Annotated in this window: 62 protein-coding genes and 1 pseudogene; 18 read left to right on the top strand and 45 right to left on the bottom strand. The window is 49.8% G+C overall.

The window, feature by feature from the left end:
- Nucleotides 1-118 precede the first annotated feature (118 nt).
- Together mutS and fdxA are read left to right on the top strand one after the other, a co-directional pair.
- Nucleotides 119-1,939 (top strand): annotated as a pseudogene (gene mutS, locus ACO6UY_RS10445) (DNA mismatch repair protein MutS); the annotation flags it as partial.
- A 219-nt stretch (nucleotides 1,940-2,158) separates the two neighbouring features.
- On the top strand, nucleotides 2,159-2,482 hold the full coding sequence (gene fdxA, locus ACO6UY_RS10440) for a ferredoxin FdxA (RefSeq protein ID WP_101747078.1): 324 nt from the start codon (nucleotides 2,159-2,161) through the stop codon (nucleotides 2,480-2,482).
- A 65-nt stretch (nucleotides 2,483-2,547) separates the two neighbouring features.
- Here the strand turns inward: fdxA and rpoS are convergent, their stop codons facing one another.
- The 9 genes from rpoS to ACO6UY_RS10395 all read right to left on the bottom strand — a co-directional run bounded on the left by rpoS (nucleotide 2,548) and on the right by ACO6UY_RS10395 (nucleotide 9,489).
- On the bottom strand, nucleotides 2,548-3,579 hold the full coding sequence (rpoS, locus tag ACO6UY_RS10435) for an RNA polymerase sigma factor RpoS (RefSeq protein WP_101747077.1): 1,032 nt from the start codon (nucleotides 3,577-3,579) through the stop codon (nucleotides 2,548-2,550).
- Nucleotides 3,580-3,681: 102 nt separating this feature from the next.
- On the bottom strand, nucleotides 3,682-4,515 hold the full coding sequence (locus ACO6UY_RS10430) for a peptidoglycan DD-metalloendopeptidase family protein (RefSeq protein WP_422489843.1): 834 nt from the start codon (nucleotides 4,513-4,515) through the stop codon (nucleotides 3,682-3,684).
- An 86-nt stretch (nucleotides 4,516-4,601) separates the two neighbouring features.
- The gene (locus ACO6UY_RS10425; RefSeq protein ID WP_422489841.1) at nucleotides 4,602-5,531 is read right to left on the bottom strand and encodes a DUF368 domain-containing protein; all 930 of its coding nucleotides are present in this window, start codon (nucleotides 5,529-5,531) and stop codon (nucleotides 4,602-4,604) included.
- Between the two features lie 107 nt (nucleotides 5,532-5,638).
- Nucleotides 5,639-6,307 carry a protein-L-isoaspartate(D-aspartate) O-methyltransferase gene (locus tag ACO6UY_RS10420; protein ID WP_422445295.1) on the bottom strand — a complete coding sequence of 223 codons (669 nt, stop codon included), beginning with the start codon at nucleotides 6,305-6,307 and terminating at the stop codon, nucleotides 5,639-5,641.
- Nucleotides 6,304-7,053 (bottom strand): 5'/3'-nucleotidase SurE, encoded by a 750-nt coding sequence (surE, locus tag ACO6UY_RS10415; protein WP_422445297.1) that lies wholly within the window; start codon nucleotides 7,051-7,053, stop codon nucleotides 6,304-6,306. The genes ACO6UY_RS10420 and surE overlap by 4 nt, the downstream gene beginning before the upstream one ends.
- A 17-nt stretch (nucleotides 7,054-7,070) precedes the next feature.
- Nucleotides 7,071-7,652 (bottom strand): tRNA pseudouridine(13) synthase TruD, encoded by a 582-nt coding sequence (gene truD, locus ACO6UY_RS10410; protein ID WP_422445299.1) that lies wholly within the window; start codon nucleotides 7,650-7,652, stop codon nucleotides 7,071-7,073.
- A gap of 286 nt (nucleotides 7,653-7,938) precedes the next feature.
- Nucleotides 7,939-8,418, bottom strand: a complete 480-nt coding sequence (gene ispF, locus ACO6UY_RS10405; RefSeq protein ID WP_422445301.1) for a 2-C-methyl-D-erythritol 2,4-cyclodiphosphate synthase — start codon at nucleotides 8,416-8,418, stop codon at nucleotides 7,939-7,941.
- Entirely contained in the window at nucleotides 8,418-9,152 is a 735-nt protein-coding gene (gene ispD, locus ACO6UY_RS10400) for a 2-C-methyl-D-erythritol 4-phosphate cytidylyltransferase (RefSeq protein WP_422445303.1), read from the bottom strand. Before ispD ends, ispF begins: the two co-directional genes overlap by 1 nt.
- Nucleotides 9,153-9,216: 64 nt before the next feature.
- Complete coding sequence (locus ACO6UY_RS10395) at nucleotides 9,217-9,489, bottom strand: septum formation initiator family protein (protein WP_422446143.1); 273 nt, start codon at nucleotides 9,487-9,489, stop codon at nucleotides 9,217-9,219.
- 169 nt (nucleotides 9,490-9,658) lie between these two features.
- On the opposite strand from ACO6UY_RS10395, the gene ACO6UY_RS10390 reads away from it, so the two are divergent.
- Nucleotides 9,659-11,752: a WD40 repeat domain-containing protein gene (locus ACO6UY_RS10390; protein WP_422489839.1), complete on the top strand. Its 2,094-nt coding sequence runs from the start codon at nucleotides 9,659-9,661 to the stop codon at nucleotides 11,750-11,752.
- A gap of 135 nt (nucleotides 11,753-11,887) precedes the next feature.
- On the opposite strand, the gene eno is transcribed toward ACO6UY_RS10390, so the two are convergent.
- Together eno and ACO6UY_RS10380 are read right to left on the bottom strand one after the other, a co-directional pair.
- Nucleotides 11,888-13,180 carry a phosphopyruvate hydratase gene (gene eno, locus ACO6UY_RS10385; protein ID WP_422445307.1) on the bottom strand — a complete coding sequence of 431 codons (1,293 nt, stop codon included), beginning with the start codon at nucleotides 13,178-13,180 and terminating at the stop codon, nucleotides 11,888-11,890.
- Between the two features lie 272 nt (nucleotides 13,181-13,452).
- The gene (locus ACO6UY_RS10380) at nucleotides 13,453-13,737 is read right to left on the bottom strand and encodes a DUF406 family protein (RefSeq protein ID WP_422445309.1); all 285 of its coding nucleotides are present in this window, start codon (nucleotides 13,735-13,737) and stop codon (nucleotides 13,453-13,455) included.
- A gap of 256 nt (nucleotides 13,738-13,993) precedes the next feature.
- On the opposite strand from ACO6UY_RS10380, the gene ACO6UY_RS10375 reads away from it, so the two are divergent.
- A complete protein-coding gene (locus ACO6UY_RS10375; protein ID WP_422489837.1) occupies nucleotides 13,994-15,445 on the top strand; it encodes a hypothetical protein in 1,452 nt (483 codons plus the stop codon).
- A 398-nt stretch (nucleotides 15,446-15,843) separates the two neighbouring features.
- Here the strand turns inward: ACO6UY_RS10375 and ACO6UY_RS10370 are convergent, their stop codons facing one another.
- A complete protein-coding gene (locus tag ACO6UY_RS10370; protein WP_422445313.1) occupies nucleotides 15,844-16,326 on the bottom strand; it encodes a hypothetical protein in 483 nt (160 codons plus the stop codon).
- 308 nt (nucleotides 16,327-16,634) lie between these two features.
- On the bottom strand, nucleotides 16,635-17,105 hold the full coding sequence (locus ACO6UY_RS10365) for a hypothetical protein (protein ID WP_422489835.1): 471 nt from the start codon (nucleotides 17,103-17,105) through the stop codon (nucleotides 16,635-16,637).
- 162 nt (nucleotides 17,106-17,267) lie between these two features.
- On the opposite strand from ACO6UY_RS10365, the gene ACO6UY_RS10360 reads away from it, so the two are divergent.
- Nucleotides 17,268-17,570, top strand: a complete 303-nt coding sequence (locus ACO6UY_RS10360; protein ID WP_422489833.1) for a DUF6506 family protein — start codon at nucleotides 17,268-17,270, stop codon at nucleotides 17,568-17,570.
- Here the strand turns inward: ACO6UY_RS10360 and ACO6UY_RS10355 are convergent.
- From ACO6UY_RS10355 to ACO6UY_RS10345, 3 genes are all read right to left on the bottom strand, one after another.
- On the bottom strand, nucleotides 17,567-18,346 hold the full coding sequence (locus tag ACO6UY_RS10355; RefSeq protein WP_422489832.1) for a helix-loop-helix domain-containing protein: 780 nt from the start codon (nucleotides 18,344-18,346) through the stop codon (nucleotides 17,567-17,569). The two genes, ACO6UY_RS10360 and ACO6UY_RS10355, sit on opposite strands and share 4 nt — an antisense overlap.
- 118 nt (nucleotides 18,347-18,464) lie before the next feature.
- Nucleotides 18,465-19,316: a 3-deoxy-8-phosphooctulonate synthase gene (kdsA, locus tag ACO6UY_RS10350; RefSeq protein WP_422445321.1), complete on the bottom strand. Its 852-nt coding sequence runs from the start codon at nucleotides 19,314-19,316 to the stop codon at nucleotides 18,465-18,467.
- A gap of 59 nt (nucleotides 19,317-19,375) precedes the next feature.
- Nucleotides 19,376-21,007: a CTP synthase gene (locus ACO6UY_RS10345; RefSeq protein WP_422462813.1), complete on the bottom strand. Its 1,632-nt coding sequence runs from the start codon at nucleotides 21,005-21,007 to the stop codon at nucleotides 19,376-19,378.
- A gap of 272 nt (nucleotides 21,008-21,279) precedes the next feature.
- On the opposite strand from ACO6UY_RS10345, the gene ACO6UY_RS10340 reads away from it, so the two are divergent.
- Nucleotides 21,280-24,330, top strand: coding sequence for a hypothetical protein (locus ACO6UY_RS10340; RefSeq protein ID WP_422489830.1), 3,051 nt, complete (start codon nucleotides 21,280-21,282; stop codon nucleotides 24,328-24,330).
- 18 nt (nucleotides 24,331-24,348) lie between these two features.
- Here ACO6UY_RS10340 and tilS read toward each other — a convergent pair whose 3' ends face one another.
- The 27 genes from tilS to ACO6UY_RS10205 all read right to left on the bottom strand — a co-directional run bounded on the left by tilS (nucleotide 24,349) and on the right by ACO6UY_RS10205 (nucleotide 63,800).
- Nucleotides 24,349-25,758 carry a tRNA lysidine(34) synthetase TilS gene (gene tilS / locus ACO6UY_RS10335; protein ID WP_422489828.1) on the bottom strand — a complete coding sequence of 470 codons (1,410 nt, stop codon included), beginning with the start codon at nucleotides 25,756-25,758 and terminating at the stop codon, nucleotides 24,349-24,351.
- Nucleotides 25,755-26,705, bottom strand: a complete 951-nt coding sequence (gene accA, locus ACO6UY_RS10330) for an acetyl-CoA carboxylase carboxyl transferase subunit alpha (RefSeq protein ID WP_422489826.1) — start codon at nucleotides 26,703-26,705, stop codon at nucleotides 25,755-25,757. Before accA ends, tilS begins: the two co-directional genes overlap by 4 nt.
- A 68-nt stretch (nucleotides 26,706-26,773) precedes the next feature.
- Complete coding sequence (locus ACO6UY_RS10325) at nucleotides 26,774-27,001, bottom strand: hypothetical protein (RefSeq protein ID WP_422489824.1); 228 nt, start codon at nucleotides 26,999-27,001, stop codon at nucleotides 26,774-26,776.
- A 93-nt stretch (nucleotides 27,002-27,094) separates the two neighbouring features.
- Complete coding sequence (locus ACO6UY_RS10320; protein WP_422489822.1) at nucleotides 27,095-27,949, bottom strand: hypothetical protein; 855 nt, start codon at nucleotides 27,947-27,949, stop codon at nucleotides 27,095-27,097.
- Nucleotides 27,950-28,200: 251 nt separating this feature from the next.
- Nucleotides 28,201-31,710, bottom strand: a complete 3,510-nt coding sequence (gene dnaE / locus ACO6UY_RS10315) for a DNA polymerase III subunit alpha (RefSeq protein ID WP_422489820.1) — start codon at nucleotides 31,708-31,710, stop codon at nucleotides 28,201-28,203.
- Nucleotides 31,711-31,927: 217 nt separating this feature from the next.
- On the bottom strand, nucleotides 31,928-33,025 hold the full coding sequence (locus tag ACO6UY_RS10310) for an ankyrin repeat domain-containing protein (RefSeq protein WP_422489818.1): 1,098 nt from the start codon (nucleotides 33,023-33,025) through the stop codon (nucleotides 31,928-31,930).
- Nucleotides 33,026-33,206: 181 nt separating this feature from the next.
- Nucleotides 33,207-41,015, bottom strand: coding sequence for an AAA family ATPase (locus ACO6UY_RS10305; RefSeq protein WP_422489816.1), 7,809 nt, complete (start codon nucleotides 41,013-41,015; stop codon nucleotides 33,207-33,209).
- A 1,698-nt stretch (nucleotides 41,016-42,713) separates the two neighbouring features.
- Nucleotides 42,714-43,331, bottom strand: a complete 618-nt coding sequence (rnhB, locus tag ACO6UY_RS10300; protein ID WP_422489814.1) for a ribonuclease HII — start codon at nucleotides 43,329-43,331, stop codon at nucleotides 42,714-42,716.
- Entirely contained in the window at nucleotides 43,328-44,518 is a 1,191-nt protein-coding gene (gene lpxB / locus ACO6UY_RS10295; RefSeq protein WP_422489812.1) for a lipid-A-disaccharide synthase, read from the bottom strand. The genes rnhB and lpxB overlap by 4 nt, the downstream gene beginning before the upstream one ends.
- Nucleotides 44,518-45,300: an acyl-ACP--UDP-N-acetylglucosamine O-acyltransferase gene (gene lpxA, locus ACO6UY_RS10290; RefSeq protein WP_422462475.1), complete on the bottom strand. Its 783-nt coding sequence runs from the start codon at nucleotides 45,298-45,300 to the stop codon at nucleotides 44,518-44,520. Before lpxA ends, lpxB begins: the two co-directional genes overlap by 1 nt.
- Nucleotides 45,301-45,371: 71 nt before the next feature.
- The gene (gene fabZ / locus ACO6UY_RS10285; RefSeq protein ID WP_422466889.1) at nucleotides 45,372-45,812 is read right to left on the bottom strand and encodes a 3-hydroxyacyl-ACP dehydratase FabZ; all 441 of its coding nucleotides are present in this window, start codon (nucleotides 45,810-45,812) and stop codon (nucleotides 45,372-45,374) included.
- A gap of 313 nt (nucleotides 45,813-46,125) precedes the next feature.
- Entirely contained in the window at nucleotides 46,126-47,145 is a 1,020-nt protein-coding gene (gene lpxD, locus ACO6UY_RS10280; protein ID WP_422489810.1) for a UDP-3-O-(3-hydroxymyristoyl)glucosamine N-acyltransferase, read from the bottom strand.
- A gap of 6 nt (nucleotides 47,146-47,151) precedes the next feature.
- Nucleotides 47,152-47,661 (bottom strand): OmpH family outer membrane protein, encoded by a 510-nt coding sequence (locus ACO6UY_RS10275; RefSeq protein ID WP_422489808.1) that lies wholly within the window; start codon nucleotides 47,659-47,661, stop codon nucleotides 47,152-47,154.
- Nucleotides 47,662-47,926: 265 nt separating this feature from the next.
- Nucleotides 47,927-50,242: an outer membrane protein assembly factor BamA gene (gene bamA / locus ACO6UY_RS10270; RefSeq protein ID WP_422489806.1), complete on the bottom strand. Its 2,316-nt coding sequence runs from the start codon at nucleotides 50,240-50,242 to the stop codon at nucleotides 47,927-47,929.
- Between the two features lie 103 nt (nucleotides 50,243-50,345).
- Entirely contained in the window at nucleotides 50,346-51,749 is a 1,404-nt protein-coding gene (gene rseP, locus ACO6UY_RS10265; protein ID WP_422462461.1) for a sigma E protease regulator RseP, read from the bottom strand.
- Entirely contained in the window at nucleotides 51,746-52,960 is a 1,215-nt protein-coding gene (ispC, locus tag ACO6UY_RS10260; RefSeq protein WP_422489804.1) for a 1-deoxy-D-xylulose-5-phosphate reductoisomerase, read from the bottom strand. Before ispC ends, rseP begins: the two co-directional genes overlap by 4 nt.
- A gap of 3 nt (nucleotides 52,961-52,963) precedes the next feature.
- Nucleotides 52,964-53,770, bottom strand: coding sequence for a phosphatidate cytidylyltransferase (locus ACO6UY_RS10255; protein WP_422445357.1), 807 nt, complete (start codon nucleotides 53,768-53,770; stop codon nucleotides 52,964-52,966).
- Nucleotides 53,764-54,543 carry a polyprenyl diphosphate synthase gene (gene uppS, locus ACO6UY_RS10250; RefSeq protein WP_422445359.1) on the bottom strand — a complete coding sequence of 260 codons (780 nt, stop codon included), beginning with the start codon at nucleotides 54,541-54,543 and terminating at the stop codon, nucleotides 53,764-53,766. Before uppS ends, ACO6UY_RS10255 begins: the two co-directional genes overlap by 7 nt.
- 196 nt (nucleotides 54,544-54,739) lie before the next feature.
- Nucleotides 54,740-55,297 carry a ribosome recycling factor gene (gene frr / locus ACO6UY_RS10245; protein WP_209200164.1) on the bottom strand — a complete coding sequence of 186 codons (558 nt, stop codon included), beginning with the start codon at nucleotides 55,295-55,297 and terminating at the stop codon, nucleotides 54,740-54,742.
- Nucleotides 55,298-55,299: 2 nt separating this feature from the next.
- Nucleotides 55,300-56,031: a UMP kinase gene (pyrH, locus tag ACO6UY_RS10240; RefSeq protein ID WP_209200162.1), complete on the bottom strand. Its 732-nt coding sequence runs from the start codon at nucleotides 56,029-56,031 to the stop codon at nucleotides 55,300-55,302.
- Nucleotides 56,032-56,528: 497 nt separating this feature from the next.
- A complete protein-coding gene (tsf, locus tag ACO6UY_RS10235) occupies nucleotides 56,529-57,389 on the bottom strand; it encodes a translation elongation factor Ts (protein WP_422445362.1) in 861 nt (286 codons plus the stop codon).
- Between the two features lie 221 nt (nucleotides 57,390-57,610).
- Nucleotides 57,611-58,393, bottom strand: a complete 783-nt coding sequence (gene rpsB, locus ACO6UY_RS10230) for a 30S ribosomal protein S2 (RefSeq protein ID WP_422445364.1) — start codon at nucleotides 58,391-58,393, stop codon at nucleotides 57,611-57,613.
- A 256-nt stretch (nucleotides 58,394-58,649) separates the two neighbouring features.
- Nucleotides 58,650-59,870 (bottom strand): glycosyl transferase, encoded by a 1,221-nt coding sequence (locus tag ACO6UY_RS10225; RefSeq protein WP_422462463.1) that lies wholly within the window; start codon nucleotides 59,868-59,870, stop codon nucleotides 58,650-58,652.
- A gap of 32 nt (nucleotides 59,871-59,902) precedes the next feature.
- Nucleotides 59,903-60,712 carry an HAD-IIB family hydrolase gene (locus ACO6UY_RS10220; protein WP_422445368.1) on the bottom strand — a complete coding sequence of 270 codons (810 nt, stop codon included), beginning with the start codon at nucleotides 60,710-60,712 and terminating at the stop codon, nucleotides 59,903-59,905.
- A gap of 15 nt (nucleotides 60,713-60,727) precedes the next feature.
- Nucleotides 60,728-61,552 (bottom strand): UTP--glucose-1-phosphate uridylyltransferase GalU, encoded by an 825-nt coding sequence (galU, locus tag ACO6UY_RS10215; protein WP_422462465.1) that lies wholly within the window; start codon nucleotides 61,550-61,552, stop codon nucleotides 60,728-60,730.
- 217 nt (nucleotides 61,553-61,769) lie between these two features.
- A complete protein-coding gene (locus tag ACO6UY_RS10210; protein WP_422445372.1) occupies nucleotides 61,770-62,528 on the bottom strand; it encodes a hypothetical protein in 759 nt (252 codons plus the stop codon).
- Between the two features lie 513 nt (nucleotides 62,529-63,041).
- Nucleotides 63,042-63,800, bottom strand: a complete 759-nt coding sequence (locus tag ACO6UY_RS10205; protein ID WP_422445374.1) for a hypothetical protein — start codon at nucleotides 63,798-63,800, stop codon at nucleotides 63,042-63,044.
- Between the two features lie 297 nt (nucleotides 63,801-64,097).
- On the opposite strand from ACO6UY_RS10205, the gene ACO6UY_RS10200 reads away from it, so the two are divergent.
- Nucleotides 64,098-65,813, top strand: coding sequence for a sugar phosphorylase (locus ACO6UY_RS10200; RefSeq protein WP_422445376.1), 1,716 nt, complete (start codon nucleotides 64,098-64,100; stop codon nucleotides 65,811-65,813).
- A gap of 150 nt (nucleotides 65,814-65,963) precedes the next feature.
- Here ACO6UY_RS10200 and ACO6UY_RS10195 read toward each other — a convergent pair whose 3' ends face one another.
- Nucleotides 65,964-66,422, bottom strand: coding sequence for a hypothetical protein (locus ACO6UY_RS10195; RefSeq protein ID WP_422445378.1), 459 nt, complete (start codon nucleotides 66,420-66,422; stop codon nucleotides 65,964-65,966).
- A gap of 458 nt (nucleotides 66,423-66,880) precedes the next feature.
- A complete protein-coding gene (locus ACO6UY_RS10190; RefSeq protein WP_422466907.1) occupies nucleotides 66,881-67,342 on the bottom strand; it encodes a hypothetical protein in 462 nt (153 codons plus the stop codon).
- A gap of 258 nt (nucleotides 67,343-67,600) precedes the next feature.
- Between ACO6UY_RS10190 and ACO6UY_RS10185 the strand changes: the two genes are divergently transcribed.
- The 11 genes from ACO6UY_RS10185 to ACO6UY_RS10135 form a co-directional block, all read left to right on the top strand.
- On the top strand, nucleotides 67,601-69,145 hold the full coding sequence (locus ACO6UY_RS10185; protein WP_422445382.1) for a hypothetical protein: 1,545 nt from the start codon (nucleotides 67,601-67,603) through the stop codon (nucleotides 69,143-69,145).
- Nucleotides 69,146-69,395: 250 nt separating this feature from the next.
- Nucleotides 69,396-71,036, top strand: a complete 1,641-nt coding sequence (locus ACO6UY_RS10180) for a hypothetical protein (RefSeq protein WP_422489802.1) — start codon at nucleotides 69,396-69,398, stop codon at nucleotides 71,034-71,036.
- Nucleotides 71,037-71,174: 138 nt separating this feature from the next.
- The gene (gene map, locus ACO6UY_RS10175; protein ID WP_422445386.1) at nucleotides 71,175-71,969 is read left to right on the top strand and encodes a type I methionyl aminopeptidase; all 795 of its coding nucleotides are present in this window, start codon (nucleotides 71,175-71,177) and stop codon (nucleotides 71,967-71,969) included.
- A 2-nt stretch (nucleotides 71,970-71,971) separates the two neighbouring features.
- Nucleotides 71,972-74,683 (top strand): [protein-PII] uridylyltransferase, encoded by a 2,712-nt coding sequence (glnD, locus tag ACO6UY_RS10170; RefSeq protein WP_422445388.1) that lies wholly within the window; start codon nucleotides 71,972-71,974, stop codon nucleotides 74,681-74,683.
- 567 nt (nucleotides 74,684-75,250) lie between these two features.
- On the top strand, nucleotides 75,251-76,204 hold the full coding sequence (corA, locus tag ACO6UY_RS10165) for a magnesium/cobalt transporter CorA (protein WP_422445390.1): 954 nt from the start codon (nucleotides 75,251-75,253) through the stop codon (nucleotides 76,202-76,204).
- Nucleotides 76,205-76,284: 80 nt separating this feature from the next.
- Nucleotides 76,285-76,770, top strand: a complete 486-nt coding sequence (locus tag ACO6UY_RS10160) for an aminoacyl-tRNA deacylase (RefSeq protein ID WP_422445392.1) — start codon at nucleotides 76,285-76,287, stop codon at nucleotides 76,768-76,770.
- Nucleotides 76,771-76,947: 177 nt separating this feature from the next.
- On the top strand, nucleotides 76,948-78,279 hold the full coding sequence (brnQ, locus tag ACO6UY_RS10155) for a branched-chain amino acid transport system II carrier protein (protein ID WP_422445394.1): 1,332 nt from the start codon (nucleotides 76,948-76,950) through the stop codon (nucleotides 78,277-78,279).
- A gap of 317 nt (nucleotides 78,280-78,596) precedes the next feature.
- A complete protein-coding gene (locus ACO6UY_RS10150) occupies nucleotides 78,597-79,718 on the top strand; it encodes an ATP-dependent zinc protease (protein WP_422462473.1) in 1,122 nt (373 codons plus the stop codon).
- A 315-nt stretch (nucleotides 79,719-80,033) separates the two neighbouring features.
- Entirely contained in the window at nucleotides 80,034-81,566 is a 1,533-nt protein-coding gene (locus ACO6UY_RS10145; protein WP_422468427.1) for a UUP1 family membrane protein, read from the top strand.
- Nucleotides 81,567-81,578: 12 nt separating this feature from the next.
- Nucleotides 81,579-82,583, top strand: coding sequence for an alpha-L-glutamate ligase-like protein (locus ACO6UY_RS10140; RefSeq protein ID WP_422445399.1), 1,005 nt, complete (start codon nucleotides 81,579-81,581; stop codon nucleotides 82,581-82,583).
- A gap of 1,041 nt (nucleotides 82,584-83,624) precedes the next feature.
- A partial coding sequence (locus ACO6UY_RS10135; protein WP_422489800.1) for a hypothetical protein occupies nucleotides 83,625-84,550 on the top strand: 926 nt, incomplete at its 3' end.

The following is an 84,550-nucleotide window of genomic DNA, read 5'->3' as shown; positions in this document are numbered from 1 at the left end:
AAGGCGTGGAAAAACCCGCCATCGCCTGGCTGGTCAAACTCGGTTACACCCATCTCAGCGGTGCCGAGGTGGGCCGCCAGCAGGCGCACCGGAGTTTATGAATAACCTATCACTCAGTCAGCAGGCGGCATCAAGTGCAAATATGTCTACACCGATGCTGGATGCCGCCAGCCGGAGAAACCTGGAACTGACCACCAATATGAATGGCGGCCGGGAGCACACCGTGGCGGCCGTGCTGGATCGCACAGCCACGGCCATGGGCAGCCGTCTGCTCGGACGATGGATCAACCGGCCACTGCGCAATATTGACAAACTGCAGGCCCGCCAGTCAGCAATCACCGCCCTGAAAGATGGCTGCCATTTTGAGTCCCTTTACCCCATTCTCAAACATATTGGCGACATTGAACGTATTCTTGCCAGGGTTGCCCTGAAATCTGCCCGACCACGGGATCTGGCACGGTTAAGGGATGCCCTGCAGCAACTGCCAGAACTGCAGCAGCAGCTGGCGACGATTGATAGCCAGACAGTACATCAACTGGCAAAAAGCATCAGTGAACACCCTGTACTCGAAGCATTATTGACCCGGGCCATCATTGAGAACCCACCTGTGGTGATCCGTGATGGCGGGGTGATCGGCGAAGGTTATGACGCCGAGCTGGATGAGCTTCGTTCCATCAGTGAGAATGCGGGTGACTATCTGGTTCAAATGGAATTACGGGAGCGTGAGCGTACGGGTCTGCCCAGCCTTAAAGTCGGTTACAACCGGGTACATGGTTACTATATCGAGTTGAGTCGCCGTGAATCCGAAAACGCCCCGGTAGACTACATTCGCCGCCAGACCCTGAAAAACACTGAACGCTTTATTACCCCGGAGCTGAAAGAGTTTGAAGACAAGGCGCTGTCCAGCAAAAGCCGTGCCCTGGCCCGGGAAAAAGCACTGTACGATGAACTTCTGGACAAACTGGTGGCAGAGCTGGGACCGCTCCAGGAGTGCTCCATGGCCCTGTCAGAGCTGGATGCGCTCAGCAACCTGGCTGAACGCGCTGAGACACTGAACTTCTGCCGTCCTGAAATCCTGCAGAGCCCCGGTATTGATATTGTTGAAGGCCGCCATCCGGTTGTTGAGCAGGTTTTAGACGAACCGTTTGTGGCAAACAATGTCACCTTCAATGTTCAGCGTCGTATGCTGATTATCACCGGTCCCAATATGGGCGGTAAATCCACCTATATGCGACAGACGGCGTTGATTGTGCTGCTGGCTCATATTGGCAGCTTTGTACCGGCATCCCGTGCGCGTATTGGTCTGGTGGATCGGATTTTCACCCGCATCGGCTCTTCGGATGACCTGGCCGGTGGTCGTTCAACCTTTATGGTGGAAATGACGGAAACCGCCAATATTCTGCATAACGCCACCGAGCAGAGTCTGGTGCTGATGGATGAAATCGGCCGAGGAACCAGCACCTTCGATGGGCTATCCCTGGCCTGGGCCTGCGCTCAATATCTGGCGGATTCAGTACGGGCATTCACCCTGTTTGCCACCCACTACTTTGAGTTGACCCAGCTGCCCGAAGAGTGCAATACGGTAGTGAACGTACATCTCAATGCGACCGAACATGACGATAGCATTGTCTTTCTTCATGCGGTTCAGGAAGGTCCTGCCAGCCAGAGCTATGGCCTGCAGGTGGCACAACTGGCCGGTGTACCCCGACATGTCATTAACCAGGCACGGCAGAAACTGGCCATGCTGGAGCAGCAGGAACCCGCTCCACAACCTGTTGCAAAACCATTGGGAAAGGCTACTTTCACACCTCAGGCTGATCTTTTTGCCAGCCCTGAGCCACACCCGGCGGTTGAAGCCCTGGATAAAACAGACGTGGATAACCTGACACCCCGCCAGGCTCTGGAGCTTCTTTATACGCTCAAGGGGCTGGGAAAATGATTTAATGGTGCTTATACCCTGACCGGTATAAGTTTATGTTCATCACGGCTATCCAGCGGGTTTACAACTCTGGTAGACTTGCCCGATATTTTTGTATTGCCTCAGGTTCTGTTAAGAGAACCTGAATGTCACATTATGACATGCTTTCGTGAATCACGAATATAACAGCAAAACCGGGCAGTACTTTTTTTTAGTCAGATCAAATGGAGTTTAACCACCATGGCTTTCGTAGTGGGTGAAAACTGCATCAAGTGCAAATACACCGATTGCGTGGAAGTCTGTCCTGTGGACTGCTTCTATGAAGGACCAAACTTCCTGGTTATTCACCCGGATGAATGTATTGACTGCGCTCTTTGTGAGCCAGAGTGTCCGGCAAACGCTATTTTCTCCGAAGATGAGGTTCCCGATGATCAGCAGGAGTTCATCGAACTGAACGCCGTGCTCGCAGATGTCTGGGATAACATTACTGAGAAGAAAGACCCTCTCCCTGATGCAGCAGAGTGGGATGGCGTGAAGGGCAAGCTGGACCAGCTGGAACGCTGAGTTCAATAGTAAAAAAGCCATGGGGGTTACCCATGGCTTTTTTATTAACAGAGAATGTCAGGCCATCAGTTAAACAGGGACTCTCCTGACAACCCCTGCTTTTCAAGAATAGATCGAAGCCGTTTTAAAGCCTCTACCTGAATCTGTCTTACCCGTTCACGGGTCAGGCCAATCTCCTTACCGACTTCCTCAAGCGTACTGGTTTCATACCCCCTGAGACCAAACCGGCGGGCAACCACCTCTCGCTGTTTTTCTGATAACTCACCTAACCAGCGGTCAAGACTGTCATTGAGATCCAGATCCTGTAGCAGTTCGGCCGGGTCGGCACCTTTTTCATCAGAGATCGTATCCAGAATGGATTTATCCGAGTCAGGTCCCAGTGGTGTATCAACCGATGTCACTCGTTCATTAAGACCGAGCATCCGTTTTACATCAGCCACCGGCTTATCCAGCAACTCGGCAATTTCTTCCGGGCTGGGATCATGATCCAGCTTCTGGGTTAACTCCCTGGCAGCCCTGAGATAGACGTTCAGTTCTTTAACCACATGAATGGGCAGCCGAATGGTGCGGGTCTGATTCATGATCGCCCGCTCAATCGTCTGTCGTATCCACCAGGTCGCGTAGGTTGAAAAACGGAATCCACGTTCCGGATCAAATTTCTCAACCGCACGAATCAGTCCGAGGTTACCCTCTTCAATCAGATCAAGCAGTGTCAGTCCACGGTTGACATAGCGCCTGGAGATTTTAACAACCAGCCGGAGATTACTTTCAATCATCCGGCGTCTGCCCGCTTCTACCCCTTTTCGGGCAAGGCGGGCGTAGTGAACCTCTTCCTCGGGGGTGAGGAGAGGTGAAAAGCCAATCTCATTCAGGTACAGCTGGGTTGCATCGATGGATTTGTAAAATCCATCGTCTTCTTTTCGACGACCGGTACTCACCGGAGACACAGCCGCAGGCCGCGGCTTATCGATATCATCGTTCTCGTCAACCACTTCAATGAGGTCACCGGCATTTTCGTCCGGGCTCAATTCATCCTGTCCCTGGATTACATCGTCAGCATAACTGCTTAGCTCTGCGTCATCCCTCTTCGATGCCATAAGAGTTAGTCCTATCCGAAAGTCCCACTCTATGCCGGGCAACCCGAAGTTGCGCCGACACCCGTGAGATCCCTCTACTACAACAGCCACTGACCTTCGTTATCAGCGCCCTGGAAGGTACCCCATCGGGTCGACCGGTTTACCATCACGCCGAATTTCGAAGTGCAGCTTAGGCTCCGTCGTTCCTGTAGAACCTATTTCGGCTATCTTCTGGCCCGCTTTAACTGAGTCTCCCTCATTCACCAATAGATCCCTGTTGTGCGCATACGCGCTCAGATAGCTACTATTATGTTTCAAAATGATCAGCCTGCCATAGCCGGACAGGTCGCTTCCTGCGTACACTACCTCACCACTGGCTGCTGCCTTTACAGGCTCTCCTAATTTGCCGCCAATATCAATCCCCTTGTTAACGGGCATTTTGAGCGAATAGGCGGAAATAATTTTTCCGTTCGCAGGCCATTGCCAGCCACTGCTGCCGGAAGCGGTACTTTTTGGCGCCGAACTCTTTGCTGTATATTTTTTGACCGGAGCGCTGCTTTTGGCAACGGTTTTCTTTGGCTGCCTGACTGGAGTCACCGACGGAGCAGCAACCACGGACCGGCGGATAGATAAGTTTATTTTCTGCCCCGGATAGATAGTATAAGGACTTCGAATGCTATTCTTTCGGGCCAACTCTCTGAAGTCTCTGCTATAGAGCCAGGCTATTGAATAAAGGGTTTCTCCTCTTTGGACAACATGCTGACCTGAAGTCACCTTCGGTGGTGATCTCAGGTCAGTGACCGTAACCCTGGCCGGATCATGGCTGCAACTTGCGATTAGCAGGCAGGCTGTTAGAAAAAGTATTTTTTTTGAGCAATCACTCAAATTAATCAGAGTGATTTTCATGAAATCCAACACTTTATCAACTCCATTACCCTGGCTGCCCACAAAAATCATTTATTCAATAAAAGAATATAAACCGTAACTTATGGTTTGAAATATTATACCAATATCAGTATTTTCACCTATATTGGTGCGCTGGTTTAGTGATTTTTACTACCCACCCGCTCAATCATCGCCACCAAAGCAATGGCAAAAATCATCAGCCCAATAGATTCAACCAGATAAGCAGGCTGCCCGGTAATTCCCTGATAATTCATCGGCGACACGTTCGCCTGAATCAGCGGGACCAGCTCCCCGGAACTGTTAACCCGTGTTGCCAGTGTCTCCTTCCATGGCCAGACTTTGCCCAGAGCTCCAAGCATCAGGCCGGTCAGTAGTGAAATCGCCAGATCGCGGTGCTTTTTTAGCAGCCATGACAACACATGGGAAAAGCTGAGCAAACCGCCGATACAGCCCAGGCCAAAAACGGTCAGTACACTGAAATTCAAACTCTTCACAGCATCAATGACTGGCCCATACAGCCCCATCATCAGTAACATAAAGCTACCGGAAATACCGGGCAGAATCATGGCGCAGATAGCAATGCTACCGGCAAAAAACAGCGTCACCGGCTCTGGTTCAAGACTGGTCGGGGTTAATACACCCACAGCATAAGCAATCACAATACCAGCGATCAGGGTGATGACAGTCGCCACATTCCACTGATCAACCTGACGAATCATATGCAATCCGGACACCAGAATCAGACCAAAAAAGAATGCCCAGAGCATCTCCGGATACGTCGCCAGGAACCAGGTAATCACATGGGCAAAGGACAGAATACTGGTCAGCACACCAGCAAACACACACACCAGAAATGTGCCGTCTATTCTCTGCCACACACCGGCAACCCCTTCCTCACCCAGTACCTTCAGTAACGATGGGTTAACACTTTTCAAGGCATTCAGCAGCCGGTCATAAATGCCAGTAATAAATGCAATGGTTCCACCGGATACGCCCGGCACAACATCAGCGGCCCCCATAGCCATTCCCCTGGCGATGAGGGCAAAGTAAGAAGAATGATTCGACATGTTCTGACCTTTGGAACAGAAGTTAAGTAAAATGCCATCAGTCATCCCTGACTGACTGCTTTTTTGTGTGGGTACGTTCAAGAAAGTAACGTCTTTTTTATGACGTATCAGCGTATAACACCCGCCAGCAACGGTACAAACCGGACAGCTTCCAACACCTTGCGCTGATACTCATCACCGTTTCTGGTCACTAACACAAGATCCTGAAAGTTGTTTCCTCCCACCGGAATGACCAGCCTGCCACCTTCCGGAGACAGCTGGCTCAACAACGCTGCAGGAATTTCTCCCGGTGCCGCCGTGACGATAATCCCATCAAATGGACTTTCTTCCGGCCACCCCATACCACCATCGGTATGACGAAGACGAACATTCTTCAGAGAAAGCCTGGAGAGCCTCTGCTGTGCCTTCTCCTGCAATGGCCTGATGCGTTCCACGGAGCAGACCCTGGCCACCAGCGAAGCAAGCACAGCCGTCTGATAACCGGATCCGGTACCAATTTCCAGCACCTTGTTCAGTTCACCCCGGGCCAACAGCACTTCCGTCATTTTGGCGACAATGTACGGCTGGGACAGCGTCTGATTATGACCAATCGGCAGAGCTGTGTCTTCATAAGCACGATGCGCCAGCGCCTCATCAAGAAAAAGATGACGGGGAATGGTGCGAATGGCATCCAGAACCTTGCCGGACTGAATACCCTGATCCATCAGACGCTGGATCAGCCGCTCTCTGGTCCGGCGTGATGTCATACCGATACCATCAATTTCAAGATCCCTCATACACAGGCTCCAAGCCAATCCTCCATCAGTGATAACGTTGCATGGCCGGTCTTATCGTATTGCAATGGGGTAATGGATACATAGCCAGAAGCCACTGCATGAAAATCAGTCCCTTCCTCAGCAACCAGGGGCTTACCAACACCACCGATCCACCACACCGTATTGCCACGGGGATCCGTCATTTTTACCGGAGGCTTTGACGGGTGACGATGGCCGAGCCGGGTAATTTTCATCCCACGGATCTCTTCATAGTCACAGGCCGGGACATTGACATTGAGTATCGTGCCTTCTGGCAGAACCTGATCATCAAGGCGCAACATCAAATCGTGCAACACTCTGGCGCTCACTTCCAGGTGGTGATCCTCTTGACCACAGGATGAAATAGCGATTGCGGTTTTTGCCAGCAAGCGTCCTTCCATAGCCGCAGCCACAGTCCCCGAGTAGAGCACATCATCGCCCAGGTTTGCGCAACTGTTAATACCGGAAACTACGCGTTCCGGAAGGCGGCCAAACAGCCCACTGGCAGCGAGATTGACACAATCTGCCGGTGTTCCGTTCACACTGAAGAACCCATTGTCGTGTTCTTTCATGCACAGTGGCCGGTCCAGAGTGAGGGAATGGCCCTTGCCAGAACAGTCATTATCCGGAGCCACTACCCAGCACTGACCGTGTGATTTCATGGTGGCAAACGAAAGGGCCAATCCCCTGGCGGTAACGCCATCATCATTGGATAGCAATATGGTCATAGTCCCTCAATCCTGAATTAATCCAAACTTTTCTTAAGCCCATCGACGGCCTTGTCAATATTACGCCCCTCATGACCAAAGCGCTGTTCACCGAAGTAATTGGGCACCCCTGCACGAGATATCTGCTCTAACCGGGCATTAACCAGCGCAGGATCAGCATCTACATTCCGCAATGTGATGCAGAAATCATTTGCCTTCAGGGCTCCGGTTTTCAGTTTTTTCCGGTGGCGGGCCTGTCGAAGGATCCGTATGGTGTCACTCTCCAGTCCACTCCAGTCGGGATCAGCCATACCAGGCAGGGAAACACAAAACCATTGACGTGTAATTCCATGGCGATCCTTTCTCCCGGCATAACTTACCGACTGTCTTCTGACCCCTGCATGTCTCGCCAGAAGCCCTGCGACCCAGTCGGTATTCTCCCCTTTTTTTTCAATCAGCAGGAAAAGGTGCTCACCTTCACCTTCGGGCTCAAAAGGCAGTAGCTCATCAACCAGAAAATCTTCATGACAGGATTTGAAAAGACAGCTGCCTAAAGGACCACCAAAGGCGTAATACCAATCAACGGAGTAATCGGCAGGCATCGGTACATCTGCATCCATGATGCGCACTCAACAAAGCAAAAATTAACAATAAACAATACCGCGTTTGACGCAGTTTTTGAAAGGAAATACCGAAAAATAACCATGGGTGGCGGGCCTCCCAGGAAGCTGTCCGAGAATAGACTGCCCTACTGCGGTGGCAGCAAATTGGTCTAAAAAGTCGGAAATTTTTAGTCAATAGAACCACTATTCACTAAAAATTTCCGACTTTTTATCCTCAATTTTCTGCCATCCTCGCTACGGGCGCTATTCTCGGACAGCCTCCCAGAAGACTCCACCCTATGGATCACGATCCCAAATCGGTCAACAGAACAACGGCGTGAACTGCAATACCCTCTTTTCTACCGGTATAGCCCAGCTTTTCAGTGGTGGTCGCTTTGACATTCACCAGAGATGGGTCAATCCCCATGTCTTCGCTGATATTCTGCCGCATCTGATCAATGTGCGGTACCATTTTAGGCGACTGGGCAATGATGGTACTGTCCATATTGACGGGAACCAGGTTGTGCTGCTCAAGCAGAGCAATAACATGACGCAGTAACTTGCGACTATCAATGCCAGCATAGCGTTCATCAGTGTCCGGAAAATGCTTGCCAATATCACCCAGACCTGCCGCTCCCAGAAGTGCGTCGCAAAGTGCATGAAGCAGCACATCGCCATCAGAATGCGCCACCAGCCCATGGGTGTGAGGGATTTTTACCCCACCCAGAACAATATAATCACCTTCACCAAAGCGGTGAACATCAAAACCATGACCAATACGCATCAAGTGACCTCAATAAGTTTCGACTGCTGTTCTATATATAGAGTGGCCAGAGCCAGATCAGTTCCCCGGGTCACCTTAATATTATCGGCATGTCCTTCCACCATCACGGGCTGCTTGCCAGCGTATTCAATGGCACTGGCCTCATCCGTTACCGGCATCTTATCCGCTATCGCTTTTGCCATGGCGTCATGCAGCATGCCCAGACGGAACATCTGCGGTGTCATGGCATGCCAGAGCCCCTGACGGTCTACCGTTTCAGACACAACATCATTGCCCCCGGCCCGCTTGATGGTATCGGTAACCGGGCAACCCAGCAGACCGCCTACAGGGTGGTCATGGAGCTGGTTCACCAGCCACTCCATATCAGAACGACGAATGCAGGGGCGGGCCACATCATGAACCAGTACCCAGTCATCAGGGGAACCAATATCCAATAGCACTTTCAAACCATTAAGTACCGAGTGGTAACGCTCATCCCCCCCCTGGGCCAGGAGAATTCCCGGGTTGCGGAGTAATTCAATGGATTGGTGATACTCATCATTATGATCAAGCACCACCACGATCTTTTCCAGCCTGGGAAAATCCAGCAACCGCTCCAGAGTATGCACCATCAGAGGCTTACCCTTGATTTCAAGGTACTGTTTGGGAATATCGATATTCATTCGGCGGCCAACGCCCGCTGCCGGAACAACCGCCCAGTAACGAACCGTATTCATGGTTTCTACGCTACTCACTCTGACACCCTTAATTTGAACATCCAGAAGCCCGCTCAGAAACGGCTCCTGACCAATACAGGATTTAATCGTAAGTCAAAAAGAACGTTTCATCACTGCGGATCATACCCAGCTCCTGACGGGCTCTCTCTTCAACCGTTTCCATCCCCTGCTGCAGCTCCACAACCTCTTTGGCCAGCAGACGATTACGCTGGTACAAACGTTCATTTTCCAGTCTGAACCGCTCAAGGTTATCTTGTTGTGTCAACATTTCAGCCACACTGCCTTCACCAATCCAGAGCCTGGTTTGCAGGTAAACCAGCAGCAGTGTCAACAGGGCTATTGCCAGTTTTTTCATCATCAGTTCCGCTTTAAACCGTCACTATCCAGCAGCAGGGGCAGTAATAGAGACTTAACGGTGAAGTTTAACAGGAGTACCCGTGGTTTAACATATGACCGGATCTTTGAACTGTTTCACATTAATGAAGGTCATTAGAAAAAGCCAGACATCAAAATAAGCAACTCAAATGATCGCTCTTACTATCCCGGGTATTTATGAACGAAAGACAGCGTTCTACACCCGGGTTGCTGTTGAGTTCAATCTGGTACTGGCTACCCATCACCCGCAGGCCAAAGACCCGGGAGTTCGGAATATGCCGACTGGAAACCCCATTGGCAGTACCAACAGCTATCCCCCTCCGGCTGCCACCACTATCCCGCCCGTGGAACACAGAACCAGCAACCGAATCACCGCCGTTACCAACCCGGGGCCGTTGCTATTGCTGGATCTTCCAGAGCAACCCATAAGGCACATACTGGGTTTTTTAGGGGACCGCGACATCAAGGCCATGGCACAGACCTGTTCGTCTTTGCTGACTATCGTCCGTGTAGATCATCTGCCCGCCAGGATCTGGTTTAAACAGCTCGAGCCACGACAGCAGCAGCATTTCATTCAGATTGCCAAAAACATCAGCAACCATGAACTGGAAGCCTGGCTGAGGCAATTCACCGGCAATGAAACGCTGATCAGCACTATTTGCGGCCATTCAGCCGGGGAAGTGACAGACAACGACATACCGCCACGGGAACCACAAAAAGGGAAATATTTCCCGCAAATCCTGTTTTACACAGTGAACCAGTTGATGGTTAACTGTCGTACTTTCCAGCCGGAATTGGCAATATCCATTGACTGCATCCCCTTTACGGCTGCATCAGCCAAACTCAGCAGCGATGGACGCTTTCTGGCGACCAACAGTTACGCGCGCTGTGGTTCGGATTATGGCAGAACGGAAATCACCGCAAGGCCCGCAGAGATAGCCATTGCCCATGAAGACAGAGTGCGGCGGATCACCTTCAGCACTGATAACCGGCATATATTGAGCTACACGGCTTCAACCGCAAAAATCACCAGCTGTAATGCCGACGGCAGCTGGACAGAAAAACTCATCATCATTTCTGATCGATTTATCAGCTCGGCGACTTTCAGCCCCGACAGCCGCCATGCAGTGATGGCCAGGAGTGGTCGCAGGGCCATAATATGCACAATGAACCAGGCTGGCCGCTGGGCAGTAACAACAACAATGGGACACAAAGGGAGGATTCTTTCAACAACATTCAGCCCTGACAGCCGCTTGATAGTCACCACCAGTGACGATCACACGGCGAAAATCCATGGCCGTGACAGCAACGGCAACTGGCTGGAGCTGACCACCCTGAACCATAATGGTAAGGTCACTGCCGCTGAATTCAGCCCTGATGGCAAGCATATCATCACCATTAGCGACAAGAATAACCAACCTGATCGTACCGCAACAATTTTCAGTAACACCGATAACAATTGGGTAAAAAAAACCTGTATTAACCACTCCCTGGAAATCACCGACACTTCATTCAGTCCTGACAGCCGCCATGCAGTAACGGAGAGTTTCGATCATACTGCCAGAATCCTGAGCTTTGATACCCGCGACAACTGGCAACATAAAATCACGATTAAGCATAAACGACGGATTTCCTCTACTAGATTCAGTCCCGATAGCCACTATTTAGTCACGGCCAGTAGCGATCATACAGCAAAAATCTACCGGTATGATGCAAACGCCAGGCGCTGGTCAAAACAACAGATTATCGTCCATGATGATATGTATATTACCTCAGCCACGTTCAGCGCTGATGGCCGCCATATCCTGACATTTTCTCGCAATTACTCCCCCATATCCCTGCCTGTATGCAACGCCAGAATCCACACTTGTACGGCCGGTGGCAACTGGATAACCAGCCTCAATTTTACGACAGCAGGTGGGGTTTACTCAGCCAAATTTAACCACGATGGCTCCCATATTGTCATCGAAGCCAGAAATGATGACGCCATCATCATCTATGGCCTTACGGCAAATGGCAACTGGTTACACAAATCGACGCTGCACCAACATTACAAGCTTGACTTTGTAACATTCAGTGCCAACGGGGGGCATTTAATGACTATCAGTAACGACGCTCAACTGGTGCAGGTCTGGCACCTTTATAAGGAAGATTTAGCACCACATCCCCAGTGCTCTTTAAATGAACTGATGCCTCCCCCTAGAAAAAAGACCCGAAAGTCTGCTCCAAAAGTTCACAGGTAAAGGGCGATCGACGGATTGACTTTCCGCCGGTCGGGGCGGCTCAGGCTTCTTTGAGCCTGACGGGTTTGCCCGCTTCGCCAGGCAAACAAAAAGGGAGGCTTAAAGCCTCCCCTTTCCATCAGCAGCGACCGCTAATCAGGCACGCTTGAATTCAGCAATACCACGGTAAGGCGCTTTGCCTTCCAGCTGCTCTTCGATACGGATCAGCTGGTTGTACTTGGCTACACGGTCAGAACGGCACAGTGAACCGGTCTTGATCTGGCCAGCACAGGTACCTACCGCCAGGTCAGCGATGGTGGCGTCTTCGGTCTCACCGGAACGGTGAGAGATAACGGCAGTGTAGCCAGCATCTTTGGCCATCTTGATCGCATCCAGAGTTTCGCTCAGAGAGCCGATCTGGTTGAACTTGATCAGGATAGAGTTGGCGATGCCCTTATCGATACCTTCTTTCAGGATCCTGGTGTTGGTTACAAACAGGTCATCACCAACGATCTGGATCTTGTCACCCAGCAGTTCAGTCTGGTACTTGAAGCCGTCCCAGTCAGATTCATCCAGACCATCTTCAATGGAGATAATCGGGTATTCTTCGGTCAGACCTTTCAGGTAGTCAGAGAACTCATTGGAAGTGAAGACTTTGCCTTCGCCTTTCAGGTTGTACTTGCCATCTTCGTAGAACTCGGAAGCTGCACAGTCCATAGCCAGAGTGATGTCGGTGCCCAGAGTGTAACCGGCCGCAGCAACAGCTTCTTTGATGACCGCCAGAGCGTCTGCATTGGAAGCCAGGTTTGGTGCAAAACCACCTTCGTCACCCACGGCAGTGTTCAGGCCCTTGTCGGAGAGAACTTTCTTCAGAGCGTGGAATACTTCAGCACCCATGCGCAGCGCTTCAGCAAAGTTTTTGGCACCAACCGGCTGGATCATGAATTCCTGAATATCAACGTTGTTGTCAGCGTGCTCACCGCCGTTCAGGATGTTCATCATTGGCACTGGCATGGTGAACTGGCCAGCAGTACCGTTCAGCTCAGCAATGTGCACGTACAGAGGCATGCCTTTATCAACGGCAGCGGCTTTGGCAGCGGCCAGAGACACCGCCAGGATGGCGTTAGCGCCCAGCTTGGCTTTGTTGTCAGTGCCGTCCAGATCGATCATCTTCTGATCCAGGCCACGCTGGTCATTAGCATCAAAACCAAGCAGTGCTTCACGGATAGGACCGTTAACATTGGCAACGGCTTGCAGAACGCCCTTGCCCAGGTAGCGGGACTTGTCACCATCACGCAGCTCCAGAGCTTCGCGGGAACCCGTGGAAGCGCCACTGGGAGCACAGGCAGTACCAAAGGCACCAGACTCAAGAATGACGTCAGCTTCAACAGTGGGATTACCACGAGAATCGAGGACTTCGCGAGCCTTGATTTCCTTGATAGCGGTCATGAGATACTCCGGGTGAAGAATTCGGAAATTTCAAGTGAGAGGTAAGCAATACCGTAAAAGAGCGGTGGCATTGTTACGGGAGCGGCAACTATACCACCGGAAAATCCTGTGTCAAAGCCTTACAATTTCGCTGGACACCGCGCCAACATTGAGCTTCGTGGATTTCTGATCGTTACTGTTAACGACTGTTAATCGCCTGTTAACCATCGTTTAAACCAGGCATCAATGGTCAAATAATCATCAAACAGCCCTAACAATGATAAGTAAAATTACTACCTGAGATACAATTCAAAAATCAGTTTTTCTGCTGTGCAGTCAAAATCAAACATGGCATCAATGGTGGCACTGCCCTGATGGAGATTCACCGTTTTCTTTACCTGACAGTGGTCAGAAATACGGTTGGCCAGGGCTTCCATCGTTGCCATCTGGTCGTTTGCCTGTTGCTCAGTATCCCCCTTTATGGTCATTTCGAGGTGAGTATCCCCGGGTGCAATCACCTGGCCAATCTCTAAACAGTGATCGGCATCAACTTCCAGTTCAGCGGTGGTATTGTCCATATCAGGCCTCCTGTTGAATGGCAGATGATGATATGCAAGGAATCATTTTCTGAAAAAATCAACCATAAGATAGCACAATGGCCTTGAAAAATGAGTGAATAAGAAAAATCGGAAATAAAATGGAACCATATTCCAAATTACTGGTCAAATAATGTAAGAACCAGATCCTGTTAAAAGGGCTGGACGTAAAAACAGGAAAAACCGAATCAAATTAAAAAATTCTTATTTATAAACGAAAGTTATTATAGAGCAACCAATGTCTAACACAGTATCAAATTTAGTGGGTTCAAAATACACTGGCTATCTTCAAGATAACTGTAATTTTGCCAGTCTTCTGAAAAGCCCGGTTACTGTCGCCAAGGCTTTATTTTCAAACTTAACTTTGTCTTCTCAAGCTTGGTCTTCTCAAGAAAGCAGCCCTCAACCAGAAAAAATCTCTTCATACAATATATCAGTTCGTAGAGTTGGTGATTATCTCCTGGTATCTCTCCCTTCTGAAAAGGATACTCATCCCGATAAAACCACGACAGCGAATCCCCCATCAACAGAAGATTCTGACCAACTAGATTGGCGTATTCCCGATGATGATGAAGATGATCCGCGACGATACTTTTCATTCTGGTTTAATGAGAATGCCTCCCCGGGCAAATCCACTGATCAGGCGTCCGCATCACTAAATGTCAAGGATTCATTATGTGTGGCTATTGCGGATGATAGCGATGCAGATGATCAATTTTTCGAAGAAACGACGCCTGTTAATGGCCCTGATAGCATAATCCCTCCCATGAGTCGGCACTGCTTTGAAACTGACAGTATGATTTACATTGCTAACGATGAGGATCAACTGGATATTCATACTATTGACATCATTAAGGGCAGTGAACTTGCCAATCAGCTTGGCATTTCGGGTAAAGTCACCGTTGACAAAGTGTTTTATCAGGCAGGAACCGGTGCTATTATCGCCCAGGTAACGATCAATGGTCTGGAACAGTTATTGACTCTTTTTTATATCAATGTAGAAACCAACATCAAGCTTCCGGTCACCCAATATCAGCTGGATTCGTATCTCACAGAGACAAAAAATGAGTATGCTCCTCACTATAAATTTTTCAAGGAGGAATTAAAAAAGCGTCTTAGCCCAAAGGTCATGGGAACAAACAAAATAAAAGACGATAAAGGCGGTAAAGACAATAAAATTGAAGAAAATAAAATCAAAGAAAATAAATTGAGAATGGAATCATTAAGAATCACGATGCCAACGTATATGCATCCGAAAAGCATAGAACAGGTAAAATATTTTTGTTGCAATCAGGGTATCAGCGCCGTCACTGATAAAGAAGGAACTGACGTCATTGAAGCGGTCAAGAGGAGAATGCGCCAGCAGGAGGAGAAATTAGTTAGCCTCAGAGGGCCACGGTTGGAACACCCGGATATAGATTCAGCACTAGAACACGTCAAACAACAAAAAATCGCGATGGAGGCCAGTCAGCGTGATGCTAAAAATCTGAAAATACACTTTGACAAGCCAGAGAAGGTTCCCTTGTCCCAAAGACAAGCTGAAACAGTCAATATGCTAAATCAAAGGAGGCTTAAGCATAAAAAGGAAGGGATTGATTTCGCCCCCCCTAAGGATACTGCCACTGAATTTCCACAATACTTACTACCCAGCGATTCCCCCAAAAAATTGATCAAATCTGTTGATAAATAGCGATTAAACCAAAAAAAGACTGCGCCATGGTGATTTGGGAAGCAGTTCCCTGACACTCCCCGCCCTGGCGGACGAGGGTTCTTGATCGCTCAAGAACGTTTCTGTTTCACGGTCCGTAGCTCAGGGAACAGGCTTGGTTATCGCATAAAAGTTCCACAGTGGGAGCTTTTACGATGGCGAATCAACCCATGCTCCCCAAGTCTCACACGAACTCCGCAGACTTTACATCCCGTCTGCCCGACGGTAGGTCTACAAAAGACTGGATAAAGTTAGCAAGGAATGAACAAACACTCAAGCGGAGCGCTCTGCGCGCTCCTGTCTTATATCACCGCCCGATTGGGCGATGCTTTACGACGGGTTTGGTAAATAGAACCGCTTCACCTCACAAATGAAAAATCCTAGACTTCTTCAGGTTCAGGTTGCATTGCGATGGCATCATGTGCCGGAATATGGCGTAGCCGTTCATATGCCGGAGTATGGCATAGCCGGTCATAGATTGATTTACATCCGTTATACGCCTTGCACAAGCCACCGCTGGCAACAAAAAAGGCTGTCGACGTTACTGCTATCTCTGTCAAAAAGAGCGGGGTAAACGGAGTTAGTTCTCCGTACTCATCAAAAAGGGTCATATTATTAAAACAATGCTCCCTCAAAAAGACTTTACCAGGATCATTCAGTGGTGAAACGACCCGATTTTTTACATAGGTAGTACACGTCCCAACTCCAATTGAAAATAAGGCGTGAAAGAAAGTTGATGAAAAAATATCATTGCGTTCTCGCTGGGTTGAATTATCAGGTGGATTAGTCGCAGCCTGGAGTTCGGGATTGCCAGGCATCGATGATCCAGCGTTAATACCGGCAGTACCAATTGTTAAAGTCATTCTTAATATCCTTACTGGTTGTCATTTCTCAGACAATATCAGGAGGTATTTCGTTCAATTCTAATCAACTTTTTTCTAATTATTTTTACTATCAATGATTCATATTTTGATGTCGGTGGAAATTTTCCCGGTTTGGCCTTTCAGGTTAGCTGCGGGCTTTTTTCCTGCCACGGGCAAATGGAATGGGAAAGCGCTGGAATGGTGAATGGTCATCCCGGATAAGAGATGACCAGAGTCATCCGAAAACCATAACACCTGTATAGCATTATGGCTGCTATCTGGTCAGGAATTCAGACAGGGGAAGAGACTTAGACTTCATCATAGACTTCTGGATAGTCTCCTGCGGGTTGATTTGTTGCGACATCAGGCCCTGAAAAACAGGTGCATGCCCGGTCATAAATAGATTTGCATCCCTCATACAATGTGCAAAAGCCACCGGTGGCAAGAAAAAAAGCTGTTGAGGCAACGGCCACCTGTGACAAATGAACCGGAGCATACGGAGTTAGATCTATGTACTCGATTCTCTCAGCACGGGTCAAATTATTGAAACAATGATAGGCCAAAAAATCATCGCGAGGTTGATTCAGTTTTGAAACAACGAATTGGTTTACCAGGGTAGTATACGATCCAAAAACTAATGCACGAGCTGCATGCGTGAGCGTGGTCTGCAAAAGATGTTTGCCATTTCGCCGGGTTGAATTATCAGGTGATTGAGTAGTTGCATCCATATTACGTGGTAGCACTGGTCCAGTATTATTAGTTGCACAGCATAGCGTCATGTTAATATCCTCGATTGTCGTTTTTTTGGACACTATCAGGAAGTATTTCGTTCATTTTTTTTATTGACATTCTTTCTTGCACTTCCTTCATCCTCTGCCAGAATTCATTTTTAACTTTTCAATAAATCCAGCCTGCTTGACACAGAATTAAAAGGAGTCAACATGAAGTTTGCATTTATTTATGCCATGCCCGGCCTGCAGTCCTCATCCATCCAGGAGAATGTTACTGAAAAAGCTCACTTTTATTGTGTATCCGTTGATATGAACCACAGGGAAACCGCTGCCGATATCGCCAGAGAACTGGTTGAAAAAAACGGTGTACAGATGATTGAACTTTGTGGTGGGTTAGCCAGCGCTGAAATTATTGCACTGGTAAAGGAAGAAACCGAAAACAGGGTACCTGTTGGGGCAGTATTTTATGGGCCTGAAAGTAGAAAGCCCCTGATTGAACTGATGGGCATTTAGCCATTTGAAAAGCCTTTATCTCCGCTAAGCGGAATGAAATGAGATTGCTCCGGCGAACCCTTTGTCAGAATATCATTCAGCATTTTGATATAACCAATGGCTCCACGCAACACATCAACATTCTTTAGTTTCTTCTTACGAATCCCTTCGGAGAAATAAGTTCCACAGAGCCGTTCTTTTAAATCAACCATTGCAACCCTCATTATTGCCGTACGTTTCCGTTCTCGGGCATTATGCTCGAGTCGTTTCTCACTGACTCCTGTCTGGTGTGCCACCTTGCGTCCTCTATTCCTGGATAATGATTCAGTATCATCAACTGGCGGCTGGTTGATTTGACTGATGTTTTCGGTTCTGCTTTCCATAGCAGGAAGTGGCTTTATCGCTGCCTGTTCCCGGGGCATCTTATCAGTACCCGCCAGACAGCCGTTCAATGGCCCGTTTTGAGATTTGTCCGTATTTTCAGGATTTGGTGCAAGAGAAACTGCACTCTCATTAAATTTCTGAGGGCAATGCCTTGCAGGGTCTGCATTAACAGTACCGATTTTGAAACTGGATAATTGACTATCAGTAAGTGAACTGAACTGTGCTGATTGGCTCTCAGGATGTAATACAGGTTTATCTTCTACTTTCTGAAGTGCGCGCCCGTTGAATAAAGGATCAGGACCTGCAGACTCTTGATAACCGGGATCCTCCTCATCAAAGAGATATCTCAAGGGGCCATATTGAAGTTGAGAAAAATCGCCTGGAAATATATTGAAATTACCCGTCCCGTTCATAAATGTGCTCCAGATTTATTTTATTTATAACTATATGACCAATTTCAAAAACATTAGTTCATAAAAAAACCTCCCGCTTCTGAACAAAAGCAGGAGGTTCTGAGTTAAACAGCTGAACTTAGAGAGTATCCAGTGCTTCAAATGATTTAATCAGCTCATCCAGAGCTTTCATCTGAGTCAGGAAGGACTCAAGCATGGACAGGCGCAGTGCTGAAGGGCCATCACAGCGGGCATTATCAGGATCAGGATGAGCCTCCAGGAACAGTCCTGCCAGGCCAACCGCCATACCGGCACGGGCCAGTTCAGTCACCTGGTGGCGGCGGCCACCGGAGGCGGCCCCCATTGGATCACGGCACTGCAGCGAATGAGTCACATCGAAGATAACCGGTGCACCGCCGCTCACCTGCTTCATGGTATGAAAGCCAAGCATATCAACCACCAGGTTGTCATAGCCAAAGTTCACACCACGCTCACAGAGGATCAAACGGTCATTGCCCGCTTCACGGAATTTATCGGTAATATTCCCCATCTGGCCGGGGCTGAGAAACTGCGGCTTCTTGATGTTAATGACAGCACCGGTTTTGGCCATGGCTTCGACCAGGTCCGTCTGGCGGGCCAGAAACGCCGGCAACTGAATCACATCCACCACTTCCGCCACAGACTGGCACTGATGAGGTTCATGGACATCAGTAATCACCGGAAAACCAAAGGTCGCTTTCAGCTCCTGAAAAATCTTTAACCCCTCATCAATGCCCGGACCACGGTAGGAGGCGATTGAAGAACGGTTAGCCTTATCAAAGGAAGCCTTGAAGATATAGGGAATACCGAGCTTTTCGGTAACCCGTACATACTCTTCCGCCACTTTCATGACCAGGTCTCTTGATTCCAGCACGTTCATCCCGGCAAACAGGACAAACGGCAGGTCATTAGCGACCTGAATGCCATTGACATCAACAATTTTGCTTTTCACAAACGTTCCTTCAGGCGTTCCAGAAAAAAACCTGCAAAAGCAGGTATCAACAATTGGCTTCAGTGAGAAGCGTGCTTAAAAGCCTGCGCTGCATGAATAAAGGCAGAAAACAGACCATGGCCATCCCGGGGTGTTGAGGTAAATTCCGGGTGGAATTGACAGGCGACAAACCATGGATGGTCGGCAACCTCAACGATCTCTACCAGACTGTTGTCTTCTGAGCGACCGGCAATGACCAGACCCGCCTCTTCCAGTGCCTCAACGTAATGGTTATTCACTTCATAACGGTGACGGTGGCGCTCGGTAATAACATCCTGGCCATAGGCTTCACGGGAGAGTGTACCGGCAACCAGGTTACAGTTCTGGGCACCCAGACGCATGGTGCCGCCCAGATCAGAACCTTCATCACGCTTTTCAACCATACCGTCAGCGTCGATCCACTCAGTAATAAGACCCACCACCGGATGGGCCGCCTGACGATCAAATTCCGTACTGTTCGCCCCTGCCAGACCGGCAACATGGCGGGCGTACTCAATGACCGCCACCTGCATGCCAAGGCAGATACCCAGGAAAGGAATCTTGTTCTCACGGGCATAGCGCACGGTCTGAATCTTGCCTTCCACACCACGGTGACCAAAGCCACCGGGCACCAGAATGGCAGATACCCCTTCCAGGGCAGATAGACCATCCTGTTCAGTGGTTTCAGAGTCAATGTAACGAATATTGACCTTGGTACGGGTTTTCAGACCGGCATGCTTGATCGCCTCAATCAGCGACTTATAGGCATCCAGCAGTTCCATGTATTTGCCCACCATGGCGATGGTGATCTCTTCGGAGTAGTTAAACTCACGATCCACCACATCGTCCCACTCAGAGAGGTCCGCTGGCTGGCAGCCCAGGTTGAAGCGATCCACAATGATCTGATCCAGACTCTGCTCGTGGAGCATCCGAGGAATTTTGTAAATGCTGTCCGCATCTTCCAGGGAGATAACCGCACGCTCTTCTACGTTGGTAAACAGGGCAATCTTGCGGCGGGCCGAGGCATCAATGTACTGTTCGCTGCGACACACCAGGATATCTGGCTGAAGGCCAATCGAACGCAGCTCTTTAACAGAGTGCTGGGTTGGTTTGGTCTTGGTCTCACCGGCGGTTTTGATGTAAGGCACCAGGGTCAGGTGCATCAGCATGGCACGTTGAAATCCGAGCTCTACCTTCAACTGACGAATGGCTTCCAGGAATGGCTGGGATTCGATATCACCCACAGTCCCACCCACTTCCACCAGGGCGATATCCGCATCGCCCGCGCCATTAACCACCCGGCGCTTGATCTCATCGGTGATGTGCGGAATAACCTGTACCGTACCACCGAGATAGTCACCACGACGCTCTTTACGCAGAACATCCTGGTAAATCCGGCCAGAAGTAAAGTTATTACCCTGCTTCATGGTGGTTCGGATAAAACGCTCGTAATGCCCCAGGTCCAGGTCAGTCTCGGCACCATCTTCGGTAACGAAAACCTCGCCATGCTGAAAAGGGCTCATGGTACCCGGATCGACGTTGATATAAGGGTCCAACTTGAGCATCGTCACCTTGAGACCACGTGCCTCAAGAATGGCGGCGAGAGATGCCGATGCGATGCCTTTGCCTAACGAAGAAACAACACCGCCGGTGACGAAAATATAACGCGTCATGCTTACCTGCTGTGAATATAATAAAAGCGGGGTGAAAAGAGAGTCTCAAGATGGGATATCAGGATACCAAAACCGGCAGTGAACGTAAAACCGTTATTGCATCAATACACCCCTTAAAAAATGCTTCGTGCCAATCACCGAGGCGGTCACTCACTCTGATATCAGATCGACCACTCATTTTTATTTGCGCCGGGGATAAAAAACCGGCAGTTCATGGTCAGACCATAACAATAAGCTGACTATCACACTCACAATTACGCTGGGATCTATTTATGTCTCCTTTACATTCCGGGAACACTTTAAGGTACGTTACCAACGGAGCCGTCGGCAAAAATGGAGCCTGCGGTGCAAACGGTCAATTCGGCGGTTATCGCGGGCAGGACGGCGCTCAGGGAGAACACGGCCAAAACGCTCGCGAACTGAATGTCGCGTTGTCAACCAATAATGCCGGTGTTTTGATTAAAGGGAACGGGACATCACTTCAGTTAAGCCTGTTCGATAGAAAAACATCAATCTTTCTTGAAGCCCGTGGCGGTGATGCAGGCCATGGGGGCAACGGCGGTGATGGGGGCAAAGGGCTAACCGGGAAAAAGGGGAGAAATGCCAACAGATTTCTGTGGGGTGAAAACGGAGGTCAAGGCGGCACCGGGGGCAATGGTGGCAATGGCGCACGGGGTGGCGATGGTGGCAATGGCGGTAAAGTAACCCTCACAGTAGCACCTTCGCAAACCGATTTGCTCATGCTCACCAACATTCCTGACGTTCGGGGTGGCACACAAGGCCGGGGTGGAAAAGGCGGAGACGGTGGCCTGGGAGGAGACGGAGGAAAAGGTGGGGAATCATGCTGGTATCCCGATACTGAGATCTACACCGACTCAAGCGGGCAGACCCAAAGCCGCATAACACTCCGTTTTAATCCGGGAGGATTTGATGGCCCCTGCGGCCTCCGGGGACGAGTCGGGCGTAACGCCCCTGATGGACGTTGCGGAAACTCTGGCAGTTTTCATATTGCTGTGGGCAACAACCGGTATACCGGGCCTTATGACCTGTCCGTTACAGACTCCACACTGCTGGCAAAAAAGCCTGGCGGCAATGGTTTTTTCGAACCCGGCAAAGAGGTCTCTGTTGATTTGTCAGTCACTAATACCGGTGACATGCCAACACCCAATAAACAACCCATCAGAATGAGCATGGTGAATAATAAATGGGTCAGCTTCAACCCCCGCTCTGTTTTCAACCTCCCTTGCGCTATACCGCCTGGCCAGGAAGTTCACCCACAGAATCGCCTGGAATTTACCATTAATAGACCTCAAACAATACCCACAGGTGAGCCGCTGCATGAAACGGGTGTCGCCAACTTTAGCGCCACTGTTGGACGGGTTGAGCGACAGTTCTCAAAAGTAGCCACAGAGCAAATAAGGTTTCCCGTAAGATATCCAGCGGATATCGATACGATAGAAGGGAGCAAATCAATCAGCCGCGATGAAGAAGCACTGCTGTCGGTAAAAGTGAACAATATTTCTCCGAAAGCCCTTGGTTTGCAGGGCAGCCAACAGCGGTTGCTCAACTTGCACTTTACAGCAGATACCGCAGATACCGCAGATACCGCAGATACCGCAGACACCGCAGATACCAATAATGGCCAGACGAGAAGCGCCGACGTAACTTTTTACAGTAGAGATGGTGTACCGTTCAGCGGTAACCAGGGGCTCACGAAATCGATCAATGAACTTCCTCCCCATGGTCAGGACAGACTTTCAGGTTCGATCACCTTCAGCAATCCTGCACAGCACCTTTACACAAAAGTCACACTATTCGCAGAACTCGAACTGGGACGTTTAGATTGCCCGACAGATCCCCAATTGGTGGAAGTGGTACAACGAAGAGTGTTTCAAGTTCAGCTTGCCGAGGGTTACCAGTACAATCCTGATGCAGATTTTCTGTTAGTTACCAACGCCAACACTTCTTTGCCAGAATGGAATCAATGGGAAGCCCTGGCCGAGCGACTTGGACTGACTTTTGCCACCTGGAACAGCTCGCTCAACAATGGGATAAGCCTGTTCCATGAGCTGCAATCCAGGGAAACCGAAGGGCATCCAGCTGTCGAAACCGACACTGCACCGTTGCCCGCGACCGGGGTACATGCAGATACCGGCGTCACGTTAGTTGATCACTTTAAAGACAAAACCATTGTTTTTCTGAACAATGACGATACCTGTGTAAAATCCCTTCCGCCCTGCGATTTATTCCGATCTGCCAACAGCGGCGTCAGAAGCTACATCGTGGGGCCAGAAGAAGTCAGGGAAGAGCTGTTTTATCCAGAAAAAGACCTTGCTGCAAACCTCAGCGGACGCGCGAGGAAAACGTTAGTAGAGAACTACATCCGCACTATGAGATCATCCGAGGACAGACTGATAAAAGCAGCAAAAAAACAGGCAAAAAAATTGCGAAATAAGTGGCCTGAAAAAAGATTTACCGTCGTTTATAACTACGAAGATCTACCGCTACCAAGAAATAGCCTGCCCATTATCGGAACGTACGGATTAAAAAAACATCAGATTGGAACACTGACCTCTGTTCTTTCGCCGACGAAACACATGATTACCAATCTATCCAAACAACCTGACGAAAGCGATCGCTCTGATTACGTCCTTCACCCAAGTAACGTCTACGGCTTACTAAAAAGTTTGCCCCTGCAGAAAAAAATTCAGCTGGTTCAAAACAACATCACAGAAGACCGTGAAGCCTTGAAAAAAACCATACTCTCAGATCTCGTGGATGAACATAAAGCGTTCCGTCGATTAAAGTGGGCAGGCGGCATCGGTAAGAGCGCATTGAAGAAGCGCTTAACCTGTTTACAACAAGTCGTCGATGCCAGCTACCCTGAGCCCGGAAGCAAAGAGCTGATACAAGAGATACTCATCGAATTTCGCGCTTTTTCTGCCCGAGTGCTCAGGGAAAAATGGTACCGCCCTCGCTATCGCCAACTCGTCAAAGTGATCCATAAAATGATCGATAGTTTCAAGCAAAAAGAGGATATTGACCCGGCACACTGGCTGGAAAATTACCAGGCAAAGAAACAGCGTTTTGCCAAGATTCACCGATGGGAATTATGGCGTCAATATCAGGATTCTGACGTTTTTCCAATCCATCAAAATGGTCACAATGACCCGAACCCTGTGATTAATTTTAACGAATTACAACATCCATACGATACGGTGTCCCGGGTTGCTGAAAATAGTCACTACTTTAGAGACCAGGGAGAACGTTTGCGGGCATTGGAAGCATTAGAGAACGGTAACTCAAACGACAATAACCGGTAAAACAAAGACGGATGGCTGTTACCAATGGAGAGCTAAACCATCACTCTCGTTGGCATAATAGCCATCACACACCCAGAGACCGGGAGCAGCCACCATTTGGTCACTATCAAACACCAATGGCAGATATTCTCTCAGCCAGGGTGGCACTTTATAGTCCTGCAGCCATTTTTTCAGTGTTTTTCGACCTTGCCGCCCGGTAATGGCAAACTTTTCATCCCCTGATATATGACAACGGCGTTTTAACAGTAATGGTTTTTGTGGCAGTCGGATGGCGTTACCACTGTGCTCCTGTTTAACACTGCAGATCAGCGACCGGTCTCCCAACACCACGATTGGCTCTTTCTGCCAGTCCCATACCATGGGCTCAAATGCCTGCAAATCCACTTCTTCATCCAGCAGCACGAGCATTTGTTGGTAGCGAGTCAGGGCAAAGCGAGGTGCAACTGCCAGCAGCGGCTCGGCGTCGATTCGAGCCTCAACCACTTCATCAAAGATCTGTTCAAGGGTGTCTCTGGAGGGCAGTTGTATGCCCTGCTGTTGCAGCCATTGGCGAACCACTCGACGCCGGGAACCGGCATCAAGGGATTGCAGCGTTGTCAGATTAATCAGCGGTTGCCGGTCAAGCAGCCATTGCGGGCGATAATCAATACACAGGGCCAACTGTTCGACAGTTTGCTGCTGCACGGTTTGATTCATCTGCCCCACATCCCGCACAAATTCGACCAATCGTTCCGACGCACCCGGCCAGCGCTCTTCCACCATGGGAATCAGTCGCTGACGGAGAAAGTTGCGGGAGAAGCGTTCATCCGTATTACTGTCATCTTCAATAAATCGGAGGTTATTTGTCCGGGCGTAAGCTTCAATGGATGCTCGGGCCACATTCAGTAAGGGCCGTAACAACAGCCCATTGCCCAGGGACCTTTGTTCGGGAATCCCCTGAACACCATCAACACCGGTCCCGCGGAATAACCTGAGCAGAACCGTCTCTGCCTGATCATCCCGATGATGCCCCTGCAACAGACAGCCACCCTCTTCCACGGCATTGATAAATACCTGGTATCGAGCGTCCCTGGCCGCCTGCTCCAGACCATAGCCGTCATTTTCCAGAGAAACTCTGGCGATGGTCAGCGGTATCTGCCACTGTTCACATACCGACTGACAGTGCTCAGCCCACTGATCAGCGTAACGGCTCAAACCATGATGAACATGAACAGCAGCCACATCAGCAATATCTCCCCGATCACGCAGGCAGGCCAGCAAATGGAGTAAAACGGTGGAGTCAACACCGCCACTGAATGCCACCGTTACAGGGCATTCAGATACCGGTAGCTGCAGGCTTGAAGATAGTTGATCAAGCACCCACTCAGGGCTTAGCGGGTGACAGGAAGTGATCTCTGCGCTGGTTTTTGCCATCGTTTTCGCAATCAAAGCGCCCCAAAGTCCCTGATTTTCTGGTAACGATTTTCCAGCAGGGTATCGCTGTCCAGTGCCGAAAGCATGTTCAGCTGATCCACCAGCGTGGCTTTCAAACTGGCAGCCGCTGCTTCAGGATCCCGGTGTGCACCACCCAATGGCTCTGCCACCAGGGTATCCACCAGGCCCAGCTCCTGTAAACGCCCGGCAGTTACCCCCATGGCTTCTGCGGCGGTAGAAGCGTACTCGGCTTTTTTCCAGAGAATGGAGGCACAACCCTCAGGGGAAATAACAGAGTAAGTTGAATACCCCATCATCACCAGATGATCACAAACCCCAATGGCCAATGCACCACCGGAACCCCCTTCACCGATCACCGTGGAAATCACAGGCACTTTCAAGCGGGACATCACCGCCAGGTTGTAGGCAATCGCCTCACTCTGCCCACGTTCCTCGGCACCAATACCCGGGTATGCGCCCGGTGTATCAATAAAGGTCAGGATGGGCATCTTGAAACGTTCCGCCATTTCCATCAGGCGACAGGCTTTGCGGTAACCTTCCGGTTTGGGCATCCCGAAATTCCGGCGAACTTTCTCTTCGATCTCGCGCCCCTTCTGATGACCAATCACCATCACCGGTCGACCATCCAGTCGAGCCATGCCACCTACAATGGAAGGGTCATCAGCAAAATGGCGATCGCCATGGAGTTCATCAAACTCGGTGAAAATATGGCGAATATAGTCCAGCGTGTAGGGCCTTCTGGGGTGCCGGGCCAGCTGGGCCACCTGCCAGGAAGAAAGGTTGCTGAAAATGGCATCCGTCAGACTGCGGCACTTATCCTGCAGTGTGGCAATCTCTTCAGTAATATTCAGCTCTGCATCGCTGCTGACCAGCCGAAGCTCTTCTATCTTGGCTTCCAGTTCAGCAATTGGCTGTTCAAAGTCCAGGTAATTCGGGTTCATGAAGTCCACTTATCATGGCCGGAGAGTAAATAGGGATCAAAATACGTAAACACCGCCAGAAAGTCGAGTTAAAAAGCGTAATCGCCTGTAAACAAAGCAACGGTATTGTAGCCCTCAAGGGCGGCAGAAAAGCAATCTGAGAATAGGATGACACCTTTTGAAAAAGGTGAAATTCCTGCCAGACAGGGGACACTATTTGAAGGAAGGAGCTCCGTTCCATGAACATCGGGGTCATTCAGTTCCCGGCCAATGCAACGTTGGCCTGCCAGTAAATTCTGAGTACTTTTGGTGTCCACAATAATCCGTGGCTCACCAGCCTGTCCCGAATGATCAGCAGTTATTACAAGCAACGGGACAGACAGAAAGGTGGGGAATAGATCTGAGTCGTATCAGAATAAAGACATATCCTCTTCAGCAATGGCAATCCGCTTTGGGTCTACCTGAGGTCTTTCCGGGACTTTCGCTGGTAACTCCGGGACTTCCGGTTTATGTGCTTCATAGATCGTACTGAATGAGTCAGACCCAACCCCCAACAGCGGCCTGATGAAAGTCGCTATGTCGCTGCCCTTACAAGCCAGCTCAAAGGCTGACAATGCTTCTTCAAAGGTCTTTCCGCAATAAAGGGAAAAAGGGAAGCCACGGTCATCGGGCCGGAGTTCATAACCCGTGTACCGGATTTTCAGGTGTTCAGGATCAAATTTAAATAGCTCTTTACAAAGGCCAGGCCTCAGTGTGTAGAGGAAAAACATACCATCATCCAGTTGACCAGCATGTATTGAATAAGGGTCATACAACTCCCTGAAACACCTTCTTGAACGATGATGATACTCACCTGCCTCATATTCATCGAGAACAAGAACACCGGTAACCTCTTTCAAGGTACTGTCGCATACCTTGAGATCTGCCTGGCCCAGTCCTCCATTTGCACCCGGGAAGTATTTCTCCAAAGTGTGAGGCAAAAAGAAATTGGGGCTCTGTCTAAGTTTTCCCATATTTCGAAAAACCTGTGAAGGCGAGCCTGAAGCCGCTATGGTGATATTTGAGTCCACCAGACTGGGTGATTTATTGCTTAACCACTCTGATCCGGACCGGGAATTATCAGCCTGCGGTATCGTGCCAGAAGCCCCGGGGGGAACAACGGTAGTCGACAGATTGTTAAACTTTCCCTGTTCGGCTGGTTTTGGTTCAGTCTCTTGATTTGCTTGTGCTGAAAACTGCGTTTTGCAAGCTGTATCAGGAATCATTTAAAGTTCCTCTCATAAAAATTTCACTAAGTACATGACCATTGGCTTTCAGATATCCCTTAAGCCCGGTGCAGTCTGCAACCAGGAAAACAGGTGAGTTTACCTGATCGAAAAGTCAGACCTCATATTCCAATGAAAGTTCTATGAAAGTTGATTTTACAATTCCATCCAGTTTGACTTATTCCCGAAAAAGGGAAACTGCACAAAACCCAAAGCGCCCGTTTCATACCCCCAATTCCGTCAGCACTTTCTCAGGCATACTCAACGTTAGCAGCATTTTTGCCAAGCCACTGCCGGAGTTCCAGCACCAATTCATCACTGGGGCTGACCAGCCATTGCTCACCCAGCATCAGGCTGGCACGGGCATCGTCCCGATGGTAATCAATCCTGACCGGCAGCCGACCCGGCTGCCCGCCCAGCATGGACGACAATTTTCGTTCAAAATGACCATCAATCTGTTCATGGGAAACCTCAAGAACCAGACGACGGGCATAATGGCTGCGGGCATCCACCACTTTCATCACTTTCTTCGAGCGGACTTTCAGGCTACCGGAATAATCATCAAAGGTGACTTCCCCTTCCACCACCAGCACCGCATCTTTATGGAGCAGGTGTTGATACTCCCCAAACACATCGGCAAACACCGACACCTCAATCCGTCCGGTGCGGTCATCCAGGGTAACAAACGCCATTTTGTCCCCCTTCTTATTTTTCATCACCCGCATATCCACCACCAGCCCGGCAATATTCTGGCTATCACCCCGGGCAGGCTGCAGGTCCTTGATGCGGTTGCGGATAAAGTGCCGGATTTCACTTTCGTATTCATCAATGGGGTGACCGGTCAGGTAGAGCCCCAGGGTATCCTTCTCGCCACCGAGGCGAACCTTATCGGTCCATTCGCTGGTTTTCAGGTAGGTGTCGTAAACAGCCTCTTCGCCGACGGGTACCAGAGCACCAAACATATCCATATGACCGGAATCCAGGCTTTTGGCCGCCTGGTCCGCCGCCTTGATCGCCTCCAGCTGGCTCGCTTCCAGCACGGCACGATTGAAATTCAGCTGCTGCGGCTTTTGTGGGACTGGCCCAAGCAGGTCCAGCGCCCCGGATTTGATCAACGCCTCCAGCACCCGTTTGTTGATACTTTTGGCATCCACCCGCTCACAGAAGTCAAACAGGTCCTTGAATGGACCACCCTCTTTACGAGCCCGGACAATCGCCTCAATCGGGCCTTCACCCACGCCCTTGATGGCCCCCAGCCCATAGACAATATGCCCATCGTCGTTCACGCCGAACATATATTCGCCGCTGTTCACGCTGGGCGGCAGCACGGTCAGCCCCATATCCCGGCACTCTTCGATAAAGGTCACCACCTTATCGGTATTCTGCATATCGGAGCTCATGACCGCCGCCATAAACTCCGATGGATAGTGAGCCTTCAACCACAACGTCTGATAGGAAACCAGGGCGTAGGCCGCCGAGTGGGATTTGTTAAAGCCATAGCCCGCAAACTTCTCCACCAGATCGAAGATCTTCATGGCCAGCTCACCATCAACCCCCTGGCTGATAGCGCCCTCTTCAAAGACTGTCCGCTGCTTGGCCATTTCTTCCGGCTTTTTCTTACCCATGGCCCGGCGCAGCATATCCGCACCGCCCAGGGTATAACCGGCCAGCACCTGGGCAATCTGCATGACCTGCTCCTGATACAGGATAATGCCGTAAGTGGGCTGCAAAATAGGCTGAAGCGACTCGTGCTGATACTGGGCATCCGGGAACGAGAGTTCCTCCCGGCCATGCTTACGGTTAATAAAGTTGTCCACCATCCCGGACTGCAGCGGACCGGGACGGAACAGGGCCACCAAAGCGATAATATCTTCAAAGCAGTCGGGCTGGAGACGTTTGATCAGGTCTTTCATCCCACGGGATTCCAGCTGGAAGACCGCGGTGGTTTCCGCCCGCTTCAGCATGTCGTAGGAGCTTTTATCTTCAAGGTCGATGGCTTCAATGGCCAGAGGCTCTTCACCCCGCTGCGCCCGGCGGGGGTTAATCAGTTTCAGGGCCCAGTCAATAATGGTCAGCGTGCGTAGGCCCAGGAAGTCGAACTTCACCAGACCTGCGTATTCCACATCATTCTTGTCATACTGGGTGACCACCCCTTTACCGTGCTCATCACAGTAAAGTGGTGCAAAGTCCGTCAACTTGGTGGGGGCAATCACCACACCACCGGCGTGCTTACCGACATTGCGCGTGACCCCTTCCAGCTTGAGCGCCATCTCCCAGATTTCCGCCGCCTCTTCATCGGACTCCAGAAACTCCCGAATGGCTTCTTCCTGTTCATAGGCCTTACCGAGCGTCATGCCGATTTCAAAGGGGATCATTTTGGAAAGACGATCCGCCAGACCGTAGGACTTACCCTGAACCCGGGCCACATCGCGCACCACCGCCTTGGCCGCCATGGTACCGAAGGTGATGATCTGGGAAACCGCATTGCGTCCATAGGTACGGGCCACATAATCAATCACCCGGTCCCGGCCTTCCATACAGAAGTCAACGTCAAAGTCAGGCATCGACACCCGCTCAGGGTTCAGGAATCGCTCAAACAGCAGGTCGTATTTGATCGGGTCCAGATCGGTGATTTTCTGGGCATAGGCCACCAGTGACCCGGCACCGGAACCACGTCCGGGGCCAACGGGAATATCGTTATTTTTAGACCACTGGATAAAGTCCATAACGATCAGGAAGTACCCCGGGAACCCCATCTGCAAAATGGTGTTCAGCTCAAAGTCCAGTCGGTCCCGGTAGATTTTTTCGGTTTCCGCAAAGTCCGGTGCCGACGTATCAAACAGAAACGCCAAACGCTCCGTCAGGCCGTCGTGGGAAAATTCACGGAAAAACTGATCCATGGTTTTACCTTCTGGCACGGGATATTCCGGCAGAAAGTACTCACCCAGTTTGACATTAATAGAACAGCGCTGGGCAATGGCAACGGAGTTGGCCAGTGCTTCAGGAATATCCGCAAAGAGTTCAGCCATCTCCTGCTCAGACTTCAGGTACTGCTCTTCACTGTAGCGATGTTCCCGGCGGGGATCATCCAGAACCACACTTTCGCCGATGCAGACCCTGGACTCATGGGCTTCGAAATCATCCCGGGTCATAAACATCACATCATTGGTGGCCACCACCGGACAGTTGAATTCTGCCGCCAGAGCCACGGAACCATGAACGCACTCTTCATCCCCAGCCCGGTTGGTACGGTGCAGTTCCAGGTAGAAGCGATCAGGAAACGCCCCCATCCACTCCTGCAATAACTCACCCGCCAACGACTTTTTGCCCGATAACAGTGCCCGGCCAATCTCACCTTCCCTGGCACCGGAGAGCGCAATCAGCCCTTCTGACTGAGCCATGATCCACTCCCGTTTAACCAGTGCTTTTTCGTGGTGTTGATTTTCCATAAACGCCCGGGAGATCAGCTCGGTCAGATTGTGATAACCCTGCTCATCCATACACAGCAACACCAGACGGGACGGTGCATACTTGTCCGCCGGATTTTCCACCCAGAGGTCAGCGCCACAAATGGGCTTTATGCCTGCGCCCATGGCCCCCGAATAAAACTTCACCAGCGCACAGAGATTGGACTGGTCGGTCACCGCCACCGCCGGTATGCCAGAGCCGGAAATCGCGCTGATCAACGGTTTTATTCGCACCAGCCCGTCGCTGAGGGAAAACTCGGTATGCACCCGTAAGTGGATAAATTGTGCTGTCATGGGAGAAGGAGGTCCTGAATGGCAATCCGGTAATGATAATGAATCCTCTGATAAATACACCAATAAAAAATATTGCTTTATTGCAACCAACTACCGCGTTCATAGTCCTCAACCACCGCATCCGGCGTGACCAGCTGGCCACCCAACGGACTGCCCCTTCAGGCAACAATGTTCCTTTAAAGTGTGCTGTCGTTGATCTGCAATTATTATGTTGGCCCTATAGATCTTGACGAATGGAACCCAAAGATGGAAATTGACCAGCAAGCAGTGGTGAGTATTCACTGGATCGAACAATGTTTCTTTTTTTCAGGGCTTTGGCTGCCCTTATCATATCCACCGTTTCTTTATTTCCATGATAACGTCGGGCAGCGGCACGAGGTGACCTGGTGATCGAAAAAAACCACAGTCGAAATCTTTCCGCTTTTTTGTTTGGATCTGCACCATTGGCTAATAACAGTTCAACCATCTTATTGTTACCCAGCTTGGCGGCAAAATAGAGTGGCGTGGCCTTTTTTATAGTAGCCTGATCAACATCAGCACCCTTTTCAATCAGTTGCCGGGCCACCTCAACATGCCCTTTTTGCGCAGCAAAAGAAAGCGGCGTAGTGCCCTTGTTCGTCGCCAAATTGACCTTGGCCTCGTGGTCGAGCAGCAGTTGAACCACCTCAACATACCCTTTATCCGCTGCAAAACTGAGCGGCGTGAATCCGTCTGAAGTAGCCAGGTTAACATCAGCCCTTTTGTTGATCAGCAGCCGAACCACCTCAACATGCCCTTCTTCCGCTGCAAAACTGAGCGGCGTGAATCCGTCTGAAGTAGCCAGGTTAACATCAGCCCTTTTGTTGATCAGCAGCCGAACCACCTCAACATGCCCTTCTTCCGCTGCATAACTGATCGGCGTGGATCCGTCCAAGGAGGCCAGGTTAACATCAGCCCCATTATTGAGCAGCATCCGGACCACTTCAATATGCCCTTCCTTCGCAGCATAACTGAGCGGCGTCCAACCAACTTGAGTGACATAGTTAACATCAGCATTTTTGCTGATCAGCAGCTGGACCAGATCAACGTGCCTTTCAGTAACTGCAACAAACAGCAAGGAAACCATATCTTCGGTTTTTGCGCAGCGGTAATCTTTGCAAACGACAGCGGGGTCCTTTTGCAGTTCCCTTTTCAGGACATTGAGATCGCCGACCCTGCAAGCCGCCAACGGTGTGGGCTCATTGTAGGGATTGTCACAGTTTACTTCAGAAATGGCAGAATCAGATCCATCAAATCGCTGGTAGAAGAATCCGGAATGCCCGCTAATTGACTCCATAACTCCCCCCTTGGTCTGGTCAATGTTATTTCAGGAGTTGGATCAGACATTGAACAAGTAGTTCAACTGGAACCGTAAATAACTCAATGTTGTCTACCTGAGTTTTGATCTGGGTGTCTTGAAATGGGACTTTCCACCAAATTTTGAGCAGTTACTTATCCTCAATTTTTCGCAATCCTCGCTAAGTACGCTTAAATCCGACAGGATCCCGGGCATTTAGCAGTGACTCATAAATCGACTTAAAATTTACCGTATTCAGGAATTCCCTGGCAATGGTGGTTAATTCCTCAGATTTAAGCACCAGCGCATTGCCCGAGTTGTGTGCCTGCCTCAGATAACGGGCCTTAACAGATCTTTCAAGAGCAGAATTATTCTGTGTTTTAATCATCATGGCATACAGCTCTTCCGGTGAGGATACCTCATGGGCACCATATCTGTTGGAATATCTGCGTCCGACATCGGCCTCCAGAAAACAATAAGTTAAACGACTGCCCCTGGTTTTTGTCATATGATACAGGTAATAAATGAATGCCTGGTAAATAGCCTGTTTAACGACAGTTTCAGGGACACTTGAACGGTCATTACCAGACACACGGAGGGAATTTATAATTGGCATGTACCTTGCGAAGATTTCCTTGGTTTTTTTATTAATCTCTTCAGACTCTTTTTGATCTCGACTACCTTCCCGCTTCGCTGGAAGACGAACATTCCTGTGAGTTTTATTAGTATGTTTTCCGGATACTTTACAAACTTCAGCGCGATATTGATCGTATGTCAGATTAAATCTGAAGTTTTTTTCCATAACCTGCCATGGTTCTGATGAATAATGGGCTTCTACTTCATCCGCGATAACTGTGTAGGCCCACTCAGGCTTACCCAGTATAATAACCGGGCGAATGCCAGTCTTACTGGCGTTAAATTGTGGAAAAGCGGGTTTTCGCACCAACATTCGCTCAATGTCCGGAATGCCCTCAGGGTTGTTCGTCCAGGACAACTGTAAAGACGAACAGTCGATTTTTTCTTCCAGGAATGACGAAACCCCATTAAAGCTTTGGGTTACGAAAAAATGATCGTCTCCTTTCAGTTCCCAATCGTAACGACTCAGCCACTCCTGGCTATTCCTCAACGGAGTCAGCAATGCTTTATACCAATGTTCCAGGTAACTGACGGTCTGAGCCTTCAATTCCTTTACAGTTTCCAGACGTACCATCAGGTCATGATACTTACCAGCTGGAACAATATTGCTAGGGTAACTTTGCGGGGGTCTTAGCCAACCCGCCTTGAATGCTTCAACGGCAAAATGAATGACTGGGGGGTGGGCTAAATTACTCTCTGTCAGTATATCCACCATTGAACCCAGCCAATCGTCATGATCTCCATAACGGTTGTGAACAACCGTTTTTGAGTAGAGCGCCTTGAGCAGCCCGGTCACCTGATCTTCACTACTGCTGGACAATATTTGACTCACCGCCTCAGACATCGGTTTATAGTAGGTAACGGTACGCCTACAAAACACCTTGCCAATCAACCGAGATTCCTCAAAGTTCAGTGTCTCTTTCTTTACCAGAATTGAGACTCCCAGAGAAAAACCGGTTAAGTCTTTGTCTTTCCAAAGCCTTTGTACCACCTCGCTGGTACCTGGCGTTTTATTTGGTAATGCACAGCCTGCCTCAAGGGCTTTGTGCAGATCTTCGACACTCCGACCATAAGCTTTGGCAAGGCGCTGCAGTTGCTCTGGATCAGCACTTTCCAGAAACGCCTTAATCTTCTTTGACTCGGTGCTGGAACCACTTCCCTGCCTGAAAGGCTGAAAGTCAGGTTCGATTCGTTTTACCTGTACAGGAGCGCCTCCGAGATCCTCTGACTTCCAGCTCATTCCGCCATCCAGTGAATACTCCGGATATAGGTGGTATTTACCGCTTACTGCGCGTGCAGGAATTCCAAAATAGCGGCAGAGCGCCACAAATATGGGCGTTCTGTGTTGACACTTGCCCTGTTGACGCCACAGCAGAAAGCGGAAAAAGCCTTCGCCACCTTCATACTTCTCTAAGCCCTTAAAATTTTTGCAATACTCTGCTATTGCAGCAATGCGATCTTTCAGGATCTTTGCCGACTGAATACAACGAATCTGTTCCTTTTGATTCTCTGCCATATCAGCTGCTGCAAAGCCGTTAAAGAATTCAGTTAATTGTAATTTCATGGGTTCAGAAACAGTGCAGTCTAACCTCGCGTCGCCAGATTGCTGCACTAAATCCAACGTTTCGACCGATGGTTTTTTACACGAACTTTCTGTCACTCTTTTTTCTACAACGTAATTAACTGTTATTTCCTGACCATCACCGACATTTGGAAAACGCACCATGTGAAGACCTGTATACCTGTCTTTTATCAACCGGTAATCCAGAGACGGTTTTATTCGGAAAGCCTGGATAGTTTCATCCGGGTTCAGACCTGGCAGGTAAAAATACTTATCCTTGTTTACCCGCAGGCAATGAACACCCAGACTCTGCTCGCTGCCCAGGGTTACTTCTCCATCAGGCAGAGTGGAAGGAAACACCAGCTCAAGACCGTGCGCCCCGGGGCTAAAACTGCGTAGTTCAACATTACCCTGATTATTCAAAGCCACATCAAAGACCTCCAGGCGATACATCCCGGGACTTTCACGAGAGGCAAAAATCTTTCTCTCCACCAACTGACGTAACGCTCTGTGTTCATAAGCGGTATCAACATCAAGATAATGAATCGTTTTGGCGGGTAGCTCTGCCTGATTATCAAGAGGCAGGGTATCGTTTGCACAGATAGTGGCAGCCTCTGTTTTGGCATTTTCCCGTGGTGCAGATTGAGCAGCTTCAGAGAGTGGCTTTCCCGGAGCGTTGTGTGTATCGCCACTATTGGCTGAAACAGCACCAGGATATTGTCCCTCAATTTTTGCCAGTTTATGTCCCACCGCTTCCGCGCCGGAACTGTGAGAATCTGACCTTTTTCTGCCACTGCCGGAATAGTGTCTGACGGGGTTTGATACTATCCGTGAAATTTTCTGCCAAAAGGCAGGCCACAAAAAAACCTTGTTGGCATCCCATGCACTTATCTGTTTGTCAGCTTCCCGGAAATATGGCTGGTTAATGGACATTTTCAGGGTTTGCTTTTGGGCATCCGTCAGGGTAAAAACAGTATTTGCCTCCACCCCAGTCTGATTAAACCTGTGATCAAACCAGCAGTGCTGCCAGTATCGATAAAGAGTCTGGGTCAGAATATCATCCGCATCTTTCGGTTTCGGGGAGAGACCCGAAGCCAGCCATTGGACCTGAGCCACACGCCTGATGATTTCCGTTCGGGCCTCTGCATCACTCAGGCCAGCCTTGATGTGTATTTCATGGTGCTGTTCATCAATATGGTTGAGATTGCTGCGACGTATCAACCAGGGGCGATCAGAGCCAGCCCTGGTGTGGTGAAACCAATTGCAAAGTACAGGATCAATCCCCCGCTGGCCAATGGGTACAGCCGATAATTCTGGCAATTTCTCCAGGGTTGCCCTGACCGCGATAAAATAAAGCTGATAGTGATGATTGATGTGTTGACGGAGCGCATTTTCGGTAAAGTCTCCATCTTTAATGACGGCCCTGGCCAGATTTTGTAAATCCAGCCCGGTGGGCTGCAAGGGCAGGCCTTGCTGTTGCAAACAGGCCCTCAGTTGACAGTGCCACTGTGTCAACAATTCAGCTGCGGACTTTCCCTCTGGCGTTTGTGGCAACACTTTTTCAACAATGGCCAGCAGTTCCGCCGGATTATATTGTCGGATAGGCAAATAGCGGAAACGTCCTTTGAGCGCTGGTGATAACGGTTTTCGGCCACTGTACCGGGGAGGATTGGTGGTGGCAAACAGGTGGAAACCCGGATGAGCATCACCGGCCAGAATAGCATTAAGTTCCCCCTCCAGGTGCTGGCTATCAATCAGATTCAATTCAGAAATGACTACGATGCCGCCATTGACTTTCGCCCGCTGGATGGCTTCGCACACTCTGTCCCAGGAACAATCCCCGGCATTGCAATAAAATACCTCCGGCATGGATTCTCCCCGCTGTGCAACCTGCTGTTTGAAGCTTTCAATCAACAGGTTCAGGGTGACATCCTTACCCCGCCCGGCAGGGCCTTCAATCAGGGTAGCCTGACGACCATGATGTTGTCTGACGTGATGATGCGCCTGCTGACATCGGCTTAAATCCTGACCAAGCCGTTGCACCAATTCACTGACCGCTGATCCGGAGGTATCAAATTCAGGCCGGGTTTGTAACGTCGCCCGGATAAAACTGTTTCGTATACCCTCCAGGACCTGATTATGCACCAGGTCTCTCAAAGTGTTGTCTACCTGGTCACGGGCAGAAAACCAGAGTTCCAGTGCTGTCCTGGCATCCTGACTCACCCCGGGAATTTCTGAGCCCAGTACATCCTGAAAACTCTGCAAGATCAACCCATCCACCTGCTCACGGGTAACGCTGCCCTGTCTGTGCCTGGTGGCTAATGCACGATCCAGATACCAACCCACCCAGCTGCAGATATCGGTCAAATCCCTGGGGGTAAACTCATGTTCCGGCAGCAATTCCGGATAATATTGCCAAAGCACCATCACACGGTCACTGGCGCTACGTACAATGTCGTCTGTTTGCGGTTCTGGCAAATACCTTTGTAACTGCCTTAGCAGAGCAGGTTCAACCACCCGGTCCCGGAGAAAAGCCCGATTTAAGGGAAGGTAGTATGGCCCGGGCAGTTTCTCCTTCAGCACTGGGTCTAATTGGCGTCCGGCGTAATGGCCCGGATTACCGGTCACAATCACTCGGTGCTGAGCAGTCACCTTGACCGGGTGACCGTTAACATAGATGCACGGTGCCGGTTCCCATAAACCATTCAGTGAAGCCTGCAATCCGGTGTTGGCCAGATTGGCCTCATCCAGAACCACTGTAATATAATGACCTGCAGCGGCGGGTTGAGTATTGGCCCATTCCAGTAACGCCCGTTCTTGTAATGCCATATAACGGTCACCACCATCCCCGGTGCCAGTATGTTCCCGCCATTGCCAGCGTTTCATCAGGGTCTGTTCGCTGTCGCAGGGGCCCAGAGAAATCAGCGAAGCCAATCCGGACGCCTCGGCAGTTTTGGCGGCAAAATAACTTTTACCAGTCCCGGTTTCTCCCTGCAGGAAAATGACGGGGGAATCCTCAAGCCGGTCATGGAGCCTGGATAAACGACGAAGTTCCCGATCCTGCTGGTTAACCGAACTGTAATAAAGATCATGGGCCAGCGCCTGAAGTGGGGCCTGAGCGCAACCTTGCCATTCAAGTGATTGCACCAATAGGTGCTCCAGGCGTGAAATGCGCTCTGGGTCACTATTTCTGGACACGTTCTCCTGGCTAACACGATAACAATCCATCGCCAGAGTATGAATGGCATCAGCTCGAGTCTGTGCTGAATGTGGACGTAACTGCCAGCCAGAAGCCAGCGCATCTTCCAACCGCCTGATCTGATTTTGTGGCCTGATTGCTAACTGTTGGTACTGCTCTGCCTGCAGTGGGTCAACCTGCAGCTGAAAAGCCACCGAACTTCGCTGCATCCGGGGCGTTTGCGCGACAATCAAGGCACAGAGGCAATCCATACATTCGCTGGACATGCAAGCTTGAAATGGATATTCATAGGACAGGTTCAGTTGTTCAAATACAGTATTGGCAAATACAGTCGGGCTAAAAGCCCTGGCCAGTTGCCACACATTGAGGCGGACAAAACTCCTGTCCAACGGCTGGGCACTGTTAATGACAGCATTCAAACGATCAGGATCCACCCAGGCAGTTTGCGCTGTATCCGGCAATAGCTGCCTGCAAGCCACCTTGATAAAATCACGAACTGACGGATTCTGCCGGGTGCCATGGCTGAATACGCTATCGATGGCTTTGCGCCAATGGCAGGGTTGCAGCTGTGGCGCATGGTCAACCTGCTGTGCCCGCCGGGCAGCCAATATCAGGTTATTCAACAACCCTTCTGTGATTTCAGGCAATGGATGACAAAGGGTGGCAGGTACGGTTTTAAAAGCTTCGCAGAGTTGCCCGAGCGCCTGTTCCGGGAGTTCAGTCCGGGACATACCATGATGTTCCGCGGTGATATTCCAGATATCTACCGGTGGACACAACTCTGCAGCGGCGATCATTGCGCTCCATACCGGGGATGGGCTTTGGGCAAGCTCAGGCCAGAGTACTGTGATACAGGCTTTCGGGTAAGCCTGTAATATGCCGTTAACCAGCAGGGGTTGGCCAGATACCAGAGGCTCAAGCAGCTGCTGAAGCTTTGGATTGCTCTCCAGCCCCCGGAATACCACAGGCTTGCCCGTGGTCAAAGCTGCCTGCAAGCCGCTCTGACAGCGGCCAAAATACGCCTTTTGCTCCGAAGTGATAAAGATATTGTCAAACAACTGGCTGAAGCCGGTTTGGCTATTGATCTGTATCACCAGGGGAATTTCCTGATGGCCATTAATCCAGTGATTTGCCTGGGCACTGCGCTGATAAGTCACTGTGTTGACGGGGGCGTGATCCCTGGTATTCTCTTTACCGCCAATGCAGCTGGCCAGTTCGGGTTGCCCGGCTTTTTCTGTCAGCCCAAGTGATTGCGGTTGCCGCTGCGAATGAGCGACCTGAAGCTTCGGTTTTACCCCTGTGGTCTGGTGGATATTCTGCAATGCACCCAGCAACAGAAACCAGAGCGCTTCACTGAGAGGTGAAGTGACTGTCACCACGTCACCGGCCTTCACCTGGTCCAGCAAGCTGGTGTTAGGAACCGCAAAACCCTCCTGCCCGATACTGATTGGCCCCAACCATTCCAAAATATTGCCATGGTTAATAATCAATGGGTTTTGTGGCTCGTTACTGGCAAGTCTTGCATCCCCAGAGTTAGCCATGATTTGCAACAGCGATAGCAGCTCGCCATCTCCCACCGGCATCCGGTAAAACTGAATATCTTCTGGCAGAGTACAGACAGCACCGTTGCTCTCATAACGATTTTGCACCAGCAGTTGGCGAATGGTCTGTTCAAATGCCAGATTACTCCAGTCGGCTCCTTTAAGAATCACCCGCTGCCCGGTTTCCAATTGCTCAAATTTGCCTGGCAGGTGCCGGATACGCCCCTGCTTATCCACCCCGGGTCCACCAAAAAACAGCTGTCGCCAATTACTGTGCAAATGACAGTGGATAATAACGGTATTGCCATCATCCATAGCACTGCCCGGGGTGAGTTCAGCCAATACCGGTGGCACGTCACCGATGTCCATTGTCTGGTCATTGCCATTGTCTGCGTCAAACTGCCAGGTATTGCCCGGTCGATTAATTCGTCGCCAGAAATCCGCACCCGGTGCTTCGTCACTTTTCCCCACCATCGCCAACTGCTCATGACTGGCCAATACCAGCAGCGAAACATGTTCACCCAGAGCACGTTTTTTCTGAGTGACTTGGTCAAACAGACAAGGATTATCGGGATCCAGCAACTCATTAAGTTTTGGCAGCTCGTCACTGGTGAGCATTCGGATATCGATAACCAGGGTCAAAGGCTCGTTATTTTCAAATAGCTTGCCCGGTTTCAGAGAGTGATGACCGGTCCCGGCAATACTCAAGCGGCTGAGCAGGTTCCCCTGCGAGAGATCATCCGGATGAGAAAGAACGACTACGTCTTGCTGCTTATCATGGGTTTGAGCAGATAAAAGATGTCGAACCTGATTATTATTAGCGACAAAACGAAAATCAAAGGAATGCGAAAACCTCAGGTTTGGTGAGACCTGTAAGCATACAGTTCTCGCATTGTCAGACAGCGGAATCCGGGGTGACGTTAAATGCAGCCTGGATTGTACTTCAACGCACATATCCACTGGCTTTAACGGTTGCTTCAATGTTGCCTTTTTGGCCGACAAGTTACGCTCTGATCCCAATTGTACATTGTTTCCACTATTTTGAATGTTCATAGATCCCGCCACTCCATTAACCTTCAGGTTCTTTTTGGATTACAGACTGCTGAACTATTCTTTACAGAAAAAAACACCCGGTATCAGAAATGACACCTTTCAAGAAATACTGCGTTAGAACTGAAAATTGTCAGGTAGTTTAGAACACAAATAGCTGACCACGGTTTAGTTCAGGCTATGTGTTGATAAAGCCCAGTGGATCGATATTCGATTTAAAAGGTAGTTCACGATCGGAACCTGAAGGGGAAGCTTACGACTGGGAACATTTCAATCACACGATTAACGTGTTCTCAATGCCAGTAGGCTGCTGGACTTAAGTAGTTGGCCAAATGGAATCGTATATTTCTGGCTAAGTGGGCAGTTGCTATGCAAGGCGCAACGTAGGGAGCATAGCCGTAGCTATGTGACCGGAGTTGCAACGCCGCAGAGTGACTGACAACTTAGTCAGAAATATACGATTTCATTTGGTTAACTACTTAAGACTGTCCTGCACGGCAACTGCTCCTGCGTTGCTTTAGCTCCTGCATCCATGCAGTCGCGGGTTGCGTTGATATCCATACCGTTTGTACTGAAGCGGAGTCAAAGTGCGGTACCCGCACCCTTCGACTCCGCTCCAGGATGAGCGGGGTATACGGATATTAACGCTTTTCTGCACCAGGAGCTATGTGCTGCTCCTCATCGGCCAGGTAACCCGGCTTGACGTGCTCAACCTGTCGGTCCGGAAGCGGCTTAAAGCACGGGCATTCATCTTTGCAGATGCAACAGAATGCAGAAGCGATAGTGGCAGCAGCGCAAACAGGTAGGCCGGTAGCGATAACTACAGCAGGTTTGCAGCTGGAAAGAGCACCACCAATAACAGAGGCTAAAGCGGTACTCCCCGCGATAAGGCCTACAGTCGTGGCAGCATCTTTTTTAACCCTGGCGTTACAATTAAGGGTATAGCCTGATATTCGACATCCCTCTAGTTGTGGCTGTGTAGTCACGGGCGGAAGAGGCTTAAATTGATTCATACCATTCATATTCAATTCATTCTTATAAATTAAGATTGTTCGTTTCTGACACAACAAAGCACCAGTGCAGCTAAACGTTGATACCCATACCGTTCGTGCTGAGCTTGTCGAAGTACGGTGGCACCATTCTTCGACAAGCTCAGGAGGAACGGGTATTAACGCTTTTCTGTACCATATTCTTGGTTCTTGGTTCTTGGTTCTTGGTTCTTGGTTCTTGTTTTCAGAAATGCTTAAAATACTCAGTGTTTGTGAGTGTTTTATTAGAGTAAGTTATTTAAAAAAAGTTCCTTCAGAATTATCACCATTTGGCCACAGCAGACATGGCAGTTAACTCCCCCTCCTGCGCTACGCAATGTCACTAGTGCTAAAGTACCAGTAACAGCTCCTCACCGACACTGTAAATCGGACCTGACAACGCCCACATTGAAATGACTGTATTATTGCGACCCAAAGACCTGCACAGACCAAGCCTAGTACATGGTTTCAATGAGTTTGACGTGTACTATCTCCGTTCACCCTGAGCGGAGTCGAAGGGTGCTTGGCACGATCTATCAAAGTCCGGAGTTTCCGCCTTTAGGCCCTATGGGTCCTTCGACAAGCTTCAGGACGAACGGAGTGCGGAGGCACGACAACCCGTCAAACTCATTGAAACCATGTACCAGGCTTGTTGAGTCCGTTGCTTTTTATGTCAACTGACCACATCAGCCAGGAGCTCCCGAACCGGCTTAAAGGAACGACGATGGACGGGAGCAGGCCCCAACTTTCTTAACGCTTCAAGGTGGACTTTTGTAGGATAACCTTTATGCCCTGCGATGCCATAACCCGGCCACTCCCTGTCCATAATCAACATTTCCCGGTCGCGGGTCACCTTGGCGATAATGGAAGCGGCAGCAATCTCAGGAATACGACTATCGCCTTTTACAATGGCTTCAGCACGACAGGAAAGCGCTGGACAACGGTTACCATCGATATAAGCCAGTTCGGGCCTGACCGATAATCCCTCAACGGCACGCTGCATTGCCAGCATGGTGGCATGGAGAATATTCAGTTCATCAATTTCTGCTACTTCAGCCCTGCCCAGTGACCAGGCCAGGGCGTTATGACAAATAACGTCAAAAAGCGCCTCTCGCTTTTTCTCCGACAGTTTTTTGGAATCATTCAAACCTTCAATCGGGCGAGCAGGATCCAGGATGACAGCAGCGGCAATCACCGGGCCACACAGTGGACCTCTGCCCACTTCATCAACACCGGCAACAATAATTCCTGTGTCACTGGCGTCACACCAGTCAAATTGATTTTGCTTCATTGATTCTCTACCCGCTGCCTGGTCTGCTGAATAACTGACATCACCGCTTCATAGGCCAGCCTGCTGGCATCCTGCTTCAGTTGGTGGTGAATCTCCTTAAAAGACTGTTTCAGAGTATCTCTGTACGCCTGATCTTCAATGGCCTTCTTGATCAAAACCCTGAGATTTTCAGGAGTAGCATCGTCCTGTAACACTTCAGGTACCAGCTCTTTGTCGGCCAGAAGATTGGGCAGTGCGACATATTTGACCTTCACCATCCGGCTGATAATGGCAAAACTGAGCGGTGCCATTTTATAACTGACAACCAGTGGCTTTTTATGCAGTGCAGCTTCAAGAACAGCGGTTCCCGAAGCGATCAGAATCGCATCCGAGGCGGCCATAACCGATTGTGCCTGGCCATCATAGACCGTTACGTCCAGATCCGGAAACTCACTGACAATGGGTAGAAGTTGCTTTTTTCGTCGCTCATTGGCACAGGGAATTAAAAAGCGGGCATCCGGGAAGTCTTTCCTGAGCAGGCGGGCGGTCTCAAGAAATAGTTGACCAAGTTTGGCTATCTCTGGTTTGCGGCTGCCTGGCAATAGCCCGATTACCGGCCCACCACCATGACTGACACCCAGGGTATGTCTGGCTGCGTCTTGATCCGGATTCATGGAAATCTGGTCAGCCAGGGGGTGGCCAACAAAGGTCACAGGTACACCATGATCCCTGTAATAGTCCGCTTCAAACGGGAGCAGTGCCAGCATATGGTCTACGGAGTGCCGGATTTTTTTCAGACGACCTTCACGCCATGCCCATACCTGGGGGCTGACATAATGCACGGTTGGAATACCGGCCGCTTTCAGCCTGCGTTCAAGCGCCAGATTAAAATCAGGGGCATCAATACCAATAAACACATCAGGCTGATCGGCAATCAGTCGTTCCCGCAACTGTTTGCGAATACCCAGCAGTTCTCGCAAACGCCCGAGAACCTCAACCAGCCCCATCACCGATAACCGCTCCATGGGGAACACGCTGTCAAAACCCTCTGACTGCATCAGGGGACCGCCAATACCATAGCAGTAAGCATCCGGATAATGTCGTTTGATTTCACGGATCAGCCCGGCCCCGAGAATATCCCCTGAGGCTTCTCCTGCAACCAATGCAACACGTAATGATAATCCCGGGGAAGAAACTGCCGACTGCATCACCGGGTAATACCACGGCTTGATGATTTCAGAGAGTCAATCAGCAGTTGAATTTCCGGTAACGGCTCCATACTCTCGAGACGATCAATCGCTTCAGCCGTTCTCAACCCCTGACGGTAAATGATCTTGTAGCATTGTCGCAGTGTGCTGATCAGTTCAGGCGTATAGCCCCGGCGACGCATGCCTTCAAAGTTCATACCATGGGCTTCAGCCGGATTACCACTGGACATGACAAATGCCGGCACATCTTTAAACAGTGCCGTATGGGCAGCACTCATACTGAAGGCACCAATCTTGCAGAACTGATGCACCGTCGTGTAACCGCCCAGGATGGCGTTATCACCAACCATCACATGACCGGCAAGTGCCACATTGTTGGCAATAATACAGTTGTCACCTATAACACAGTCATGGGCCACATGCACATAGGCCATCAGCAAATTGTTATTGCCAATAGCAGTCAGCCATTGATCCTGAATGGTGCCACGATGGATGGTACAACCTTCACGGATAGTATTGTTATCGCCAATCACCAGGCGAGTGGGCTCACCAGCGTATTTTTTATCCTGACACTCTTCACCAACACTGGAAAACTGAAAAATACGGTTATTTTTCCCGATCACCGTCGGGCCCTTGATCACTACATGAGAGTGAATACGGCTACCCATACCCACTTCAACTCCCGGCCCAATATAAGTCCACGGCCCAACTTCAACATCTTCACCAATACGGGCACCCGGTTCGACAATAGCCGACGGATGAACTTTGGCGGTTGGATGAATATCGGCTTGCAACGGGCTAATGGCTTCAACCGCCCCGGCAGCTTCAGAATCAGTAACGGAGAGTGTGTCGCTCAAGATTTTATTTCCTTTCTTGCACACGTAACTTCAGCAGAGCAGACAATATTACCATCAACCACCGCCTCACAGGCAAATTTCCAGATATCCCGTTTCCGTGCCAACAGTGTTGCCCGGAGAATCAGCTGATCACCGGGAACCACCGGTTTGCGAAAACGCACCTTATCCGCTCCGGCAAAAAAGTAGATTGTGTCGCTATCCATCTTGCGAATGTGATAACCAAGGATACCTGCTGACTGAGCCATCGCTTCAATAATCAACACCCCCGGCATCACCGGATGCCGTGGGAAATGACCATTAAAATGCGGCTCATTACTGGATACATTTTTAAGACATTCGATGGTGCCATTTTCTGTATCCACATGAAGAACCCGATCCACCAGCAGAAAAGGATATCGGTGGGGCAGGATCTCCTTAATTACCTCAATTCGTCTCATTCACCTTAAACTCTATAACAGAAAAAGGCTGGACAACCAGCCTTTCCTTTACCGTAAAAATTCTTACCCCAGGAGGCTGACCGAGAATAGCGCCCGTCTAGGCGACCCCGTAGCGAGGATGGCAGAAAATTGAGGATAAAAATTCGGTTTTGTGAGGTGAATAGCGGGGCTATTTGCCGAACAAAAGCGGATTTTTAGACCAATTTTCTGCCACCGCACGACTGCATGGATGCAGGAGCTAGAGCAACGCAGGAGCAGTTGCCGGTAGGGCAGTCTATTCTCGGTCAGCCTCCTGGGTTTCAGTGTACTTATATCAGTCGCACTGCTTCTCCAGCTGTTTAACCCGCCTGGCCAGATCGTCCAGTTGCCGGAAACGAACCACGTTTTTCCGCCACTCACGACTCTCCATAAAACCAGTACCGGAAGAGTAGGAACCAGCCCTGGTAATTGAGCGCGTAATCATGGCCATGCCACTGATAAACGTCCCATCAGCAATGGTCAGATGACCGGCAAAACCGGCGGCTCCGGCAATAGTACAGTTTTTACCAATCTTTGTACTTCCGGAAATACCGACACCAGCGGCAATAGCCGTGTTCTCGCCGATTACCACATTGTGAGCAATCTGAATCAGGTTATCGAGACGGACACCACTGTGTATTTCCGTATTACCCAGGGCACCACGGTCAATACAGGTGTTGTTGCCAATTTCAACATCACTGCCGATCACCACACCACCGATCTGGGCGATTTTGTACCAGCGGCCATCCGCGTGCGCATTACCAAAACCATCACCACCAATCACCGCTCCGGAGTGAATGATGGTCCGATCACCGATGATGACACCATGGCAGACCGTAACATTGCGATGAAGGTGAACATCGGTACCAAGCACGGAGTCGTGCCCCACCACGGTACCGGCATCTATGCGAACACCGGCGGCAATCTGAACGCCTGCCTCAATCACAACATTGGCACCAATGGCAGCGGTCGCATCCACAACAGCGGTCTCATCAACCACGGCACTGGGGTGGATTCCTGCATTGCCACCACGGTCAGTATCGAACAGGGAGGAGAGCCGGGCATAACCCAGGTATGGGTTATCAAGAACCAGGGCATTGCCGGCAAAGCCACTGGCGGAATCCGGGCAGAGAATAACCGCACCGGCCTGAGTGGTTTCCAGATATCGGGCGTAGGCCGGATTGGCCAGAAAGCTTAACTCATGCCCCCCGGCATCCTGAAGGGTATTCAGACCTGAGACCTGCTTATCCCCATCTCCCTGCAGCCGGGCACCACACTGTTCTGCCAGTTGGGACAAAGTATAAACATCAGTCATGATTCATTACTTCATCTGGTTGAGGCTTTCAATGACCTTGCGAGTGATATCAATACTCGGACTGCCATAGATGGCCATCTGACGATCAATGACCAGGTCCAGCTTTAACTCACTAATAACTTTATCGATGGCAGTCTGCAGTTTTGGCCGCAGCTTTTCACGCTCAGCATTATCCGCTTCTGCTTTATCAGTCTGATACTGGCGTCCTTTCAGTTGCAAGTCTTCATACTTGCGCTGCAACTCCAGCTGGCGAACTTTCAACTGCTCGGCGCTCAAAGTCGGGCCATCTTTTTGCAGTTTTTCCTGCATATTACGAACGTCACCCTCAAGCTTCTGCAGAGCGACTAACTGAGGCTTGAACTTGGCTTCAGACTTTTTGGCGTATTGTTTGCCGGCATTGGATTCACTTAACACCATCGCCGTATCAAGCACACCCACTTTACTGCCACTAGTGGCTGCATTGGCCAGAGGGGCCAGCATAATCAGGGCCAGGAATGCCAGTCTGATTGATTTCAAAATAAATCTCCTGAAAACGGTAAAAAAAGGCATTATAAAGAAAAGGTGCCTGATAGCACCTTTTAATTACGTAAAATTCCCTCCTAAAAGAGGGATTTGCTTAGGAGCCTGTCGGACTTAAGACTGTCCTACTGCGGTTGCGAAAAATTGGTCTAAAAATTCCTGCTTCTTCGTCAAATAGCCCCGCTATTCTCCTCAGAAGCAGAAATTTTTATCCTCAATTTCTCGCAATCCTCGCTACGGACGCTTAAGCCCGACAGGCTCCTTAGAATGGAGTCCCCAGAGAGAACTGGAAGGTCTGGGTTTCATCCCTGCCTTTGGCATTCAGAGCCTTAGCCAGACTGAAAGTCAGCGGGCCAAGGGGGGTAATCCAGGTCAGGCCCACACCAGCACTGTAACGCAGCTCACCCAGGCCCGGCTTGTAGCAATCGACCACCTGTGAGCTGCAGCTCGTATCAAACACATTACCGTAGTCAAAGAACACGCTGGTCCTTAATGAACGCTGATCCTTGACAAAGGGTAAAGGGAATAGCACTTCAACCGTACCCTCAAGCAGCACATCACCACCCATGCTGTTGAAGTCATCGCCGTTATCCCGTTGCGCAGCCTTGGGTCCAAGGGAGTTATCATTGTAACCCCTTACAGAACCAAAACCACCGGCATAGAAGTTCTCAAAGAACGGCATTTCAGAAGTACTGCCATAGGCACCGCCATAACCCAGGCGAGTGGCAAAACGCGCCGTCAGACTGCGGGTAATGGGCTGAAAGTACTGACCTCGATACACCAGCTTATAAAATGTGGTGGTTGAGCCCGGAATCGCGGCAGACAGCGATAAGCTCTGGGAATAACCGGCCGTTGGCAGTAGCCCACGGTTCAACTCTGACTGCGACCAGCCCAGCGACGTCTTGATATTGGTAAACTTGCGCCCTTCTGTATCAAGATAATTCAGAATAACCCTGGGAGTACCGGAACCGGTGGTTATTTCCGTACCATCAACCCCAAGACTGAAATTAATGGACTCTGTTTCAGACAATGGATACCCGAAACGAACGTTACCACCAAAGGTGTCAGCCGCATAACTGGAGATGTCCGAATCACTGTAATCGTAGGTTCGATAGTAAATATCATAACCACGGGATACACCGTCAATGGTGTAATAGGGATCCATAAAACTGAAATTATAGAGCTGGCTGACATCACTTTTGTTCAGACCAACGGTGACCTTGTTGCCGGTTCCCAGAAAGTTATTCTGGCTGACAGAACCACCGAGTAACAGACCATCAGACTGGGAGAAACCGATACTGGCCGTAACACTGCCGGAAGGCTGCTCTTCTACGGTGTAATTAACATCAATCTGATCGCTGGTTCCCGGCACCGGCGGCGTTTCAACATTGACCTCCTTGAAATACCCCAGACGCTCTAGCCGCACCTTAGACTGCTCAATCTTCTGGGTATTGGCAGAAGCCCCCTCCATCTGGCGCATTTCCCGACGCAGTACCTCATCATCGGTCTTGGTATTCCCGGAGAAATTAATCCGTCGGACATAGGCTCTGCGGCCCGGATCAACAAAGAAGGTCAACTCAACGGTTTTGTTGCCATGGTCCGGTTTGGGAATTCCGGTCACATTGGCAAAGGTATACCCTTCGTTGCCAAGGCGACGGCTCAGAATCTCTTCCGTGGTAGTAATCAGTCTGCGGGAGAACACCTGCTCCGGCTGGGCCAGCAGCAGCTTTCTTGCCTCGTCTTCAGGAATCACCAGATCACCGGCCAGCTTAACGTCACTGACTGTGTACTTATCGCCCTCAGCCACGTTGACCGTGATATACACACTCTGCTTGTCAGGGCTGATAGAAACCTGGGTGGAGGTAATATTGAAGTTGATATAACCCCGGTCCAGGTACCATGACCGCAAACGCTCCAGGTCACCGGACAGTTTCTCCCGGGAGTATTTATCCGCAGAACTGAAGAATTGATACCACTCGGTTTTCTGCAGCTCAAACAGGTCAATCAGTTCATCCCTGGGGAAGGCCGTATTACCCACAACATTAACATGCTGTATGGTCGCCACCTTGCCTTCCTTGACATTGATGCGCAACTTCACCCGGTTACGGGGCTGCGCTTCAACATCGGCGGTGATCCTGGCACCGTATCGCCCCTGGGCAACGTATTGACGCTCAAGCTCAAGACGGATCGCTTCCAGGGTGGCCTGCTGGAAAATCTCCCCTTCTGCCAGACCGGAACGCTCCAGGCCGGTTATCAGATCTTCCGTCTTGATCGCCTTATTGCCCTTAATCTCAATTGCGCTGATGGAGGGTCGCTCAACCACCGCAACCACCAGAACATCACCTTCACGGGCCATACGAATATCATTGAAATACCCGGTTTGATAGAGCGCCCGGGCGGCCCCGGCGATATCCGGTGATTCAATATCATCGCCCACCTCAACCGGCAGGGCATTAAAAACTGTCCCGGCTGAAACCCGTTGAAGGCCATCAATCCGGATATCTGAGACGACGAAGGCCTGGGCAGCAGGCGCGATGGCTAAAGAGCCAATCAGCAGAGACAACAGTGATCGCTTCATGGAATCCGTTCTTATCCGTGTTCATTTCGCATTAACGTGAAAAACATGCTCTTCAATTTCCACATCGCTATTCATGACGCGCAGAGCGCAAAGTGCTTTTCTTTCATTGGAAGAGTCGGCTCAGGTCGTTATACATGGCCAGCATCATCACTCCGACAACAAAGGTTACCCCGATTTTCAAACCCAGTGTCTGGGTTTTCTCGGAAAGTGGCTTGCCCCTGACCATTTCAACGAGGTAGAAAAGCAGATGACCGCCATCCAGCACGGGTATGGGGAGCAGGTTCAACACCCCCAGGCTGACGCTCAACATGGCCAGAAAATAGAGAAAATTTTCCAGCCCAGACTCAAGCGACGCGCCAGCCACTTTAGCAATGGTTATCGGACCGCTCAAGTTTTTCACGGAAACAAGCCCGACAACCATCTTCCAGAGGGATTCCAGGGTCATGCTGGTCAGTGACCAGGTCGCCTGGGCACCTTTTACCAGCGAATCAATCGGCCCAAACTGTAAATGACGAATCATCGTTTCTGGCCAGGAAACCTGCTGGACACCTGCACCGATAAAACCGGTTGTCACCCCATCAGTGGATCGACTGCCCGGGGTCAACGGCATTTCCTGACTGACGCCATCCCGCTCAACCAGCAATTGCAACGTTAGACCGGCATTGTCACGAATCAGTTCAACAAAGTGCATCCAGTCAATGACGGTTTCGCCATTAACCTGCAGGATTTTATCACCCGACTCCAGACCATCTCTTGCTGCCGCCCCATCGTCCGATAGCTGACCAATGACTGCGGGGATAACAGGAGAGTAAGGCACAATACCCAGGGAACGCACAGGATTCGGCTGTTCCTCATTAACCAGCCAGTCAACTATCGTGATATTTTTATCCCGCACAGCCCCCTCTGAGGCCTCTCCGGGCTCACCTGCCCGGATAGAGACATCAAGATTTCGGCTCTCACCAATGAAGGACAAAAGTTCCATGTTCACGGCCTGCCAGCCCGGTGTTTCCACACCGTTCACAGCAACAATTTCATCACCGGGGTGAATACCTGCAACGGCAGACGGAGAATCGGGAATCACTTCGCCAACCTGAGGCATCAGGGTACGAACACCCACCATGTACATGAGCCAGAGGGCAAAAATGGCCAGCAGAAAGTTGGCAACAGGCCCGGCAGCAACAATGGCAATCCGGGCAAGGACGGGCTTATTATTAAAAGAAAGGTGCTGCTCATTATCGGGCACCGGCCCTTCCCTCTCATCCAGCATCTTGACATAGCCACCCAACGGTACCGCAGCAATACTGAATTCAGTACCATGACGATCAGTCCAGCGCCATAATGACTTGCCAAAACCCACGGAGAAACGAAGTACTTTAACACCGCAACGGCGGGCCACCCAGAAGTGACCATACTCGTGAATACTCACCAGTATTCCAAGGGTTACTACAAAAGCAAAAATGGTCTGTGCTGAGTCAGCTATCTCCGACAAGAGCGATTCAAAAATCATGCAACACCCTGCATTTGTGAAACCTGTTTCCGGGCCAGATAGCGGGCTTCCCTGTCAGCTTCCAGCACTTGATCTATGTCGCCGACATTCATGACCGGCAAGGTCTGCAATGTGGCATTAATGACTTCAGGTATGCGATCAAAACGCAGTTTGCGTTCCAGAAATGCATCAACGGCAATTTCATTGGCAGCATTGAGCATAGCAGCCGCGGTACCACCGCTGCGCGCCACGTCCTGGGCCAGCTTCAGACAGCGGTAACGCATCATGTCCGGCGCATAGAAGTCCAGTCTGGCAATCTCGGTCAGAGACAGGGGAGCAACACCGGATGGTATCCTTTCCGGCCATGCCAGGGCATGGGCAATGGGTGTTCTCATGTCCGGATTCCCCATCTGGGCAAGTACCGAGCCATCCTCATAATCCACCATTGAGTGGATGATGCTTTGCGGATGAATCACCACCTCCACCTGCTCAGGACGGGCATCAAACAACCAGCAGGCTTCAATAAACTCAAGCCCTTTATTCATCATCGTGGCAGAGTCTACGGAAATTTTACGCCCCATACTCCAGTTTGGATGGGCACAGGCCTGTTCAGGTGTCACAGCGGCAAAACTTTCTACCGGAGACTGTCGGAATGGACCACCGGAAGCGGTCAGCAATATTCGCCTGACCCCCACCCGCTCAAGCCCCCCGTGGTGATTGGCAGGCAAGCACTGAAAAATGGCGTTATGCTCACTATCGATAGGAAGGAGAACAGAACCAGATGCCTTAACCGCATCCATGAACAAGGCACCGGTCATCACCAGCGTTTCCTTGTTCGCCAGCAGTATTTTTTTTCCGGCACGAACCGCAGCCATGGTGGGCGGTAGCCCCGCAGCACCAACAATGGCCGCCATAACCACGTCAACATCACCATCCGCCGCCACCTGGTTCATGGCATCCAGGCCGGATTCAACAGAGATGCGCAAACCTTCAGACTGAAGGTCCGCCCTGAGTTTATTGGCCGCCTGTTCATCCGCCATAACGATATATTGCGGACGAAACTGACGGGCCTGCTCCAGCATAACGTCCGCGTTTCTGCCGGCTACTAAAGAATGCACGGTGTATTGATCCGGATTCCGCGCGATCACATCCAAAGTACTTTTGCCAATGGACCCGGTGGAACCCAACACACAAACCCGCTGTCTGCCGGATTGAGAGCATGATGCAGTCATGACCTAAAATACACCCCTGGTTATCATGACAAAAAGAGTAAATATCGGAACGGCAGCCGTCAGGCTATCAATTCGATCAAGCACACCACCATGACCTGGCAGCAGGTTTCCGCTGTCCTTGACCCCGCGGCAACGTTTCAAAACACTTTCCCAGAGGTCGCCCAGAACGGAAACCAGAACAGTCAGTATGCTCAGAATCAACAACAACACCCCCTGTAAAAAGCTGACACTGAAGAACAACGTCACAAGACTTGAAATCAGCATTGAGACCAGTAAGCCTCCGACCAGTCCCTCCATGGTCTTTTTCGGGCTGACCCGCTCAATAAGTTTTGTTCTGCCAAAACGCTTGCCAGCAAAATAAGCACCACAGTCTGCCCCCCAAACCATCACCAGAAGGATAACAATCAACCAGGCAGAGTCTGGCATTTGTTTGAGCTCATAAAGACCAAGCCATGGAGGCACCAGAGTCAGCACCCCCACCAATAATCTAAGGGACTGGTTCTCAAGCCAGCGCGCGCTCTTGGGATATTGCCTGACAAGGATAAAGGCGACCAGCCACCAGACAGCAGCCAGACCAAGAACCAACGAGGACGGTAAAAAAAGTGTCAGAGCACAAAAAACACCAATAGCCAGCGCATAGAACAGACGTACAGATCGCTGTTCAAAACCGGAAAGGTTCGCCCACTCCCAAGCCGCTAACATAATAATCGCGGCAATAAAGAAGCCAAAACCGGTTAATGGCAATAAAAAAACGCCTGCCAGCGCCACTGGCGCTAATATGACAGCAGTTATGATTCTTTCTTTCAGCACAGTGTTTCAGCCTCCACTTGCTCGCTGGTTTTGCCAAACCGTCGCTGGCGACGGGCGTAGCTCAGCAGGGCCTGCTGTAATTCATTACGGCCAAAATCTGGCCACAGGGTGTCGGTAAAATAAAACTCACTGTAAGCACATTGCCACAATAGAAAGTTACTGATTCGCTGTTCACCACTGGTACGAATCAATAGATCAGGGGCAGGCAAACCCGACGTACTGAGATGCTGTTCAATGGCAAACTCATCAATATTTTTAGCATCAAGCTCACCACGCGCCACTTTTTCAGCCAGTAGCCTCGCAGCAGAAGCGATATCCCACCTGCCGCCATAGTTGGCAGCAATGACCAGGGTCACTGAATAATCATTGGCAGTGAGCGTTTCTACTTCTTGAATATATTTCTGAATTTCAGGACTGAATCGGGTAATGTCGCCAATGACCTTCAGCCGGATGCGATTTTTCTTCATCCGACGAGCCTCTCGCTTGAGAACCCCCAGGAACAGGCGCATCAGGCCATTGACTTCAATGACCGGCCGATTCCAGTTCTCGCTGCTGAACGCAAACAGCGTGAGCACTTCAACACCCTGTTCATCGCAGGCTTCAACCACTTCACGAACCCGGTTAACACCCGCGCGGTGTCCGGCGAGTCCGGGCAGGTGTTTCCGTTTGGCCCAGCGGTTGTTCCCATCAAGAATAATAGCCACATGGCGCGGCAGCCTCTCTGGCGGAACTCCCTGAATGCCGCTTTTTCCCTGTAACAATGTATTGGCCATGGATTAAGACGATCTGAAAATTGGCAGGTAAAAAAAAGTGTAACAGTAGAACCTTGCAGGAGCCCGCCGTAAAAAGCAAGCGCCCACAAAGCATCAAAAGACAACTGACGCCTGAATTATTGCAGTCATTACCAGCAGGATTCTGTCTGACGCCAGCCAGACAAAGGCAATAACCGCAATTCAGTACAGTCAGCCATTAGATCGCCATTAAATCTTCTTCCTTAACAGAAAGATTTTTATCAACTTCAGCAATAAACTGATCAGTCAGCTTCTGCACATCATCCTGACCACGACGCTCGTCGTCTTCACTGATCTCTTTTTCCTTTTCCAGCTCTTTAATATCAGCCAGTGCATCACGGCGGATATTGCGGATAGCAATGCGGGCATTCTCCGCATCCTGACGCGCCTGACGAATATAGCCCTTGCGGGTCTCTTCGGTCAGCGGTGGCAGAGGAATACGAATAACTTCACCGGCAGTCGATGGGTTCAGCCCCAGGTCAGACTTCAGAATTGCCTTTTCAACATCAGGCACAATCTGTCTTTCCCAGACACGAACAGCCAGCGTACGACCGTCTTCAACAGAAATGTTAGCCATCTGACTCAGCGGTGTTTCTGAGCCGTAGTAAGACACCTTAATGCCATCCAGAAGACTTGGATGGGCGCGACCGGTACGAATCTTGTTGAAGGCAACCGTCAACGATTCAATGGTTTTGCCCATACGCTCTTTGGCATCATCTTTAATCTCATTGATCATCATTAACCCCCGTTTACCAGTGTTCCTTCATTACCGCCAACCACAAGATTTAACAGAGCGCCGGACTTGTTCATATTAAACACCCGAACAGGCATCTGCTGGTCGCGCACCAGGCAAATTGCCGTTAAATCCATAACGCCCAGCTTGCGAGCCAGGACATCATCATAGGTCAGCTGATCAAATTTAACCGCATCAGAATGCTTTACCGGATCTTTATCATAGACACCGTCAACCTTGGTGGCCTTGAGAACGATATCAACGCCCACTTCAATGCCTCTCAGACAGGCCGCAGAGTCAGTGGTAAAAAATGGATTTCCGGTACCAGCAGAAAAAATCACCACATCGCCAGAGTTGAGATACCGCACGGCACGACGATGATCATAATGCTCCACAACACCACTCATGGGAATGGCAGACATCACCCGGGTATTGATATTGGAACGTTCCAGGGCATCACGCAGGGCAAGGGCATTCATCACGGTTGCCAGCATCCCCATATGATCACCGGTGACCCGGTCCAGGCCTGCGGCACTCAGCGCAGCGCCACGGAAGAGGTTTCCACCGCCGATAACGATACCAACCTGTACACCAATCCCTACTAACTGACCGATTTCCAGGGCCATTCGATCCAGGACCCTGGGATCAATACCAAACTCACCTTCGCCCTGCAGAGCTTCACCGCTGAGCTTCAGCAGTATACGTTTGTATTTCGGTTGACTATCACTTGCCGGCATGTTCAGTTTCCGAGTCTGGTTGGCTAAATTACACACATCCCGCAAATGCGCTGCCATCGGGAGACTAGGAGGCTGTCCGATAATAGACTGCCCTACTGCGGTGGCAGCAAATTGGTCTAAAAAGTCGGAAATTTTTAGCAAATAGAACCACTATTCACTAAAAATTTCCGACTTTTTATCCTCAATTTTCTGCCATCCTCGCTACGGGCGCTATTCTCGGCCAGCCTCCTAGCCATGAAAGCGGCATTCGATGAACCGTCTGGCCGAAAATGATCTGTTCTGACCAATCAGCCAGCGAGTTGATGTGTTCTGACAGTTGACATTCTTGTCCATGAAACTTTCCCATGAAGAAAACCTGAAAATCAACCATCAGCTATGGATAGACATGAAAAGGCCAACCCAATGGGCTGACCCAGGAGCCTGTCGGAATCAAGACTGTCCTGCGCGGCAACTGCTCCTGCGTTGCCCCGGGAGGCTGTCCGACAGGCTTCTGGTTATTACAGTCCTGCCTGAGCGCGGACTTCAGCAGCGAAGTCCACTTCTTCTTTCTCGATACCTTCACCCACTTCGAAACGTACGAAGCTGGCTACAGTAGCGCCAGCTTTTTTGGCCAGTGCACCAACAGTGGTATCAGGATCTTTAACGAAAGGCTGTTCAACCAGGCTGCTTTCTGCCAGGAACTTGCTGATACGACCTTCAATCATCTTCTCGATGATATTGGCTGGCTTGCCAGACTGCTCTGCCTGAGCCTGGAAGATCTCTTTCTCTTTCTCTACCAGTTCAGCCGGCATATCTTCCTTGTTAACCACCTGTGGGTTAACAGCCGCAACGTGCATGGCGATATCACGAGCCAGTTCAGTATCACCACCTTCCAGTCTGGTCAGAACAGCGATACGGTTGTTACCGTGAACGTATGAGCCAATCACGCCGCCTTCAACGATAGCGATACGACGAACGCCGATGTTTTCACCGATCTTCTGAACCAGCGCCTGACGGGCTTCTTCCAGCTCGCCTTCCATCAGCGCGTTAACGTCAGCTTCTTTACGGGCAAAAGCAGCGCCAACCACCTGCTGAACGAAGTTCAGGAAGTTATCATCACGGGCTACGAAGTCAGTTTCACTGTTGACTTCAACCAGCACACCAAAGCTGGCATCGTCAGCCACTTTAACGGCTACAATACCTTCTGCTGCGATACGACCGGCTTTCTTGGCAGCTTTTGCCTGACCGGACTTACGCATTTCTTCGATTGCAACTTCAATGTCACCCTGTGCTTCAACCAGTGCTTTTTTGCACTCCATCATGCCCAGGCCAGTACGCTCACGCAGTTCTTTTACCAGTGCTGCACTAATAGCTGCCATGGTTGATTCCTCGCAAATTGACAGTCTTTTTATGCCACCAGCAATAACAGCGGCATAAAAGAATAGTTATCTGTACATCGGAAAAAAGGGGGCAAAGCCCCCTTACTCTTTTCCAAAATCGGCAAGCAGCATCTGTTATTTATGCAGTGCAATCGTAAAGCCTGCACCCTGTCATAAGACCAGGTTAATCAGATACTGCCTGGCACCAGGTCTTCGAAGCCTCAGGCTTCTTCAGAACCCTGCGCTTCTTCAGACTTGGGAGCTTCCTCAGCCTTTGGCGCTTCTTCGATTTCTACGAACTCGTCTTCAGCACCAGTGCTCGCACGGGCACGACCTTCCAGAATCACATCAGCAGCAGCCTTCAGGTACAGCTGGATAGCACGGATCGCATCATCGTTACCTGGAATGATGTAGTCCACACCTTCAGGGCTGGAGTTGGTATCCACGATACCAATAACCGGAATACCCAGTTTGTTGGCTTCCTGGATAGCGATGCGCTCATGCTCAACGTCGATAACGAACAGAGCGTCTGGCAGACTGCCCATGTCCTTGATACCGCCCAGGCTGCGATCCAGTTTTTCCAGATCACGGCTGCGCATCAGCGCTTCTTTCTTGGTCAGTTTTTCAAAAGTACCGTCGTCACGCTGGCTTTCAAGATCACGCAGACGCTTGATGGACTGGCGAATGGTCTTGTAGTTGGTCAGCATACCACCCAACCAGCGGTGATCAACGTAAGGCATGCCACAGCGAGCAGCCTCTTCACGAATGATCTTGCCAGCAGCACGCTTGGTACCAACAAACATGACCTTGTTCTTGCCTTCAGCCAGCTTGCCGATGAACTGCAGAGCGCCATTAAAGGCAGGCAGGGTGTGCTCAAGGTTAATGATATGAATTCGGTTGCGTGCACCAAAGATGAACTTGTTCATCTTCGGGTTCCAGTAACGGGTCTGGTGACCGAAATGCACGCCGGCCTTGAGCATGTCACGCATAGTGACTTGAGTCATGGGAATCTCCTGATTCAGGGTTATGCCTCCAAACACCCCATGTGTTCGACCAGATCATCATCCGTTTAACGGATTAAAACTGGCACCCGGAACCATGTGTCGGTGAATGTGAGATCTTTTATCAACGTTAAGTTTAATGAAGTCCATGCTGCTCAGTCGTGAGACTAACCGCCATGTACCCCATCTTGAAATCGCATCTCGAAATCAAGTGGCGCTTTATACCATACCCGGACAATTTTCGAAACTTTTTCTGCCATCAGCCAAAACGCTGGTTATCTTCTTCAACCGCATCATAAAGTCGCTCCAATATATCCGGAACAGCAGACATAACCCGGTTCCAACTGGGAATAAAGGGACGCTCCATGGGGTTTTCCAGAAAATGCTGACCGGCTTCCATGATATTCCTGGCAAACAACTCAACGGCCCGCTCTTCACTGTCACGATCCACATGCAAACCATTGATCATGGCATCATCATAGTAAGATTCAATAAAGTCCAGGGCCACCCGGTAGTAGGTTGCCTTGATGGTCCTGAAAGTCTCAGTATTAAACTGAACACCATTGGTGGCCAGTTTGCGGAAAATCGCCTTGATGATGTCATGACTCATTTTCGACAGCCCGCGACTGACATCCCCTTCAGACAGCGGCTGATGCTTATGATCATAAATATCCGCAATATCCACCTGACAGAGCCGCTTACTGGAGTAATTGCGCTTAACCTCCGACAACACCCCAATCTCCAGCCCCCAGTCACTGGGAATCCGGATATCGTTAAAGACACTGGTCCTCATGGAGAATTCACCCGCCAGGGGATAACGAAAGCTGTCCAGATATTCGAGATACTCCATCGGCCCGAGAATCTTTTTCAGCGCCCGCAAAAGGGGCGTAACCAGCAGACGGCTGACCCGGCCATTTAACTTATTGTCAGCGATTCGCGCATAATAGCCTTTGCAGAAGTCATAGCTGAAGGCGGGATTAGCAACCGGGTAGAGCAGCCTGGCCAGCAGATCCCGCTGATAGGTAACAATATCGCAGTCATGGAGCGCCACAGCTTCTGACTTTGCCGATGCCAGCACATAGCCGTAACAATACCAGACATTCCTTCCTTTCCCTGGCTCCTTCGGGGCCAGCCCCTTTTCAGCCAGCAGGGCATCAATTGCCTGCAACTTTGGCCCATCCTGCCAGAGAATACGGTGATGCTGATCCAGCCGTCCAAAAAAATCCCTGGCATAGGCAAACTGCTCCTGATCAGCGCGATCAAGGCCAATCACTATTTCAGAGAGATAGCGCACCTGGCTCAGCTCTTCGACAATATGCCCCAGGGCAGGCCCTTCCAATTCTGAAAACAATGAAGGCAAGACCAGTGACATGGGACGCTGGCGGGAAAATGCCAGCAGGTCACGCTCCATATCGTCGGTTGACCGAACTCTCAGATTGTGAAAATTGGTAATTATGCCATTCTGATAAAAGTCACCCATAACCCACCTTTCCTCCACTATTGAAAGTGATTTTATGGCTTGCCAAACATATCAAGTATGGCCTGATTCCAACCCTCAGGACCGACACTGCGGGTTTTAACAACATTCACCAGATGACTCACATCCGGTGCCTGGCCATGCTCCGATCGGATAAGCACCGGATAATCGGCCGCCTCCAGCATCGGCAAGTCGTTCATCCCATCCCCAAGCGCACAGGTTTGCCAGGTCTCTTCCGGATATTCCTGCTGATACCTTTGCAGTAATGCCCGCAAAGCCAGCCCTTTATCCCCTTTCCCGGAAACATGATAAAAGCGCCCTCCTCTCGTCAGATGAAGCCCTTGCGACTCAAGCAACCTGACAAACTCCCGCAATTCTGCATCACCATCACGCCAGATCACCGGCTCACTGGCCTTTCGGGTCATGGCTTTACCCGCCTCATCGATTGATAACCCGGTAACTTCTGCCACCTGATCCCCGGTCAGGTCACCAAAGCCGGTAAACCTGAAACCATGTTTAAGCCGGATATTGGATAAAATTCGCCGTATGCTGCGATAAGGCTGACCATGAAAAAAGTGGGTAAGCCCACAGGAATCCCGGAAATAATCCGCCGGGATCGTCGTCACCATGCCATTTTCACTGATAAATGGCTGATCATTCCCCATCTGTCGCTGAATAACAAGCACCTCTTCCAGCGTTTTACTGGTGTTAAAAATGACCGGTATTTCACGCTCAACCAGCAATTCCAGGGCAGGCTGAGCGGCTGCCCAGCCATAATCATTATGATCCATAAGGGAGCCATCAAGATCGGTAAAAACCAGTATCCTCGGCGCTGTTGCTGCCATCAATAAACCATCCACTCAACCAAAACGTTTTTGATAAATGGCATTGGTGGCCTCGACAAAACCACCCATACTGCCACAGTCAAATCGCCTGCCCTGAAATTTACAGGCAATCACACAACCACTTCTGGCCTGAGACATAATGGCATCTGTCAGTTGTACCTCACCGTTTTTTCCCGCCTCGGTGTTGTCAATAATGTCAAAGATATCGGGGGTCAGAACGTAACGGCCAATAACCGCAAGATTACTGGGAGCCTCTGAAGGCGCAGGTTTTTCCACCATATCCGTCACCCGGATCAAATGCTCATCCAGGGCCTCCCCGGCAATCACTCCATACTTTTCGGTTTCTGCCGCAGGCACTTCCTGTACCGCAAGAATCGTACATCGGAACTGCTTATAGAGATTGACCAGCTGAGCCATCACCGATGGCCCCTTATCATTGACACAAAGGTCATCCGCCAGAATGACACCGAAGGGCTGATCACCTATTAATGTCTGGCCACAGGCAATGGCATGGCCCAGCCCCAGCATCTGATTCTGCCGGGTATACGAGAAGGTACAGGCAGACATCACATCCCGGATCGACGACAGTTTCTCCTCCTTGCCACTACCGGCAATCTCCGCCTCCAGTTCATAGTTAATATCAAAGTGATCCGGTATCGCCCGCTTATTCCTGCCATTAACAAAACCGAGATCCGTTAATCCTGCCTCCATTGCCTCCTCTACCCCGTATTGAATCAGCGGCTTATCAACAATGGGAAGCATTTCCTTGGGCATGGATTTGGTGGCTGGCAAAAAACGTGTGCCATAACCGGCAACAGGAAAGAGGCATTTTGTAATCATTCAATAACTCCGTTTATCACTTGATCTTGAATGCGTTAATACGATGCAGTTCCCATGCCAATGTTACAAGGCACAACTCATGTCAAGAAGGTAAAGAGTGTGAATCAGAGCTTTATTGCTATTTCAGGAGAGGCATTTTGCAATAGCAGGTTCCGGTTTGCTTCTTCCGAGGCTTTCTTTATAGTCGACCCAATCGTTGGGCGGAACCTGCTCTTATCTAATCAGATGTAATACTTATACCCATTCGCCTTTTGTGGTCAGGGTCAGTAGATGTACAGATTATCAACATACCTTTTTGGAGGTCGTCTTCATTGCGAAAAAAGACGAGCGGATTGTAGCCGGTTATGGCATTTGCCTCTCTCAGGTGTTGTATCACACTTTCATGCTGTAAATTTCCCATGACAACTAATCCAGCTGCAATGAAAAAATCTTTCTCAAGCAGACCGGAATGTTTGCCCCAACTTTGTGGATCGTTATTAGATTCACCCATTACTTTACTGATCCAGGGATAATGCTGCATGCTAACCAGTTGTTTCACACTTTCGATAACTTCAGCTATTTTACAGATTTTGATATCTACACGATTATCTTTGTCATAGAAATGAGTTAAATCATGGCCTGATTGCTCTGCTTCGTCTCGGCTATTGACCTCCTGAAATTTCAACCGCGGGTATTGATAGATAACCTGATGGATAAATCTTTTAAGAAAGTCTTTATGACTTTCGTCCTGTGCCTGTGTAATATAGAGAGGCTTTCCAATGGTAGCGACTCCCGGGTATTCGGATATCAGACGCTCAAGCAATTCTTGAACACTCAACTTCTCTTCTATGTCACCTTGGTGAAGTTTGATATGACTCAGCTGTCTTGTGACCAGCCTAACCAGTCCTAACCTGCTGGGAACGGCTTGATCATAATCTGGAGGAGGGGATTTATCAGCAGGATCAACATTTGGTGAACCAGTTGGTGTGACGTTCATTTTTTCTTCCTGTTATCGGGGTCGCAATACACAAAAGTTAAGGGCTGCAATTATGCAGCGGTTCCCACAAAGAAGTCATCTAACCCATTGATAAATAAAGATTAAACCCAAAAAAGACTGCGATACTGTGTTTAAATATTCCATTAAATATCAATGGGTTAGCCTATTTGCGGGAATCGCTGGCAATTATGGCTATTGCCTGGCGCATATTACAAAAATTGCCAAGCGTGATTTCTGACCATTCTGACAAAAAATAGTTCAAAACCTTAAAGTGATATATCGCAAAAAAGTTGGAGATAGCGGGGGGATGTCACTATCATCATTCCGTAAAGGCGGGGCGAATAATATGCCAATGTTACATGGCACAACTCATGCTCCTGATATTAAGAACGTGAATCAAAATCCATAACGCTGCTATTTCAGGAGAGGCATTTTGCAATAGCAGGTTCCGGTTTGCATCTTCCGAAGCTTTCTTTATAGTCGACCCAATCGTTGGGTGAAACCTGCTCTTATCTATGACTTCTGCTTGATAGATCGAATGAATATACCCATTTCCCTTTTGGGGTTAGGGTCAGTAGATCTACAGATTATCAACATACCTTTCTGGAGGCTGTCTTCATTGCGAAAAAAGAACAGCGGAGAGTAGCTGGTACGGGCATTTGCCTTTTTCAGTCGTTTCATCACCCTCTTATGCGATAAATCCACCACGTCAGCTGATCCGGCTGAAATGAATAAATCACCGTTAAGCAGACCGGAATATTCGCCCCATTTGTGTTGATCTTTTCTTAAATGATCGATCCAGGGATATTTGTACATACTGGCCAGTATTTTCACACTTTCGATGACTTCAGATATTTTACAGATTTTGATATCTACATGATTAACTGTGTCATAGAAATGAGTTAGATTATGGCTTGATTGCTCTGCCTCATCTCGGCTATTGACCTCCTGAAATTTCAACAGCGGGTATTGAGTGATAACCTCCAAGATAAATCTTTTAAGAAAGTGCTTATCACTTTCGCCCGGTGCTCGTGTAATACAGGGCGGCTCTTCAATGGTGGCGGCTCCAGGGTATTCGGATATCAGACGCTCATACAATGCTTTAACACTCTGCTTCTCTGCTTGGTCACCATGGTGAAGTTTGATAAAACTCAGTTTTTCCATGACCAGACTTACCAGGCCTGACTTTCTGAGAACGGCTTGAGCATCAGCTGGAGGGCCGGGTTTAAGGGCAGTATCAAGTTGTAATGAACCTGCTGGTGGGACATTCATTTTTTCTTCCTGTTATCGGGATGCACAATACACAAAAGTTAAGGGCTGCCATCATGGTTATTAAATGACGCATATTGCAAAAATTGCCATGTGTAATTTTTGACCATTATGACAAAAAATAGTTCAATACCTTAAAGTGATATATCGCGAAAATTTTTTAGATAACGGGTTATATCACTATCATACACCCGTAAATATGGTCGAATAATATGCCAATGTTACATGGCACAACTCATGCTCCTGATATTAAGAACGTGAATCAGAACACCATAACGCTGCTATTACAGGAGAGGCATTTTGCAAAGCTATCCCCCTATCTTTGCGTCATTTCATCAATCGCTATCCAGGCTTCTTCACATCCCTTATGGTGATCAATCGGATGACCTCGCCAGTATCATCGTCCGCCGGGTTGAGTACTTTCTGCACAACCATGAACCGAAAAGTTTTGACGCCTGGTCAGAGCAGGATATCTATCTGATCACTTATGGCGACAGCCTCACAGAGCATGGGAAACCACCACTGAAAGTACTCAGTGAATTCCTTGGCAGGCACATCCGGCAGCTGATCTCCACCGTGCATATACTGCCTTATTTCCCCTACAGTTCTGATGATGGATTCTCCATCATTGATTATCTGCAGGTTAACCCTGCTCTTGGTGACTGGAATAACGTCAGGGCCATCGCTGAGCGCTATCGGTTAATGACCGACCTGGTTATCAACCACGTATCCCGGGAAAGCCTGTGGTTTGCGGATTTTGTCAGCGGCATCCAGCCTGGGCGGGACTACTTTATTGAGGAAGATCCATCCACAGATCTCACCATGGTCACCCGCCCCAGAAACTCCCCCCTGCTGGTTCCCACCCAGACACGCCGGGGAACCCGCCACGTCTGGGCCACCTTCAGTGAGGACCAGATCGACCTTAACTTCAAAAACCCGGATGTACTGATAAAAATGGTCGATATTGTGCTTTTCTATCTTGCCCGGGGTACCAGCGTAGTGCGTCTTGATGCCATAGCTTTCCTATGGAAGAAGCTCAATACAGCCTGCGTACATCTGCCGGAAACCCACGCCATGGTCAAAGTAATGCGGCTGATTATTGAACAGGTTCGCCCCGGTGCATTACTGATAACCGAAACCAATGTACCTGACCCGGAAAACTTCAGCTATTTCGCCCGGGGCGATGAGGCGCATTTGGTGTACCAGTTTGCACTGCCGCCACTGATACTCCATGCACTAAACCGGGGCACAGAAAAATACCTGGCGCACTGGGCAAGGGCATTACCGGAATACCCTGAGGGTTGCACAACACTGAATTTCACCGCCTCCCATGATGGCATTGGGCTGCGACCGCTTGAAGGGCTCGTCCCCGACAGTGAAGTCGCCGAACTGGTGGACAGCATGCACCGTTTTGGCGGGTTTGTCAGCATGCGCACACTACAGGATCAAAGCGAAAAACCTTATGAGATCAATATCTCTCTATTTGACGCCATGAAAGGCACACGCCGTGGCGAGGATCACTGGCAGGCACAACGCTTTCTCTGCTCACAAATCATTATGCTCGGCATGAAAGGTATTCCGGCCATCTATATTCATAGCCTGCTGGCGACTCCGAACGATATTGTCGGCGTTGAACGATCTGGCCGCACCCGATCCATCAATCGCCGTAAATGGGATATTGAAGAGCTGCGCACAGAACTGGAAAACCCCGTCTCAATGCAGAGCATGGTCTTTAAAACCCTGAAAACCATTATTGGAATTCGCCGAAAAGAGCGCTGTTTTCACCCGGACTGCCCTCAGCAAATCATTGATATCGCACCGGGCATTCTGGCCTTTTCCAGGACTGAGCCCAAAACGGACAGAAGCCTGGTTGCCATTCATAATCTGACGGCAACTCATTTGGACATAAATGCAAAAAAATACCAAGGCCGTCTTGACCTGCTTAGCGGCAAGACCTTTACCTCTGAACAGTTAAAGCCCTATCAAACCCTATGGCTGGTTTCAGGCACCCGGTGATCTCATGGATCGTTCGGCACAGTGAGCGCGTTATCTGGTCATCGCGCCCGGCACGCCCGGGCACATCAGTTTCCTGGTAACGCAGCATATGGCTCAACTTCAGTAGAGGCCAAAGCCCCTGATAAACCAGTAGTTAATAAGCCAAGGATATCAGACTCTACTTGCCCTATCAGTGGAGTCCAGATCCGAAATTTGAACCCGGGTGTTGAAGACCTCTGATTGACTCGATGACACACTGATTGATCTGCTTGCCAGAGAATTTTCCTGTATTGTGCGGCGACGCTCATCGAGTAAGAAAATAATACTCCCTGCTAAAAAGCCTAGGCTGGCCCCCATGATTGGCTGCGGAGTATCATCCGTGTACGTTGGTATAACCCCATCCCGTTTCCAAAGATAATTAATCAGTGACTCACCACCTATCCCCAGGGCTACACCAGCGGAGATAATGGTTAGCCCCCGCCAGACAGTTTTTGCCTTCTCTGTTCGGTACCAGGGAGTAGCAGTCTGGCGTTCATTGCCAGAACCACTTGCATTGCTTACTCCCTCTGATGTGCCAGAAATATCAATTTGTGCACTGCCGGTGCCGGAAATATGGGTTACGGGGTTCATAATGAACTCTCAAAAATTAGAAATTTATAGTATTAAAAGAAATTTTTTTATTATTGATCACACATTTTGACTTTGGATAATTGAAAAAGTTCACTAATGAACTCAAGGGAGCGGTAAAATCGTACTAACTGAACGTCAATAGCATCACTGCCTGCAGAAAAGCTGGTACGGATGTTAATTTCAATAGCCGCATCATCCGGTTATCCGTGAAGCTGCAGATGGCTTGACCCGGATGTTTCATAAACTGCCCCGAATCTCGCGAAGGACCTTGTCGCTCTATGGGATTTTGTGAGGGAGCGCCGTACCGGGGAGTGTGGTCGACTGAACAAAACTCCCTTAGAGCGGCAAAGGTCAAGCGAGAGCGGGAGCACGTTTATGAAATATCCGGGTTAACCCCAATGGAGGTAAAGCCCCTGATAAACCGGCGCAGTAATTAACGAGCTACAGCAGGCGGACCGTCAGTGTTTACTTCCAGACTCAACGGGACGCTGATCACCAGGGATTTCATCCTTGGCAGTGATGACATTTGGCTGACCTGGTACCATGCTGATCGATCTGTTCTCAATACAAGTATGAATTGCAACATACGCCTCGGTTAAACAGGCCTGGTAAGCCCCTTGAGCAAAACCCACGACTGCTCCACCCAGGAATGGCTGCGATATATTGAACGGGTACAATGGCAAATGCCCATCCCGTTCATCTGCGAAGTAACTCAGTGCCTCACCGCATGCATACAATGCTGTATTCACGGAAACAATGAACAGTCCCCGCCAGAGGGGCTTTGTTGCTATGGTTTTGAAAAAGGCAGTAGCAAGGCTTTCATTGCCAGAGCCACTTACATCGTTTTCCCCCTCTGGACTGACAGTAATAACAGCTTGAGGGTCACGTGTAATAATTTGACCGGTTCCAGTATTGATCATAATGAACTCTCCAATAATTATAAGTTTTTAATATTAAAAAAGATCAATATACTATTGATTAAACTTTTGGACTTTGGGCAATTGAATAAGTTCATCAATAATCATGAGCAAGCAATAAAATCGCACCATCAAAATTTGGACAACACCTGAATAACTCTTTAACAAAAAAAGATCACAGCCAAAAAAACGGAACTATATTCTTTCACCATGGTCAATATACCAGTTGAATAATTTTTTTAACTTTTCAGAGCTTTTAAAATGAACAGAGCTACTGGCAGCATAATATGCTGTGTAATATTTTTTGCTTTTACGACTTTCGACACTGTTTCGGCAAGCAGCTCCTTACGGAGTGACCCGACCCGGTTTGAGCAATACCATGGGCAACAGGTATCTCCCGGTCACTATTACGAACAGACTCCAGGATCTGACGCTGATGCAGTATTCCCACCAGTTATCAGTGTCACTCCGGAAAACAGTGACCAATTGACTATCAACCTTGCCAACAAAACAGAAATCGAGAAGCAGTATATACAGGCCTTTTATTTGAGAGGTGAGCGTGATGGTGACATCCTGCTGAAAACCATTAACGATCTTGGCCGCAGCCTGAGAGACTTAACCACCGTTGCCTCAGAGCTCCAGAAAATTTCTGACGAGAGCATCCTTCAACCAATACCCGTCAGGGAATTTCTTGACCATGTGAGAACCTTCACACAGGAATCAAACCTGTTCCTTCAAGACGTTAATAACCTGGAACATTTCCCCACCCTAAGGCCAGACATAACTGCAGATCCCGACAGTGAGGTTGATATGCTCCCGCTGGTTCATCATTACCAGTCAACCTTGCGCAGGCTTGATACCCAAATGAGCGAACTTCATTTCAATATCGTCCTGCCCAATGGCGTCCTTCATCAGCAGCTCGGCATCAGTAGCGACCAGCTCAAGTCGATGTCACTGTATACTGCAGAACAGATCGCTGATATGAAACGTAATGCGTTGCAGCTACGGGCCATGCGAACCCAGGATAAGCGAGTCATTGATGAAGGGATCAACCGTTTTACCAAAGATGCCATTGAAACCTTTATAGATACCTTCGGTACGTCAGAGAGATACAGAACCATTTCCGACCGGGAAGGCAGCAAAAGAGCCAAAGAGATGTTGATCGATGCATTCTGGGCTAGATCTTACATTCGTGCCACCTATGGAATTCAAATTGGGTGCATCCCGGTTGAATATGACAAGCGTATTTTCAATCTGGATTATTACCTGAACGATATGACCGTTGGTGCTGCACCCATTTATGATCAGAATAAGCTCATGCGTTACGCCAATCTCGCTCAGGAAGCAATGTTAACCATTGAAAATTCCGCCAGCAAAAAGTGGTTATCTGTCAGTTCATGGGTTACCTGGTTGGGCGGTAAATCCAATGAGATGGACACCAAATATTTCATTATCGCCCTGATTAAAAAAGATATTGATGAAGAACTGGCCATCAGCCGCTCAGGCGGCCTGAGAAAAGTTCGTGACGGATATCGTCAGCACTACCTCAGTTCAGACATGGCAAGAGCCCTCTACCAGGCAAAAGCAAAGCAGGTTTTCAGCTCATCAGAAGATGACGATGATATTGAGAGCGACGTCATGATGGTTGAGGCTGGCACACTCAAAGGAGCTGTTGCCATGTGCATCAACGCTCTGGAAAACCAGGAAAACCGTCTTGATGAAGCCAGAAAGCTGCAAAGCGTGGTTGATATGCTGACCAGGGACAACGTCTTTTCGGATCGCAGAAAAAGACGACAGCTCTTTTAACCCGGATATTTCATAAACTGCCCCGAATCTCGCGCAGGACTTTGTCGCTCTAAGGGATTTTGTGAGGGAGCGCCGTACCGGGGAGTACGGTCGACTGAACAAAACTCCCTTAGAGCGGCAAAGGACAAGCGAGAGCGGGAGCACGTTTATGAAATATCCGGGTTAAAACATCAATACAAAACAATGAGTATCTGTGACGGGATACTCATTTTCACAACAAATTCATTAAACGTTTTCGCAGGTTGATGTGATGGCTATCAAAAAGCAACTTGTGTATGTGGCTTTGCTGCTCATACTTTTATTTTCAAAGCCATACACCTCTTATGCCGTGCCTTTTCTTATTAATAACCATTGCCTGCAAGTGTCTGCTCCGAGGATAACAGCAAGCCAGTCATGTCCCGGACACGTTATCCCTGCCCATCAAACCCGCAACCTCCACTCTGAAGAGTTAAGATGTTCGGCCAACCACTATACCCATGTTCGCTTACCGGAATCCTTTGACGAAGAAGCATGGCAGGACTTGAAAAATATCAGCCGCCACGATGCGGCAGATATTTTGCGGCAACAGCCGTCACCAGCCTGGAAAGGTGTTATTAACTACCGCACATACCTTCACTGGAATTGGCAGGAGTGCCAGCTGGTCACCAATGCACATCACTGTGGTTCTTACCATGTATGTGAAAAGACATACCTGCCCACCTCGGATGGTGGCATTAAACAAGTCGAACATTGCCATTGGAAGGCAAAAACCTGTTACGCCGATATCACCATGCACGAAAGCCGGTACTGTCAGGATGGTGAGGGAAAAATGGTCTTTGACGTGGAGTTTCTGAAAAAAGACAAAGCCCGCTGGAGCCCTGATTCTCCCGGCTTTATTGACCGTCTTGCCAATGGCTATGATCTGCTACCGGGTGAAGAGGAAGTGGTCACTGTCAGCAATCTGAAAAACATCGCGCGTACCTCACAATCTGCCAGATTAGCGCCAACCCTGTTTATTGAAGACCCTAAAAACGAGTACATCTTCAACGAGCAAATCCACAACCCGCAACCGGATAGCCTTTCCTGTCGCTTCAAGGGTGAAGACGAAGTCAGCTTTACCGTAACCACACGAAAAAGAATTGCTTCAGACTCTCCCAACGCTTTTTCGCTTCCCAAAACTTTTGACAACGAGAAAATTGACCCACTGGTATGGCAGTCTGCCCCTGGTCTGGATGGCTCAAGGCAAGAGAAAGGCTACCCATTCATCATGAGGGCCCAGGACTTCTCTGCCGCAGCACTCAACGAGGTATCAGAAGATGTCACTGAAAAGCTGAAAAATATCATCGTCCGAGTACAACTCTACGAACCCTCCATATTTGGCGACAGACTGAAGTCCACTATCTATATCGATGAAGCAAAAGGTATTCAGCAAACATTGAACGCCATTTCCAACGACCAGAAAATTCGACGGTCGACGCTTTGGGAGTTCAAACTGAAAAATGGTGATAACCCTGACAAAAATATTTACCGGAGTTATGTGCCCACACTGTTCTACTACCCCGGAAAAATTTTCCTGTCCAACGAGGCCCTCAGCTACGATGACCAGCTGGCTCCGAACACAATATACACACTGAAGTTAACGGTTTATCAGAAAAACCTGCCTTTCTACCATCAGTCCTGCGAATCCGATCCTGACGCCTGGGATTGCCAGTGGTATACCTTGTGGGGGCTCTTCAGTTCCAAGCGCTATGAAGATAATTATTTTTCAAAGAAAAGCCTTGATGTCAGGTTCAGATCAAATCCCAAAGTAGACCAGAGAACCTGGCTATCTTCTTTCTGGCACCTGGTCAGATATGCCCAAATTGCGGTACCTTTAGGGGCCGTGGCTTTATCGGCATCTTACCTGCTTTAGGACTTAAACGCAGAAGTCACCCCTCGTTTTGAGCAACAGCTGACGAATATAATATTGTTAATACTTCGCTTGGGGATTCTGGTAAGATAATAAGAATTATCATTTGACTTTCGCATCTTTAAGTGGCCTGACCTGACAATGAATGTAACCATCAAAACCCCTGAAGAAATTGAAAAGATGCGCATCGCTGGCCGTCTGGCCGCTGAAGTGCTGGAAATGATCGAACCCCATGTGCTGCCCGGCGTCTCAACCGGCGAACTGGATAGCCTCTGCCATGATTATATTGTCAATGTGCAGAAGGCAATTCCTGCCCCATTGAACTACGGCGCAGCCCCGGGCAGACCCGGCTTCCCCAAGTCTACCTGCATTTCCATCAACCAGGTCGTTTGTCACGGCATTCCCAGTGACAAAAAATTTCTGAAAAGCGGCGACGTTGTTAATATTGATATCACTGTGATCAAAGATGGCTACCATGGCGATACCAGCAAAATGTTCCTGGTTGGTGACGTTCAACCGTTTAACCAGAGGCTGGTACAGGTGACTCAGGAGTGCCTCTATCTGGGCATTGAGCAAGTGAAACCAGGCAACCGTCTAAGCGATATCGGTCGTGTAATTGCCAGACATGCCCACGGCAATCATTTCTCAGTTGTGGAAGAGTACTGCGGCCATGGCATTGGCAGTGTGTTCCATGAAGACCCACAGGTCATCCACTATGAGGGTTATAACGACAGAAATGACTGTGTCCTGCAAGAGGGCATGACATTTACTATCGAACCAATGATCAATGCTGGCAAGAAAGGAACCAAACTTCTGGGCGATGGCTGGACTGCGGTAACCAGAGATCGACGCCCTTCTGCCCAGTGGGAACACACCATTGCTGTAACCGCTACAGGCTATGAAGTGCTCACCAAACGAAAAGAAGAAAACTTCTAATAATGAGCAATCCGTTTCAGAAAATCCCAACCTCTGTTCAGGATCATCTTTTCAACAAGAGTCAGTTCCGGGCGGACTTAACAATTTCCAAAACCCCGATTCCGGCCTATAAGAAATGCCTCAAGGAAGCCACATCCAAAATGGATCAATGGTTTCTGGATGGTATGAATATAGAGCAGCTGGTATTTGCCAGGGCTTGGTTGATGGATCAGATTCTGCGCCTGGCCTGGGAACATCTGAACTGGAGTGACAGCTGCCCCATTGCCCTACTGGCCGTTGGCGGTTACGGCAGAGGGGAGCTGCACCCCGGATCCGACATTGACATTCTGATACTGCTGGAAAAAGACCATTACGATGAACACCAGGATGCGATCGAACATTTCCTGACCTTACTCTGGGATATCGGATTAAAAGTCGGCTCCAGTGTCCGCTCCCTTGATGAGTGTGCCAGCCAGGCCGCTGACGATCTGACCATCATCACCAACCTGATAGAGTCCCGGGTGATATCCGGTCCGGCATTTCTGCACGAACACCTGTTGGACCTGATTGACACTGAAAATATGTGGCCCAGTCAACGGTATCTTCAGGCAAAATTCGATGAACAACGTAAACGGCACCGTAAATATAATGATACCGAATATGATCTGGAGCCAAATATCAAGGGTTCACCGGGCGGCCTTCGGGATCTGCATATGCTGGGATGGGTGGCCCGTCGCCACTACGGGACTCATGATCCCGCTGAGCTTATGGAGCTTGGATTCCTGAGCAATGTTGAATATCAGCAGCTGCAGAGGTGCCGGGCATTTCTCTGGAAAATCCGCTGGGCACTTCACTCCCTGACCGGGCGGGGAGAAGATCGCCTGCTGTTTGACCACCAGCGAACGCTGGCCAGCCAGTTCGGTTATCACGACCACACAGGCGCTTTGGCGGTAGAGCAGTTTATGCAGAGCTACTTTCGCACGGTCATGATTGTCAGCCAGCTAAAAGACCTGCTGCTGCAACATTTTGACGACGATATCCTCAGCGCTGGCATCGTTCATAAAGTTCATGCCATTAATGAACGTTTCCAGGTATGCAATAACTACATTGAAACCGTGCACGATAGAGTCTTTGCCGAACACCCGCCCGCGATTCTGGAGATGTTTGTGCTGCTCACCCGGGATCAGAAAATCCACGGTCCCACCGCTGAAACCATACGACTGCTGAGAGATTACCGCCACCTGGTAGACGGTACTTTTCGCAAAGACCCAAGATGTACAAGGCTGTTTCTGGAACTCATGCGTGCCCCCTATGCTTTAACAGCGTCGTTAAGAAGGCTGGCCCGCTACGGCATACTGGGTCGCTACCTTCCGGAGTTTGGTCGAATCATAGGGCAGATGCAGTACGATCTTTTCCACACACTCACGGTGGATGCCCACACCCTGTTATTGATAAAGTACCTGCGAAGTTTTTCCTACCAAAAGAGCCACCAGCAGTTTCCTATTGCCTCAAGAATCATCCATAGAATTCCCAAACCGGAATTACTTTATCTGGCAGGCCTTTACCACGATATCGGTAAAGGCCGTGGAGGCGATCACTCCCAGCTCGGTGCCGAGGATGCACAGCAATTCTGTCGTGTTCATGGCCTGAATAAAGAAGATACTGCGCTGATTGTCTGGCTGGTCCAGGAACACCTGACCATGTCCGTCACCGCTCAGAAAAAAGATCTGTCCGACCCGAAAGTGATTCAGGACTTCGCACGGCGTGTCGGTACCCGGGAACGACTGAAGTACCTTTACCTCCTGACAGTAGCGGATATTAATGCCACCAACCCCGGGCTTTGGAATGGCTGGAGAGCCTCTCTGTTACAACAGCTTTTCTCGCAAACCCACCAGCTTTTGAAACGGGGCGTAGATAATCTGCCGGAAATGAATGAGCAGATAGCCAACACCAAACAACGGGCAATGGCTCTGTTAATCGAACAAGGCTTGAAAGAGGAAGACATATCCTACCTCTGGGATCAGTTTAATGATGAGTATTTTCTCCGTCACCAAAGTGATGAAATCAGCTGGCAGACCAAAGGTATTCTCCAGCATGACTCAGAAAAGCCGCTGATCCTGATTCCGGAAATTGCCGATGGTTATGAGCACCAGGGGTCAAGCGTGTTTGTCTATACCCATGACCAGTCCAATCTGTTTGCTGCCACAGTAGCAGCGTTTCATCAGCTGGGACTGGCCATTCAGGATGCCCGTATCATTACCTCCAGAAGTAACTACAGCCTTGATACCTATACCGTGCTTGAAGAAGATGGCTCTGCCATCGGGCCCAATGCCGAACGGATACTGGACATCAAAACGCACCTGCAGAATACCCTGTCTGCGCCGGACACATTCCCGGACCTTATCCGCCGTCGCACACCACGGCAACTGCGCTATTTTAACCGGGAGCCTGCGGTGCTGATCAGCAACCAGATTGAACCCAGGCAAACAGTGCTGGATATTACCGCAACAGACCGCCCCGGACTGCTTACCCTGATCGGCAAAACCTTCGCCAGACTGGATCTGCAGGTACACGGTGCCAAAATTGCCACCTTTGGGGAAAAGGTCGAAGACAGTTTTATCATAGCTGACCATAATGGTAAGGCCATTCGGGAGGCTGCGAGCTGTAACGAAATATGCAGTGCATTAATCCATGTACTGCGTGAAGCGTCAAGCCATGATGCCATTACACCTTGATAACTGAGTTTCATGATGCATGCGGTTGGGGCACGAGTCGGCTCGCGATCCGACCTGCATTGAGACCGTTTTGCGGGTGTAGCGCCTCCCCGTCATCAGAGCGTTCAGCCCAGTCTCTTTCCTTATACTACCCTGCCAGTTTAGTAGCACCTGGTACATGGTTTCAATGAGTTTGACGTGTACAATCTCCGTTCACCCTGAGCGGAGTCGAAGGGTGCTTGGCACGATCTATCAGAGTCCGGAGTTTCCGCCTTTAGGCCCTATGGGTCCTTCGATGCTTCGACAAGCTCAGCACTCAGGACGAACGGAGTGCGGAGGCACGACAACCCGCCAAACTCATTGAAACCATGTACTAGCACATTCCCACTATCCTAATAGAAGTCAATTATCGTACAATCCCTCTCCTTTTTTGTGACCAAACGGTGCAACCCTCTGAAATCTGAAATGACAATATCCTCCGTTGTTTTTTGAAATATTCAGGGTCTGGTCGTTCAGATAGATAGTTTGGTGGCTGGCACTATAACTTCGAGTCAGCCAATCTATTTCGTTATCAATAAGGCAGTAACTATGATCTTTGCCTATAGTGCTCAGGATAACCAGTTTTCCATTGACCGGGTGTCGCCAGATTTCCCGTCGGCCAAGGGCACTATATGGCTGGAAGCAACAGAGCCGGACAGTGCTGAGCACCAATGGTTAACAACCCACTTCCCGGGCTGCCTGCCCGAAGAAGAAGATCTGGGAGAGATTGAAATTTCCTCCCGCTACTTTGAAACCGAAAGCGGTATACATATTCGCTCCCTGTTTCCCCACAGGTCCGGCCACGAGCTGAGAAATATTAACGTCGCATTCAACCTCAGACCCGATAAACTGATCACCCTTCAGGATGAGCCCACCGGTTTATTCAGGCTGATGCGCAAACACCTTAAAACCCAGCATATCAAGGCAGCAACGCCTCTGGAGGTGATCATTGCGCTGTTTGATGCCAAGGTTGAATACCTTGCTGATACTCTGGAAGAGGTTTACGAGGACCTGGAAGAAGTCAGCCAGAATGCGCTGTCAGAGCAGTATAAAGATGTTGATGAGCAGCTGCGCACTATCACACTTCAGGAGGACCTGAATGGCAAAGTCAGGTTGAATCTGCTGGATACCCAGCGCTCACTTCGTTACCTGATGCGCGCATGCAGCCACATGCTCAATGATGAACAGAAGGACAATATCAGGGATATGCTTCGGGATATTGAATCCCTGACACCACACACCGGCTTCCTGTTCGAGAAAATCAACTTTCTGATGGAGTCCACCATGGGCTACATCAATCTTGAGCAAAACAACATAATCAAGATTTTCTCAGTGGCCGCCGTTATGTTCCTCCCGCCGACACTGATTGCCAGTATTTACGGGATGAATTTCAAAATCATGCCAGAGCTCTCGATTGAGTTCGGCTACCCAATTGCACTCGGACTGATGTTGTTGAGCGCGTTAGCCACCTTTCTGTTTTTTAAACGTAAAGGCTGGTTGTAATACCGATAGCCCCTGAAATACAACCATCAGCGGCTATACTCTTTTCACCTCAAGCCAGAATTTACTGGGGTGATTTCATCATGAGCATTGCCAACACAGTTTACGATTACCTTGCCAGGCAGCATATTCCCTATCAAACCATCCGACATCAACCCAGCAAAAGTTCCGTGCAGAGCGCCATCGCCGCCCGGATTCCATTGCACCAGCTGGCCAAGGCAGTGGTCCTGAAAGATAGTCTTGATCACTACCTGATGGCCATTTTACCTGCGGCCAACCGGGTCAATATTCACCAGGTGAGCCAAATCACCAACTCAAAACTGCAGTTCGCCACAGAACACGAACTTAACTCCAGGTTCAAAGACTGCGAGCCCGGAGCCATTCCACCCTTTGGTGAGCCCTACAATATGGCAGTGCTCTGGGACAACCGGCTGAGCCAAAGCCCGGATGTTTTCCTGGAAGCCGGTGATCATGAAACCCTGATCTGCCTGTTGCAGGAAAGCTTGCAGCAAATCAGCAATGATCAGCCCCATGATGACCTTTGTTCAGCACCACCGGGCAATCATTAAATGATTGCCGTCATGCTTTTCAGGCTCGTCGATTGCCCTGCTACCACTTTCACAGATAGCGTCCATACTGATAGCAGGCAGCTGGTTATCTGTCATCAGAAAGACTATTTAATTAATGTAAAAAAGGAGCAGATCCCGGTAAAACTTCAATAATCGGGAATTCTGGAAGCTGAAAACATGAAACAAAAACTGAGTTTACAGAATATTGTCGGTATGGGGTTTATGGTATTTGCCATGTTTCTCGGGGCAGGAAACCTGATTTTCCCCCCCATGGTGGGACAACTGGCAGGTCAGGATATGTGGTATGCCGCTGCAGGCTTCCTGCTTACCGGCGTCGGCCTGCCACTATTGGGCATTGTTGCCATCGCCAGAGTGGGTGGCGGATTCAACGAAATCAGTGGCGAAATGCCCAGAGCCCTGATCATCGCCCTTGGCTCCTGCATTTACCTGATTATTGGCCCCTTGTATGCCGTTCCAAGGACCGCCCTGGTCTCTTTTGAAGTGGGAATCACACCGTTTCTGGCGGAACCCGGCAAGCTCAGCCAGCTGATATTCAGCCTGATCTTTTTCAGTATCTCCTGGTATCTGTCTATCCGGCCCGGAAAACTGCTGGAGTCGGTAGGCGAACTGATCACTCCGGCGCTGATTGCCCTGCTGGTCATTCTCGGCCTCTCCCCCATTTTTTCACCACTCGGTATTCCCGGGCAGGCCATGGGTACTTATACCGAATCGCCGGTTATCAAGGGATTCCTTGAGGGTTATATGACCATGGATGCCCTCGCAGCACTGATGTTCGGCATTGTCATCATCACCAATCTCAAGTCCCATGGTATTGAAGATAAGTCCAGCCTGTTTCATTACAGTATCATTACCGGCATCATCGCAGCGGCCGGGCTTGCCCTGGTGTACCTCTCTCTTTTCTACCTGGGAGCCACCAGCCGGGAGATAGCCCCCGATCCGGACAACGGCGGGCAAATCCTGACCCTTTATGCCGAGACACTGTTCGGAACCACCGGGATAGCACTGCTCGCGGCTGTGGTCACCCTGGCCTGTCTGACTACGGCCATTGGCTGTATCACCGCCGCCAGTGAGTACTTTGATGAAATGTTCGATAGGGTCAGCTATCGAACCATTGTCACCGTCATCAGCATTGTCTGTGTCTTTTTTGCCAATATGGAGTTAAACGAGATTATTGACCTTTTTATTCCGGTACTTCTGATTCTCTACCCAATCTCCATAACATTGATTTTCCTGGGGCTTATTCGTGACTGGCTGCCCAGGCCCGTCCTGACTTACCGGGCCACACTGGCGGTCATTTTCACCTTCAGCATCATTGATGCACTTCGCATAAAAGATTTTTCAGTGCTACAGCCTTTTTTACAGCCTTTCAGCATGATGCCCGGCTATGAAGCACACCTGGTCTGGCTACTTCCGTCTCTGGCTGTATTAATCATTACCGTTCTAATTGGCTTGATCATCAGACCTGCTTCGAACTGTCAAACGCCATAATAAATCACAACCATTGTTTGTTACCCGGGTAGCCTGGCTATCCGGGCTGGCTTATAGAGCGGCTGCAGAGATATCTCAGAATTTAGTCAAGATTAACAATTGGCAAGCGAAGGCAGATCAAGTAAGCTTCTGCGCTTTTAGTTGCCAATACTTCAGCCACTATCACCGGACTCCTTTAGGCACTACGGTTTTGTTGATGACAGGCAACCGCCATGGCTGCACGCATACAATGCGTGCGCCTTAAATAGTCCCCAAAAAAACGTAGTGCTTGTCACATGTTCCGCAACTTGGCTCTGCCAGCTTTATTCGTTTTAACCATGATTTTAACCGGATGCCAGACAGCTTTTTATAAAGAGCGTCCTGCCAAGGACGATTCTCGTACTACCCAACCCGTTCCAGTTCCGGAGACGTCGGAACACCCCATGGTGCCAGCAAGGCCCGAGGCACAAACAAAGCCTCCTGCCGATACCCATACGATTACCATTCGTGAGCAGACCATCCAGACACCGGCTCACCAGGATGGCCTGCTCGTTCTTGGCATCAACGAAACCGCTACCCTGCCAAACCTGAACCTCAAAATGGAGGCAAAGCTGGATACCGGCGCAGAAAACAGTTCCGTGGATGCCAGAGAGATCCAGTTTTTTGAGCGTGATGGCAAAAAGTGGGTCAGGTTTGAGCTGCATCGTACGTCCATAGGGACTGAGCTGATGGAGTTACCGCTGAAAAGTGTCACCCGGATCAAACGTCCGGGGCTCCCATCGGTGGAGCGCCCAATTGTCATGATGACCATAACCATCGGTGACATTACCCAGTCAGTGCCTGTTTCACTGACTGATCGCAGCAACTATGAGTCACCGCTGCTGATCGGGCGCAGCTTTATGCAGGATCTGGCCGTTATCGACGTCAATCAGAAGCATATTGCCACTAAAACGGTGATCAGCTCCAATAACCGTAAAGCCCTGGTTCCCGTTACCCAGAAATCCTACACCAGGGCTATCATCAAACCGGTCAGCATTAAAGGTCTGGTCACCGTGGGCGCTGTTGAACATATGACGCTGCCTGATGCCGATACGGTCCTCAAAGCCCGAATTGATACCGGTGCCCTGACCTCATCCATAGATGCACGGGATATGGAGTTTTTCGAAAAAGATGGCCAAGACTGGGTTCGCTTCCGATTGGCAAACTCCACTGGTGACCTTATATCCATGCAGGAGCCGGTCACCCGGTTTGTTCGGATCAAACGTCATGGAGAAGAGCCTGAACGACGCCCGGTGATCACGTTGAACGCCAGCATTGGTGACATCCTTGTACCGACACAATTCACTTTGCGCAGCCGGGAAAACTATGAATTCCCGGCATTGATCGGTGCCCGTTTCCTTGAAAAACGAGCGCTTGTGGATGTATCCAGAGAATACACATCGGATACCAAACAGCCCTGAGCGGAAAAACAGCCCTGAGCGGAAAAAAAGCCCTGAGCGGCATACAGCCTGGTACACCTTTTCAAAGAGTGTGTGTACCATCTCCGTTCACCCTGAGCGGAGTCGAAGGGTGATTGGCACGATCTATCAGAGTCCGGAGTTTCCGCCTTTAGGCCCTATGGGTCCTTCGGCAGGCTCAGGACGAATGGAGTTTGGGCGTCATTGATAGAGGAAACCCAGCCTGGACATTGAAACCATGTACTAGCCGGGCACCGTTTAGCCAGGCTCCCTTATATCAACTGAACCCAAGATAGACAGTTAAAAGCGAGGAAAAGAATGAAAGGTCGTTTTCAGCTTGGCCTTATGATTGCCGGACTGATTGTTGCCGGCCTTGGATTAACCCTGTACAAACACTTTGCACTGGGTTTTCCGCTATTGGGCAAGGATGTCTCTACTGTCTGGAGTATTGAAGCCTGGGTAAGCTTCAAAGCCCGGGGACAGGCTGCCCAGGCAAGCCTGACCCTTCCGGATCAGCAGCCCGATGTAAGAATTCTCGATGAATCCTTTGCCTCACCCGGCTACGGCATTAACCAGACCAATGATGGCGGTCAGCGCCGTGCCGTCTGGAGCATCCGCAAAGCGGATGGTCGCCAGGATCTGTTTTATAAGGTTAAGATCCGGCTGGAGCCCGGCATCAACCCCAACGTGAATGACCAGCCCGAACCGTTCATTGCGCCCGTGCTTCCGGAGCCCTATCAAACCGCGGCCAAAAGCCTGTTAAAACAGGTGACTGAACACTCAGCAGACACGGTCAGTTTTGCCGGCTCCATGATCAGCCAGTTTAATGCCAAAGAACCCGGCCAGAACACCAATATGCTGCTCGGCATGGTGGAAGAAGGGGTCAAGCTTCCGGACTTGCTGGTCAATCTACTCCACATGAATAATATCCCCGCTCGCATTGTCCGGGGCCTGCACCTGGAAGATGGCCGACGCAGACAACCCATTATCGACATGATAGAGGTTTATGATGGCACCGAATGGCAGCTCTTTGATCCCAAAACCGGTAAAGCAGGCAACCCGGACGCCTTCTTTCTCTGGCAGCGCGGGGCCAAATCACTACTGGATGTGATGGGCGGGGTTAACTCTGACGTCCGGTTCTCTATTATCTCCCAGAATGCGCCAACCCGGGAGCTGGCACTCACTCAGGCAAACCAGGATGGTGCCGCCTTAATAGACTTTTCCATCTACTCCCTGCCATTGGAAGTCCAGAATGCCTTTAAGATCATTCTGTTGATACCGATCGGGGTATTGGTTGTGCTATTTATGCGCATCATCGTTGGTCTGCGCACCTCCGGCACCTTTATGCCGGTGCTTATTGCCATGGCTTTCCTGCAAACTCAATTAATACCCGGGCTGGTGATTTTCACCTCCCTGGTATCCATTGGTTTATGGATACGGTCTTTCCTCAGTCAGCAAAACATGCTGCTAGTTGCACGGCTGGGGGCTGTCATCATTGTAGTCATTCTGATCATGGCCGCCATGAGTATCTTCAGCTGGAAGCTGGGCATCACCCAGGCACTGACGGTCACTTTCTTCCCGATGATCATTCTGGCATGGACCATTGAGCGGATGTCCATCCTCTGGGAAGAAGAAGGCCCCGGCGATGTCGTGAAAGAAGGCGGCGGCAGTCTTCTGGTAGCCACCCTGAGTTACCTGTTGATGTCCAATCCCATTGTTGAACAGCTCACCTTCAACTTCCCTGAACTGATGCTCACCTTGTTGGGCATTGTTCTGCTGCTTGGTCAGTACACTGGCTATCGAATGCTTGAACTCAAGCGGTTCTATCCACTGGTTCATTCGGATAAGTAGAGGTCGGTTTCCATGGGATGGTTAACAAGCTTTGTGCACAACACGCTGGCAAAAAACTCAATTACCACACCCTCCCGGCTCAGAGAGTCCGGGATACTCAGCATGAACAGCCGCAACCTGAATTATATCTCCCGATATAACCCCAGACGCCTCCTGCCCCTGGTGGACGACAAACTGACCACCAAACGCATGGCCGAGAAAGCCGGTGTTGATGTACCAAAACTGATTGGCGTGATTGAATACCAGTCCGATATCCGCAAGTTAAAGGGCATTCTGGAACCACTGGATAAGTTTGTTATCAAACCGGCCAAGGGCAGTGGCGGCAAAGGCATTCTGGTGATTACCGGTCGTGATGGTGATCGATACGTCAAGGCCAGCGGCGAAAGTCTATCCTTTGACGCCATTAGCCGTGATGTGTCCAATATTCTCGGCGGTCTCTACAGTCTGGGCGGCAAATCAGACTTCGCCGTTATCGAAAACCTGATCGTCGCTGACCCCATTTTTAATGACTACAGCTTTGAAGGTGTACCGGATATCCGGGTCATTGTGTTCCGGGGCTTTCCGGTTATGGCGATGATGCGCCTGGCCACCCGGAAATCCGATGGCAAGGCCAACCTGCACCAGGGGGCAGTCGGCGTCGGCCTGGACATGGCAACCGGCAACAGCCTGAGAAGTGTGCAGCATGATTTGCCGGTCAGCCTTCATCCGGATACGGGCCACAATTTCTCAACCCTCAATGTGCCCCACTGGCATAAGATATTATGCCTGTCTGCTGCCTGCTATGAGATGACCAACCTGGGCTACCTGGGTGTCGATCTGGTGCTGGATAAACATCTTGGCCCTCTGATTCTGGAGCTCAACGCCCGACCGGGGCTGGCGATTCAGATTGCCAATGGCCAGGGGATCGAGCCCAGGCTGAAAATGATTGAATCCCTTCGAAAACATGACCTGCCTATTGAAGAACGGGTTGCTTTTTCACAGCAGCATTTTGGCCTGACCACTGCACCAGAGCGCTGATTCCCCAATGGCTGATGAGCTGTCCTGAAATAACTTCGACATTTCTGAGTTTCAAAACTACTACATGGTTTCAATGAGTTTGACGGGTTGTCGTGCCTCCGCACTCCGTTCGTCCTGAGTGCTGAGCTTGTCGAAGCATCGAAGGACCCATAGGGCCTAAAGGCGGAAACTCCGGACTCTGATAGATCGTGCCAAGCACCCTTCGACTCCGCTCAGGGTGAACGGAGATCGTACACGTCAAACTCATTGAAACCATGTACTACGTTCGTCCTGAGCCTGTCGAAGGGCGTGAACTCCGGCCTCATGTATTGTGCCAATCACCCTTCGATGCTTCGACAAGTTCAGCACTCAGGATGAACGGAGATCGAGCCCAAAATGTGGAAATTATTTCGGGACAATTCCTAAGCAGTTGGCCGAGAATAGACTGCCCTGCTGATCAGGGATGCTTCTTTTTTGGGCGGTTGACGGGCTGGTTTTCGATGGTGCAAAAAAAGAAATTGGCTAATGGATAAACGATGGTGTGACTTTTTAAACCCTAAAATAAAAAAAATAACTCGAAAATTTTACGTCACTGCATAGACGAACAGGAATACATAATTACATCTGAATAAACGGCCATCAATAAGGTGGAAGGATTAAAACGCTACATTTTTCGCTAATTTTAATTAGTTTTACCACCATTCAAGTATAAAGATAACACGACACTTTTAACGTAGGCATCGCGCCCACTAAAAAAAACATAACCCGGGAACTTTTACGTCACTGCATAAACGAACAAGGGAGTGCGCCGTCATTTTTTGTGCACTTTCTAATGTACTGTTATGCACTACTACATCATTTCAATGAGATTGACGTGTACCAACTCCGTTCATCCTGAGCGGAGTCGAAGTGTGTTGGCACGATCTATCATGGCCCGGAGTTTGCGCCCTTCGATGCTTCGACAAGCTCAGCACTCAGGACGAACGGAGTGCTGAGGCTTACGATAACGACAACCCGTCAAACTCATTGAAACCATGTACGACAACATCAGGAGTCCTGTTTATGATTCAGCAACCCATTCAGCAATCCATTCAGCAACCATTATGTGACACGTCTTCCCAATGTTCAGGGAATGGCGCCGAATATTCCTGGCTCGGCCATGGCGTTGCTATTTCTAAAGCATTTGCGAAATCATTGATTCCAACAGAAGATCCTTGCCTCGGTTTCAACTCCCGCAAAGCAGTGGAAGATCTTCTGCGACTGGCCACAGCAACTATCCTGCCGTCGAGTTCCATCCTTTTCATAGCGAAAGATATGGCCAGTGCCTGGTCCGGGAGCGGTTCGCCCGGGCCGGATACAAAACCGGAATTACCACAGACATCAAAAGAAACCCGGGAAGAGGCTCAGGAAAAAGAACCCGGCTCGAAAGACGTAACCTTTCAACAGCCATCCACGGCCCGCTATCAAGGGAGTCAGGGAACCAAAGGGCTACTTGCCCTTGGCACGCTGGCCAGCTCTTTTCAGTATGCGAATTCGAAACAGATTAATAATGCAGAAGACCTGGGCAAGATTGGTCGACATCCCGAATTTCCACCAAACGGCAAATATCAACAGACAGCGGATATTGTTGTCAGTAAAGACCATAAACCCATTGGCACATTCACCGGGGAGTACGATGGGCAGTGCCATACTATCAGCGGCCTGTCTGACTGTTTTGTTGACACTCTGCAAGGCAACATCAGTGACCTTCAGTTTACTCGTGCCAATATAAAAAATTCCGCGAAGCCGACCGGGTTAGCAGCCTGTGTTGTTGATGATACTGGCACAGTCAGTAATATCCGGGCGAAAGATGTTCATATTGTCAACTCGGGTGACTATGCAGACGCCGGCATCGGGGGGGGGCGGGTTTACGGAACGGTTGACAAAACCATGGCTGTGAACAGCACGGTCAAAACCAAGGGTGAATCAGCATACGCCGGCATCGGGGG

The organism is Endozoicomonas sp. ALE010, from assembly GCF_049310165.1.
GTDB lineage: Bacteria > Pseudomonadota > Gammaproteobacteria > Pseudomonadales > Endozoicomonadaceae > Endozoicomonas.
The sequence above is the reverse complement of the archived record's forward strand: the minus strand, read 5'-3'. Positions and strand labels throughout refer to the sequence as shown.

Excerpts from the sequence above, each read along its gene's own strand:
- surE (WP_422445297.1), bottom strand. The coding sequence starts at position 7,053 with ATGACCATATTGCTATCCAATGATGATGGCGTTACCGCCAGGGGATTG.
- lpxB (WP_422489812.1), bottom strand. The coding sequence starts at position 44,518 with ATGCAGTCGGCAGTTTCTTCCCCGGGATTATCATTACGTGTTGCATTG.
- uppS (WP_422445359.1), bottom strand. The coding sequence starts at position 54,543 with ATGGCCAATACATTGTTACAGGGAAAAAGCGGCATTCAGGGAGTTCCG.
- ACO6UY_RS10210 (WP_422445372.1), bottom strand. The coding sequence starts at position 62,528 with ATGAACGTCACACCAACTGGTTCACCAAATGTTGATCCTGCTGATAAA.
- rpoS (WP_101747077.1), bottom strand. The coding sequence starts at position 3,579 with ATGGCATCGAAGAGGGATGACGCAGAGCTAAGCAGTTATGCTGACGAT.
- galU (WP_422462465.1), bottom strand. The coding sequence starts at position 61,552 with ATGATTACAAAATGCCTCTTTCCTGTTGCCGGTTATGGCACACGTTTT.
- glnD (WP_422445388.1), top strand. The coding sequence starts at position 71,972 with ATGAGCAATCCGTTTCAGAAAATCCCAACCTCTGTTCAGGATCATCTT.
- ACO6UY_RS10340 (WP_422489830.1), top strand. The coding sequence starts at position 21,280 with ATGTCTCCTTTACATTCCGGGAACACTTTAAGGTACGTTACCAACGGA.
- ispF (WP_422445301.1), bottom strand. The coding sequence starts at position 8,418 with ATGCGTATTGGTCATGGTTTTGATGTTCACCGCTTTGGTGAAGGTGAT.
- ACO6UY_RS10205 (WP_422445374.1), bottom strand. The coding sequence starts at position 63,800 with ATGAATGTCCCACCAGCAGGTTCATTACAACTTGATACTGCCCTTAAA.
- frr (WP_209200164.1), bottom strand. The coding sequence starts at position 55,297 with ATGATCAATGAGATTAAAGATGATGCCAAAGAGCGTATGGGCAAAACC.
- ACO6UY_RS10195 (WP_422445378.1), bottom strand. The coding sequence starts at position 66,422 with ATGAACCCCGTAACCCATATTTCCGGCACCGGCAGTGCACAAATTGAT.
- ACO6UY_RS10375 (WP_422489837.1), top strand. The coding sequence starts at position 13,994 with ATGTCTAACACAGTATCAAATTTAGTGGGTTCAAAATACACTGGCTAT.
- ACO6UY_RS10365 (WP_422489835.1), bottom strand. The coding sequence starts at position 17,105 with ATGACGCTATGCTGTGCAACTAATAATACTGGACCAGTGCTACCACGT.
- ACO6UY_RS10305 (WP_422489816.1), bottom strand. The coding sequence starts at position 41,015 with ATGAACATTCAAAATAGTGGAAACAATGTACAATTGGGATCAGAGCGT.
- fabZ (WP_422466889.1), bottom strand. The coding sequence starts at position 45,812 with ATGAGACGAATTGAGGTAATTAAGGAGATCCTGCCCCACCGATATCCT.
- ACO6UY_RS10430 (WP_422489843.1), bottom strand. The coding sequence starts at position 4,515 with ATGATTTTTGTGGGCAGCCAGGGTAATGGAGTTGATAAAGTGTTGGAT.
- bamA (WP_422489806.1), bottom strand. The coding sequence starts at position 50,242 with ATGAAGCGATCACTGTTGTCTCTGCTGATTGGCTCTTTAGCCATCGCG.
- lpxD (WP_422489810.1), bottom strand. The coding sequence starts at position 47,145 with ATGACTGATGTTTATACTTTGTCCCAACTGGCAGAACAGTGTGGTGCC.
- ACO6UY_RS10160 (WP_422445392.1), top strand. The coding sequence starts at position 76,285 with ATGAGCATTGCCAACACAGTTTACGATTACCTTGCCAGGCAGCATATT.
- corA (WP_422445390.1), top strand. The coding sequence starts at position 75,251 with ATGATCTTTGCCTATAGTGCTCAGGATAACCAGTTTTCCATTGACCGG.
- accA (WP_422489826.1), bottom strand. The coding sequence starts at position 26,705 with ATGAACCCGAATTACCTGGACTTTGAACAGCCAATTGCTGAACTGGAA.
- ACO6UY_RS10420 (WP_422445295.1), bottom strand. The coding sequence starts at position 6,307 with ATGAGGGATCTTGAAATTGATGGTATCGGTATGACATCACGCCGGACC.
- rnhB (WP_422489814.1), bottom strand. The coding sequence starts at position 43,331 with ATGAAGCAAAATCAATTTGACTGGTGTGACGCCAGTGACACAGGAATT.
- ACO6UY_RS10360 (WP_422489833.1), top strand. The coding sequence starts at position 17,268 with ATGAAGTTTGCATTTATTTATGCCATGCCCGGCCTGCAGTCCTCATCC.
- ACO6UY_RS10380 (WP_422445309.1), bottom strand. The coding sequence starts at position 13,737 with ATGGACAATACCACCGCTGAACTGGAAGTTGATGCCGATCACTGTTTA.
- ACO6UY_RS10140 (WP_422445399.1), top strand. The coding sequence starts at position 81,579 with ATGGGATGGTTAACAAGCTTTGTGCACAACACGCTGGCAAAAAACTCA.
- pyrH (WP_209200162.1), bottom strand. The coding sequence starts at position 56,031 with ATGCCGGCAAGTGATAGTCAACCGAAATACAAACGTATACTGCTGAAG.
- map (WP_422445386.1), top strand. The coding sequence starts at position 71,175 with ATGAATGTAACCATCAAAACCCCTGAAGAAATTGAAAAGATGCGCATC.
- ACO6UY_RS10220 (WP_422445368.1), bottom strand. The coding sequence starts at position 60,712 with ATGGCAGCAACAGCGCCGAGGATACTGGTTTTTACCGATCTTGATGGC.
- ACO6UY_RS10345 (WP_422462813.1), bottom strand. The coding sequence starts at position 21,007 with ATGACGCGTTATATTTTCGTCACCGGCGGTGTTGTTTCTTCGTTAGGC.
- ACO6UY_RS10190 (WP_422466907.1), bottom strand. The coding sequence starts at position 67,342 with ATGATCAATACTGGAACCGGTCAAATTATTACACGTGACCCTCAAGCT.
- dnaE (WP_422489820.1), bottom strand. The coding sequence starts at position 31,710 with ATGACAGCACAATTTATCCACTTACGGGTGCATACCGAGTTTTCCCTC.
- ispC (WP_422489804.1), bottom strand. The coding sequence starts at position 52,960 with ATGACTGCATCATGCTCTCAATCCGGCAGACAGCGGGTTTGTGTGTTG.
- ACO6UY_RS10150 (WP_422462473.1), top strand. The coding sequence starts at position 78,597 with ATGATTTTAACCGGATGCCAGACAGCTTTTTATAAAGAGCGTCCTGCC.
- truD (WP_422445299.1), bottom strand. The coding sequence starts at position 7,652 with ATGGATGCAGATGTACCGATGCCTGCCGATTACTCCGTTGATTGGTAT.
- ACO6UY_RS10320 (WP_422489822.1), bottom strand. The coding sequence starts at position 27,949 with ATGATTCCTGATACAGCTTGCAAAACGCAGTTTTCAGCACAAGCAAAT.
- ACO6UY_RS10425 (WP_422489841.1), bottom strand. The coding sequence starts at position 5,531 with ATGTCGAATCATTCTTCTTACTTTGCCCTCATCGCCAGGGGAATGGCT.
- ACO6UY_RS10185 (WP_422445382.1), top strand. The coding sequence starts at position 67,601 with ATGAACAGAGCTACTGGCAGCATAATATGCTGTGTAATATTTTTTGCT.
- ACO6UY_RS10370 (WP_422445313.1), bottom strand. The coding sequence starts at position 16,326 with ATGACTTTAACAATTGGTACTGCCGGTATTAACGCTGGATCATCGATG.
- ACO6UY_RS10310 (WP_422489818.1), bottom strand. The coding sequence starts at position 33,025 with ATGGAGTCAATTAGCGGGCATTCCGGATTCTTCTACCAGCGATTTGAT.
- ACO6UY_RS10395 (WP_422446143.1), bottom strand. The coding sequence starts at position 9,489 with ATGAAAAAACTGGCAATAGCCCTGTTGACACTGCTGCTGGTTTACCTG.
- tsf (WP_422445362.1), bottom strand. The coding sequence starts at position 57,389 with ATGGCAGCTATTAGTGCAGCACTGGTAAAAGAACTGCGTGAGCGTACT.
- ACO6UY_RS10145 (WP_422468427.1), top strand. The coding sequence starts at position 80,034 with ATGAAAGGTCGTTTTCAGCTTGGCCTTATGATTGCCGGACTGATTGTT.
- brnQ (WP_422445394.1), top strand. The coding sequence starts at position 76,948 with ATGAAACAAAAACTGAGTTTACAGAATATTGTCGGTATGGGGTTTATG.
- fdxA (WP_101747078.1), top strand. The coding sequence starts at position 2,159 with ATGGCTTTCGTAGTGGGTGAAAACTGCATCAAGTGCAAATACACCGAT.
- rseP (WP_422462461.1), bottom strand. The coding sequence starts at position 51,749 with ATGATTTTTGAATCGCTCTTGTCGGAGATAGCTGACTCAGCACAGACC.
- ACO6UY_RS10225 (WP_422462463.1), bottom strand. The coding sequence starts at position 59,870 with ATGGGTGACTTTTATCAGAATGGCATAATTACCAATTTTCACAATCTG.
- rpsB (WP_422445364.1), bottom strand. The coding sequence starts at position 58,393 with ATGACTCAAGTCACTATGCGTGACATGCTCAAGGCCGGCGTGCATTTC.
- ACO6UY_RS10355 (WP_422489832.1), bottom strand. The coding sequence starts at position 18,346 with ATGAACGGGACGGGTAATTTCAATATATTTCCAGGCGATTTTTCTCAA.
- ACO6UY_RS10390 (WP_422489839.1), top strand. The coding sequence starts at position 9,659 with ATGATCGCTCTTACTATCCCGGGTATTTATGAACGAAAGACAGCGTTC.
- ACO6UY_RS10180 (WP_422489802.1), top strand. The coding sequence starts at position 69,396 with ATGGCTATCAAAAAGCAACTTGTGTATGTGGCTTTGCTGCTCATACTT.
- eno (WP_422445307.1), bottom strand. The coding sequence starts at position 13,180 with ATGACCGCTATCAAGGAAATCAAGGCTCGCGAAGTCCTCGATTCTCGT.